Source organism: Mucilaginibacter sabulilitoris (assembly GCF_034262375.1).
In the GTDB taxonomy this organism is placed as follows: Bacteria; Bacteroidota; Bacteroidia; order Sphingobacteriales; family Sphingobacteriaceae; genus Mucilaginibacter; species Mucilaginibacter sabulilitoris.
On record NZ_CP139558.1, the window covers coordinates 2,364,532 to 2,479,874 of the forward strand.

Here is a 115,343-nt window from a genome sequence, read left to right on the forward strand (position 1 = left end):
CGATTTTTTGGTTCGGGCGTGTTCAACCGTAAATCCTTCGTGGCTTAAAAATTCATCAACTTCAAGGGCCAAACCTTTTTCGTCTTCAACAATCAGTACATTCATACGCTTGCAATTTATTAAATAGAATCAAGAATTAAGAGCCAAGATATAACTACGGCGTAAAACCTAAAATTACATAACATTTAGACGCATAACTGCTGGTTCTTTCATCTTTTAAACAATATTAGTTCAATAAAAAGGTTTGTAAAATTAACGCAATCAATTTTTACTTAATGCTGTTAATGAATAAACGCTATCTTTTAATATGAGACTTTCCATTGAACGCAAACCAATAAGAGTTAATCCCGATCCGAAGCGTGTTATAGCGAGATTTTTTTTTAATGGCAACGACCGAGCCAAAGAAGTGATTGAACGTGTAATGGATATCAGCGAGGAAGCAGCCTTTGGCATTGTTTCGCCATTGCTACAGGAGTATTCCAAGCGGCACCGCAATATTACAAGAGTTTTAAACCGGCACTGCAGTAAACTAAAACCATTGTTTCATGAATTAAATATTGATTATGATACGCTTACGGTTTATCGTAAGCTATTGATAGGTTCATATTTTACCCACGAGTATTCTATAGAATCGGCCGCTTTTTTTAATCCCTCTATTGTTGAAGACCCTGACCAAACCGAACTGGAAGACGGGCAAAAACGGGTGATCATCAGTTTCAGGGCAGTGGGCGAGGGGCATATTTCCTCTATTACCTTTCGCCGGGCGCTTATTGATAAGTTTAACAATATCACCATACAACCCTCGGGCAGTTATATTGACGAAGCCGAAATTGTGCGTAACGCGGTTTATAATAAGAAACTATTTTTTGAAAAAGCCGCTATTACCCAGATCAATATTGACGTAATAAACGAGCTGGAATCAAAGCTCGACCATCATTTTGAATACGCCAACCTGCGCCGCATTATCATTGATTCGCAAAGGCTTCAGGATAATGATATAAACCGGTTGGAGTATGATAAGGTACTATGGCTTGCCGATTCGTATTATGAAATTGTTTTTTCATTGGATACCGATCTGTCAGACCGTGTTATATTCCCAATTTCAGAATATGAACGCAAAGGTATTGAGGATGCCCGCTTTGTAAAGTTTATAAATGATGATGGAACCTATGTGTATTATGCTACCTACACAGCCTATGATGGCTCGCTCATTATGCCCAAGCTGCTGCAAACATCCGATTTTTATAACTTCAGGATAATGCCGCTGTACGGCGCCGGGGCGCAGAATAAAAACCTGGCGCTTTTTCCCCGCAAGGTTAACGGTAAATATGTAATGATATCGCGCATTGATGGCTGCAACAATTACATTATGTACTCTGACAAAATAAATATATGGGAAGAGCCTATATTGCTGCAGCAACCTAAATTTAGCTGGGAATTTATACAAATAGGTAATTGTGGCTCGCCTATTGAAACTGAGGATGGCTGGATTGTAATTACTCATGGCGTAGGGCCAATGAGGCGTTATGTGCTTGGCGCGAGCCTGTTAAAGCTTGATGACCCGACGGTAGAAATTGGTCGGCTCCGTGAGCCTCTGCTGATCCCTAACAGTGATGAACGCGAAGGCTATGTACCTAACGTACTTTATTCATGCGGAACTATTGTGCATAATGATAAGCTGATCATTCCTTACGGTGTATCTGATTCATCAACAGCATTTGCCGAAGTTTGCCTTGATGCACTGTTAAAAAAGCTGAAAGAGGATTTTAAGAACTAAATAATCGGAAAATAAATTATCGTTTAGTGAAATAATCCACCATCAGATTTTTACATTTTTTTCACAGGTTGATATACATTCTCTGTATGACGTAGGATAAAACCATTATATGACCTAAATTTAGGTGTTATTAAGATAATATCCTGCCGCTAAAGGGTTTCTAAAAATACTTTGGTGTTATTATAGTAATTATGCTGAGTTTCTTAAAAATTAACCTACTAAACCCATTTGGGTCGGACTTGCCCGATCGCGAAAAGTTTTCTGCTAAAATTAAAAAGCGTCACGAAGTATTCTGGAATGCCCTGAATGCCGAACAGGTACGGAACACCATAATGAGCCGGGAAGATCCGATTGAGAAATGGAAAGACAATGATTACTGGCAACGGAAACTAAGCAATAAATTTAATGCAAGGGAGTTTGCCATTAAACACGGGTGCAAAGTTCCTGACTTGCTTTGGAAAGGGAACGATGTTGAAAATATTGATTTTTCTGTTTTGCCGCCGCAATATGTTATCCGGCCTACTATTGGTCATTCTTGTAGCAATGTATATGTTATAAAAAATGGCATTAATCTGTTTGATCATAAAAGCTACATCCCCGAAAAAATAAGGACTGCCTTAAGGTTGGAGATTGATAAAAACCCGGCACAGGAGTTTTTAGTGGAAGAGTTTTTAATGAATGATGATGGTGCTTACGAAATTCTTAAAGATTATAAATTTTTTTGTTTCAGGGGTAAAATAGCTACCATTTGTGTTATAAGGCGGATCAGTCCACAGAGCGGCTACAATACATTTTATGACGAACATTGGAATAAAATGCAAATGGTGAACAATACATTTAGCAATGGTGAAGATCATCCCAAACCAAAATGCCTTGATGATATGATTACGCAGGCTAAAAAGTTAAGCCTGGCTTATGATATTTTCGTTAGGGTGGATTTCTATTCCACCGCAAAGGGGGCTGTTTTTGGTGAGTTTACCCCAACACCCGGAATGGGTAATAATTATAGTAGATTTGGAGAGGAGCTACTATTAAAATATTGGGAAAACCATTGTTATGGCTTAATATAGCTTGCTTTATTACTCTTAACTCAAAGCAGTATCTTTTTATACAGATTTAAATAATCGGCTACCATTTTATCGCTGGAGAACCTGGAATCTGCCCAATGATAACACGCTATCCGGTTAATGTGATTTAATTGGCTAACTGCCTCAACAGCTTCATCTATTGTATTCACCAAATAACCAGTTTCCTTATCCTTAATCAGTTCAGGCATCGAGCCGCGGTTAAAGGCAATCACTGGCGTTCCGCAAAGCATAGCTTCGGCTACACTCATGCCAAATGGCTCGTCAAAACAAATGGGGTGCAGCAGCGCGGCGGCATTGCCTAAGAGCTGTTTTCTCCTATCGGGTCCGGCGTGGCCCACATACTCAATATCAGCAGATAGATAAGGCTCAACCTTTTCGCGGTAATAGCCCTCATCCTGAACAATGCCGGCAATCAACAATCTTCTCTTACTTTTTCGGGCAATCTGAATAGCTTCGGCTGTGCCTTTATTCGGGTGGATGCGGCCAAAGTAAAGCAGATAGTCATCAGAGTTTTCATAAAATTCAAAATCGCCGGTGTTTAAACCATTGTATACTGTGGCTATATAATCAAGCTCTGGGCTGCGGTCGGCGTTACTGATGGCTACGTAATAACCGGTTTTGTTATATTTTTTATACACGGGAATAATTTGAGGTGAAGAAAACCCGTGTATCGTAGTAATTACCGGCGTTTTGATGAGCCCGGAGTAAGTAAGTGGTAAAAAATCGAAGTTATTATGGATAATATCGAACTGCCCGGCCTTTTCCATCAGATTGCTGATGTGCAGACATTCCAACACTTTGGCATCCTGGCTACGATCTTCCTCGTAACCCCTGGTGCAAACAGCATCGAGCTTACCGGAGGCAATAGAATCGCCGGTGGCAAAAAGCGTTACATCTACCCCCAATTTTAATAAGCCTTCGGCAATGTTTGATGCTATTTGCTCCCATGGTCCGTAATGCCTTGGGGGCGTACGCCAGGCAACTGGTGCCAATACAGCAACCTTCATTTAACAGATCTCCACTTTCTGCTTGCCGTACTTGTTGTACTCATATTCGAGCTCAAATGCCTTCAATACGGTAAGGTGCGATATCAGGTAAGCCAATGTACTTTCGGCGCCCTGGTTACGGTTAATACCTCCCGGTAGCAAGCCATCACAGCAGCCCTTGGTTTCATGATCGTATAAAGGAGCACGTAAAGTATTTTCGCCCAGGAACCATTTGTAGCTCAGGAACATTTTTTCAATGTACTGCGGCACCCTGAATATCTGGTAAGCCTGAAAGTGCATGAGCACCATGGCCATGGTTTCAATAGCCTGCTGGTCAAACGTTGGGAATGTACCGCCACGATAGTACCAGCCATCATTACCAACCGGGCTTAAATAGCCGTTTGAAAGCGTTAGCTTATCCAAAAATGCCATGGTATTTAAAGCTATCCTTTTAGCATCTTCATTCCCGGTAATTTCGCACGAATGAAGTAGTGCTAACGGAAGTATGGCATTATCATAGGTCATTTTTTCCTCAAACCACTGCCAGTCTGCCGACTGGGTATTTTCGTAGGCATCAATTAAGGGTTGGGTCAGGTTAGTGAGTATTTTAACCATACCTTCATCGGTAGGATAAACCTGCAGGTACAGGCTTATACCTATTATCGTATTAGCTAATCCTCTTAAATGCCTAAGGGTAGAAAAATGTGGTACCGATTTATGAAATATTTCCAATGCAAACTCACGGTAAGAGTTGCTGGCCGCGCAGCCAATTAAATGACCTAACGCCCATATGGTACGCCCAAAAGAATCTTCAGATCCAACCTCATCCAAATACCGTCTGTCAAAACTTAGGAAATTGCGGAAATTACCATCATCGGTTTGCATGTAATGAATGTAGCTCAAATACACAGGTAGCAGTTCAAATGCTTCCCGGCTTTTATTGCGCTGGTAAGCCATCAGCGCCATAATAAGGGCCCGCGCGTTGTCGTCAAGGCAGTAGCCCTCTTTTAAATTCGGGATACCGTATTTGGCATGCTGCACTATGCCGGTATCGTCGGTTAAGCGGAGGACATGTGTAAGACTAAACTTAGGCAGTATTTCGGGGTCAACAATGCTATTTTTTAATATCTTATCGCTAAAATCGAATGTAACGCTTGCTTCCTGCGCTACTTTTATATATTCGGCGCCAACCACCGGCCAGCGTAGGTGCAGGCCATATTCATAAGCGTTTTGTTTTAATTCCTTTAATACACGTTTCTGATCAAGCAGCTCAATTACGGTATCGGCAAGAGCATCCGAATTTTTAAAATCAAAAAGTCGTCCGCGTTTATTGGCCAATAGTTCGGTGGCGTGCCAATACGTGGTTGATACTACCGCGGCGCCCGCGCCTACAGCATAAGAAAGCGTTCCACTGGTGATCTGAGCTTCATTTAAATAGGGTGTTACATAAATTTCGCAAGCGGTAAGGTAATTCACCAGTTCTTCTTCCGAAACAAATTTGTTGATAAAAGCCAAGTTAGCCGATACCCCAAGTTGCTGGGCCAGGGATTTTAAATGGTCACGGTATTCCTCGCCCGAGCTTTTGATAACACCAGGATGAGTATTGCCCAGTACCACATACATTACATCGGGATGTTTCTCTACTATTCGCGGTAATGCTTTTACAACGGTTTCCAAACCTTTATTGCGGCTCAGCAACCCAAAAGTTAATAACACCCGGTGGTTTTTAAATGACGATAGCGTTTTAACAGGATTTTCTGCCGGGGCTTCCACGTCCGGAACACCATGTTCAATGATCTGGATCTTATCAGCCGGGATATCATAAATGCTGGTTAAAAATTCAACCGCACGCTGGCTCATCACAATAATTTTTGACGACTGTTCTGCTATCTCCCTGATGATAATGCGCTGTACATAGCTCGGATCTTTTAATATGGTATGTAGTATAGAGATCAGCGGCTTTTCGAGCCGGTTTATTAACGGTAATATATATATACCGCTTTCGCCCCCGTATATGCCAAACTCATGCTCCATAATACAAACATCAGCGTTGCTGGTGTTGATATAGTTGGCCGCCCTAATGTAGTCCTTCTGATGATCCTGACGAATGATGTATTTAACCTCATCCGGGTATTCATATTCCTGTAAGTTTTCAGAATCATTAAGGGCCACTACAAAACCGCCGTCGGCAAGTGATTTTCTTTCGGGGAAATTGGCATTAATGGCACGCATTAAATTTTGGTTGAAAGTGGCAAGGCCACATTCGCGGGGTGGATAGGTTGATATATATGCTATTTTCATTTTTGGTATAGATGTTTAAAACTTACAGTTGTTTATATAAACAACAATTTGTATGGAGTTGTTTATATGAGTGACCATAAAAAAGTGCAAAAGCGATCTGTAAGAGCAGGAATGACACCTTTTACAGCGTTTTTACAATACACATCATAAGATGCATAAACCATACCAATTTAACTCAGGATAAATAATATATTATATTATTCAATAAAGTAACTTAAAAGTTACTCGGGAGTATGCCGTACTTTATCGCAAGTTAGCGGGAGTAATGATTGATAGCCTCTGTAATTACGTCGCAAGCATGCTCAATTTCGCTATTATTGATAATAAGGGGAGGGGCAATACGCATAGAGTTGCTGCAATGCAGGAACCAGTCGGTTATAACACCGTGTTCAATACAGCGATCGATTATTTTTTTATTGAGGTCGAAGTTTTCCAGTTCAATAGCCAGCATCAACCCCTTGCCGCGAATCTCTTTTATAGCGGGGTGTACCAATAGCTTGCGGAACAATGCTTCCTTTTGAGCTACGCCGGGTATAAGGTTTTCATCAAGCAATACCTGTAAAGCGGCCAAACCCGCCGCGCAGCATACCGGGTGACCGCCAAACGTGGTGATGTGCCCAAGGATAGGGTTTTCTTTCAGCGCGTCCATAATAACGTTTGATGAAATAAATGCGCCAACGGGCATCCCGCCGCCCAAAGCTTTGGCCAGCAGCAAAATATCCGGTACAATGCCAAAATGCTCAAACGCAAATAGTTTGCCTGTGCGACCGAAAGCGGCCTGTATTTCATCAAGTATGAGCAATGTGCCGGTTTCATCGCAACGCTTGCGCAGGGCCTGCATATAGTTGGCATCAGGTACGCGGATACCGGCTTCGCCCTGTATGGTTTCTATAATAACGCAGGCGGTTTGTTCGGTGATCAGCTGCAGATCGGCGAGTTCGTTAAAGCGGATAAAGCTTACGCCGGGTAACAGCGGGCGGTAAGCTTGTTTAAATTCCTCGTTACCCATTACGCTTAGCGCTCCCTGCGTACTGCCGTGATAGGAGTTGTTGCAGGCAACTACCTGCTGCCTGCGGGTAAAGCGTTTGGCCAGCTTTAGCGCGCCCTCCACCGCTTCGGCACCCGAGTTGGTGAAATATACCGATTGCAGGTTTTCGGGAAGCAGGGATACCAGCTTTTCGGCAAAACGCACTTGTGGTGTTTGCACATACTCGCCATAAACCATCAGGTGCATGTATTTATCAACCTGCTCTTTAATGGCTTCAATAACCTTTGGATTGCTGTGGCCCAGGCTGCTCACTCCAATACCCGAAATAAGATCGGTATGGGCTTTGCCTGCTGTATCATACATATAAATACCCTCCGCGCGTTCAAATTCAAGCAAAAGTGGAAAGTTGGTGGTTTGCGCGTTATGAGCCAAAAAAAGTTGACGGAGAGTAGGCATGGAGTGTAATTATTGGGTTATTGAATTATTGAGGAACAAAGATAGCGGTAAAGAGGGAGATTAAAATCACTATTGCTATAATGAACTTATTGCAAATTTGATTATACTCTACTCGTTAATTAATGAACCTGGGTGTCATGGTGAGCCCCGTCGAGCCATAGCGGGTAAAGACCCCTGCGCTCAAGTCTTCGACAGGCTCAGACTGACGCGCCCCTAATAAGTATTTAATAATTAATCAATTTCCCGCACGTTCGCTGCGCTCGCTGAGCTGCTTGATGAGTTCGTCGTTAAATTCGCGTTCGCTTTTGTATAGCTCGCTTACCTTTTCGGGAGGAAGTATTTTCAGGAAACCATCCTTATACCGCTTGCGGATGGCCACTAGCTGACTTTCGTAATAAATTTCCTTATCAATTTGCTCGGTGCCATTGGCAGCAGAGCTGGAGTTATTCAAGCGTTTTAATATCCGCACCGCGGTAAGTTCCTGCTGATACTGGCGGTACATGGGCCAAAATTTGGTCGATTCTTCGTCGGTAAGGTTAAGCTGTTTACTTATAAACCTGTCGCGGGCGGCTTCAAGCCTTTTACCCATATTTTTTTTATCACGTGATGGGGCAGGGGTTATGCGCTGCCGCTGCACCAGGCTGTTGCTTGCCTGTGCAAAGGATTCGTAACCCGCCGCTATAATAAAGAATAAAATAAAAATATGCCTGATCAGTTTACGCATTAAATGTGTCATTAATTAGTATCCAAATAATCTGACAGATCTTCATCCAAAGTTTCACTATTAATTTGCTGTCCGCCATCCATCAGGGTACGGGTATCACCCGCGTCCATGTGCAATTGCAGGTAGCTTTTAATTTCGTCTACCGGTACGGTTGAAAGTTGTTCATGTAAAAAAGACTGAGTGTGTTTTACCGGTGTATTGGCATTTTTTACAATAACGCCAATACCCAATATCAGGGCAAAGCAAGCGGCCGTGGCATAGCGCAATGTGTGCGATGCAAAAAGCCTGCGTACAACCCCTTTCTTTTTAGCAGCAACAGGTAAGGCAACAATCTTAGCCTCATCCTGGTAAACGGTTTTGTTTAAAATGTTTTGATTTAACTGCTCAAAATAGTTTTCAGGAACGGTAAAGCTTTCGGCCTCGTTACTAATATGCTGTTCAACAGCTATCCTGTTTTGGATATTACTACTCAGTTCTTCAAAATAATTTTCAGGAACAGTAAAGCTTTCGGCTTCGTTGTTCACCAGCTGATCAATAGTTATCCTGCTTTGGATATTAGCGCTCAGCTCATCAAAATAATTTTCAGGTACATCAAAACCCTGGTGCTCCGGGTTTAATGCCTCCTCAACGGTTATGCGGCTTTGGATGTTGCTGCCAAGCTCATCAAAATAATTTTCGGGTACGGTAAAACCTGTGTTTTCCGTATTCACAGCCTCTTCAATACGTATACGGCTCTGTATGTTGCTGCTTAATTGTTCAAAGTAGTTTTCAGGAACGGTAAACCCACTGGATGAGCGTTTTAGCTCTTCCAGCCTTATGCGTGATGTTATGTGCTGCGCTAATTCGTCGAAATAGCCAGACGGCACTGTAAACGGATTATTGGCATTGATCCGTTTAAGTGATTCATAATCATCCAGCCACTCCCTATTGTCCATATCGCTTTTCATACATAACTATAGATGCAGATAGTGCTAAAAGGTTTAATGTAAATTTAAATTAATCTTTAGATAGCAAAAAGGCTTCAATTTTTTTAACTGCCAGGTGAAAAGATGCCTTTAAAGCACCTACGCTGGTACCCAAAACGTCTGATATTTCTTCATACTTCATATCGTCATAATACTTCATATTGAATACCAACCGCTGTTTTTCGGGCAAGGTTAACAGAGCCTCCTGTAATTTGCGCTGTGCCTGGTCGCCATTAAAGTAACTTGAATCAGCCAGTGTATCGGCCAGTTCATAAGCTACATCGTCCAACGGGACATTATTCTTTTGTTTTTTCTTATTCAAAAAAGTAATACACTCGTTGGATGCTATCCTGTACATCCAGGTATATAGCTGGGCGTCATTTCTAAAACTAAGCAGGTTTTTCCAAACCTTTATAAAAACATCCTGTACCAGGTCGTCCGCATCGTCATGATCAATAACCATGCGCCTGATGTGCCAGTAAATTTTTTGCTGGTATTTTTTCAATAACAGGTTAAACGCTTCGTTACGTGTTTTCTCCTCCTGGAACTTGCTTAAAATCTCTGAATCTTCAACCTGCAACGACATTTTTTAATTTTTATAGTTAAATGCTAATTACGGCATTTTGTTTTCTTTCCAAAACCTTTTTTGCTGCCAGCACTATATGCTCGGCGTCAAGGCCATACTTGGTCATCAGTTGTTCTGGTGTTCCGCTTTCGCCAAAACTGTCGTTAACAGCAATAAACTCCTGCGGTGTTGGATTGTTTGTTGCCAGCAGCTGTGCAATGCTGTCGCCCAAACCACCCAAACGGTTATGCTCTTCAGCAGTAACCACACAACCTGTCTTAGCTACCGACTTTAATACGGCTTCCGCATCTAACGGTTTTATGGTGTGTATGTTAATGATCTCGGCATCAATACCTTGTTCGGCTAATATCTCGCCGGCAAGTATGGCCTGCCAAACCAGGTGACCGGTGGCAAATATACTCACATCTGCACCTTCATTCACCATCCAGGCCTTGCCAATTTCAAATTTTTGGTCGGGATCTGTAAAAACAGGTACTACCGGCCGACCAAAACGCAGGTAAACCGGACCTTCATGCTCTGCAATGGCGAGGGTAGCCGCTTTGGTTTGGTTATAATCGCAGGTATTGATCACGGTCATACCGGGCAGCATTTTCATTAAACCGATGTCTTCCAGTATCTGGTGCGTAGCGCCATCCTCGCCCAGGGTTAAACCGGCGTGTGAGGCGCAAATTTTTACGTTTTTGTTGGAGTAGGCTATCGACTGGCGAATTTGATCATAAACCCTGCCGGTTGAAAAATTGGCGAAAGTACCGGTAAATGGAATTTTACCACCGATGGTCATGCCGGCAGCAATGCACATCATATTAGCTTCGGCAATACCAACCTGTACAAAACGGTCGGGAAATGCCTTGATAAAATCATTCATTTTTAGTGAACCAATAAGGTCGGCACAAAGCGCGACAACCTGATCATTTTTTTTACCGGCTTCCAGCAGTCCGGCGCCAAAGCCCGAACGGGTATCTTTTTTATCTGTGTAAGTGTATTTTTTCATGGCCTCACTCCGCCCCCTCTCCCTTGCAGAGGGGCTTTTGGGAAATATTTTTATTGTGATTTGATTTATTGTTGATTTTTACACTCCCCCTTTAGGGGGCTGGGGGGCTAATAATCGCCCAGTGTTTCTTCCAGTTGTCCAAGGGCAAGCTGTAGTTGTTCGTCATTAGGAGCAATGCCGTGCCATTTGTGGCTGCCTGCCATAAAATCAACCCCGTAACCCATTTCGGTATGCATCAGTATCATGATAGGTTTACCCTGGCCGGTACGGTCTTTGGCCAGTTCCAGTGTTTTTACCACATCGGTCATATCGTTACCTTTCATTTCGAGTACATCCCAGCCAAACGCTTCCCATTTAGCGTGCAGATCGCCTAATGACAGTACCAGGTTTGTTGGCCCGTCAATTTGCTGTCCGTTTACGTCAATGGTCGATATCAGGTTATCAACCTTATTATGCGGAGCAAACATAGCAGCTTCCCATATCTGGCCTTCCTGCAGTTCGCCATCGCCATGCAGGGTAAATACCAATGATTTATCGCCATTTAATTTTTTGGTTAAAGCGGCGCCAATGGCTACTGAAAGCCCCTGGCCCAATGAACCCGAAGCAATGCGGATACCCGGTAAATGCTCATGTGTAGTAGGGTGGCCCTGTAAACGCGAATTAAGCTTGCGGAAAGTACCCAGCTCTGCCTTGTCAAAATAACCGGCATGAGCCAGCGTACTGTAAAACACGGGCGAAATGTGCCCGTTTGATAAGAAGAAGATATCTTCGCCCACGGCATCCATATTAAACTCAGGATTGTGGTTCATTACCGAAAAATAAAGAGCGGTAAAATATTCGGTACATCCTAATGAACCGCCCGGGTGACCCGATTGACAGCCGTGTACCATACGTACAATATCGCGCCTTATTTGCGACGCGGTTCTTTCTAATTCTTGAATATCTGCTTTCATTATAAATTTAGGAAACTACTAAAGTAGGAATTATTATTGTGTTTTTAACACTTATTTTACAAGATCGAGCACCTGCTGCGATGAGTTTTGAGTATCAACCTTACTGATAATATGGCTGATTACACCGTTACCATCAATAATAAAAGTGGTGCGTACGGTGCCCATATATTTTTTGCCATACATGTTTTTTTCGGCCCAAACACCATAAGCCTCTACAATTTGCTGGTCGTTATCAGCAATAAGGGTAAAGGGCAGGCTGTATTTGGTTTCGAACTTTTTGTGCGATTTTTCATCATCGGTACTTACGCCAATTACCTCAAAACCTTTGCTCAGCAACGACTGATAATTATCTCTGAAACTGCATGACTCGGCCGTGCAGCCCGGGGTATCATCTTTTGGATAAAAATAAAGGATCACATTTTTACCTTTATAATCGGCAAGGGAAACGGTTTTTCCGTTCTGGTCCTTTGCTGTAAAATCGGGGGCTTTATCGCCTTCTTTTAATGTTGCCATAGTTTTTATTTTTGTATCAAGTAGTTGAAGTTAGTATCAAGTAGTTAGTATCAAGGATCAAGATTATTTACTAACCCTAAGTGCCGCATTTAAGAAGTCGTGATACTTGATACTAACTACTTGATCCCGTACCTATCTGTAAAAATCGGCCTTAAATTCCGAAAAATTATTTTTGTTATCGCCAACGGTTAGCTTAAACACATGCTTGCCGGGAGCAATTTCGCCGTTAAAGGTATAACTAAGTATTTTACTTTTATAATCCCATTCCATTAAAACCCATTTATTGTCAATGGTTCCAATGTAACTTTTAATGCCCGAGAGATTATCGCCCATACGCAGGTTAATGCCCTTTGAGGCGGCCATGTTGCTACCATTATGTATATTCAATGGCCTAATCACCGGGGGGATGGTATCTAATTTAATAAAGAAATCGCCAAAGCTGGTTACTTTTGATTTCACATAGCCATCCTGATAATAACCACCCTGGCAGCCGCCCCAGGTACTCACCACTACAGCTTTATCTGCATATTGTCCAAGGTTTACGTCAGGTTTTATCCAGATGTCATAACTGTCATGTATAGGGGTAAGCCGGTTATGGATATGGTGTACCTGCGAAAACCCGGAGGCCGGTTTGGGCGATACAGAATAGTTGAAGTCGAGATCATCATACAAATTACCTGGCATAATGATCACCTTTACCTTATCGGTACTGAACTCGTTTTTCTGATCATAATGAAATAATGTGCCTGCTATTTTGCCAGGTGTGAGAGTAAATTTTTCTGACTGTACCTTGAGTTTAACGGTTGAAGTGTTTCCGGCTGCATCCTTTACTACATACTCAACATCGTGCAGGGCGTTATCATCAAATGTAATGACGCCCCGGTTAATAGATTGCGGATAAAGCGATATGTGACTGCCCGGCGGTATAAAGCATTTTTGCATCCATCTACGCGATGAGGTAAAAGTTGGATAATCAATATAAGCGTTAATGGCATGGGTTTGATCGAACGCGAAACGCTCAACCGTAAAGGTGTACACGGTTTGCCCATCAAGCTTTAACTCTATAGAATAAATGCCATTATGATTGGCCGAAACGCTGTTCATATCGGTAGTGTTAATACCGAAACCTATATAGCCGCTTAAATGCAATACTTGCGATTTAATAAGATGATAATTGCCCGCGATACCGGTAACTGCTAAAAATTCCTTTGGTGTTTTTTCGCTGAATGGATTGCCGTTGAGATGATAGATGCCGATGGAGGTAATGGTAGGGGGCACCTTATCGGGTATGGTAAGACCAAATAGCTGCGCGTTAATGGTTTCCTCGGTTTGGGTATCCCTAATCTCAAAATGCAGATGCGGCCCGGCAGATGCCCCCGCATTGCCGGATATGGCAACAACATCATTTTTTAGAACCGGAACCTGCGTAGCTGTAAGGTTAAAATCAGCCTCGTAGGTTTGATGCTCATACTGGTACGCTTTTACAATGGCTGCCACGGCGGGTGTAAAGCTTTGCAGGTGCCCGTAAACCGTAGTATAACCGTTGGGGTGGGTAATGTAAATGGCTCGGCCAAAACCGCCAAACTGAACCCTTACTCTTGATATATAGCCATCGGCAGCGGCGTGTACCGGGTAGCCGGTACGTTGGTTAGTTTTAAAATCGAGCCCGGAATGAAAATGCTGAGGCCTGAGTTCCCCGAACGAGCCAGCCGTGCTTGGCGACAGGTCAAGCGGGTAGCGGAAATAGTTTTGCGGATATTGCCTGCTTTGTATAGTAGTTTGCGCGTGTATGCCCCAATTAAAGCCCAGGCATAACGCGGCTATGGCTATAAATTTTTTAATCATGTGTTATTTAACGTAAAAGTCGAGCAGTTTTTCATCCTCCAGGTATCCTTCCAGCCTGTCGCCAACTTTTACTTTTGATACCCCGGGTGGGGTACCGGTGAATATAAGGTCGCCCTTTTTAAGGGTAACGTATTTTGAAACAAATGCTATAATATTTTCAAACGGAAACAGCAGATCGCGGGTGTTGCCCTGTTGCCTGGTTTCGCCGTTGATATCCAGTTTAAAGTTAAGATCATAAATATCCGGGAATTTGGCCCTGGGTACAAAAGCGCTTAGTGGAGCAGAGCCATCAAAGGCTTTGGCAAGCTCCCAGGGCAGACCCTTTTCTTTGTGTTTGCTCTGAATATCACGTGCGGTAAAGTCAATACCTAAGGCAATTTCTTCATAGTAACCGGCTGCGAATTTTTCGCTGATATGCTTGCCTTCTTTGCTTATTTTTAAAACGATCTCAATTTCGTGATGTACATCTTCCGAGAAATCTGGATGGTAAAAAGGCTTGTTATCTTTGATAATGGCCGTTTCGGGTTTCATGAAAATAACCGGAACTGCGGGTACCGGGTTATTTAATTCTTTGGCGTGCTCGGCGTAATTGCGGCCAATGGCAATAATTTTCATAAGTTGACAGCTATAAATGCCAAAGCTAAAAAAATAGCTGGTTTGTTTAAACAGATATAGCTGTTAAGGGTATTTTAATGAAGCAAATAAGAATTATAATACCGAGATACGTTTGATAACCGATTCGGTACCGGCAACTACCCGTACAAAATAGAAACCGCGGGTAAGTTTGTTGTTGATGGGATAGTTGATGTTATGATCGCCGGAATCAACCCTTGACGAAAACAAGGTGGTGATGTCATTGCCAAGCACATCCATTATTTTGATGGTGACATTGCTGTTGCGCGATATGGTATATTTTAAATTGATCTCATCTGTAACCTTAATGGGGTTAGGATAAACCTGCACATCATTAAGCAGTTTATCATCAGGACGGGATACGCTCACTTTTACGCTCGAAGTTACCGCCGGCTTTAACGGTGGCAGCACCAGGTGCAGTCCATTTTTTAAATATGATTTTCCGGCCTTACCCTTTGTAACACGCAGGTAGGTGGTATCGCCTTTAAAATGCTTGGGATTGACATTAGCGGCAAAGGCGAAGTTCATAAAAATTGACATCGCAATTAGTATGACCCATGTGTACATATAAATAAAGGAATAAGTAATGTTTCGCCTCATTTTTAAGTTTCCCCTACAAAAGTATAAATAAAGCCCTCATCAAGTAAAAAAATGATGTTTTTATAAAACTTTTTAACAATTTTTAACAAAAACTGTTGGTTTTACAGTTTAGACTTCTTTTTTCTTTATACGTTTAATGATTATTTAAGTTTAACGGAAAAAAATGATATTTTTGCAACTTTTAAAATATAAAAGTGTCAAACCATAAAGATCTGCAAAAACTGACGGCCGCCGGCCTGCTCATCAGTTTAGGAATAATTTACGGTGATATTGGTACCTCCCCATTATACGTATTTAAGGCTATTGTAGGAACCGAACATTCCTCAATTTCCCAAACCATTACCGAAACATTAGTATTAGGAGGCGTTTCCCTCATATTCTGGACATTAACGCTGCAAACCACACTCAAATATGTGGTGATCACTTTGCGTGCGGATAATAAGGGTGAGGGTGGTATATTCTCGTTGTTCTCACTAGTTCGCCGCAAGGCAAAGTGGCTTATTGTGCCTGCTGTAGTAGGAGGTTGCGCGTTGCTTGCCGATGGGATCATTACGCCGCCTATTACCATATCATCCGCTATTGAGGGGCTGCAAACCTATTATCCGAACCTGCCAACTATGCAGATTGTGATGGCTATTATTACGGTTTTATTCATCATTCAGCAGTTTGGCACTTCGCTGGTGGGTAAAGCTTTTGGTCCTATCATGTTTATTTGGTTTACCATGATGGGGGTACTGGGGATTAGTTATATTGTGCATGATCCGTCTGTAATAAGAGCTTTAAATCCTTATTACGCATATAAACTGTTAAGCACCAGTACCGGCGGCGAAGCTTTTATAGTGCTGGGAGCGGTATTTTTATGTACCACAGGAGCCGAAGCTTTGTATTCCGATCTTGGACATTGCGGTAAGGACAACATCCGCATCAGTTGGATATATGTAAAAACCTGTCTTATTCTTAATTATCTTGGGCAAGCTGTATGGCTGCTTCAGTCAGTCAACCATACCGTCGACCTTAACCTGAATAACCCTTTTTATAAAATAATGCCTGAGTGGTTCCTGATATTCGGCATCGGTATTGCCACCGTAGCGGCTGTTATTGCCAGCCAGGCGCTTATCTCGGGCTCGTTTACACTGATAGCTGAAGCTGTAAGGCTTAACTTGTGGCCAAAGGTGCGGATCAATTATCCATCTGAACAAAAGGGACAATTGTATGTGCCCAGCGTTAACTGGTTGCTTTGGGCAGGTTGTTTGGGCGTGGTGCTCATATTTAAACATTCCAGCAAAATGGAATCTGCGTATGGTTTAAGTATTACTGTAGCCATGCTCATGACCACCATACTGGTGTCCAAATTCCTTAAACGCAAAAAGGTGCCTTCCTACATTATTGGAGTTTTCCTAGTGGTTTACCTGCTTATTGAAGGAACCTTCCTGGCCGGTAACCTGGTTAAATTTATACACGGCGGCTGGTTTACCCTATCTATTGGGTTTCTGCTGTTTACCGTGATGTGGACATGGCATACCGCCCGCAAGATCAGGAACCGTTACGTGAAATTTGTTGGTATTGACGATTACTTTGACATTTTAAAGGAGCTGAGCGCCGATGAAACCGTACCCAAATATGCCTCGCAGCTTGTTTATTTAACCAGCGCCAATTTTAACTCCGAAATTGAATCAAAAATAGTTTACTCCATATTGCAAAAGCAGCCTAAGCGTGCCGATGTTTACTGGCTGGTACACGTTGATGTTGTTGATGAGCCTTACAAACGCGAATATGAAGTGGAATTTCTGGTGCCAAATAAGCTGATCAGGATTGACTTTAAACTGGGTTTCAGGGTGGAGCAGCAGATAAACCTGCTATTCAGAAAAGTAGTAGAAGATTTAGTTAAAAAGGGCGAGGTTGATATCACCAGCCACTATAAATCATTAAATAAGCACAAAATAGTGGGCGATTTTAGGTTTGTGGTAATTGAAAAGGTACTTTCACGTTCACATAGCCTGTCGTTTTTTGAACGGTTTATCATGGATTATTACGTGCAGCTTAAAAAAGTGAGTTTGTCTGAAGAGCGTGGTTTTGGCCTCGACCTGAGCTTTGTTACGGTTGAGAAAGTTCCGCTGATGCTGTCAATCCCTGAAGCTATTGAGATACATAGGGTAAATTAGACCTCACCTAAATCCTCTCCAAAGGAGAGGACTTTCCTACCAAGGTGATTTCTATCCCAAATATATGGGGCCCCTTAATCTCTAAACACATTAACATATTATTCGGCTTCATCAGCTCCCATTCCAAAGGAGAGGGGTTAGGAGAGGCTTTTTTCATAAGCCATCTTCATGTATTTCTTAACCTCGTCGTTAAGGTCTTCTTTAAAATACATGCGGAAGTAATGGTTGTGATCATTGGTGCCGGGTACGGTCTTTATTTTGGTGAAACAAAGATTATCGTCGTAGATCTCCTTAAACGGAAATACCACATCAATAAAATTTTTGCCCAACTGGGTTATGTAGGCAAAGTTTACCCTTACGCCAATGGCAATCATGCTTTTCGTGGGATATACCTTTATGGGCGCTATCTGCAAATATTCGGCAATAAAGTGATCAAAGAGTTCAACCGTGTGCGTTGATTTTCCTTGCAAAAAATCGCGCAAGTTGCGCTCCTGGCAGGAGTGGACCTGGTTAACGGCAGTAAATTCCCGGTTGCATATTGGGCACATCCACATATGATATTTTAATTGTTATTAAATTCATCCCCGAGATGTCTTCATTGATGAGCCCTGGAAGGGCTTCATGTTTATAGCCTTAAAGATAAAATGTTTTTAGCTCCGTAGGTGCTCCGTTTTGTATAAAATTAAGAAAGCTCCTATGGAGTTATTACTTTTTATTTGAGCTATAAACAGGTTACCCTATGGGGTTATATTTCGACAAGTTATCGAAATTATATTGATTATACTGTTTGCTTTTACGCTGTTGCCTCTTTACCTAACATGCTGTTTTTATAGCTATAAGTAAAATAAATAATCAGTCCAATAACCAGCCATATTAAAAAACGCAGCCAGTTGGTATAGCCAAGCTCGGTCATTAAATAAAAACAGCTCATTAAACCCAGTACCGGTATAAGCGAAAAGTTTTTAATAAAGCTGTAAATGCTAATGATGATGATCAGGATAAAAAACAGGTAATTAGGGAAGTTATACAGAAAACCATCGAGCCCTAAGTAGTATTTTTTAACTTCGCTTATAGCGCTGGTAGCCCTTAAAGCCGTATCAAATTTATCTTCTTCCAGGTCTTTAAAATATTTGCTTGCGCCTGCATCGCCTACAGTTTGTTTACCAAACATGGTATTGCAGGTAGTTAACAAAGCGGCGTTATCGGCAGCATCTAAACTTTCAATAATAGCTGTTTTGTCTTTTATCTTTTTAAACTGCATCATTTCAACCTGTGGGGCCGGTTTAAAGTAAATGCATGAACCTAAAATAATGAGCGTTATTAACGGTATAATTATTTTCCCGTTAACATAAGGCAGGTGAAATTTGCCCTGCTGTGCATTTTCCCTCGGGAGCAGGAGTACACCGCCGCAAACCAAAACGAAGGCAAACAGGGTGCCGATGCTGGTAAGATCGGTTACCTCGGTAAGGTTCATAAACAGTGCTGGTATAGCTACCACAAAGCCGGTAACCACGGTAGCAAAGGATGGTGTTTGAAATTTAGGGTGTATACGCGAGAATGCTTTTGGCAGCAATCCGTCGCGGCTCATGCTCATCCATATACGGGGCTGGCCCAATTGAAATATCAATAATACACTGGCCGTTGCAATAACCGCGCTGATGGAGATGACATAGCTGATATTATGCAACCCCACTTTTGCAAACACAAATGCAAGGGGATCACCCACCTGGAGGTCTTTATAACTTACCATGCCGGTTAGTACCAGTGCTATGAGTATGTAGAGTACTGTACAGATGACGAGTGAGTAGATCATACCCCGCGGCAGATCGCGCTGAGGCTTTTCACATTCCTCGGCGGTGGTTGATATAGCATCAAACCCGATATAAGCAAAAAACACGCCCGATACGCCCTTCATTACACCACTAAAGCCATTGGGCATAAAGGGGTGCCAGTTGGCTGGTGTTACGTAAAAGAAACCAATAACAATAACCGCTATAACGATAACTATCTTTAAAACAACCATAGCGTTGGTCGCTTTTTTGGTTTCGCGGATTCCTACATAAACCAGGTACGTAATAATGAATACAATACCCAAAGCAGGCAGGTTGGCTATAAGCTTAAAATCGCCAATGCCGGGTGCTGTATTCCAGGCAAGGGCGGCGGCTTTTACACGGTCGCTGATATCGGTTAACTGGCTGGCTGTGGCCTGTGTCACCTGCTCATGCCCGCGCAATGCCGAAACATAGTCCATCGTGAGGTATTTGGGCAGATGGATATTGAAGCCTTCGAGCAGGTTCACAAAATATTCGCTCCATGATATAGCTACAGCAATGTTGCCTATGGCGTATTCCATTAAAAGGTCCCATCCTATTATCCAGGCAATTAACTCGCCAAATGAGGCGTAGGCGTAGGTATAGGCGCTGCCGGCAACCGGTATGCGCGATGCAAACTCAGCATAACAAAGTGCCGAAAAACCGCAAGTGATAGCTGTAACAACAAATAAAATGGAAACTGCGGGTCCGCCGTGGAATGAAGCTTCGCCGATGGTGGAGAATATACCGGCACCTACTACGGCAGCGATGCCCATGAGTGTAAGGTCTTTAACGTTTAGTTCTTTTTTGAGTTGTGATGTTGGTGTTCCGGGGTGTTCGCCATCACCGCATCCGCACTCCACATCATATAATATCTTCTCTACAGATTTCTTACGAAATATACTTTTCGACATCCAGTTAATTAAATTAGTCTAACTCAATTCAAACATAATCATTTTTTTGCATTGAATAAGTATATGCTTATTTTGCACCATGAATATAGGTATAAAAGATGTTTTGTACAGGATCAGGCCGTTTTTTATACTTTATTTGTTGATACTTTGCACCTGTTTAATTATCAAATTTCTGTACAGCCGCGAGACTATTTATTTTGCTGTAAACGGCCTTAATAGTTCATGGGCCGATGCCATTATGCCCTATATTACCGACATAGGCGAGGGCCTTACCGTTATTATTTTATCGGCGATAATTGCATTGTTTAATTACCGAAAAGCTTTTTTATTGGTAACAAGTTACGCGGTTACCAGCATTGTGGCGCAGGTATTAAAATACATTTTTGACGCGCCTCGCCCCAAACTATATTTTAGCCATGAACTAAGCCGTATCCACTTTGTTAAAGGGCTGCAGGTATGGAGCGTACACAGCTTTCCATCAGGGCATTCTGTAACGGCGTTTTCTGCAGCCGTGATAATTACTTATTTATGCAGGCATAAAGGTTGGGGGATACCCGCTTTGCTGATAGCTATATTAGTAGGTTATTCCCGCATGTATCTGAGCCAGCATTTTTTTGAAGATGTGATGGCGGGGTCGGTGATAGGCGTTATTGTTACCGTATTTTGGTTAAGCTGGCTGGATAGTAAGCAGTTTATTCACAGCGAAAAATGGAACCGGGGACTGATAAAAACTTCGCAAGGGAATAATTGATCCTAAATTATGTTAAAAATAGCCTGTCATGCTGAGCCCCCGTCGAAGCATGATATACAGGCCTCTACACGCGGGTCTTCGCGGGGCTCAGACTGACACCTATTTTTTGATTAACCTTACTGTTTCTTTTTTCTGCGGGTAACCGCAATGATGATGATAATTATAATAACTGCACCACCGCCATAGATACCGATTTTGGCCGGGGTTGACAAGCCTTTGGCATTTGATATATACTGGTCGTTACGTTTCAGGTCGGGCGCCAGCTTAATGGAGCTGGTAAATGTTTTTAACTCGCCTTTAACCAGGTCTTTCCGTTGCTCTTCATAATAATATTGAAAAGTATAAGTGGCCTCCTGGGTATAAAGGAGTATAAAATGCCTCAGTTGTATCGGTTCTCCGGTTGAGCCTGTATTGTCAACTCTAAGCGTAAACACCTTGGCTTCCAGTTTTCCAATAAGCGTATCGCGCGGGTTCATTACACTGCCATTACCCGATTGCTTCTGGATTCCCTCGATATAGGTTTTGAGTACATTATTCAGGTCTTTTTCTTTATTCAGGGGTGTATTGGTTTTGGGATTGGCTGCTCGGATCACGATCATAAATCCAACAGAACCGTTAGCAGAATATATTTGCTGTCCTAAGGTATCCTTCTTCTGAACATTGTCTGGTAAGGATACCGTAACAAGGCTATCTAATTTTACCGGCTTAAATTTCTGTGCGAAGGCAGTAGCCGTAAATAATATGAGGATTAAACTAAAAATGATCTTTTTCATAGATGTTTAAACCTATGAACACACAATTAGTTTTAAAAATTAGTTAATAGTAAAGTTTTTTTACGCATTATAGTATTGATAATCAGTTGATTTAGGTTGATAAAATATTGCATCGGTATTGATTTTTTTTTGAAAATGTCTTTTGAAAACCGCGGTCTACCGATCCAGTTTTAATACCCTTGCCCTGTTATATTGCTGCAGCAATATAGGACAAATGTTATAAATGATGTTGGCGCCCAACATGAGAAGGGTGAGCATATTATAATGATTTATGAAGGAGTGGATAGTGGTTAACAGGAAGAAAATAAAACATATTAAATGGAAACGCTCATACATTACAATGGTTTTCAGGTATTGCGCAGCATTGGCCTTATGTTTAATGATGCCATAACCCGGTTGGCTTTTCCTGATCAGCCGGTTTATATATTCGCCGTGCTGCACAAATTTGCGAATGAATTTTACGCCTAAGCCCTCATACCATTTTGGGTTGGTGCTCAGTTGTAGCAGCCTGCCAGGAATTAATTGAGTCATAACACTAATGCCAATAAATATAAAACACCAGAGCAGCGCACCGGACGCCGCCCAATATGCTACTGCCGGGGCAAAACAAAGAATAGTCCAGAAGAAGTTAACCGCCTGGTTCATAACCTAATTTAGGTTTTTATAAGGATATTAATACTGATGGCAGACGGTTTTTTATGACTGACAAGATATTGTCAGTGTTTGCAAGTGTTCGTGCACGTTCGCACTTCCAAAAAAAGGACATCTGTTATATTTATCAAAAAGCTGATAAATACAACAGATGTTACACGATAACAAGCTTCAATGTAAATGGAAGCCTGATATGATCTTAATTGATTTTATCCATTTCGGCCTTTACAAATTCGGCCAGTTCTTTTACATAAGCAGCACTGAAATCAAACTTGATACCGGCCGTTTCGTAAATTTCCTTAATGGTTTTGGTATACCCAAGCTTTAAAGCATCAAGGTATTGCTGTAATCCTTTTTCCGGGTTTTCTTTGTAGTTTTTCCATACCGCAATAGCGCCTAACTGGGCCATGCCATACTCAATATAATAGAACGGCACCTCGAAAATATGCAGCTGCTTTTGCCATAAATTGGCTTCAGCCTCCGGGTGTTCACCCCAGTCTACGAAGCCTGCACCAAATGGTTCATAAATCTCCATCCAGGCAGTTGTACGGTCCGCATCGGTATGGTCGGGATTGGTATATATCCAGTGCTGAAACTGGTCTATCACGGCTACCCAAGGCAGGGTTTTTAAAACATCAAATAGCTGGTCGCGTTTGGCGCGTTTCAGGTCTTCTTCATTATCAAAAAATACGTCCCAATTGTCCATAGATATAAGCTCCATTGACATGGAGGCCAGTTCAGCAACTTCGGAAGGACAGTGTTTAAAATCATTCAATTCCAGATCTGCAGTCAGAAAGGTATGCACAGCGTGCCCACCCTCATGCACCATAGTAGTAAGGTCACGGAAGGTATTGGCCGAGTTCATGAAAATAAACGGCGCGCCGGTTTCTGACAGCGGGTAATTATAACCACCAGGAGCCTTACCCTTGCGGCTTTCCACGTCAAAAAGGTTGTTATCCTTCATGATCTCCAAGCGCTCGCCCAAATAACGGTTAATATTGCTAAAGCATTGTATTGATTTTTCGATCAGCTCTTTACCATTATTAAACGGCTTTAAGGCCGGTTTGCCCGATACATCAACATCCATATCCCATGGTTTTAATGTGGGCAGGGCAAGGGCCGCCTTGCGTTTTTCGGCCTGCTCGCGTAGGATGGGCACAATTTCGGTTTCAATGGCCGCGTGAAAAGCATAACAATCCTGCGGGGTATAATCAAACCTGCCCAGCGCCTGGAACATATAATCCCTGAAGTTTTCGAAGCCGGCGTTGGTAGCAACAGTATGCCTCAATTTGCGCAGGTGATCAAAAAGCTCATTAAGCTGGTCTTTATCCTGCAGGCGGCGGGCGGTTATTTTTTCCCAGGCTTCCTGGCGTTTGGTCCGGTTGGTATCTTTTAAAAATACAGATGCCTGTTCCAGGGTAAACTCTTTATCGCCAATATGCACCGACATGGCACCGGTGATGGACTGGTATTTTTGTTGCTCAACCTGTATCTCGGTTTGTACCGGGATATTCTCTTCCCTGAATAGTTCAAGCGCCTTTTTAACAGCACGTAAAAAGATGAAGTATTTTTCTTTATCCAGCTTGTCAACATATTCGCTGGCTACCAGCTTTTTGTTGAGCTCGTTACCGTAAGGGGCAATTTTGGGCTCAATTTCTGTAGCAAAATACTGGAAGTTTTGAAGCAGCTCTTCGCTGGCTGTATCGCAGGTCATACGAATGTAGCGCCATGCAAAATCTTCTTCTAAAGCAGCTTCCAGTTCACTTTTGTCATGTAGCCATTTTTCAAGTTCCTCAACCGAATTGATAGGACGTTCAAGTAATTCCTTATAGATTGGTTCCAGGTTTTCCCATTTAATGTCGAGGGTTGCCGGAATGTATGTTCTTGTTTTTTTATGGATCATAATTTGTTTAATGTGCAGATGTGCATATATGCAAATGTGCAGATTATGAATGAAGATGTGCAAATAAATAAAAGTGAAAAAATCCGAAAATTGTAAAATTACATCTCCCGGATTTTTCCATTTATAGACTAAGAAATTAAACAGCCTTATACAAACTCTGCGACATGGTTTTTATGCCTTCTGCATAACTGGTTGGTTTGAAGTTGAAAGCCTTTTCGAATTTGCTGCTGTCAAAAATATAATCATGGTCAAACTGGTAGTACATTTCAACTGCACCCATGATCACCTTTTTAAACAGGCCGAATATCCATAGCATAAATTTGCGTATGCGCATATATTTAGGTTTAACGCCGTAGGCTGCTGCGGCAATATCCAGAAATTGTCTACCTGTTACGGCAGGGGCAGTAGGCAGGTGCCATATCTGATTGTCGCTATCAGGGTTTTGTCCGAGCAGGAACATGGCCTTGCCTGCATCTGGAATATATATGTAATTGTGTTTTTTGTCGGGATTACCTATCCATTGGGCTGCCTTCTTTTTGGCATAATTGCTTAACACCATCATGTCAATAAAGCTGTTAGTAGAATCGGTTCCGTAAAAATCAGGAGCGCGGGCGATGGTGCCCCTGATATTGCCGGCCTTTACTTCGGCCATTATGGTATTGGCAATGCCTGCGCGGATCTGGCCTTTAACACTACTGGGGTGATATGGTGTATCCTCGGTCATGGAGCCATTAACCAGGCCGTACATATAAACATTATCAAAAAATATAAGTCGTGCGCCGGTTGCTTTTGTTACATTAATTACATTTTGAATAATAACAGGCCATTGCTGTCTCCATATCTCCTTGTCATAAACTAAACCTGCTGTTAAATAAATAACAGTTGAACCTTGAGCCGCGGCCAATATTTCGTCATAGTTCAGCAGATCGGCTTTTTGCCAGGTTACTGTTTTGCCGGTAATTTTTACAGGTTTGCGGCTTACCAGTCGTACAGTTTCATTATTGTTTACTAACTCTTTGGTGAGGGCGTTGGCCACCGGGCCGCCTGCTCCTAATATAGTATGCATATCTTTTTCGTTTTTGTGTATAACAAAGGTAGGATGGCTTTGTAAGTCAAAACGTTAACAAAAGATAAGAATTTGGGTTATTTCGGATTTGGGAATTTTGATTTTGGATTTTTTGAAATCAAAACCTGCTATTGAATAGCCTGGTACAGAATAGATCCTTCGCTACGCTCAGGATGACAAACTTGTTTATTTCAGTTTTAGAATTTCAGTCTTCTATGCACTTATCTTCATAATCCTTCTGCGTATGCGTGAGAGCGATACCGGGGTTATGCCTAAAAAGTTGGCGATATAATGCTGAGGGATACGTTGTACAACGTCGCCGCGGGTTTGCAATAGTTTGTTATAGCGCTCTTCGGGAGTTTGGGTTATGAACGATGTAACCCGGTCTTCATAGCAGATAAGGTAATGCTCGGCTATAAGTCTGCCCAGGCGTTCCATTTTGTGACCTATAAGTTTATCGCCGTAAGCCTTTTGCATGTTGTCGTAATTCAGACTGACAAAAATTGTGTTTTCGAGTGTTTGTATGTAAAGGATAGAAGGCTGACGGGTTAAAAAACTTTTATATGAACTTGTAAATTCGTTTTCAAAACAGAAATAGCCTGTAATTTCTTCACCATCTTTTATATGAAAAAACCTTACCGAACCTTTTACTATAAGAGATATTTGGTTACAAACTTTACCCGGCTCAGAAAAATTTTCTTTCTTTTTGAGCGTGCTGATTTCCAGAAGAGGTAATAACGCGTCCCATTCCTTTTCATCCAACTGAACAAACATGGTCGCGTGTTCGCGGAATTTGTTGAGTGCGGTTAATGTATCCATATTCTGTCTAACAGAAATAATACGGCAAACACGACGCTGGCTATGCCATTGGTTGTCATAAAGGCAAAGTTCACCCGGCTAAGGTCGTTGGGTTTCACCAGCAGGTGCTGATAAATAAGCATGGCACAAAAGAATAGGATACCCGCGTAATATAAAATGCCGAATTGGGAATGTGTAAAAAATACAGGCATGATGATAAATGCTGCGGAAAGTACATGCAGAAAGGTTGATAACCGCAAAGCATTTACCTTACCCATGTAAGCCGGGATAGAGTGCAGGTTTAAGCCACGATCAAAGTCTTCATCCTGAAGGGCATAAATAATGTCAAAGCCACTTACCCAACATAAAACAGAAAGCGAGAAAAATAAAGGCGTTAGGGCGAATGCGCCGGTAACCACCAAATAAGCCCCAATTGGAGCAAGAGATAACCCCAAACCTAATACCAAATGACAAAGCGCTGTAAAGCGTTTGGTGGCACTATAACCCATCACCACAAACAGGGCAACCGGCGATAGATAAAAGCACAACGGATTAATAAACCAGGTAGCTGCTATAAACAAGGCACAGTTGACCAACGTAAACGTTAAGGCTGCCGATGCGCTGATACGACCTGAAGGAATATCACGCTGTTTGGTTCGAGGGTTTTGAGCGTCAATATCCCTGTCCAGATAGCGGTTAAAAGCCATAGCCGAGTTGCGAGCAAATACCATACACAATACCATCAAAACAAGTTTAAGCCAGTCGAAATGGCTTTGTGTGGTAGTTACTGCCAAAAAGAAGCCGATAAAAGCAAACGGCATGGCAAATATCGTATGTGCAAATGTTACTAATGAAAGGTATTTTTTCATGGCAAATATGACTTATCAGGACGGTAACTGATAATGCGGTATTTCAAAGTTATTATTAATATTATCTATAAACGCTAAAATCTCTTCGCGACCCAGTTGTGTTTCTGATGAAGTGACAAAATATTGGGGCGATTCCTCAAAAGTGGCCAACAGTGCTTTTTTGAATTTGGCTATATTCTGATCTGTTTTTATACTCGATTGTTTATCAGCCTTGGTAAATACCAGCACGAACGACAGGCCTCTTTCGCCAAGCCAGTTGCAAAACTCGAGATCGATTTTTTGCGGTTCCAGGCGACTATCAACCAGCACCATTACGCATTGCAGGCTTTCACGCTTGTCAAGATAGTTATGGATAAACTTGTCCCATTTGGCTTTCTCGGTTTTAGAAGCCCTGGCATAACCATAACCTGGCAAATCAACAATATACCAGTTGTCATTAATGTAAAAATGATTAATAAGCTGGGTTTTACCCGGTGTTTGCGATGTTTTAGCCAGTCCCTTTTTTGCGGTAAGCATATTAATAAGGGACGATTTACCCACATTTGAGCGCCCAATAAAAGCGTATTCCGGTTTTACCGGAGGCGGCAATTTGGATATCTGGGTATTGCTGCAAATAAATTCGGCCGATTTAACAATCATGCTGCAAAGGTAATTATTTTTAGTGGTGTGTTATGAGCAGCAAAGTTGATTAGGTTTGTGTTGCAACACCGTCCTATACTTTGTTTACAATGCAACAACAATAAAAGATACAATTATAATTAAATTTGATGTTTAAACATGTAATATTATGAATGAATATAAAATCCCGGCTCAAACCCGCATTGGCCATGTGCATTTAAAGGTAAGCGACCTGCAACGTTCGCTTGATTTTTACTGCGGCTTGCTGGGGTTTGAAAAAATGGTGATGTATGGTGATCAGGCAGCTTTTATATCGGCTGGTGGTTATCATCATCATATAGGTTTAAATACCTGGCAAAGTAAAGGCGCTCCGCCTGCACCTGAGTACGCACCGGGTTTGTTCCATACCGCTATTTTATATCCCGAGAGAAAAGATCTGGCGGTGGCCTTGCAACGTTTGATTGATGCCAAATATCAGATTACCGGGGCGTCTGACCATGGCGTATCCGAAGCTATATACCTGAATGATCCCGACCAAAACGGTGTGGAGTTATACTGGGACAGACCTAAAGAGCAATGGCCAACAGATGAGGCAGGGAACTTGACCATGTTTACCCGCAGGCTGGATATTGAAGGGTTACTGGGGTTATTGAAGTAATTTGTCTGAAGCAGGATTTTTTGGATTAAGGGATTTCCATGATTTAATTTTTAGTTAGAAGATAAAATCCCTTAATCCGAAAAATCTGTTTAATCCTGGTTCAGACAAACAGAATTTACAGCTCTCTTATCTTAATATTCTTAAAATAAGCTTTGTGGCCATGATCCTGTAGGGCTATGAGGCCTGTTTTAGCGTTGCCATAATCCGGATGGTCTTTCCATTTGCCTTCGGCTTTTTTCTGTTTCCAGTCGGCGTCCCAGGCGGTAAACTCCACAATTTTGGCGCCATTTAGCCAATGTTCAACATGGCCATTGTTAAAAATAATTTTGCTGGTATTCCATTGGCCAACGGGCATCAATTTCTTTTTATCATTAGGCAAATACATGGCATAGTCACAGCCGGTTTTTTGCCAGTCTTCCAGTTTATCAGGCCAGCCTGTATCGTCAATAATCTGATATTCGGGGCCGGTCTCATAGGTGGCATGATATTTAGCGTCTTCAACTACATGATATAATACGCCGCTGTTGCTGCCTTTGTCAATTTTCCATTGCCAGGTAAGTTCAAAATTAGCGTATGATTTATCGGTAACAATATCGCCACCGGTATCGCCTTTGGCTGCGCCCAAACAAACCAGCGCGCCATCAACAATCTGCCAATTTTTTACGGAGCCTTTTTTGTTGAAGCCATGCCAGCCTTTTAGTGTTTTACCATCAAACAAACTTACCCAGCCACCTTTTGCACCTACTTTTTTTACAGGCATAGGATTATTTGCCGGTATGCCAGCCGTTTGAACACAAACCAGGCCTGCCGCAGCCAATGCCAAGCCAATTTTTTTTAATTGATGTTTCATGTTTTTAAGTTGATTGAGTGAATGGTTGATTAGGTGAGTAGTTGATCATAAAAGGTTAATCAACCAATCTCCCAATTAACCATTAACTGATAAATTATTTTTTTGCCATCTGCATTTTTTCAGGATCCCAAAACATAGGACTGTTTTTATAATAACTGTCGTTACATAACAGAGCAGGAGCTGCGGCCCGGTAACCGAAAATAGCATCCTCGGTTACTTTGCCTTTGTTCCGTATGGCTGTAATAAAATTATTCATGTGGTCATAAGGGCCGCCTAAATAGCCTTTGTCTGCATCAAATGTTATAATTTCCGGAGGCAACATCTTTTTGCGTTCGGCGTAGCCGCTGCCTGCTTTTTTTAGCTTATCAAGATAAAAAGGGTCGTCGGAACCAAATGTTTTGTTCCTTTTCAGCGTCACCTGATCCCAGGTGATATCCATAGAACCTTCGCTACCTACCAGTTTAAGGTAGGTGGTACCGCTGGTGCCATCCACAAAATTACATCTTAACGAAAGATTAAAAGCCGGGTGTGCTTCTGCTTTTCCATAATCAAAAGTGCCTAATAATACGTCGGGCACTTCGCGGCCATCGTTCCAGAAACGGAGTCCGCCGGATGCATAAATTTTGTTTGGTCCCATGGAGCCGGTAATGAAGTGGAGGCTGGAGAACAGGTGCACAAACAAATCGCCGGCCATACCCGTGCCATAGTCGGTATAATTGCGCCAGCGGAAGAAACGCTTGGAATCATAGTCGCGTTTTTTGGTATTGCTGATATAGGTTTCCCAGTCAACCGTTTGCGGCGAGGCATCATCCGGGATAGGGTATTGCCAAACTTCCAACGGTTCCCGGCGGGCCCAAAAGCCTTCGGCATAGTTTAACTCGCCTATAGCGCCGCTTTTTAACAATTCATGCGCTTTCTCGTTACCTAATGATGATACACCCTGGCTGCCTACCTGGAAAATCATGCCGGTATCTTTTTGAGCCTTAATTACAGCCGGGCCTTCGGTAATGGCATGTACCATGGGTTTTTCGCAATAAACATGCTTGCCAGCATGCATGGCATCAATTGATATTTGCTGGTGCCAGTGATCGGGCGTGCCTATAATTACAGCATCAATATCCTTTCTATTCAGGATCTCTTTGTAAACCTTAGTAGTAAAAATATCAGCGCCCCAGCGGGTTTTGGCATCGTTAAGCCGGCCATCATACAAATCGCAAACGGCAACCAGCTTTACCCCAGGAATTTTTAAAGCAACTATGGTGTCCTGTGTGCCCATTCCGCCGGCACCTATCAGTGCAATATTGATCTGGTCATTTAAACTATGGCCGGGCGGCCTTTTAAGTATGGCAAATGGTTTTACAGGGCTTTCGGCAGCTAATAAACTGCTGCCTGCGGCTACCGCTGCAGTAGTGGTGGCTAATTTTTTAATGAAACTGCGGCGCGACGATTCTTCTTTTTCTTTCATAGATTGAAATAATGAATTTGATAACAATAATTAATAAAGAGAACTGATAACCTCCGGTCACCTTTTGGGTGAGCCCGCTGCACTGGTTTTTTTACAAATTGGTTTTTAAAAGTAGTGAATTGACTTAACATTTACACAACCGTATCAACTTAATACAACCAAATAAACTCAATCAACATACAATCACTATCTTTGCCATTACTATAAAAATGAGCAAAACAATAACTCCCTACCATGACCAACAGGCTACCAAGAAAGAACAGGTGGCCGATATGTTCAATAATATATCAAAAACATACGATTTCCTGAACCATTTTTTATCGCTGGGGATAGATATCATCTGGCGTAAAAAAGCCATTAACGAGTTAAAAAAAGACAAGCCTAAGCTGATACTGGATGTAGCCACCGGTACCGGCGATTTCGCGTTTGAGGCGTTAAAAACGCTTAGGCCCGAAAAAATAGTAGGTGTTGATATTTCGCGTGGTATGCTGGATATTGCCGAACAGAAAATTCAAAAACGTAACCTTGCTGATAAATTTGAAGTAAAGCTTGGCGATTCGGAAAAACTACCTTTTGAGGCCGGTGAATTTGACGCGGTTACTGTAGCCTATGGGGTACGTAATTTTGAAAATCTGGAAAGCGGTCTTGCCGATATACGAAGGGTACTAAAACCCGGCGGCAAAGCGGTGGTGCTGGAGTTTTCAAAGCCAAAGGTATTTCCGATAAAGCAGTTATATAATTTTTATTTCAACTATATTACTCCGGGCATTGGCAAACTATTTAGTAAAGACGCGAGAGCATATTCATATCTACCCGAATCCGTCGCAGCTTTTCCCGACGGGAAAAATTTTGTGGCGCTGATGGATAAAGTCGGTTTTAAAAATACCAAACACAGGCCATTGGCGTTTGGCATTTGTTCTATATACACAGGCATTAAATGAGTTTAAAAAGGTACCTTATTATAGTATTTATACTGATACTTTGCAGCAGCAAGCTGTTTGCACAGGATAGGGTACCAGCATGGGGTGGCGGAGCTGACCTTCAGGACCTGAGCTTTGGCTTTAGCTTTGCCTATGTAAGCAGCGATTTTAAAATTGTTAAAAAGCCTAACTGGCGTACGCCCTTTAATGATCCCGAAACCGGTAATGCACTTACTACTCCGTTAAACAGTATCAGTTCCAGAAGTTTGCCGGGCTTTTCTGTAGGCTTTATAACCCGTTATCGTTTAACCGAACATTTGGAGGCCCGTGTTACACCTTCACTGGTTTTTGCAGACCGTAACCTTACTTACTCTTATCAAAATAGTGAGCAATATCCCAATGTTGAAAAACAGGTACAAACTACCACGGTTGACGTTCCGTTATCGCTAAAAATAAAATCAGACCGTATTGGTGATTTCAGGGCCTATATTTTAGGTGGAATTAAATATTCGCACGCTATAGGTTCAAAAAAGAATGATATTAATTCAGACCTGCTGGATAAACTGGTTAAAAATAAAACCGGTTATGGATCGTACGAAGCCGGCCTGGGGTGCGATATTTATTTTGAATTTTTTAAGCTTTCGCCCGAGATTAAAATATCCAATTCATTTGGTAATGTCCTGGTTCCTGAAAACCAACCTTTCTCGGCACCTATCAGCAAGCTTTCATTACATACCATTATGTTTAGTTTGTTTTTTGAGTAGATTAGGGTTCCCTACGCCGTATCCTTACCCTGACAAGACAATAGTTTAAAGTAAAAAACATATTTTCGCTGCCGTAGTTATCTATCTATCATGTCTAAAATTGCATTAATTACAGGAGCTACCGCTGGTATTGGCGAAGCTTGTGCCCATGTATTTGCCCGCGAAGGATATAGCCTGATATTAACAGGTCGCAGGCTTGATCGCCTGGAAAAGCTGGCCGGTCAGTTAAATAATAAATATAATATAGAAGTAGCGGTGTCGTCATTTGATGTGCGTAATCGTGAACAGGTGATTGAAAACCTGGAAAGTCTGCCCACAAAATGGAAAAAAGTAAATATACTGGTTAACAATGCCGGTTTAAGCCAGGGACTTGAGCCTATTCAAAAAGGCGGTTATGACGATTGGGAAACCATGATTGATACCAATATTAAAGGCCTGTTATATGTAAGCCGCGTTGTATCAAACTGGATGATTGATAACGGTTACGGGCATATCATAAACCTGGGATCCATTGCCGGTAAGGAGGTATATGCTAATGGTAACGTGTATTGTGCTACCAAACATGCGGTAGATGCATTAAATAAAGGTATGCGTATTGATCTGTTGCCGCATGGTATAAAGGTTTCTGCTATACACCCTGGCGCCGTGGAAACAGAATTTTCGGAAGTACGCTTTAAGGGTGATAAGGAAAGAGCCAAAAAAGTATATGAGGGTTTTGAACCACTTTCGGCAGCTGATGTTGCCGAAACAATATGGTTTATAGCCTCGCGCCCGGCACATGTAAATATTAACGATATGGTACTTATGCCAACCGCACAGGCTACCGCAGGTAATATATTCAGAAAATAGATGTGCAGATCTCTGTTAATTAAATAATTATAAAATCTGCACATTTGCGTATCTGAAATCTGCATATTTCAAATTCAATAACTCAATAAATTACCAATTATAAAATGTCATTAATCATTCAAATAGACCAGGATATTAAGCTGGCTATGCTGGCCAAACAGGCCGACCGTTTAAGAGGACTTCGTGCTATAAAATCAGCTTTATTGTTGGCCAAAACCGAAAAAGGTGCGGCAGAAGAACTTACCCCTGAAGCTGAAATTAAAGTGCTTCAAAAACTTATTAAACAACGTAAAGAATCGGCAGATATTTATAAAACACAAAACCGCGAAGACCTTTACGAAATAGAGATGGAAGAAATGAAGGTAATAGAACCTTATTTGCCGCAGCAAATGAGCCGTTTTGAAATTGAAGGCTACCTTCAGGAACTTATTGAGCGGCTTGGCGCTACTTCAACCAGCGATATGGGTAGAATAATGGGAATGGCCAATAAAGAACTTGCGGGCAAAGCTGATGGAAAAACCATATCGGAAGTTGTAAGGCAGTTGTTAGGGTAAGTATTGGTTTGTTGAGCAGTTAAACTTGCTGAAAAGGAAACTCAGGAAAGTGGGTATGCCTGGCGACGGCCCATTTTATTTAAACAGAACATTGACAAAATTAATTACTATTATTGTTGCAACTCGGCTGTAATAAACTAATTTTATGGCCAGATAATAGAATTTATACTGAAATTAATTTCAGTATAAGAGTAAAAAAAATTAATACTAATATTTTATATGGATTTCGTGCTTAAAGAGGAACACGGTTTTAGTTACATCGATGAGGGCGAAGGTGAGGTATTGCTACTATTACATGGTTTAATGGGCTCATTGAGCAATTGGGGGGATGTTGTTGAAGAATTTAAATCAAGATATCGTGTGCTAATACCCATGTTGCCAATTTACGATATGCCTCTTTTAACTACAGGCGTAAAGAGTCTTTCAAAATTTGTACATAAATTTATAAAGTATAAAGAGTTAAGCAATATAACATTGCTTGGTAATTCCCTGGGCGGACATGTGGCATTGATTTATGTTTTGGCGCACCCCGAGAATATTAAGGCGATGGTATTAACCGGCAGTTCGGGTTTATATGAAAACGCATTCGGAGGATCTTTTCCACGGCGCGAAAGTATTGATTTTGTAAGGGAAAAGGTACAATATACTTTTTATGATCCGGCAGTGGCAACCGATGAGTTGGTTAATGACGTATATAAGTTAATAAACGACAGGCACAGCGTGATCAGGTTATTGGCGATGGCAAAATCGGCCATCAGGCATAATATGAAAAAGGATCTGCATAAAATGCATATTCCCGTATCTTTAATATGGGGCAAAAACGATAAAATAACACCGCCTGAAGTGGCCCTGGAATTTAATGAGTTTTTACCCGACTCTGAGTTGCACTGGATTGATAAATGCGGACATGCGCCAATGATGGAGCGGCCGCAGGAATTTAACGGACTGTTAACCGCATTTTTGGAAAAAATAAAATAGGAGTTTAACATTATGGTAGCAATTGAACTGATAGCAGACGCAATTCCTCCGGTACATACTTCTGATACTGTACAGAAGGTACTTGACCGTATGATAGAGTTTCGCCTCAGGCATTTGCCCATTGTAAACGAAGAGCAGTTTTTAGGTTTGGTTGCAGAAGATGACCTGATTGGTGAAAGTGATTACCAAACTGCTGTAGGCGCGCTGGCACTGTCGCAGGTAAACCCATATGTACTCGAAGATCAGCATATTTACGATGTAATACGCATGTTTTATGAGCGCCAGCTCACCGTTATACCGGTGCTTGATGCAAAAAGGAACTACCTGGGTATTATATCCATTAATGCCATAACCGAGTATTTTGCAAAGATAACCGCAGTCGCCCAACCGGGTGGTATTATTGTATTGGAGATCAATAACAAAAACAATTCACTTGCTCATATGGCGCAGATTGTAGAATCGGACAACGCCCAGATCCTGAGCTCTTATGTTCAAACTTTTCCTGATTCTACCCGTATAGAAGTAACCCTTAAAGTAAACAAGCAGGATATATCTGCTATAATTGCTACTTTTTTGCGTTATGAGTATGATATTAAAGCGACCTTTAACAGTACAGATCATAACGATAATGCAAAGGATCGTTATGATTCGCTCATGAATTACCTTAACTTATAAATGGTTCATTAATTTAATAGCTCATCGGATTACTATTTTCCAACTGAACTAATTAACAAAATGAAACAGTGAACACCACCCATGAAGATAGCAGTTTACGGCAGACCGTTTAATGATCCATCTGTAATACCATATATTCAGCAGGTATTTGATAACCTGGCCCATCATGGCGCCGAAATATATGTCCATCACCAGCTTAACGAATACCTGCTCGATAAAATAAACACCGTTACGTATAGTGTTCTCGAGAACACCGATTCGTTAAAAGGCTTTATTGATTTATTTTTAACGTTGGGCGGGGATGGTACTCTGCTTGATATGGTAACCGTTATCCGCGATTCGTACATACCAGTGGTGGGTATTAACTTTGGCAGGCTTGGTTTTTTGGCGAGTATAAATAAAAGCGATATTACCGCTGCCATACACGCCGTGGTTAACAAGCAATTTACTCTTGATTGCCGTGAATTGCTCACTATAGATTCAACGCTGAAAATTTTTGGAGATGATAATTTCGCGCTTAATGATGTAACTATTCATAAACGCGATGATGCGGCCATGATCATTACCCACGTGTTTTTAAATGATGAGTTTTTAAACTCATACTGGGGCGACGGTATTATTATTTCTACCTCAACCGGGTCAACAGCTTATTCTTTAAGTTGCGGTGGCCCTATTATTTTCCCCCAGTCAAATAGTATAGTGGTAACGCCGGTGTCGCCTCATAATTTAAACGTGCGGCCAATTATATTGCCCGATAACAGTAAGCTTTGTTTCGAGGTGGAGAGCCGCAGTGCAAATTATTTGGTTTCGTGCGATTCGCGGGTGGCTACTTTAGATGAAACCGTAAAATTTCATGTTCAAAAAGCCGATTTTCAGCTAAATTTGGTACGTTTAAATAATGAAAGTTATTTAACCACGTTAAGAAACAAATTATTATGGGGTCTTGATGCCCGTAATTATTAAACTTGCTTAATGTCTAAATTTGCAGCACTAATACTCCTTTTATTTATTTCATGTCATTTGCAGGCGCAAACCTGGGAGGTTGGCGGTGCTTTTGGCGGTGCTGGCTATATAGGCGACCTTAATCCTAACAATCCAGTTAAGGTAAGCGGTGCCGTGGGTAGTTTATTTGTAAAGCGAAACTTTAACGGTTATTTGTCAGCAAAATTAAATTTTGCTTATGGTAAAATAAGCGCTGCCGATAGTAGCTCCAGCAGCCAGCAATTTCGCAACCGTAATTTAAGTTTTAATGATCCTATTAAGGAACTAAGCCTTATTGGTGAGTTTAACTTTATGAAATATATACCCGATGCGGGCCCCAATAAATATACACCCTATATATATACAGGTTTTGGATTGTCGGCCTTTGCTCCGCGTACAGTTTATAAGGGTAAAACCCATAGCCTCAGAAATTTAAGAACCGAAGGACAGTCTGTGGCTTATGCTAAAACCACGCTGGTAATTCCATATGGCGTAGGCATAAAATACAATTTCAATACCAAATGGACGGTGGCTGGCGATATTGGTTACAGATATACCTTCACAGATTATCTGGATGATGTGAGTGGGGTATATGCCCGTCCTGATCAGCTTCCAAGCACTTTTGCAAGACAAATGGCAGACCGGTCTGGCGAAAAAACAAACCATTATCTTGGTGAGCCCGGCTCACAACGCGGCGACTTCAAGCCGCGCGATACTTACTTTTTTATTGGGGTAACCATCTCTTATACCTTCGTTACACAGAATTGTTATTTTTAAAATTCAATTTTTACAAAATTTAATTTTGTTGTTTATGAAATAATATAATTTTAATTTCGTTTTAATAATAAAATCGGTATTCTATACGGTTTTATTATTAACCTTAAACTTTAAGATCATGGCCGAATTAAATTCTTCCCCACAAAAAGCAAGCGGCACACGCGGCCGAAAAAAAATGAATGTAAGGGTTGACCTTACTGCTATGGTTGATCTGGCATTTCTGCTGATCACCTTTTTTATGCTCACCACAACATTATCAAAATCAAAGGCTATGGATATAGCCATGCCCGTTGGAGAAGGTAGCGCCGTTCCGGCAAGTCGCAGCTTTACAGTATGCCTGGGTAAAAACAGCCAGGTAATGTGGTACCTTGGTGAGCTGAAAAATCCGGTAATCGCTCCAACTGTTACCAATTTTAATAAAGACGGCATTCGCAAGGCTTTATTTGAAACCAGTAAAATGGTTCATGATAATACCGGCAAGGGTATGATAGTGGTGGTAAAGCCATCTGACCATTCGGTGTATAAAGATCTGGTTAACGTTATAGACGAGCTTAATATAACCGATATGCAAACTTATGCTATTGTTGATATTGACAGGCATGACACCGATGCCCTGAAACAAAAAGACGTTTATTAACTATAACATTTAAAGCTTAAAAATAAGCTGCTTTAAAAGCCGGATATCAGGATCAGTAAAATGATTTTGATGCCCGGCTTTTTAATTTTTAATACATACAAGTGTAATAAATGCTTGGTATGAATATTATTTGGACACTTTTTACAGTGTTTTGATGCATTATTTATAATAACATTTTCTTTTCGTTAAGCATACTAAAAAAATACAAAGTAAGTTTTACCTTTGTACCCTGAAAAAACCGGCAGATTGGCTTATAAACAAAGTCGTTAGCCAATAGATTTTTACATTGATTAGTCTAAAACAAATATTTTATTAGACATCGCATTAATATAATTAAAGCACGGCCGTTTTCTTTTAGGGACGCCCGGAGAGCTTTTGATAATGAATAGTATGGGATATTTGGATCAGATTGATTTGTTAAGACTACCGAAGCATGTTGCCATAATCATGGACGGCAATGGCCGATGGGCAAAGGGAAGAGGCAAATTAAGAATGTTTGGCCATCATAACGGGGTAACATCCGTTAGGGATGTGGTTGAAGGCGCTGATAAATTAGGTATAAAATATATAACGTTATACACTTTTTCGTCCGAAAACTGGAACCGTCCGAAACTCGAGGTTATGGCTATTATGGAGCTCATGGTAAGTACTATCCATAAAGAAATAGCCGGTTTCATGAAAAATAACATCAAGCTAAATGCCATCGGCGATCTTGAAATGTTGCCGAACCGGTGTTACAAGGAACTTCACAGCGCTATAGAAACTACTGCAGGTAATACCGGCGTAGTGCTTACTCTTGCATTAAGTTATGGCTCACGCGGCGAAATTGTGCATGCCGCCAAAAGGATTGCTGCAAAAGTAAAGAGCGGCGAGCTTGACCTCGATGATGTTACCGAAGAAGTTTTTGAAAGAAATTTATTCACAAGCGATATGCCCGATCCTGAATTATTGATCAGAACAAGCGGCGAATATCGTATAAGTAATTATTTATTATGGCAAATTGCCTATGCTGAATTGTATTTTACGCCTAAATTATGGCCCGATTTCAGAAAGGAAGATTTGTACGAAGCTATACTTGATTACCAGAAAAGGGAGCGCCGTTTTGGTATGACAAGCGAGCAAGTTAACTAAATTTTTACTTTTAACACTTTTTAACAACTGTATAAATTATTTTTAGCCCACTAAAATATTCGAATGTATAAATTTCTTTTTGCTATTCTTCTCTCTGTTTTTGGTACTGTGGCTATGGCCCAGGTTTCCAATGTGCCGAGATCAACACTGACAAAATCAATACCGGCTGATAGTTTAAGTTATCTTAATCCCCGGGATTATATTATTGGAGGTATTTCTGTTAGTGGTGCAAAGTATCTGGATAAAGATATTTTGATACAGCTTTCGAAACTAACCAAAGGCGATCGTATCAACTTACCCGGCGAACGTAATGCCGAAGTTATAAAAACGCTATACTCACAGGGCTTATTTGATGATGTACAATTAAACATTACAAAAATTAACCAGGACACTATTTACCTGGAAATTGCTGTTTCTGAACGACCGCGGTTATCGCGCATGCACATAACGGGTATACGCAAGGGCGAAATTGAGGATGTTCAGAAAAAACTGAACGACAGGACAGGGAAAATCGTAAATGAAAATTTAATAAACACTACTACTGCTATTATTAAAAAGCATTTTGGCGAAAAAGGCTTTTTAAATACTACTGTTAAACTCACACAACGTAAAGATCCGGGTGATGCTAATAGCGTGATACTGGATGTGGCCATTGATAAAAAAACCAAAGTAAAAATAAACGAAGTGGTTTTTGAAGGGAACAAAGCCTTTAGCGACAAAAAGCTAAAGAAGTTTTTGAAAAAAACCCGCGAAAAGAAATGGTATAATTTATTTGGTTCTAAAAAATTCAAACAGGATAAATACGAAGAAGATAAACAAAGCCTGGTTGAATCAATGCAGGGCAAAGGATACCGTGATGCCGAAATTATTAGTGATTCGGTATGGAGCCATGATGCTACCACCGTTAATGTAAAAATTAAGGTATATGAGGGCCCTAAATACTATTTTGGCGATGTAAAATGGTCTGGCAATGCCAAATATTCGACAGATATATTAAACAGGATATTGCATATTAAAAAGGGTGATGTTTTTAGTGAAGATGAACTAAACAAAAGGCTGGTAGGGCCAACACCTAATAATGATGACGTATCATCACTTTATTTAAATGATGGCTACTTAACCTATACCGCAGATCCTGTGCAGGTAAAGGTATACAGCGATACCGTTGACCTGGATATACGAGTATATGAAGGCCCGCAGTACACCATAAACCGTGTAAGCTTAAAAGGTAACGACGTAACTAACGATAAAGTGGTTATGCGCGAAATACAAACCAAACCAGGCCAAAAATTCAATAAAGAGCTATTGATCCGCAGTTCACGCGAAATTGGCCAATTGGGTAACTTTGATGAACAAAAAACAGAGCCTAAACCGGTTAACATCAATCCGCAAGATGGAACGGTTGATTTGGTTTATAACGTCGTTGAAAAACCTTCAGATCAGATAGAATTGTCAGGTGGTTTCGGTGGCGGACAATTGGTAGGTACTTTAGGTCTTACCTTTAATAACTTCTCGTTAAGGAATATTTTCAACCTTAAAGCTTATAAACCACTTCCAAAAGGCGACGGACAAAAACTGAGCCTCAGGGGCCAGTCAAGCGGCAGAACCTACCAGAACTTCTCGTTCACTTTCTCTGAGCCGTGGTTGGGTGGTAAAAAGCCAATATACTTCGCGTTATCTGCTTATACACAAGGTAGTTCAACGGGGCAGTATTATCCTAAAACAAGCCCTTACTATAATAACCTGCGTATAAACGGTGTTGGTGTAACTTTGGGTAAACGTTTAAAATGGCCTGATAATTATTTCCAGTTAAACTACTCATTGAACGTTGATCATTATAATCTGGATAACTATACCGGTTACCTGTTTACCAATGGTACATCATATAATATCAAGTTGACCCAGGAATTGACCCGTAACTCTATTGATGCGCCAATTTTCCCAACGCAGGGTTCAAATATTAAATTCACCATACAGGCAACGCCACCATATTCGTTGTTTAACAATATCAATTACAAGATCGCTACTCCAGAAGAGCGTTATCACTTCGTAGAGTATTATAAATTTAAATATGATGCGCAGTGGTTCTCTAAACTGGTTGGTAAATTTGTGCTGATGTCGCAGGTAAGGTTTGGCTTCCTGGGCATGTATAATAAAGATGTAGGCCCATCTCCGTTTGAACGCTTTAAATTGGGTGGTGACGGTATGCAGAGCTATCAGTTTTTACAGGGTAGCGAAATCATCGGGTTAAGGGGTTATCAAAACTTCTCCATAGTGCCTGAAGGATCAACCGAAGATCAGAACACAAACACAGGTAGTACCATTTATAATAAATATACACTCGAGTTACGTCACCCGGTTATTGCGAGCCAGTCGGCAACTATATTCTTACTGGCCTTTGCCGAAGGTGGTAACGTTTGGAACAACTTTAGCCAGTTCAATCCGTTTAACGTAAGGCGTTCGGTAGGTGTTGGCGCGAGAATATTTTTACCTATATTTGGATTGCTTGGATTAGATTATGGCTACGGATTTGATAAAATACCAGGTCAGCCCGACGCAAATAGGGGGCAGTTCCATTTTACAATTTCTCAGAGTTTATCCGGCGGATTTAATTAATTTGCACTGCGGTATATGAAGAAGATAATTTTAATAGCGTTTTTAACGTTAACAGCAATTACAGGAGCTTACGCGCAACGTTTTGCTTACGTTGATTCGGAATATATATTAAAACATATGCCCGAATATGCTTCATCACAAAAGCAGCTGGCAGCATTATCTGATCAGTGGCAAAAGGAAGTAGACGGTAAATTCCAGGAGATTGACCGGCTGTACAAAGCATACCAGGCCGACCAGGTTTTAATGACGGCTGATATGAAAAAGCGCCGTGAGGCCGAAATTGTTGATAAAGAAAAGGCCGCCAAGGATTTTCAGCGTCAGAAATTCGGGCCCGATGGCGAACTTTCACAAAAGAGTAATTCTTTGATTAAACCAATCCAGGATCGTGTGTCTAAAGCAGTACAAGCAGTTGCCGAAGGCGATAACCTGGACATGATATTTGATAAAAACAGCGAAGTAATGATGCTGTATGCTAATCCACGCTATGATAAAAGCGCAGATGTTATAACACGTTTAGGGTTAAAACCCGGAGTATTTGCTAAATAAATTTTCGATTAAATAAAACAGACTATTATTAAACACAGGACAAGAAAAATGAAAAAACTATTTAAAGTTGCCTTAGTTGCAGTGGGTATTTTATTTGCGGGCAACTTTGCCAATGCGCAGACCAAAATTGGCCACATTAATTTCAATCAGTTGATTGATATGATGCCGGAAACTAAGACAGTAACCGCTCAGATGCAGGCTTATCAAAAAACTTTTATTGATCAGCTTACTACCATGAATAATGAGTATACTACAAAAGGTCAGGAGTTTCAAAAAAGCAGTGCTACCATGACCGATGCTATCCGTACTTCAAAAGGTCAGGAATTGCAGGATATACAAAAACGTATGCAGGATTATCAAAACAACGCACAGCAACAGGTTGACGCCAAAAGACAAGAATTAGGCAAACCACTTATTGATAAAGCTACGGCTGCTGTAAATGCCGTTGCTAAAGAAAAAGGCTATGCTTATGTATTAGATTCATCACAAGTTAGTTTGCTGGTATCTCCGGATGCTGACGACTTGATGGCAGCCGTAAAACTTAAATTAGGATTAAAATAATCAATTATTAGTCATTTATAAAAAGCGCCCTGTATTATACCGGGCGCTTTTTTTATTTTTGTGTATATGCATCAACCTATCGGTATTTTTGACTCGGGTTTCGGCGGTCTCACTGTTTTCAAATCAATTATAGAACAGCTTCCGGATTATGATTATATATACATAGGCGATAACGCACGCGCGCCTTACGGTAACCGCTCGTTCAATACTATTCATCAGTACACCTGGGAGTGTGTTCAATGGCTTTTTGAGCAGGGTTGCCCATTGGTTATACTCGCCTGTAATACCGCGTCGGCGAAAGCCCTGCGCACCATTCAGCAGCAAGACCTGAAAATAACCGACCCGGCAAAAAGAGTACTGGGTGTAATACGTTCCACAGCCGAGGTTATAGGCGATTATACAAAAACAAAGGAAATAGGGGTTCTGGGTACAAAAGGTACCGTACAGTCAGGTTCATATCTGATGGAAATACAGCATTTTTTTCCTGATATAAAAGTTTATCAGCAAGCCTGCCCGTTATGGGTACCACTTATTGAAAACGGAGAATATAATCAACCTGGCGCCGATTATTTTGTGAAATTATACCTGGATCAGGTTATGGAGCAATCACCCAATATTGATACCATATTACTTGCATGTACGCATTATCCTCTGATACAGGAAAAAATAGAAGCTAACCTCCCTGCACATGTTAAGGTTGTGGCGCAAGGCGACATTGTGGCCAAAAGTCTTGTCGATTACCTGCAGCGACATCCAGAAATGGAAACAAAACTGAGCAAAAACGGTACCAGCGAGTTTTACACCACAACTGATGATACAGCCGATTTTGATCATCACGCCTCCATGTTTTTTTCTGCACCTGTAAAATCAACCTTCATATCGGCCAATGACCTGGTGAAGTGCTGAGAGGTAGCATCCCAATTTTGTCTGAACCATGATTAAACAGATTTTCGGATTTATAGAGTTTTTATCTTCTGACTGAAAATTTAAATCATGGAAATCCTTTAATCCCATAAATCTGGGTTCAGACAAATATTTACCCACAATTCCCACCAACTTAATATAACTTACCGCCCCAAAAATATTGTAACATTTAGTAAGTTTGCAGTTAAAGCAAACGGGCCCTTGAATTCTTATATTATATATTTTGTTGTAGCTGTTGGGTTGTTTAGTTTTTCGGCCTTTTTTGCGCTGTTTGGTGTTTATGCCGAGCGTAAAATTTCAGCATTTATTCAAGACAGGCTTGGCCCTACCGAAACGGGTAAGTTTGGTTCGCTACAAACCCTGGCCGATATATTGAAGATGATCCAGAAAGAGCTGATCATACCGGCAGCTGCTGATAAATGGCTGTTTATGCTGGCTCCGGCGGTAATTTTTATTGCCGTTTATATGGGCTTTGCCGCCCTGCCCTGGGCGCCGGGCCTTATCCCCTCAAAAATAAACCTGGGTATATACTATATTTTTGCTATCATATCTGTAGAAACCCTCGGCATCCTGATGGCGGGCTGGGGATCTAATAATAAATATTCTATTTTAGGCGCAATGCGCTCCGCAGCACAGATCATTTCGTATGAGATACCCGCCGGTTTTGCTATTATATCCGTAGTAATGATAGCTCAAACGCTCGATTTGCAGCAGGTAGCCGTGCAACAAGGTGTTTTAGCCGGGGAGAAAATAAAGTTTGCCGGTTTTTGGGATGTATCATCAATAGGTGGTTTTTTTAGCTGGAACATATTCCGGGCGCCGCACCTGATCATCGCGTTTGTTATTTATTTCATCGCCTCACTGGCCGAAAGTAACAGGGCTCCGTTTGATATACCCGAAGCAGAATCCGAACTGGTAGCAGGTTTCCATACCGAATTTACAGGCATCAGGTTCGCGCTGGTATTTTTGGCCGAATATTCCATGATGTTCCTGGTATCTATGATAGGGGTGATTTTGTTTTTAGGTGCCTGGAATACACCACTGCCTAATATAGGATCAGTACATTTGGCTACCTGGACAACTGGCATGGCCTGGGGTATTTTATGGGTAAGCCTTAAGACACTTGCATTGGTTGGCGTACAAATGTGGATCAGGTGGACATTACCCCGTTTTCGGGTTGACCAGCTCATGAACCTTTGCTGGAAAGTATTAACCCCGATGGCATTTTTATGCATGCTGATATCGGGCGCGTGGCGGCTGTGGCTGATGTGATTTTGGAGAGCAAGACGAAGGACTGAAGGATAAAAGATAGAGTTAAGAGAAAAGTATCAAGATATAAGACAAGAAAAATAAAATAGATAATCGTGGTAATCCCTGAATCCCACAAATCGTGGTTCAGACAAAAAATCAACATAATCGAACAAATCAACGGTCAATGTTTAAAAGAGTAATTAGCGGCTTCACTACTGCATGGAAAGGTTTAACCCTTACCGTGAAGCATCTGTTTGCATCAAACGCTGACCGGAAGATTATTACTGTGAGCGACAGCAATTACTTTAAACAACTGGAAGGCACCAATACTATACAATATCCCAAACAAGAGCTACCTGTGCCCGAAGTGGGCCGTTATCAACTGGATGTGGAAATGGATGATTGCATAGTATGCGATTTGTGTGCCAAAGTATGTCCGGTTAATTGTATTGATATTGAATCGATAAAAGCTACGGAAGCCATTGGGCAAACATCCGATGGTACAACCAAGCGTTTATATGCTGCTAAGTTTGATATTGATATGGCCAAGTGTATGTATTGCGGCTTGTGTACCATTGTGTGCCCTACGGAATGCATCACCATGACTAACCAGTATGATAAAACGGTGTTTCAATTAAGCGATCTTACTTACCAGTTTTCAGATATGTCGCCCGAAGACGCTGCTGAAAAACGCGCACTATTTGATAAACAGCAAGCCGAAAAACAGGCGGCTAAGCTGGCGGCCATGCAAAAGAAGGAGGGAGGAGCATGACTTTGATCCGGATACTCTTTTATTTCCTGAGCCTTATTGCCATTGCCTCGGCTTTATACGCGGCTGCCAGCAAGAACCTGGTGCGAAGTATATTTGTATTTTTTATAACTCTTTTTTCATTAGCTGGATTATATGTGCTGGCCTTGGCCGATTTTGTGGCCGTAACCCAGGTAGTGATATACGTAGGGGGCATATTAGTACTCATCCTTTTTGCTTTTATGTTATCGGGTAAAGAAACATTGAATGTTTTACAAAAGCAGGAAGGGAGGTTCTTAAGCATTAATAAATTACCTGCCTTACTGTTAGCCGGATTATTCTTCATTGTACTGATCAATGTAGTTTTTAAAGCCGATGCAGATAACCTACAATGGGTTAAAGAATCTATCAGTCTTAAAAATGAGATAACTCCGAATGTTGTCATGATTGATAACATCGGTGTTAATTTAATGACCCGCTATCTGCTGCCTTTTGAGGCAATATCTGTTTTATTATTGATGGCATTGGTTGGGGCGGCCCACCTGTCGCGCAAGGAGGGCAAGGTATGATATCACTAACCGATTTTCTGATAGTAAGCGTGGCGCTCTTTTGTATCGGTTTGTACATGATTGTAACAAAACGCAACGCCATACAAATACTGATAGGCATTGAACTGATATTGAATGCTGCCATTTTAAACCTGGTGGCCTTTGGAAAATACGATAAGGCAAACAACAGCGGACAAATCTTTGCACTGTTTGCCATTGTACTGGCCGCGGCCACAACAGCTGTAGCACTGGCCATTATACTGAATGTTTACAGGAGGTATAAAACCATTGATCCGAATGATATTAATAAGCTCAGGGATTGAGGATGAAAAAGCTGGTTCTTATATGTTGCTGGGTTTGCGCCTTTAATTATGTGTCTGCACAGACAATTGATACTTTAAAAAAGGTTGCTGATTTAGAATCAGCTGTTGGTGAAAATGCTGTTTATGTTATAGATGGGAAGATATCTGATAAAAAAATAGATGGGCTCGATCCTAATGACATCCTTAATATAGACATTTTAAAAAAAGATACAACCTCAACGTTTGAGGGTGTTGCAAGACATAATACAGTTATAATTACAACCAAAGGTTTTGCCATTTTTCAATATCAGAAAAAGTTAAAATCTTTTTCCGATGAGTATAAAAATTATCTAAAATCAAACAAGGGAAATGATTCTAAATTAGTCTACCTTTTTGATGGCAGGCCGTTGGATGAAGACGATGATAAAAAGATTAAATTTTTATATGATATTCCTCAAGACAAAATACAAAAAGTAATTTTTGAAAATGTGCTTTATAAAAATATGCTTAATAATAAAAACCAAATTTTAATTATTATCACCAAATAAATTGGAAGACTTTTTACATTCCATACAAAACTTAAACTACACGATTGGAGCGGTTGCTTTACCGTTGCTGGCTGCTTTAATAAACTATTGCCTGCCGGTAAAAAGCAAGGCGGCGGGCTGGGTGTCGACAATTGCTATATTATTGAGTTGTATTCTATCGGCCAAAGTATTTGCCGGAGTGTGGAATAATCACCCGGTACATGCGCAACACATCTGGTTTACCATTGGCAAAACCGAGGTTTTTGCGGGTATATTGCTGAATAACCTTTCGGTATTAATGTTATTATTAGTGTCGGTTATTGCCTTACCGGTGCATATATATTCTACAGCCTACATGAAGCACGATGTTAGGTACAGCCGATATTTTACCTATCTCAGTTTCTTTTGTTTCAGTATGCTGGCTTTGGTTGTTGTGGATAGCATGGTGCTGTTCTACGCATGCTGGGAACTGGTTGGCTTTTCGTCATACTTGCTTATTGGTTTTTGGTTCACCCGTAATAAGGCTGTGCAGGCAAACAAAAAGGCCTTTATCATGAACCGTATTGGTGATATTGGTTTGCTTACGGCAATTATTATCTTGTTTGCACAGTATCACACGTTTGATATTACTGAGCTATTTGGTGATAAGGGATTGATAACACAGTCGGTAGTAAAAGATGGTTTGTGGATTGCCCCTACTGGGCAAATACCTGCGCTTTGGCAATATATAGCCTGCGGAGGTGTCTTTTTAGCCGTTGCGGCCAAATCGGCACAATTTCCTTTACATACCTGGCTTCCCGATGCTATGGAAGGGCCCACTTCGGTATCGGCACTCATTCACGCTGCAACCATGGTAGCGGCCGGTGTATTTTTATTGGGTAGGGTTTATCCAATGTTCACTGAAACGGAATTAACAGTGCTGGCGGTTATCGGATGCTTAACGGCATTCATGGCTGCCACTATCGCCCTCACGCAAAATGATCTGAAACGCATCCTGGCTTATTCTACCATATCGCAGTTGGGCTTTATGATATTGGCAATGGGAGTGGGCGCCTATGCCTCGTCGCTGTTCCATCTGGCTACACACGCGTTTTTTAAATGTTTGCTGTTTTTAATAGCGGGTATCGTGATCCACGAAATGCAGCACATTAAGGAGGATAACAACCTTAATATCGATCCGCAGGATATTTCAAACATGGGCGGGCTGCGCAAAAAATTGCCACTTACTTTTATTGCTGTTATAATTGGCAGTTTGGCGCTTGTTGGTTTGCCGCTTACCTCGGGCTACCTGTCAAAAGATGGCATCCTGATACAAGCATTTGAATGGAGCGGGCATCATAACGCGTGGTTTAAAACAGTGCCTTTACTGGCTTTGTTTACCAGCTGGCTTACCGCTTTTTATGTAGCCAGGCTGGTTGTTAAAGTTTTCTTTGGCGAGTTCAGGCTGTTGAAAAGCAATCCCGATATTAAATTGCACATTACAGATGGGGACTGGCAATATAAATTGCCTTTGATATTATTAGCAGCCTGCAGTTTGTTCCCTTTGTTTTCGCTGCATCCTTTTTCGTATGAACATGCCTGGTTATTTAATGGTTTAAAATCTACCCTGGCTATGGAATCAGAAAGTATATATCATACGGTGGTACCTGTAGCGGTGAATATTATAAGTTTGTTTGTGCTTTATGCTGCTTATATCATTTATGTAAAGCCAAATCGTTTCTCTTTCCCCCAAACCGGGTTTTTTTATCGGTTGTCATACAATCAATGGTACATTGATACTCTTTACAAACGTGTTATCGTGAAGCCGTTGGTAAGATTTGGAAGTACCTGTTTTTGGGTCGACCGCCGTGTTATTGATGGTTTTTTACATCTGGTTACACGTATAAGCGGTTATACGGCCAAATTTGCCTCCTGGTCAGATCAACATATTGTTGACGGCTTTTTGCATTTTTTGGCTTCAATAGTACAAAGTATTGGCAATTTTGCACGTAAATTTCAAAGCGGTAAAGTACAATACTACTTATTTAGTATGCTTGTGATTGTGCTGGCCCTGTTTATTTTAAAAATACTGATCTGAACCTGATGAATATATTAACCTTACTCTTACTCATACCTGTACTGTTTGGCATTATCATCATGCTGCTGCCATCGTCATTGCGCGGCAGTTTTAAATATCTTACGCTGCTGGCTACATTGATACAACTGGGTATCAGTGTATGGATGTATCTGCATTTTAAAACAGGGGCAGCTTATGGAGGCATTAATCACGAAGAGCAGTACCAGTTTGTACAAAAGCTCCCCTGGATTTCGCTTAACTTGGGCAGCATGGGCAAAATGCAGATAGACTATTTTGTAGGGATTGATGGGATGTCTATCACCCTGCTGGTCATGACATCGCTGGTAATGGTTATCGCGGCCCTTTCGTCATGGGAAATTAAGAGTAACCTTAAAGGTTTCTTCCTGCTGTTTTTGTTGTTAAATATGGCAGTGATCGGTGTTTTCTGCGCATTGGACTTCTTCCTGTTCTACCTGTTTTATGAGTTGATGTTATTGCCTTTATATTTCCTGATAGGTATGTGGGGCGGAGCGCGAAGGGAATACGCGGCAATCAAGTTTTTCCTGTATACGTTGTTTGGGTCGGTGTTTATGCTGCTGGTGATGGTAGGTTTATATCTTTCCGTTACCGACCCTGTTACGGGTAACCATACGTTTAACATAGTGCAAATGATGAACCCTGCTAACTACAATGCGCAATCTGTATTTGCCGTTGCGGGGCATCAAACCTTGTTGGGCATGCCTGCCAGAACGGTTGGTTTTGTGGTATTGTTTATTGCTTTTGCTATTAAGGTACCCGTGGTACCGCTGCACACCTGGCTGCCCGATGCGCACGTTGAAGCACCAACACCGGTATCTATCATACTGGCTGGTATCCTGCTCAAAATAGGTGGTTATGGTATTATACGTATTTGTTTAGGTATTTTCCCGGATGTTGCCACTACCGGTGCTTTCTGGTTAGGTTTGTTAGGGGTTATTTCCATTTTATACGGCGCGTTCAACGCCTTGGCCCAGCGCGATTTGAAACGGATGATCGCTTATTCTTCCGTGTCGCACATGGGGTTTGTGCTGTTGGGTATCGCGTCACAAACTGCCGAGGGCGTCAGCGGCGCGGTAATGCAAATGGTGAGTCACGGGTTTTTATCAACCATGCTGTTCTTTTTGGTTGGGGTATTGTACAATCGGGTACACGACAGGGGTATTAACCACTTCAGAGGACTGGGTAACCTGATGCCAAAATATACTGCCTTTGTAATGATAGCGTTTTTTGCGTCACTTGGATTGCCTGGCTTTTCGGCATTTGTGGCCGAAGCATTTTCGCTAACCGGCGCATTTAAATCGCCAACGGTAAATGGCTTGTTACCTTATTGGATGGCTGTTTGCGGTGCGGTGGGTATTTTGCTAAGCGCAGCCTATTTTTTATGGACGCTGCAGCGCATGTTTTTCGGTACAGAGTCGCTAAAAGGGGGCGCTGTTTGGAAAATCGCTTTGACCGACCTCAATCTGCGCGAGAAACTTACGCTGGCACCGCTGGCTATAATTGCCCTGGCATTAGGTATTATGCCATCGCTGGTTTTTGATAAAATCAATGATTCGGTACTCATGCTCATCCAGTTTTTACAGCTTAAATAAAAAATAGTGTTTCAACATAAATACGTTTATGGAAAAGTGCATACCAGTGCATCTTTAATTTACTCATCCTCCGGTTTAGGGCATGGCATGAGTGAACTAACAAATGGTATGTATTTAACTGAAAGTATTATGTTCAAAAAATTATCAACAGCCGCTATTTTTCTCTTTATCGCAATTGTATCAAAAGCCAATGAAGATCAAAAAATTGCTACAAAAGTTCAAAAAATAACTGTGTTTTTAACTGGTGCGCAGGTAACCCGAACTGCAATGGTTAATATTAATGCAGGCACATCTACATTGGTGTTCAGTAATCTTTCACCGGAGATGGATGTACAAAGTCTGCAGGTGAGTGCTGGAGGAGAGTTTACTATACTTTCGGTAAAGCAGGAGCTTGATTTTTTAAATGAGGAACTTAAACAAAAGCTGTTGCTTGACCTGCAGGCGCAGCAAAAACAAATAAGAGATAAAATAACGCTGCAGAGTAACTTGCTTTCTGTTTATCAGGAGGAGGTTAATATGTTGGGTAAAAACCAGGTGGTAACCGGTGAAAATGCCAGTTTAGATATTTTAAAACTGAAACAAGCGCTTGATTTTCAAACCACACGTTTAACAGAAATTAAAAAAAAACAGCAAGCTATAAATGATCAGATAACTGATTTAAACAGAGAGCTGCAAAAATATGATCAGCAAATAGCCAATGTTACTAAAGGTAACAGCAAAGCGACCAGTAATGTGTTGGTCACGGTTTCTTCAAAAAGTTCGCTGCAATCAACATTTACCTTAAATTATGTAGTGCGCAATGCGGGTTGGTATCCAACTTATGATATCCGGGCAAAAAATGTAAACAGCCCCATCAGTATTACCTATAAAGCTAATGTATCACAACAGAGTGGCGAGGATTGGAGAAATATAAAAGTTACCTTATCAACCGGCAATCCTGCTATTAGTGGTAACAAGCCTGAGGTTACACCAAACTACCTTAATTTAGGTATGTATTACTCTGGAGCGGCAAGTTCAATTACTAAAGTTAATGGAACTATTTTTGGTACTGATGATGGTAAGGTTTTACCTGGTGTGAGCATTAGGGTAAAAGGAACGCCTATAGGTACGGTTACAGATGCTGAAGGTAAATACAACATACAGGTGCCAGCAGGTAACCCAATTCTGGTGTATAATTACATCGGTTATGATACAGAGGAAAGACCAGTAAATGCCCCGGTAATAAACTTAGGCCTTAAACCTGTTGCCAACCAACTGAGTGAAGTAGTAGTAACCGGTTATGGCAGTTCATTGGAAGGGCGAGCTGCAGGAGTAGCCGTTATTGGTGCAAACGATAAAATTAGAATACGTGGTGCAGCCAGTATTCAATCTATCCCAATTGAGGTTAAGCCGATAGAAAACCAAACCAATGTAGAGTTCAATATCAGCAATCCTTATTCGGTACCAAGCGATGGTAAGCAATACGCTATGGAAATTGGTCAGTTTGATCTGAATGCCAGTTATCAGTATTATGTAGCGCCAAAGCTGAGCACAGATGTATTTTTAACAGCACAATTAACCAATTGGAATAAATACAACTTTTTGTCGGGAGAGGCTAACCTGTTTTTTGAAGATACATTTATTGGTAAATCGCTTATTAATACACAGGCTACTGCCGATACACTAAATTTATCGTTAGGCACCGATAAGAACATCGTAGTGACCCGTACCCTGCAAAAGGATTTGACCGAACGCCAAAACTTCGGATCTAATAAAAAAGAAACCCGTAATTGGCTTATTGATATAAAAAACAGGAAAAATCAGCCAGTGAATCTGCTTGTTGAAGATCAGATACCTGTTTCACAAAATTCGGCAATAGGGGTTGACACGCAGGAAATATCCGGTGCAAAACTGGACGTGTTAACTGGCAAGGTTTCATGGAATTTACTGCTAAATTCGCAGGATGATAAAAAGGTACTGTTAAAGTACATGGTTAAATATCCTAAAAATCAATCTGTAATAGTTCAATAAAAATAAATGCACGATCTGCTACCCCAAATATCTAGTCAGTTATCTAATGTTCTCGACAGCATAGCCTATTTTATGCCCGAAGTTAATTTGGGCCTCTTGTTCATTATGGTATTGGTGACCGACCTGATATTTGGAAAGCGCTCTGCAGGCTTATGCCGTACCATATCCTGTGCAGGTTTGGTATTGGTTATGTTTAAAGATTTGCAGCAGGTAGCTTTGGTGGCAGATGGGCAGCACTTTATATTCAGCAATATGCTGCTGCTGAGCCGCAGCGGTATATGTTTTAAACTGATCATTGATCTACTATCATTTATCTTGCTGTTGTATTTTGCGTGGGATAATAAACTCAAAGGGCATCCCAAGGGATTATCCGATCTTTATTCCATTTCCATAGCATCCGTATTTGGCTTGCATTTAATGGTCATGGCAGTAAATCTGCTTTCTATTTATCTGGCCATTGAAATGGTTTCTATTGCTTCGTATCTCATGGTTGCCTATCGTACGGAAAATGCTTTCAGTACCGAAGCCGGATTAAAGTACGTGCTATTTGGTGCGGCGTCGTCGGCTATTATGCTGTATGGCATCTCATTATTGTATGGCTTTAGCGGCTCGCTGGATGTGGTCTTTCAGAATAGCATTATACAGCTTTCAAAAGTTAATCCTGTCAGCTCATCATTCGCGGTAATATTAGTCTTAATAGGCATAGGATTTAAATTATCATTTGTACCGGTTCATTTTTGGGTGCCCGATGTTTACCAGGGTGCAAGTACTCCTATAACCGCTTATTTATCAACTGTACCCAAAATAGCTGCCTTTGCATTAATAATTAACTTTTTGCCGCCTTTTATACTTACCAGTTATTGGAAGGGGTTTGACATAGGCATCGCTTTATCCATTGCCGGTATTGTAACCATGATAACAGGTAATTTCGCGGCGGTAATGCAAACCAATATTAAGCGGATGCTCGCGTACTCCAGTATCGGTCATACCGGTTTCGCGCTCATGGCAGTGGTAGTTTTAACCTTACAAGGTGTTTCGGCGCTAACCTATTATTTATTAGTATATGCGCTGGCCAATATCGGAGCACTGGCATTGGCTAACTATTTTACCAATGAAACCGGTGCCGAAGAAGCGGAAGATTACCGTGGACTTGGTCTTAAATACCCCGCTGCTTCGGTTTGTTTTGTAATTGTTCTAATATCATTAACCGGTTTGCCAGTAACAGCAGGATTTACCGGCAAATTATTTGTTTTTTCGGCGGTTTACGGTATTTATCAGCAAACACATAGCATTTGGTTAATGCTTTTAATGGCTACCGGTGCATTAACTACAGTGGTTTCTTTGTTTTATTATATCAAGATCCCGTTAAATTTATTTCTGAAAAGAAAAGAAATGCCAGAAATTACCAGTATAAAATCAGCGAATTTGCTAATTTTATCAATAGTTATAAGTTTTGTGCTCATTTTGCTAGGTATTTTCCCTGATTTTGTTCTTCGGTATCTCTAATTTTACCATTTTCGTAATTTTTTAACATAAACGTAATATTCTTCGTTTTTTTGTGATTAAAATCATACTTTCAGGCCGTTTTTAAAGCAATTCTAATATATTCAATGAAACGGTATTTCCCCTTTTTAGTAATTCTTATAATTCTTGCATTAACTTTTGCTTTTCCGTCGGTAGAATTTAAAAATTCCGGCCATCCCAATTTTAACACTGGCGATATAGCCTGGATGCTGATGTCGACGGCGCTGGTTTTGATCATGACGCCTGGTTTGGCCTTTTTTTACGGCGGGATGGTTAACAAAAAGAACGTTATATCAACCATGCTGCAAAGTATCGTGTGTATGGTGATAATTACTGTGATGTGGGGCATATTTGGGTTTAGCCTGGCTTTTGGCGATACCTTTTATGGCATTATAGGTAACCCGTCGACTTACTTTATGATGAAGGGTATGCTGGGCAATGCTACCTGGAAAGCGGCGCCAACCATACCGTTGTTATTATTTGCCATGTATCAGCTTAAATTCGCCATTATTACCCCGGCGTTGATTACGGGTGCTTTTGCAGAGCGTATCAGGTTTAACTCCTATATTATATTCCTTTGCCTGTTCTCGATATTTATATTTTCGCCCTTGGCGCATTGCACCTGGCACCCTGATGGCATACTGGCCAAATTAGGTGTGCTTGATTTTGCAGGCGGTACGGTAGTGCATATGTCGGCCGGATGGGCTGCACTTGCTTCGGCATTATATTTAAAACGCCGTAACGAGGCTAACCATTCCCCCGCACGTATCACTTATGTGATGATCGGTACTGGGCTTTTATGGTTCGGTTGGTTTGGGTTCAACGCCGGTTCGGCATTTGGTGCAAACGCGCTGGCAGTTACAGCGCTGGCTACCAGCACAACAGCATCAGCAGCGGGTGGTATTACCTGGATATTTTTTGATATGCTGCGCGGTCGCAAGCCATCGGCAATGGGTACCTGTATAGGTGCTGTGGTTGGTTTGGTTGCTATAACACCGGCAGCTGGTTTTGTTACTGTACCGCATTCATTGGCCATAGGTATTATATCGGCAGTAATCAGCAACCTGGTAGTTGAATGGCGCACCCGTACCTCTATTGATGATACGCTTGATGTATTCCCTTGTCATGGTGTTGGGGGTATGGTAGGTATGCTGCTTACCGGCGTGTTTGCCAATCAGCATGTAAATGCGGGCAATGTTACCGGTAACGGCTTATTCTTTGGCGAAACGCATTTGTTCTTTGTTCAGGCCATAGCGCTTGTAGGAGTATCTATATTTTCCTTTTTTGGCTCTTTGTTGTTGTTGAAAATTACAGATATGATATCACCGCTGAGGGTTTCGGCAGCAGATGAAGTATTGGGTCTGGATATCAGTCAGCACGGCGAAAAATTATAATTTATTGAATTTCAAACCAATTAACATACCTGAAAGTCCGGCTGTAAAAAGCCGGATTTTTTTAGTTAAACCCGCAACCATAATTTATGTCAAACTATTTATTTGAGTTACAGGCACCAGTGATAAAAATGGATATTTTCGCAGACAATCAATTAAACATCTTTAATCCAGCCCGGCAAAACTTGCTGCCGTTTGATGGAGAAGTGTTTTTATACCCTAATTTTTATCAGGAAGATGGGGCGTATGATCTGTTTGATTCACTTAAACACTCTATACTCTGGAAGCAGGATAAAATGAAAATTTATGGAAAGTCGGTTAATTTTCCGCGTTTAACTTCCTGGTATGCCGAAGGCGATAAAACTTACACCTACTCAGGTGTGGTTAATACCCCTTTGCCTTTTACACCCTTACTGTTAAAAATAAAACAAGCGGCTGAAGCACAGTGTGGCAAGCAGTTTAACTCAGCACTCCTTAATTATTATCGTGATGGCAGTGACAGCATGGGTTGGCACAGCGATGATGAAAAAGAATTAAGCGGCAACCCGGTTATCGCCTCCGCTTCATTTGGTGCTACCCGCGTGTTTCAGTTTAAGCATAAACAACAAAAAAAAGCCAAAGTATCTGTAGCGCTTGGCAATGGCAGCCTGCTAATTATGCAGGGACAAACGCAGCATCACTGGTTGCATCAGGTACCCAAAACCGCTCAGGAACAGGGCCCTCGTATTAATATTACATTCAGGGATATCAAATATTAATTGGCCGGCAAGTTCTAACTCGGCATCTTTCTGTTTGATTTTACTGGCTTTCTTTTTACATTGTAGTATGTGATGATAAATCTATAGCCTGCCATGAAAAAGTCTGTATTCCTTATTGCCTTCCTGGTATTGTTTTCAAGCGCTGGTGCGCAAACAAATATTCCCGCCGATAGCGGTGCTTTTCTTTTGCACAAGTTTGAACAGCAGATAGGTAAAGAAACCTATGTTGTGCATAAATATAAAGACGCGATTCATTACACCATCGATTTTAAGTTTGTTGACAGAGGTTCGCCGGTGCCGTTAAAGGCAGAGCTAAAGGTAAATCCGGTTGGCGACCCATTGGAGCTTACCATTAAAGGGAGCACCTCCCGGTTTTCAAAGGTTGACGACAAGGTTACCATACGCGGTAAGGAAGTATCGGTTAGGGTTAATGATTCATCCTACACACAAAAAGTACAGCCTTTAAGTTTCCCGGTAGCCGGGTATTCGCCCGGGACAGTACAGCAAGCTTTGATTCAGTACTGGAGAAAGCATGGTGAACCGGTAAATATTCATACCCTGCCATTTGGCGCTGTGCAAATAAAAAAGGGCGGTACAGATCAGTTGAGTTTTAATGGTAAGCCGATAACGCTGGAAAGATTTACTATTAGCGGATTGGTTTGGGGTAACGAATTGATATGGACCGATAGCAAAGGAAACCTTGTATGCCTCATCACCAACGATGCCGAAGGGGATAAGCTGGAAATGACGCGGGAACCTTACGAGACATTATTACCTGAACTGATTAGCAAGGCTGCTGTTTATGGTATGCGATTATTTGCAGAAGCTACCGCCAAAACTGGTGCAGCAGATGAAGTAATTGCTATAACTGGCGGTACATTGTTGGATGTGGTTACCGGCACAAGCATTCCGGACGCGATTGTATTGATCAGTAATGGTACCATAACCAAAATTGGTAAAAAAGGTTTGGTAGCCGTTCCGGCAGGCGCAAAAGTGATTAGTGCTAAAGGCAAAACTATTTTACCCGGTTTGTGGGACATGCACTCGCATTTTGAGCAAGCCGAGTGGGGGCCTGCCTACCTGGCTGCCGGTGTTACTACAGTTAGAGATTGCGGCAATGAGTTTGGTTATATTAATGCCATAAAAAATGCAATTGACAGCGGCAAAGGTGTTGGCCCCAATATATTAAAGGCTGGTATTATTGATGGCAAGGGCACCCGAGCTTTAGGAATTATACAGGCTGATACCAAAGAGGAAGCTATAAAGGCAGTTGATCGTTATAAGGAGAATGGCTTTGCGCAGATAAAAATATACAGTTCGGCAAAACCAGCTATTGTTAAGGCTATATGTGTTGAGGCGCATCGCCTTGGCCTCACTGTAACCGGGCACATACCCGAAGGAATGACCCTACAGCAGGGCGTTGACTCAGGCATGAACATGGTGAACCACATGCAGTATGTTTATGCCATTATGAAAAAAAATTCCGATCGCTCCGTTAATTTTGATGATCCGCAAAGCGTGGCCGCTATTGATTTTATTAAACAGCGCAACGTGGTTATTGATCCAACTATAGGTGTTTATGAGCTGGCGTTTCGTAATGTAAAGGATGACATAACACAACTTGAGCCGGCATTTTACAGTCTGCCAACGCCTTTGCAAACATTATTTAAAAACATGGGTAGCGAGCCGGAAAGTGCCGCTAAATTTAAGATCATGTATGAAAGTATGCAGCAGGCTGTAAAGAAACTTTATGATGTGGGCGTGCCTGTTGTGGCTGGTACAGATATGGGTTTCCCCGGTTACAGCCTTGACCGTGAGCTGGAATTGTATGTGGCCGCGGGGTTAACACCGGCGCAAGCGTTAAAAACGGCTACTATTATACCTGCTACCGTTATGAAGATTGATAAACAATATGGATCTGTTGAAGCCGGCAAGCGGGCCGATCTGATCATTATAGATGGTGACCCGATAAAAGATATTCGTGATATTCGTAAGGTTTCGCTTGTGATAAAAGACGGAATAATTTATGACCCGATAAAACTGCATCAGATGGTTGGGTTTAAAAATTAAGATAGAATAAATAGGTTTGTGTATAAAAAATTAACATAACGGTAACTTATCCACAAACTACCATATTATGACAATTGATTTTACGAAGAGTTCATTATAAAATGATACCTTTGCAGCCTCATTCCAAATCATGAGCGATCAGATTAAACATGAATGCGGTGTGGCATTTATCCGCCTCTTAAAGCCACTGTCTTATTATCAGAAAAAGTACGGAACAGCTCTGTACGGCCTGAACAAGCTTTATCTTTTGATGGAAAAACAACATAACCGGGGCCAGGATGGCGCTGGGGTTGCTACCATTAAACTGGATATTGAGCCTGGCAAGCGGTACATTAGCAGGCACCGGTCAATGGCATCAAATGCCGTAGCTGATATTTTTGAATACATTCAGAAAAAGTTTGCTGATATTCAAAAAGAAACTCCCGAAAAACTGGCCGATACCGAATGGTTGAAGGAAAACGTAAGTTTTACGGGCGAGGTTTTGCTGGGGCACCTGCGTTACGGTACCCACGGTAAAAATAGCATTGAAAGCTGCCATCCGTTTTTGAGGCAAAACAACTGGATGACCCGTAACCTGGTTATTGCCGGCAACTTTAACATGACCAATGTTGATGAACTGCTGCAGCAACTGTATGATCTGGGCCAGCATCCTAAAGAAAAAGCCGATACCATTACTGTTCTTGAGAAAATAGGCCACTTTCTGGATACAGAGAATCAGGGCTTGTTTGATCAGTACAAACGCGAAGGACTGGATGATAACATGGAGATCAGTAAGCTGATAGCCAATGATATGGACGTAGCCAAAATTCTTCGTAAATCGGCCAAGAACTGGGATGGCGGTTATACCATCGCGGGTATAATTGGTCACGGCGACGCATTTGTAATGCGCGACCCGGTAGGTATCAGGCCAGCATACTATTATTATAATGACGAAATAGTTGTAGCTGCGTCTGAGCGCCCCGCTATTCAAACCGCTTTTAACGTTCCTATTGAAGATATTAAAGAGATACGTCCCGGCCACGCTTTAATTGTTAAAAAGAATGGAAAAATAACTGAGGATATGTTTAGCGAACCTTTGGAGAAAAAATCCTGCTCGTTTGAGCGGATCTATTTTTCAAGGGGAAGTGACGCATCTATATATCGTGAACGCAAGCAATTAGGCAGGCTGCTTTGCCCGCAAATATTGAACTCGGTTGATCATGATATAAAAAACACGGTATTTTCATATATCCCAAATACCGCCGAAGTAGCATTTTACGGCATGGTAGAAGGCATACATAAATATGTAAAAAAGTACCAGCGTGATAAGCTGCTGAACCGTGAGGATAAGATAAGCGAGGAAGAATTAACAGAAGTATTACAGCTTGCACCTCGTGTTGAAAAGATAGCCATTAAGGATGTAAAGCTGCGTACTTTTATTACCCAGGATGCCGACCGCAGCGAAATGGTAGCTCACGTATATGATACCACTTACGGGCTTATTAAAAGGAACACCGATACACTGGTTGTGCTTGATGATTCTATTGTGCGTGGTACTACATTAAAGCAAAGTATCCTGAAAATACTGGACAGGCTGGGCCCTAAAAAGGTTGTGGTAGTTTCATCGGCTCCGCAGATCCGTTATCCGGATTGTTACGGCATCGACATGTCACGTATGGGTGAGTTTGTTGCCTTTGAGGCGGCTATCAGCCTGTTGAAAGAAATGGACAGGGAAGATATCATCCTGGATGTTTACCAGAAATGTAAGGATAGCGCCAAACTTCCAAAAGAAGAAGTAGAGAACTATGTAAAAGATATTTACTCGTTGTTTACCGATCAGCAGATCTCAGATCGTATAGCACAGATCATTACTCCGAAAGATATAAAATGTAAAGTTGAGGTTTTATACCAGACTTTAGATAATCTGCATATTGCCTGCCCTGATCATACCGGCGACTGGTATTTCAGCGGTGATTATCCAACCCCGGGTGGAAACAAGGTGGTTAACCGCGCCTTTGTAAATTGGATGGAAGGTAAAAACCAAAGGGCCTATATGTAATTCTATTCAGAATAATAAGTAATACATGGATATAAAAGGTGGTGAATCAAGGTTCATCACCTTTTTTGTTATTAAGTTGTCATTCTGAGTGATTAAATCCTTGGCCTCTGAAGGAGAAATGACATAGCTTTGCTGAGCCGTGCAGTGTGTCCGATCAAGTTATAGTGCTTATTGCCTGTTGCTGAGTATGGTTCTGAAGTATAGAGTCTGAAGGTATGGTACGATCCTTACAAGAGTGATTTGTCCGATGGGTAGCCTGTCTTTTCTTTAAACTCCTTCGGGCACGGCTTCTTAAAAAAGGATATAAGGATGGAAAAGATGCATTTTCATGCAGCGGGCATAGATATAGGCGCCCGTAAGCTATTCGTGGGGCTTGAAGGTCAGCCGGTTCGTTCGTTTGAAACTTTCACCAGTGATCTGGAATCACTTAAGCATTATTTATTGGAGCATAAAGTAAGTACGGTAGCCATGGAAGCGACAGGAGTTTACTGGTATGTGCTTTATGATATTCTTTTGGATGCGGGATTAGATGTGTGGCTTGTTGACGGTCGGCAGACACGGCAGTTACCAGGCAGAAAAACAGATGTAAAGGATTGCCAGTGGATACAGCAGTTGCATAGCTATGGTTTACTGAACCGCTGTTATGTTTCAGAGGGGCATATCAAAGAATTGCGTAGTTATCAGCGTCTTCGGGAGGATCACCTTCGGAGTGCGGCCATGCATGTTCAACACATGCAGAAGGCACTGATAGAAATGAATATCCGTTTGCCGGAGGTATTAAGCCAGGTCCATGGAGTAAGCGGCATGGCGTTGATCGATGCGATACTGCAGGGTGAGCGTGATCCTGCTAAGTTGTTTTCACTGTGCCATAAAAAGATCAGGGAGAATAAAGGAGAAGAACTATTGAAGGCCTTGCAGGGCCATTATACAGCCCAGGGGCTTTTTGCCTTGGGTCAGGCCTATAAGGGCTATGGTTTTTATCAGGGTCAGATACAGGAATGCGACAGTCAGATTGATAGTGTTTTACAGCGGATCAACAGGGACAAGAGCCTACCGCCGGGAATAAGCGGCGGGAAACGCAAAGCGATCCGTCACAACAAACCTAATATCGATAATCTGGGGGATCACTTGTTGAAGATATTTGATGGTAAAGACGCGACCAAACTCCCGGGTATTACAGATTACAACTGGTTACAGTTATACACAGAGGTAGGTTCGGATCTTAGCCGATGGCCAAGTGAAAAACATTTCACCAGTTGGCTTGGTTTATCGCCGGGGCATGACCGTTCAGGAAAGAAAAACAAAAGTAAAAGCAAGGGTAAGCCGACCGTTGGGCAAATATTCAAACAGATGGCCCATGGATTATTGAACAGCAAGTATATCGGCTGGGGTTCATTTGCAAGAAGGTTAAGGGGTAGAAAAGGCCCCGCGATAGCTATTAAAGCTACAGCCAGAAAACTGGCTGCTCAATACTGGCGTTTAATCGTAAAAGGCGCCGACTTTGTAGAGAAGGGCCTTCACTCGTATGAGAACATTCTTAAAGAACAGAAACAAAGGCGATTAGAAAGACTTGCCCTTGAATTAAATATGGAACTTGTGCCTGCTTAAATTATTATGTCATGGGTAGCGCAGCGAAGAATCTATTTTTGAACTTTACACATCTTAGAATAGATCCTTCGTTTCTCAGGACGACATTTAATTTGGAAAAACTACGATGATCTTTGTATGGACTAATTAATCGCTGGTGCCGAAAATACGAAATGGGTAACCAGCTTATCAACCAGTATTAAGGAAGCTATTATAAGAGCAATGCCGGCAACTTCGTTGAGGCGGTGTACCAGCTTAACCGATATTTTGTCACGTAGTTTATTGGCGTAGAAGGCTTTGGTGGTATCCATGCCAAATTGAACAATTAATACAGTGGCAAACATCACAGCAATTTTAAAAGAGCGGTGTGCAACGCCTTCGTGAAATACGGTGCTGGCGGTACCGATAACTGTTATCCAATGAAAAAGAAGGGTAGGGTTAAAAATGCACATTAAAAAACCCTTCAAAAAGTAACCCGCCCGGTTAATGCCCGATGGTACTTTATTTTCGTAATTAACTTCGCCCTTTTTAAACAGGTAGCGTACACCCACGCTAAATAGTATGATACTGCCGATTACGCCGGCCACGGTTTTTGCGTGATTGGAAATGTCAAAATACTGCGAACCAAATAGTATGGCGCCTACAAAAACCACGTCGCTGCAAACCACACCAAGAGCAAGGGCAACGCCCGCATGGAAGCCTTTCTCAATGCTGGTTTTAATAAGAGCGAAAAAGACCGGGCCGGTCAGAAACGTCAACACTAATCCAATTCCTATACCCGAAATAATAGCTTCTATCATTAGTAAGGCTTATGTTCCATATTTTGAACCATGCGAATATGCAATTTTATCTCTTAAACAACGAAACTTAAAATTGTGATTTATTTAATTTGAAAAAGTATAACAACATTTACGAAAAATGGATTATGTTTAGTGATTCAAAACATAATACTGCATAACCAAATCAAGAAAATGGAACAAAACGAAAAAAAAAATTACAGCTCAGCACTATATACGCTGATCACTGTATTTTTCTTCTGGGGCTTCTTAGCTGCATCAAATGGTATCTTCATACCATTTTGTAAAACACACTTTCACTTAACGCAATTTGAGTCTCAATTAATAGATTTTACCTTTTATGGAGGATATTTTATAGGCTCATTGATACTGTACTTTGCTTCACAGGCCAGTAAGGTTGATATCATGAATAAACTGGGTTACAAAAACGGTATCATTTTAGGTTTGGTTATTTCTGCAGTTGGCGCATTAGGTATGATACCTGCCGTTGCCAGCGGCGCATTTGGTTTCATACTGGCAGTTTTCTTCATTATAGCGGTTGGTTTTTCCTTGCAGCAAACAGCAGCAAACCCTTTTGTGGTAGCCTTGGGGCCTGCAGAGACAGGTTCAAACCGTTTAAATTTTGCCGGTAGTATTAATAATATAGGTGCCTTGTTAGGGCCAATTGTTGTTAGCGTGGTATTATTCGGTACCGCAAATTCTGAGGTTAAGCCCGAGGTTAAAATATCGTCAATCAATAACCTTTATTATATGCTGGCAGCCTTATTTATTGCTGTAGCTATATTCTTCTGGTTCTCTAACTTGCCAAAAGTTACGAGCGATGAAAAAATTGAATCGAGCAAAAAAGCTAACACACCCTTATTTATCATTTTTATAGCGTTCCTGTTGATCCTGGCTGCCGATCCGTTAAGCAAGGCTATAGGTATACCAAGCCAGTATTTTGTATATGCCTCTCTGGCTATTATATTATTTACCCTCGTTGGGACAATTTTCGCTGCAAAAAGCAGCAAGGAAGGCTGGGGTGCAATGCAATACCCGCAGTTGATTTTGGGTATGATTGCTATTTTTACTTATGTAGGTACCGAGGTTACTATTCAAAGTAATATGGGTTCTTTATTAAAAACACCGGAGTTTGGTTCGTTCAATGAATCGGATATCGCGCCGTACATCTCCCTGTACTGGGGTAGTTTAATGATTGGTCGTTTTGCAGGTTCTATCGGCGCTTTTGATCTTGCTAAAACAACTAAATACATTTTATATATCATTGTTCCGTTTGTTGCATTTGGTTTAGTATTGCTTGTAAACGCCGTAACGGGTGTAAACGTAAGCAATCTTTACACTTATGCTATATGTGTGGCGGTGCTTATTGTAGCATTCTTTATCGGTCAGCAAAAGCCAACCCGTACCTTATCGGTATTGGGTTTATTGGGTGTTGCCTTTATGCTGATAGGTTTATTTACAACAGGTATAGTAGCCACTTTCGCTTTCATTAGCGGCGGTTTATGCTGCTCTATTATGTGGCCATCTATATTTTCATTAGCTATTACCGGTTTGGGTAAATATACCAGCCAGGGTTCGGCATTTTTAATTATGATGATCCTGGGCGGTTCTATAATACCACCACTACAAGGTAAAATAGCCGATGGCAGCAACGATCTGGTAAAAGGTATGAGCGGTATCCACTTCTCGTACATTGTTCCGGTATTAGGGTTTGCATACCTCGCATACTTTGCCTGGAAAGTAAGCCGCGAACTGCGCAGCCAGGGTATTGACCTTGACCATGTTGAAGTACAAGGCGGACATTAATATTTTGCAAGTCATTTGATCATTGGGTCATTAGGTCATTTTTAAATGAAGTAATGACCCAATGCCATTAATGAGGTAACCACTTATTTATGAAACCAAGTTTCGATAACATATTTATGAACCTGGCCACTGACCTGGCTAAGCGTTCACACTGCGTTAAGGCACAGGTAGGGGCCGTGCTGGTGCGCGATACCCGTATCATTTCTATAGGTTATAACGGACCACCGGCGCATACCCACAATTGCGACGAGGAATGGCCTGCCACAGGTTGCCCGCGCGATTCTAAAGGCAGCTGCTCACTGGCACTGCATGCCGAAGAGAATGCCATATTATATGCAGTAAAGAACGGAGCGCGGCTGGAAGGCGCTACATTGTACACCACCCTGTCGCCTTGCTTACCTTGTGCAAGGCTCATATTTTCTGCAGGCATTACACATGTTTATTTTGATAAATCATACGCCGAGTATAAAGGCCTTGCAAGCGACGAAGGGGTTGATTTTTTAAATCACTTTGGCGTTAAGGCAGAAAAATTCATAGGGTGATAATCTGTCCGCTTAATCATTATTAATAATTTCTTAAAAACAGAGTTTGTATTTATTATCAAATATTTATTTATTTTTATAATAAATATTTGATCTGATATGAAAAAGTGCCTGATTTTCATTTTTGCTATTTGTAGCTTTTTCACAATTTCATGCAGCAGCACCAGACTCGTTTCATCATGGTCATTGCCGGGAGCCACAGCTCACCAATATAAAAAGGTATTGGTTATTGGCTTAACAGGCGCCAAAGATCGTGAAATAAGGGAAAGTGTTGAAAATGCGGTTGCTAAAAAAATTAATGAGTATAATATTAATGCCGAAACGGCCAGCAGCAAATATGGTCCGCGTACATTCCAAAATATGAGCGATGAGGAAGCTACTAAATTGGTGAAGGACGATGGATTTGACGGGATAATAATCCTGGCATTACTTGATAAGAATAAGGAACAAAGCTATACCCCCGGCAGGATCAGCCGCACACCTTACGCCATTGTGCGTAGCCGCTGGACAAGAAATTATCGTGTTTTGTATGATCGCGTTTATACACCAGGGTATTATACCACGTCAACCAGCTACGAGCTGGAAGCTAATTTTTATGATGCAGATAAGAACGAGCTCCAATATTCGGCCCAGGTAAGATCTTTTGACCCTGGGTCGGCCGCGGCATTGTCTTCTGATTTTAGCAAAGCTATTATTGATGATATGGTTAATAAAGGTCTTATCGCAAAATAATAAGGCCAAGCCCTCAATCCGCTTATCTTAGGTCATAAATGGTTTTATCTTTTCCAGCGCAAACTCAAGTTGCTGCTCGGGGGTAAGATTGGTGTTATCCAATATTATGGCATCCTCGGCCCTTACAAGCGGACTTTCTTCCCGTGTGGTATCCTGATAATCGCGATGTGCAATGTTCTCAAATACCTCTTCTAACGTAATGTCAGGGTTTTTATCGAAGATCTCTTTATAACGGCGTTCTGCCCGTACCTTTGGGTCGGCGGTCATGAATATTTTAAGCGAGGCATTAGGAAAAACCGTTGTGCCAATATCGCGGCCATCCATCACTATATTTTTGGAGTCGCCCATACGTTGCTGCTGTTTTACCATTTCCTTACGAACCTCCCGAATGGCAGATACTTCACTTACCTTTTCAGACACGGGCATCAAACGTATCTCGTCAGATACTTCTTCGCCATTTAGGGTAATGTGCGTCTGGTAATCACGGGAGTGAAAATTGAGGTGGATGTTTTTCAATGCTTCGGCAATTTGCTCATGGTTGTGCACGTCAATACTGTTGCGTAAAAAGTAGAGCGCAACAGCCCGGTACATGGCGCCGCTGTCTACATATATAAAATGAAGTTTTTTAGCTAAAGCTTTGGCCAGTGTGCTTTTACCGCATGATGAATAGCCATCAATTGCCACTACAATGTTCTTATTCATAGACGTGTCTAAAATACAAAAATATGTGAATGGTTAGTTATTGATATTTGAGTTGATTAGGGCAGTTACAGCTGAGCTACTTAGGCAGAGTGATTGCTGAATTATTCGTTGCTGCTGTGTTCAATCTATCACTCACCGGGTCAACCAAAATTATTACTTTTGAAGAATGAACCTTATAAAATCTGATCTTCAAAAGGAAGTTACTTATAAAACATCGCGCAGCGGTGGCAAAGGCGGTCAAAATGTAAATAAGGTATCGAGCAAGGTTGAACTTTTATTTAATATAGATACTTCGGGATTATTTGCCGAAGAAGAGAAGCTGCTGCTGGCAAATAAACTACAGAACCGGTTAAATAAGGATGGTTTTGTTCAGGTAATTTGTGATGAGGAACGCAGTCAGTATCTCAATAAAGAAAAAGCCATAGACAGGCTGATAATCCTGTTAACCCGGGCGCTGCTAAAGCCAAAGGTACGCAAGCCCACCAAAGTAAGTAAAGCTGCTAAAGCAGCCCGGCTGGAGAATAAAAAGAAACAGTCGGCAAAAAAGGAGAGCCGGAGAGCTGCGTTTGATTAAATAACAGCTATGCCATCCGCACCCCTGTTATTTAAACTTATATGCACCCGTCAGGCTGCCCCACTGATGTGACCTTAGCATTTTTTCTACTTCGCGGGTGTGGAATATGGCGGCAATGTCAAACGTAAAACGATTGGTAGAAACACCTATACCCACCTGCTGACTAAATACAAATGGTTTTTTAGTTAGGGTTACCTCCAGATGGTTTGGATCAGGGGTTTTGTTAAGCAGGCTCCCTTGTATAGTGGCATCATAAAGCACGCCATTGGCCTGCGGTTTGTAATAAAAGAACAATTCGTGAGTATGCAGGTTTCCAGTTTGGTCAGCATCAGATACGGTGCTTTGTGTACTTACCGAATTAAATAGCTGGTTAAAAATACCTAAACGCACAAGTGGTCCCAGCCCGGCGCCTGTAAAACCATTGCCCAGATTGGCATACGAAGTAAAGCTTATATCAACCCATGATGCACGGGCCAGCAGTTTGTTATATTCGGCACCAAGGTTAAGTTGTACATTGTTCCTTACCTGGTATTGCCAGCCATTTAAATGATAAAACCCAAAAGTATTATGAATAAGCTTTTGCACAGGCTCACCGCCCGCAGCCGGACCTACAATACCTAACTGCGCGCTTAATTTAATATTACTTTCATTTTTATACAACAGGTTAAGCGTTGAACCTATATATGAATAGGCGGCAAAAGGCCTGTCAATATAGGTAGGATCGGGTACATAGCCCGATTGGGCGTTGTACATTTTTTGTCCTATCTCAAAACCCAATACCTTATTTTGCAGGTTGTTTTCGGTTTCATTGATTTTTAAGCCCTTGCGTAAATAAAAGAAGATTCCGTTGGTATAATACCTGTCAGAACCCTGGCCCAGGAAAGAATCATTGTCTGATTGTATAGCAAATTCGTGACTGCGCGTTTGAGCAAATAATGTGATAGTACCAAACAGGCATAATAGTGTAAGGAATAGTTTATTAAACATTAGGTGATTAAATATTATATATGTGCGCCTAATATAAAAAAATTGAGCTGATTTGTAAGTGCACAAAATGTGCACAAAAAAAACAGGGGACTAAATTTTACTTTAAATCCCCCGTTTTTTTAATTTAAGACCGCTTTTTCTTCTTCTTTGACGGTAAGATCAAGCGGGTTGGTTACTTTTTCATTTAAAAGGGCAAGATTGATAACCTCGCGCATATCACTTACATAATGAAATTTAAGGTCCCTGATATAGTCTTCCTTAATTTCCAGGATATCCTTTTGGTTTGATTTGCATAAAATAATTTCCTTGATATTGGCACGTTTTGCAGCCAGTATTTTTTCTTTAATGCCGCCAACTGCTAAAACGCGTCCACGCAAGGTGATCTCGCCGGTCATGGCCAGGTTCGGTTTCACCTTACGTTGCGTAAAGGCAGATGTTAGGGCTGTAAGCATAGTTATACCTGCCGATGGGCCATCCTTAGGTGTAGCGCCGGCTGGTACGTGCACATGTACATCCCACAAATCAAAAAGCTTTGGATTAATGCCAAAATCAACGGCATGTGCACGCAGATAGGCTAGGGCAATAGTTACTGATTCTTTCATTACATCACCGAGGCTGCCGGTCAGGGTTAAGCGGCCCTTACCGGGGCTTAAACTGGCTTCAATGAACAGGATATCGCCGCCAACTGATGTCCAGGCCAGGCCTGTCACAACACCAGCAACATCATTGCCTTCATAAAGGTCCTTATCAAATATAGGGGCTCCCAGTATTTTTTCAATATCCTTTTTGTTTACCGATGGGTTGTATTCCTCTTCCATGGCTATGTTTTTAGCCACTCCGCGAACTACTGAACCTATTTTTTTCTCCAGCGAGCGTACACCCGATTCACGGGTATAGTCAACTATAACCTTTTCAAGTACGTCGGTTTTAAGGCTTACATCTTTTAATTTGAGGCCATGAGCTTCGCGTTGTTTTGGTAACAAGTGCTGTTTGGCTATCTCAATTTTTTCTTCAATGGTATAGCCGTTCACTTCAATTATCTCCATCCTGTCCAGCAGGGCAGGTTGTATACTGCTCAGTGAATTGGCGGTTGCGATGAACATCACGTTCGACAGGTCGAAATCCATCTCTACATAATGATCATAAAAAGTGCTGTTTTGTTCAGGGTCAAGCACTTCCAGCAAGGCGGATGATGGATCGCCCCTGAAGTCATTACCTACTTTGTCAATTTCGTCTAATATAAATACCGGGTTGGCGGCGCCTGCCTTTTTTACCGATTGTATGATACGGCCGGGCATTGCGCCAATATAGGTTTTGCGATGGCCGCGTATTTCGGCCTCATCGCGGATACCACCCAGGGCCATACGTACATATTTGCGGCCGAGCGCTTTAGCTATTGATTTGCCTAAAGATGTTTTGCCAACTCCCGGAGGGCCCACTAAACAAAGTATAGGGGCTTTCATATCATGCTTTAATTTAAGCACAGCCAGGTATTCAATAATGCGTTGTTTTACTTTGTCTAAACCAAAATGGTCTTTATCAAGCACTTTTTGTGCGCGCTTAAGGTCAAAATTGTCTTTGGTAAATTCATTCCAGGGCAGGTCGAGCAATAATTCGAGATAATTTATCTGCACCGAATAGTCCGCCGCCGCAGGGTTGGTGCGGGCCAGCTTTTCAAGCTCTTTGGCAAAATGTTCTTTTACTTCTTTAGCCCATTTCTTTTTCAGTGCCCGCTGGCGTAGGTTTTCAATCTCCAGATCGGGCGAACTGCCGCCAAGTTCCTCCTGTATGGTTTTTAACTGCTGATTTAAAAAGTAGTCTCTTTGCTGTTTATCAAGATCAACCCGTACTTTGGTTTGAATCTGATTTTTAAGCTCCAGCATCTGCAAATCAAGCGTAAGGTGCTCCAGCACCAGGTTGGCCCTTTCACGCAGGTTGGCTACCTCCAGCAAATGCTGCTTGGCAGTCATATCGGCGTTCATGTTTGATGATATGAAATTTATCAAAAACGAAGTGCTTTCAATATTGCGGATAGCTATACCTGCTTCGCTGGGGATATTTGGTGATAGCTGTATAATGTTCATGGCCATATCCTTTATGGATGATACCATGGCCTTAAATTCTTTGTCTTCTTTTGCCTTAATTTCTTTAAAAGGTTCAATAGTGGCCTTTATGTAAGGCTCACTTTGTACTTCTTCCTTTAAAAAGAAACGTTTTTTCCCTTGGATGATAACGGTAGTATTACCATCGGGCATTTGCAGCATTTTTATGATGAGCGCTATGGTTCCAACTTTATTCAGTTGGTCAAAATTAGGGTCTTCAATCCCCACATCCTGTTGCGAAACCACCCCAATAATGCGACTGCCTTTGTTGGCGTCGCGAATAAGCTTAATTGATTTATCTCTGCCAACGGTTATTGGTATTACTACCCCCGGAAATAGAACTGTATTACGCAACGGCAATATAGACAATACCTCGGGCACCTCCTCGTTGTTCATTTCCTCTTCGTCTTCGGTTGACATAAGCGGAAAAAACTCAGAATCTTCGTTTATAACCGGTAAAGCATTTTTGAAATCAAATGGATCAAAAGTCATTAATTATGTTTTATGTATAGAAAAAACCGTCATGTTGTCAGCCTCAGCAATTGCGAGGCTATTAAATAAAGGTAAAATTGTAGTAAATACCTTTTCAGTACTATGTTTCAAGAGCTGTGCCAAGTTATGCTAATAATTTTTAACAAGCAATTTGGCAGTGCAATAGTTTGACTATATGGGTATTGCAATTAGTCAGCATGTTTTTAAATAAAAAATAATTTATTGATAAAGATGAAAAAAAGTCATACTATAGTACCCTGAAATTTACGAAAAACAATATTTTTTTTATAAAAACATTGTTTGGCATAATAATTTGATACAATGTTAGTTAATGTTATACCGTTATTGTTTCACTACTAAGCGCAAATGAAGTTATCGGTTATTGTATCCTTTTTAATAATGTCTTCGCTCGAAACGGCATCGGCACAGAGTGCCTATGTTAGAATGGGGCAACAGGCGCTGATGGATGGCGATTTCCGTTCGGCGGTGTCGCATCTTGAAAAAGCGTGTATCACTGATTCAACCAATGCTAATGCGCTCTGGATGCTGGGTTACTCTTATTATCACAGCGACAATTATAAAAAATCTATTGCTGCTTATACCCGTGTTATAGCCATAAAGCCTGCCGATGCTACAGCCTACTATTACCGGGCACGCGCAAAAAGCTATTTGGGTAAGGATAACCAAACTATCCCTGCCGATAAAGAACTTTACCTGTTAGGGGCAATTGTTGACCTTACCAAAGCTATATCCATTAACAGTGATCCTAACGATAATAAATACTACCAGAACCGTGGTATAGCCTACCGCGATTACGGCATATTTAAGCTACAGAACAATTCTCATTTTTATGACAGGGCAAGGGGTATAAATTCATTAAAAGCCTCAATAGCAGATCTGGAAAAAGTATTAAGTGATAACCCGGGCAGAACAGATATTGCGAACCTGATAGACCAGTCAAAGGGGAAACTGCTTCAGGCAACCACACCTACCGTTGCACGTCATTAATCAGATCAGATTTTACAACAATTTTAATTATCCGGGAGGTAGAAGGGGTATTTAGCGTGCCTTGGATTTTAGCGTGCCTTCAATACGGTAATTATTGCGTCCCATTAGCCTAACCTGCTGCCATTTTTCAATCAGATAAACAGAATCGGGAAAATAACTTAGTTTCTCCCTTGTTTCATACAGCAGATTTTTGGTATGGTTAAAAATGAGTATCCATTTTACCTTGTCCTTGTCTTTTCTGATAACCACTCGTGTGGTGCGCAGTTCGGAGTGTTTGGCCTGGTATATGATCAGGCTATCGATAACCTGAACACGATAACTGTTTTTCCAGGCAGGCCTGTTAATGTCAGATTGGATGAAAAGGTTCAGTTCGTGCCCCCAGTTGGTAATATGTACTGTTTTGTTTTCGGTTATCCCGTTATGCGTTACTGTTTTATTAACAGCCGGGTCTGATTTGCGGAGTCTTGCGGTATCTGCCTTAAAATAACCGTTGATATCAAAGTATTTTAATACAGTTCCGCTTTGCTTAATATCCGGCCTGCAGGAGGGCAAGCCGGATAGGAGCAGTATGCCACCCAAAAGGGCGGCTGTTGTGGATAGTGTTGATTTTAGTTTACACCAATACATTACCAGTCATTTCCGGGGGAATTGCTACACCCAGTATGTTTAATATAGTTGGTGCTACATCGCCCAGCTTGCCATCGTTAACGTGTTTAACGTCTTTGTCAATAATGATACATGGAACCAGGTTAGTGGTATGCGCTGTATTAGGTGTGCCGTCTTCATTAATCATGTAATCGGCATTGCCGTGGTCGGCAAGAATAATAAAGGAATAGCCATTGGCCAAGCCGGCTTCAACAACAGCTTTTGTGCAGGCATCGGCAGTTTCGGCAGCTTTTACAACCGCGCTGAACACACCTGTATGGCCAACCATATCGGTATTGGCAAAGTTAAGACAAACAAAATCAGGCCAGCCGCTTTCCAGCTCGGGAATGATGGCATCGCGTATGCCAGCCGCGTTCATTTCGGGCTGCAAATCATAGGTGGCTACCTTGGGCGATGGCGCCAGCAGGCGCTTTTCGTTATCAAATTCTTTTTCGCGGCCTCCCGAAAAGAAGAAGGTTACGTGCGGGTATTTTTCGGTTTCGGCAATCCTGATCTGGGTTTTGCCGGCATTCTGCAAAATCTCGCCAAGTGTTTTGGTCAGGTCTTCCTTATTAAATACTACCTGTACATTTTTAAACGTTTCATCATATGGGGTCATCGTGATGTAACGAATATCAAGCGGGTGCAGGTTGTATTCAGGAAATGATTTTTGCGTAAGGGCAATACTGATTTCGCGGCCCCTGTCGGTACGGAAATTAAAGCAGATCACCACATCGCCATCTTTAATAACAGCCAGTGGGTTGCCATTTATATCAACCTTTACTATTGGTTTTACAAATTCATCTGTAACCCCTTCATCGTATGATTTTTTAATGGCATCAGTTATATGTTGTGCAGCTTCACCTTGTCCGTTAACCATCAGGTCATAGGCCAGCTTAACTCTTTCCCAGCGGTTATCACGGTCCATGGCGTAATAACGGCCAATGGCCGATGCTATTTTCGCATTTGTTCCCGCTATATGATCTTCCAGATCGGTAATAAAGCCCAGCCCCGATTTAGGGTCAGTATCGCGCCCATCTAAAAAGGCGTGGATAAAAACATTTTTCACATCTTGCTGCTTCGCGGCATCACATAATCCTTTTACATGCCTGATATGTGAATGTACGCCACCGTCAGACACGAGGCCAATAAGATGCACATTCTTGTTTTTTTGGTTGGCATATTCAAAGGCATCTTTCAATACTGAGATGGTTGGCAGTTCATTATCATCAACTGCTTTGTGAATGCGACCCAGCTCCTGGTAAACCACACGCCCGGCACCCAGGTTCATGTGCCCAACTTCTGAGTTGCCCATTTGCCCGGCAGGTAATCCTACCGCTGTTCCGGAGGCTTCTAATTTTGAGTTTGGATATTGTTGCAGTAGCCCATCCACAAATGGTGTGTCGGCTGCAAGTATCGCGTTCGACTGGTCGTTACGGCCATAACCCCAGCCATCAAGAATAATTAATGCGAGTTTTTTTTTATTTTCCACAGCGCAAATATAAAGGCAACGCTCTACTTTATATTATAATTTTTTTATTTTCGGCAGGCAGACCTATGATGCACTTTATTTGAATAATAATTAATTATAAAAACAGTTATATCTTTTTAGAAGACCAATAGCCCCGTTGGCACGCTTATAGCATTGTGTAACATGAAGTCCCTGCTTATTACATAAAATATAATATGAAGCTGATTTACCTGCCATCGTTTATTATTTTACTGTTATTGCCGTGTGTTGCGATGGCCGACCCAATTGATAATGTAGCCAATCTTATAAAACAGGGTAATACCAAAGAACTGTCTAAGTTATTTGCATCAAGCATTGAAATTGCCATAATGGATAATGAAAATATCTATTCACAAACTCAGGCTACGCTTATACTCGACCGTTTTTTTTCAAAAAACAAGCCCAAAACCATAAAGTTGCTGCATAAAGTAAATTCCAGTGCCAACTACCGTTTTGGTGTATTTATCCTCACAACCGAAAGCGGCGTGTATCGTGTTGCTTTTACCCTTAAAGACGCAGATAGTAAACTGAGTATCATTGAACTACGTATTGAAAATGAAAAGATGAAATAGGGGAGCAAATCCCCGGTGTGTATATTTTACCTCGAAATAACACACTGAGTTAAGCGTAGATAAACGAGTCTGCTTTTTCATTCGCAAGTCTTAAATTTATACATGAGCATATCTAAAACCTGTGCATCCAAAAATTGTTGTTACTTTTGAGGCTTAAAAATAATACACTTGGATAAGGAACTTATACACCATTTTATAGTTGAAGCTTTAAAGGAAGATGTAGGTGATGGCGATCATACCTCATTGTCAACCATTCCGGCCGGCACAACAGGTAAAGCAAAACTTTTAGTAAAGGACGAAGGTATACTGGCCGGAGTTGAGCTGGCTGCCGAAATTTTTAATGTAGTTAATGCCGGACTTAAGCTTAATGTATTTTTAAATGACGGGGCAGTTGTAAAACCCAAAGACATAGCTTTTGAAGTGGAGGGCAGTGCCCAAAGTATTTTGATAGCCGAGCGTTTGGTACTGAATTGTATGCAGCGCATGTCTGGAATTGCTACAAAAACCCGCGAAATAGTTGATCTTTTAAAAGATACCAATACCAAAGTTTTAGATACCCGTAAAACAACCCCAGGCCTGCGTTATCTTGAAAAGTGGGCAGTAAGAATAGGCGGAGGAGTTAACCATCGCTTTGGTTTGTATGACATGATCTTGATTAAGGATAACCACGTTGACTATGCCGGCGGCATAAGGCAGGCCATTGAAAACGCAAACCAGTACCTTGCAAACAATAACAAGAAACTTGCTATAGAAATTGAAGTAAGGAACCTGGAAGAGCTTGACCAGGTTTTGCAAACCGGCCATGTAAACCGTATATTGCTGGATAACTTCAATTTTGACAATCTGAGACAGGCAGTCAATATTATTCAGGGACGTTTCATTACCGAGGCATCGGGAGGCATAACCGTTGATAATATACGGGAGTATGCCGATTGCGGGGTTGATTATATATCAGTTGGTGCATTAACGCATTCTGTAAAAAGTTTAGATTTAAGCCTTAAGGCGGTATAGTACCTGCACCTCATTTACCAGGCTTAACCAATTTAAGCAATTCAATAATCCGGAATATCCGGATCCGGAATTAACGCCAGGCGTTAAAATGATGATTAAAATTTTAGTACCGCATCAATTTTGTAATATTGCAGAGAAATGATAACCGTTTATTCAGTTTCAGCACTCATATTGGCCTACCTCTGCGGATCTATACCTACTGCCGTTTGGATAGGTCTGGCTTTTTATGATATTGATGTGAGAGAGTATGGCAGCGGTAATGCCGGCGCTACCAATACTTTCAGGGTGTTGGGAAAAAAGGCCGGTATACCGGTAATGATGCTCGATATTTTAAAAGGATGGACAGCTACAAACCTTGCTTATTTTATAGGAGTATCAACCACAGGTCCGTATAATTCGGTTGCTTATACCAATTACGCGCTGGCGTTGGGCGTAGCGGCTGTAATGGGCCACTTGTTCCCGATTTTTGCCGGTTTTAGAGGTGGCAAAGGCGTTGCCACTTTATTTGGAATGATTTTGGCTATTCATTTTCATGCCGCGTTATTATGCGTAGTGGTATTTGTATTGGTGCTTTTAATAACAAGGTATGTATCGCTCAGCTCAATTGCAGCAGCCTTTACATATCCTATAGGGGTCTCGTTTATTTTCCCCACGTCTATCAGGTCGGTGGTAATTTATGGTATGTGTATATGCCTGCTGATACTTGTAACACATCAAAAGAATATCGAACGCTTACTAAAAGGCAAAGAATCGAAAGTTAATTTTTTTAAGAAAAAAGCTGCCTGATCACCATGAAAAAAATCAAACCTGTTATTGCCCTGATATTCATCATGGCATTGTATTCCTGTTCAACTGTCCCGCTAACAGGACGTAAGCAATTAAGCCTTGTTGGCGATGCCGAAGTAAACCAATCTGCAGCGGCAAGCTACAAGCAATTACTGTCAGACCCTAAAACAAAAGTTATCAATACTGGTACCGATGCCCAGCGCGTTAAAAGAATTGGTAACAACCTTGCGGTTGCAATTGAAAGTTATTTAAAACAAAATGGTTATGGCGACCAATATAATTTCCAGTGGGAATTTAACCTGATTCAAAGCAGCGAAGTTAATGCCTGGTGTATGCCCGGTGGCAAAGTTGCCGTATATAGCGGCTTGTTGCCGGTAGCCAATACGGATGCTTACCTGGCCGTTGTTATGGGACATGAAATTGGTCATGCCATTGCGAGGCACTCTGCCGAGCGTATTTCAAAACAAATGGTAGTTGAAGGCGTGGGCACTGGTGTAGGGGTAGCTACTAATACTAAATCTGCCGGTACACAAACTGTAATAAATCAGTTGTATGGCGTTGGCGGCCAATTGTTATTATTAAAATACTCACGCGACCAGGAATCTGAAGCCGACCGTTTAGGGCTTACCTTTATGGCCATGGCCGGTTACGATCCGCATAATGCTATAACATTCTGGCAGCGTATGTCTGCTCAAAATAAAGGAGAAGCTCCACCTGAACTTTTAAGTACGCACCCTGCCGACGCAACCCGCATAGCCAACATTCAAAACCTTATACCCGAGGCAATGAAATATTATAAGAAATAGTTTTGAGTACTGAGTATTGAGTGAAAAACTCTTACATAAATATTTACAGGGCGCTTAAAACTCAATACTCATTACTTAAAACTCACTACTAAATGCCCAAACGTCAGTTTTTACAGGCTCAGTGGAAAAATCTGGTCATGATTAACTATGAGGTTGACCCGCAAATACTTGACCCTTACCTGCCACCTGCTACTGTGCTCGATTTGTGGCAGGGCAAGGCATTTGTGAGTATGGTGGGCTTTATGTTTTTAGATACCAAAGTGCTCGGTATTAAATGGCCATGGCATGTAAATTTTGAAGAGGTTAATCTTCGTTTCTATGTAAGGCATTTTAATGGTAACGGATGGAAAAGGGGAGCTGTTTTTATCAGTGAAATTGTGCCTAAAAGCATTATTGCCCTTATTGCCAATAATTTATATAAAGAACATTACCGGGCATTACCCATGCGTAGCTCTATTACCCTTACGCCTGATAACCATACCGGATTTTTATATGAATGGAAATTAAATGGCAGGTGGAACAAGCTTGGTGCCACGGCAAGTAATGAATTATTGGCTATGGAACCGGGCAGTGCCGAGGAGTTTATTTTAGAGCACTACTGGGGATATAATAAACTAAGCCGTGTTACCACAATGGAATACCAGGTTGAGCACATCTCATGGCAAACTGGCAAGGTTAAAGATTATGTTTTTGATGCCGATGTCACCGCATTATATGGGGAAGAGTTTAAACCCTACCTGGAACGTGAACCTGTTTCGGCATTTTTTGCAGTTGGGTCTGATATTAAGGTGCGAATGGGGGATAAGATAACAGTGGAGTTAAAGGCCTGACGGCAATGGTTACTTCAGCCCACCCAAAACTTCTACAACAGCCTGTGCTTTAAGCAGGCATTCTTCGTACTCATTTTCGGCATTGGCGTGATAAGTTATGGCGCTGCCCGCATGGAATGACAAGTAACCATCAACTGAATTATAAAGCAAGGTGCGGATCACCACATTAAAATCAAAATCATTATCCGGACTTAAATAACCTATAGCGCCTGAGTACATGCCGCGTTTGCTGCGCTCGTATTGTTCCATTAAGCGCATAGAGCTGATCTTTGGCGCCCCTGTCATGCTGCCCATGGGGAAAGTATTTTTAATAGCTTGAATAGGCGATAGTTCATCCTGAATTTCACACACCACTGTCGAAATCATCTGATGTACATATTGAAAACTGTAAATGCCAAAAAGGTCTTCGGTTTTAACCGTACCCTGTTTGGCCGAGCGGGTAAGATCGTTCCGGACAAGGTCAACAATCATTACGTTTTCCTGCAGTTCTTTTGGATGGTTGCGCAGTTGTTGTTTTATTGCATCGTCTGTTTTGGTGTCTGCACCTCTTTTGGCGGTGCCTTTAATGGGCTGTGATATTAACTTGCTGCCGCGTTTAGCCAAAAAACGCTCGGGCGATGCGCCAAGTATATAATTATCTTTCCACTTAAAAAAAGTGCTAAACGGATTGGGCGAAACCTTATTGAGTTGGGTAAATATGGCTAACGGGTCGATATGGGCATGCTCGGCAAAAAACTCCTGGCAAAAATTGGTTACATATATATCGCCGCGATTAATGTGCTCCTGTATGCTGGTTACCGCGTTAATATATTCATGTTTGCTAAATCGTGACTGCAAGTTTATGGATGGCCCGGGCTTGTAGGCAACTAATTCCTGGCGCTCAATATTATTTAAAATTAGCTCAGGAGTATTGCTTATTATTTCCGCTTGATTACCGTTAATAACAATAACGTGTTCGGGAGCAAAAAAATACAGATCCGGAAATTGCAACTTATCGGGGTTTAGTGAAGTTAGTTGTTCTGTTTCATTCTTCAGATCGTAACCTAAAAAACCGGTTATCCATCCCGGATTGTGCTGCCGGAAGGTCTCCAGTTGATTAAACGCATCCCCTGCCGTGGCGGTCAGCTCGTTCCTGGCACCCATCGCAATCATTGTATCAAACTTACCATAAGGATCATTAAAGCCATTGGAGTCAAGGTAGCTTATGGCATCAAACGACGATGCCCATTGCAGGACTTTTTGCTTAAAAACAGGCAAATCATTAACTGGTATAATCACTATACAAAATTAATCAAGTAAAACAAAAAGGCCGCATCAAGCCACGAATGGTCGGAAGATTTTATCTTCCGACTTTTTTTGTTTTTCAGGCTTAAAGTTTTGTATTTAAGCATTTGATTATCAATTATTTACTTGTTTTTCTCATTGAGGTTGTCATGGCGCACGTAAAGAAAGAACCCGGGCATCAAAATATCTATGTACTGGACAGGGGGCTTCAATCTACCCGGACAATGAAAACTTTCAGTGAAAGTGAGCTAAACTTCATCTGTCGTTCAAAGGAGAACAGAAAGTTCGAATGGGTAGAATCGCTGATCACTGAAGGGCAGAACATGGATATGGGGGGATCCATTTTGCTTAGAGATAGCATTGTCCGGCTCTATACAGGTATGCCTATAGCCAACAAGCGGGGGAATAAACATTACAGAGAGGTACAGGTGGATCGTCCTTTTCGCCTGGTTGTCGTAAAAAGTAAATCCGATGATGGTAAAGAGTACTGGCTGTTAACCAATGAGTTCGACTTATCAGCCAAAGACATCGCCCAAGCCTACCGCAGGCGTTGGGACATGGAGGTTTTTTTTCGGTTCCTCAAACAAGAACTCAACGTGAGCCACCTGGTTTCGCTAAATAAAAACGGTCTACAGGTTATGTTATATATGACATTGATAACCAGTATGCTGGTATTGATCTACAAAAAGGGGAATAAACAGGGTTATAAAACTTCTAAAAGACGATTTGCTATGGAAGTCAGAGACTTGGCCATTGCTTTAATTGTTGTACAATGTGGTGGTGATCCCGGCCTCTTTTTTAAGACATAAAAAATGGCCGGAATTTCTTCCGACCATTCGTGGCATCAAGCGGCCCTTTTGCTGTTGTACACAAGTATTGTTATATAACAGGCTCTTGTTGGCTCAGGCAATGGAAACTACCAAGCCCCCAAATAATATCTGTAGAATCAATGCCTATAACCTCATGGTCAGGGAAACATTGCTGCAATATGGCACATGCTTTATCGTCGTTTACAGAACGGTATGTGGGAACGATCACGGCCGAATTTGCAATATAAAAATTGGCATAAGACGCCGGCAAGCGGGTATCCTCATAAATCACCGCTTCGGGCATAGGCAGCTCAACAATGTTAAGCTGCTTGCCGTTGAGCAGGCGCATGGTTTTTAAGGCTTCCAGGTTTTCCTGCAGTATATGATAATTTTCGTCGTTTTTGTCTTCTTCAACTACGGTAACCACAGTATCCTCGTTTACAAAACGGGTAATATCATCAATATGGCCGTCGGTATCATCGCCAACAATGCCATCGCCCAGCCATAAAATTTGCTCGGCGCCATAATAATTGTGGAGATAGGTTTCTATCTGATCCTGGCTTAACAGCGGATTTCGGTTTTTATTAAGCAGACATGCTGTTGTGGTAAGGATGGTGCCTTTGCCGTTAAAATCAACAGAGCCGCCTTCCATCACAATACCGGGGTTAAATACCGGCAAATTAAAATGCTGACCTATTTTGGTAGGAATCACATCATCGAGGTCAAATGGCGGATATTTCCCACCCCAGGCGTTATACCCCCAGTCAATAATGGCTTTTTGTTTGGTTTCCGGATTGATCACAAACGCAGGTCCGTGATCACGGCACCAGGCATCGTTAGTGCCAAACTCAAACAGTTCCACGCATTCCATATCAACACTGGCAGTTTGTAGCTGAAAGGTTACAGACGCCTTCATTGCCTCGTCAGCCACGTTTATGCGTACGAGTTCGTTACGGGTTAAAATTTTAATAAATTCAATGTATGACGGGTACACCGTGTCCAGCTTTCCCGGCCATGAGGCTTCCTTATGCGGCCATGAAAGCCAGGTAGCGGTATGTTTAGCCCATTCGGCAGGAAAAAAAAATCCTTGTGAAGCAGGAGTTTGTATGGTAGATATATTTTGGCTCATTTAGGTTAATTAAATTTGTATGTCATTGCGAGCGCAGCGTGGCAATCTCATTGTGCATGTTCGGGCACTTTTTCGATAAGATTGCTTCGTGCCTCGCAATGACATGTTATATAAAGCCCTCTCCCTTTAGGGGAGGGTTGGGTGGGGCTAATCCTCGTCCAGTAAACGCTTAGTTATTGGCTGGTAACTGTCAATCCTGCGGTCGCGCAGAAACGGCCAGTGGCTCCTGTAATAGTCAGATTTGTCAAGGTCCAGCTCCTGTACTACTACCTCTTCCTCATTATGCGACGTTTGGTGAATAATCGCGCCAAAAGGGTTTGCAAAGAATGATCCCCCCCAGAATTTTACGCCGGCTTCTTCACCTACACGGTTAACGCTCACCACATGTATGCCGTTGGCTACAGCGTGCGAGCGTTGTATGGTTTGCCATGCATTGTATTGCTCAATATTGGTAGCCTCGTCCTGGGTAGTAGCCCAGCCAATAGCGGTTGGGTAAAACAATATATCGGCACCCATTAGTGCGGTGATACGGGCTGCTTCGGGATACCATTGGTCCCAGCAAATCAGTACGCCTAATTTACCATATTTGGTTTTAAACACTTTGTACCCCAGATCGCCGGGAGTGAAGTAAAATTTTTCGTAAAAGCCCGGATCGTCGGGGATATGCATTTTACGGTATTTGCCCAGGTAACTTCCGTCGGCATCTAAAACCGCTGTAGTGTTGTGGTAAACACCCTGTGCACGTTTTTCAAACAGCGAGGCAATGATCACCACATTAAGCTCGGCAGCTACCTTTGATAGCTCATCAGTTGATGGGCCGGGTATGGCTTCGGCCAGCTTAAAGTTGTCGTAATCTTCAACATCACAAAAATAAAGCGAGGTAAACAGCTCTTGTAAACAAACTATTTGTGCACCCTTTTCGGCGGCTTCCCTAACCTTAACAATAGCCTTTTGCAAGTTCTGCTGCTTATCGGCAGTGCAGCTCATTTGTACCAGGCCAACTTTTACTTTACTCATACTAATAAAATTTCCGCAAAAATAACAATAGATATGATGATTTTTGCTCAATTAATCAATGATTACATATTGCTGATGGTCAGGTTTTTTATTGTTTTGGCAAACTTTAGTTATATAAACTGCGTTGTTGAACCAATGTTGTTACAGTTTAAAAAAAAATTCATGTGTTCAATCAAATAATTAGCTTTGCAGCCAATGACAGAAGACGAAATAATTGACGAAGGTGCCGAGCATAAAACCTGGAAGGGTAAGCTTTGGGGCGTTATAAAAGTTATACTAATAATTGTTGTTACCGGTGGCCTGTTATACTGGGTTTTTAGCAAAGTGCCGTTTGCTAAAATAAAATTTCGCCTTGCGCATGCTAACCGTGCCTGGCTGACTGCAGCTATTCTTTGTTACGTGGGCTCAATGCTGTTTTCGTCATGGCGTTTACTTAGCTTCTTTAAATCTATTGGTCTTAAGCTTGATTGGCGTTTTAACCTCCGCTTGTATTTTTTAGGCTTGTGTTATAACGTATTATTACCCGGTGGCATAGGCGGCGATGGTTATAAAATTTACTTACTGCATAAAACCTATAAATTACCCACCAAAAAAGTTTTCTGGGCTATTTTGTTTGATAGACTAAGCGGCTTTTGGGCTATTGGCGCTATTGTGGTTGGCCTTATTATTTTAATTCCGAGTTTCCCGTATCATTTAGCAATTCCGCTAAGTATAGTTTCGGTGGGGTCTGTAATTTATTATTTTATTGCACGTAAATTTTTCAGGGATTATACCCATAATTTTTTCTCCGGCCATCTGAAAGCTATTGGTGTACAAAGTATGCAATTACTTGCCATTGTATGCTTGCTGCTTGCCCAGGATTTTAACGGCAAGTTTGCGCCTTACCTGTTATCATTTCTCTTCTCTTCATTAGCAGCAGTTATTCCGTTTAGTTTAGGCGGTGGCGGCATCAGAGATGCGCTTTTTTTAACCCTGGCACGTCAGTTTAATCTTACCGAAGATATGGCTGTTTACTTGAGCTTTGGCTTTTACCTCATCTCAATTATTGTTGCTTTAATTGGTATATATTATGTGATACGCCCAAAACGCCTTGAGCGGGGATTGCAAAAACCATCGGAATTTTCATTGGAAAATCAGCAATAAGCAGAATATTATTCTAATTTGAAAGCTATACTAAAATCATATTCCAAACTTTGCAAGTGAGGTAAGCATTTACTTAAATTGGCGTTCTATATATAAATTTAATTTATTAATGAGCCATTTTAATGATTTTAACAATCCGCAGGTTGCTGCGTTGCCCGGTCATTTAAAGCAATTTATAGTCGACCAGCATTATGAGCATTACACGCCCATTGATCATGCGGTTTGGCGATATGTAATGCGGCAAAATTACAGCTATCTTAAAGATGTAGCCTACTATCCATATATACCCGGCTTAACCAAAGCCGGGTTAACAATTGAGCGTATCCCCAATTTGCAGGAAATGAACAACGCGCTGGCCAAAATAGGCTGGGGCGCGGTTACCGTTGACGGCTTTATACCTCCGGCTGCGTTTATGGAATACCAGGCCTTCAGGGTACTGGTTATAGCTGCGGATATACGCCAGTTAAGGCATATTGAATACACCCCGGCTCCGGATATTATCCATGAGTCGGCAGGGCACGCGCCTATTATTGCTGATAAGGATTACCATGAATACTTGAGTTATTTTGGTTCGATAGGCGCTAAAGCCATGTTTTCGGCCCAGGATTTTGAATTGTATGAGGCTATTCGGGAACTCTCGATACTCAAGGAAATGCCCGATGCTGATGAGGAAGCCATTAAAAAGGCCGAAGAGTTGGTAGCTTATCGCCAGGAAAATATGGGCGAACCATCGGAAATGGCCCTACTGAGCCGCCTGCACTGGTGGACGGTAGAATACGGCCTCATTGGTACGCTGGAACAGCCTAAAATTTATGGCGCTGGCCTGCTCTCGTCAATAGGCGAAAGCTCGAGCTGCATGAACCCCGAAGTTGAAAAGCTATGGTACACCGCCGATGCGGTAAACTATAGTTATGATATTACCAAGCCGCAACCGCAACTTTTTGTAACGCCAACTTTTCAAAACCTGATAGACGTATTGGAAGAGTTTGCCAATACCATGTCGTTCAGGCGTGGCGGGACCTATGGTCTTACTAAAGCTGTTGAAAGTAAAAATACCTGTACCGCGGTTTACAGCTCAGGCTTACAGGTTTCGGGTATTATTACTGATTTTAAGTCAGATAAAGAAGGCAACCCGTACTTTATTAAAACTACACGGCCCACTGTTTTATCTTTAAATAATAAACAGTTGCCCGGTCATGGCAAAAATTATCACCAGGATGGTTTTAGCTCGCCGGTTGGCAAACTAAAAAATATTAATTCGCCTCTGGAAGACCTGTCGGAAGAAGAATTGGATAACATGGGTATAGCTAAAGGCAAAACAGCTACACTTGATTTTGAAAGCGGTATTACAGTTACCGGAACGGTAAAAACTGTTTTATCATTTTTGGATAAAACGCAGCTCATTACTTTTGCTGATTGTACGGTTATCGACAAAAAAGGCCAGGTGTTATTTGATCCATCATGGGGGGTATATGATATGGCGGTTGGAGAAAAAATAGTATCCGTTTTTTGTGGCGCTGCTGATAAAGAAGCTTTTGAGGACGTGGTTTACAAATCAAGAACGGCTACTCATCATGCCGACTACGATTTTAAAACCAAAGAGCTGCACAAGCTTTATCAGCAGGTTCGCAACTGCCGGTTAAAACAGGGCGACTATAGTTTTTTAGGCAATGTATGGCTAAAACTCCAAAGTAATCATCATAACGATTGGCTTTGCGCCCTCGAAATACTGGAAATGCTGGAGCACGAGAATATAGAACCGTTATTAGCTGCCGATATCAGACAGTTTCTGGAACAAAAGGCAAAGAATGAGCCCGAGTTAAAAAAACTCATAGCCGATGGTTTTTACCTAATAGCTTATCCCGTTGAACAAAAATTGGTATTTTAGGCGCGCGTCTATTAACAACATGTCGTATCATATTAATACCGATATGTCATTGCGAGGCACGAAGCAATCTCGTTTAGCAGGTCGATTCTGCACTGGTGAGATTGCCACGCTACGCTCGCGATGACATATTTGAAATTTTAAATTTTATTCCTTCTTTAGGGGTTAGAGGACTTATGAACATCATTATAACAGGCGCCAGCAGCGGCGTAGGATTTGAAGCTGTAATTGAACTGATACTTTCGGGCAGCCATAAGGTAATAGCGCTGGCCCGCTCACAGGATAAATTAGAACGTTTGCTGGAAATAGCCCACGGGCTTAATCCTGACTGCCAGCTTTTCGCCCTGAATTTTGACATTGTTCATGATGATTACGCGGGCCTGCAACAATTTATTGCCGCTAACTTTGATAACCGTGTAGATATTTTAATAAACAATGCCGGTGTACTTGTTAATAAACCTTTTACCGAATTATTGGAAAGTGATTTTGTAGAGATGCTGCAAAGTAATTTTATGGGTCACGTACGCATTATACAAGCACTGATACCCCTGATGCCAGCCGGCTCACATATCCTGAATATTGGCAGTATGGGCGGCTTTCAGGGGAGTACCAAATTTCCGGGACTATCTGCCTATTCGGCCAGTAAGGCTGCTTTACATACGCTAACCGAATGCCTGGCTCAGGAGCTAACCGAACAGGACATCAAAGTAAATTGCCTTGCACTCGGGTCGGCGCAAACTGAAATGCTGGAGAAAGCGTTCCCGGGTTACCAGTCGCCGGTATTGGCATTTGAAATGGGTAAATATGTTGCCGATTTCGCGCTTACCGGACATAAGTTCTTCAACGGGAAAGTGTTGCCTGTTGCTGCAACTACGCCTTAAGGAGAAACTGCATGTAAAAGCACCATAGTTCGGAGCGAACAGCCCATGTTGTTCACGTTCACAGGTGCGTGAACAGATATGAACATTGGTGAATATCTGATAATCAGTTATTTGCATTTTTGACCTTACTGCAAAATTTAACATAACTTGCTGTCTCCCTGCTGTCGCACCAAATCCATCAGGTTCTGCCTGCTTTCGTCCGAAGCTGATCCGTTGCAAGGAAAAATCCCGGAATCCCTTAATTTCATTAAACCCCGGTTCAGACAAAAAATCAACGAAATCAAAATAATCACTCAAAATCAACGGTCAAAATCCTATCTTTGCCCATGCAAGAAAAAATCCTCATTCTTGACTTTGGCTCGCAATTCACCCAACTTATAGCGCGCCGTGTCAGGGAGCTCAATATTTACTGTGAGATCCACCCCTTTAATCATTATCCCGAAATTGACAGCACTGTAAAAGGAATCATCTTATCCGGCAGTCCTTATTCTGTAAGGCAGGACGATGCTCCCCGTTTCGATTTTGAGCAGTTTCATACCACCCGGCCTATTTTAGGCGTTTGTTACGGTGCTCAGTATGTGGCGCATTTTCATGGGGGAGAGGTATTGCCATCAAGCACCCGCGAGTATGGCCGTGCCAACCTCGAATATATCAACAAAGAAAACCCACTGTTTAAAAATATTCCCGAAAGCTCACAGGTTTGGATGTCGCATGGCGATACCATCGACCGCATTGGCGATAATTTCGAGATCATTGCCAGTACCGATACTGTAAAGGTAGCGGCTTACCAGGTAACCGGAACCCAAACCTACGGTATACAGTTTCACCCCGAAGTAACTCATAGCATCGACGGCAAGCAATTGCTGGAGAACTTTTTGGTTGACATTTGCGGCTGCCATCAGGACTGGACACCCGATTCGTTTATTGAAACAACCATAACCGCCTTGCGCCAAAAACTGGGCGATGATAAAGTAGTGCTTGGCCTTTCAGGCGGTGTCGATTCATCGGTTGCTGCAGTGCTGCTGCACCAGGCTATCGGCAAAAATTTGCATTGCATATTTGTAGACAATGGTCTGCTGCGTAAAGACGAGTACGAGCAAGTGCTTGATTCTTACAAGCACATGGGGCTTAATATAAAAGGTATTGATGCCAAGCAGCGTTTTTATGACGCGCTGGCAGGCTTAACCGATCCGGAAAAGAAACGCAAAGCTATTGGCCGTGTGTTTATTGAAGTGTTTGATGATGCCGCACACGAGGTACAGGATGTAAAATGGTTAGGACAAGGAACTATTTACCCCGACGTTATTGAATCAGTTTCGGTAAAAGGACCATCGGCTACTATCAAATCGCACCATAATGTTGGCGGTTTGCCCGATTTTATGAAGCTTAAAGTAGTTGAACCGTTAAATACCCTATTTAAGGATGAAGTTAGGCGTGTAGGCAAGGCTTTAAACATTGATCCGAATATTTTAGGCAGGCACCCGTTCCCGGGTCCAGGATTGGCTATCAGGATTTTAGGTGATATTACACCAGAAAAAGTAGCTATATTGCAGGAGGCCGACGCAATTTATATCAACAATTTGCGATCATACGGTGTTTACGATAAGGTTTGGCAGGCCGGCGCTATATTTTTGCCGGTACAATCTGTAGGAGTTATGGGCGATGAACGTACCTATGAGAACGTGATTTGCCTGCGTGCTGTTGAATCATTGGATGGGATGACAGCTGATTGGTGCCATTTACCTTATGATCTGTTGGCCAAAATCTCTAACGAGATTATCAATAACGTAAAAGGAATTAACCGGGTAGTATATGATATCAGTTCAAAACCACCTGCTACCATTGAGTGGGAATAAATGGTTATTGTTTTTTATAACGGCGCTGATACTGGGTGCATGTTCGCCAAAGGTGCAGCCTGTATCAACGTCTGTAAAAAAGCAAACTGAAAAGCCCGAGACCAAAGCCGAAGAAAAAGCAGCTGCTAAGCCCGAATCAAAGGTTCATATCATATCCATGATATTACCGTTGGGACTTGATCATGTTGCACCCCGCAACTATAGCAGCGCAGGCTTAACCCAGGCCAACATGAGTGTGGAGTACTATCAGGGTTTTAAGCTCGCTTTAGATTCGCTGGCTGCGGGTGGAGCTAACTTTAAGCTGCAATTGTATGATTCAAAAGATGACGCTTCAGCGGCCCACAGTCTGGCCTATAATCCACAGATCAGGACAAGTGACCTCATTGTAGGACCGGTTTTTCCGGAGGGAATAAAGGTGTTCTCGGCTACTATGGGCCTTCGTGCGCCAATTTTATCGCCATTGTCGCCGTCTTCACCTGCCAACATAAAAAACAATAATCTCATTACCGCTATTACTCCGCTGGAATATCACGCCTGGGGAGCAGCGCAGTACATCAACGATAAAATAAAGCCCAAAAAAATATTTATACTGCGCTCGGGTTTTAGCCAGGAGAACGATTATGTAGTTAACTTTAAAAAGGCTATTGACAGTTTGGGCAAAAAGAAAGTAAAAGTTGTAAGTGTTGTGATTTCACGCGGGCAACTTGGAGGGTTAGTTCCGCAGTTGTCGAAAACAGATCAGAATGTATTTGTGATACCGGCTACAGATCAGGCATTTTTAGGAGTTACCCTGCGATCATTAGATACCTTGAATAAAAATTACCCGGTAACTTTGTTTGGGCACCCGAGCTGGGAAAAATTCAGTTTTTTAAAGACTGATATATTGCAACGGTTAAAAACACATATTACCTCAACAGATAAAATAAATTACAAGCAGGAAGCTACTGTTACTTTTTTGCGTAACTATCATAAAGCTTATCACGTTGAACCAACCGAATATGCTATAAAAGGCTTTGACGAGGGTTTGTATTTTGGCATGCAGCTTTTTGAAGGGAATAAAGGAATGACTGATTTGGATAAAACAGACTTTACCGGCATACATAACAACTTTCGCTTTGTGAAAAAAACTGGCTTGGGATGGGTGAATGCGCATGTAAATATATTAATGTACACTAACTTTGAGTTAAAAAAGGTAGAATGAAGGCTATAAACCAGCTTAAAACTTTTCAGCGAATATTGGGTGAATACCCAGCAGATACACCGCTAAGTAAGTTTTTACCCGGTTTTTACAGACAAAACAAACAAATGGGTTCAACCGACAGGCGCATTGCCAACCGGTTGATGTACAACTATTTCAGAATAGGAAAGGCGCTGCCCGATTTACCTGCCGACGAACGCCTGTTTATTGCGGAGTTTTTATGCAACACGCAAGTCAATTCCTTTTTACAAAACTTTAAACCTGAGTGGGCTGCCTGCATAGGTTTTAACGCCGATGATAAATTTGCCCTCGTAAAAACTGCATACCCTGATTTTAATTTAAACGATGTATTTCCGTGGGGTGCGGAGGTATCAGCAGATATTGATACGGATGCGTTTTTAAAATCATTTTTTACCCAGCCGGATCTTTTTATTCGTGTACGTAATGGCTATGACCACTTGGTTAAGGCCGAACTTACTAAAGCACAAATTGTATTTAAAGATGAGGGCAACGGATGTTTTTCCCTCCCTAACGGTACCCGTTTAGAAACCATATTCTCAAAACAACATTGGTTTGAGGTGCAGGACTTTTCATCGCAGCAAACCGGCGATTTTTTTAGGCCGCAGCGCTGGGATAGCTGGTGGGATGCCTGTGCGGCGTCGGGCGGTAAATCATTACTGCTGCATGAGGATGAACCCAACATTAAGCTGGTAGTGTCTGATATCCGCGAATCGGTACTGGCCAACCTCGATGAGCGTTTCCAGTTGGCGGGTTTAACCAAATATCAGAAAAAAGCGCTCGACCTTACTACCAACATCGACCAGGTTTTACATGATTACGCTTTTGATGGTATTATCCTTGACGCGCCCTGCAGCGGTTCCGGCACCTGGGGGCGCACACCGGAAATGATAGCGCAGTTTAATCCGCAGAAGATTGAATTTTTTCAGAAGCTACAGAAAAGTATAGCTCAAAACGTCGTAAAATATCTTAAACCGGGTAAACCCCTTATTTACATTACGTGCTCGGCATTTAAAGGCGAAAACGAAGATGTGGTCGACTTTATAGTTAACGAGCTTGGCCTTAAGCTGGAAGAGAGTACAGTATTGAAAGGCTACGAGCGCAAGGCCGATACTATGTTTGTAGCCCGTTTAACCGCCCCGGTTTCCTGAAGCATTTAAGCTTAAGCCTGTAACAATATAGGTAAACGGTTATCTTTATATTAAAAAATAATATGGACATCAAGCTGATCGACTCGGATAATATTATCATAGCCGAGATCATATCCAACACTATTGAGATTAATAATACCCAGGATGCGCTTGACATATTAGCAAACTGTGCTTATCAGGGCGCAGACAGGGTAATCATTTATCAGGAAAATATAACCGACGATTTCTTTGACCTGAAAACCACCCTTGCCGGTGATGTACTTCAAAAATTCTCCAATTACAGGGCGAAGCTGGCCATTGTTGGCGATTTTTCAAAATATAGCAGCAAAAGCCTGCGCGACTTTATTTATGAAAGCAACAAAGGTGGGCGTGTTAGTTTTGTAGCTACCAAAGACGAAGCCATAGTGGCGCTGGCAAAGTAATAGAGGAAATTATGAAAATAAATTTGTGCAACTGGTCGGTTGCGGTTATATTTGCAACTGATCGGTTGCGAATATAAAATGAGACGAGATATTTTCCAGGCTATTGCCGACCCAAGCAGAAGGGCAATTTTAAGTTTACTGGCATTACAGGCCATGACACCAAATGCTATTGCCGAACACTTCGATAGTACCAGGCAGGGTGTATCAAAACATATCCGTATCCTGACGGAGTGTGAAGTAATTAAGCCGCAGCAAACCGGAAGGGAAATTTATTACCATTTTAATCCAGAAAAGATGAAAGAAGTAGACTTATGGCTTGAGCGTTTCCGCAAATCGTGGGAAGATCGTTTTGATCAGTTAGACAACATATTAAAAGACCTATAAACTAATAAATATGACAACAGAAACAGTGATCTCAAAAGATCTGGCTAACAAAATGATCCATGTTACAAGAGGATTTGCCGCCCCCGTTGAAAAAGTATGGAAAGCATGGACCGAAAGTAGTATACTGGATAAATGGTGGGCCCCTAAACCCTGGAAAGCCGAAACCAAAAGCCTGGAATTTAAAGAAGGCGGAATGTGGTTATATCAAATGGTTGGCCCCAATGGCGAAGGATCATGGTGCCGGGTTGATTTTAAATCGGTAATTCCACAGCAAAGCTTCAGTTCAACCACCATGTTCTGCGACGAAAATGGCAACCCGGATGATTCATTTCCCGCTATGCACTGGCAGGCTAATTTTGAGTCAGTTGGAGGCGGTACCGAGATTAAAGTAGATATAACATTCGACAGTGAAGCCGATCTGGAGAAAATTGTTGCAATGGGCTTTGAAGCAGGCTTTACCATGGCGCTTGGCAACCTTGATGAATTGTTTAACGCTTAATTTTAATCACAATTATAAACTAATAAGGCCCCATTCCGAAAGGAATGGCCTTATTAGTTTCATCCATATTGCAATTCAAAAAGCTCCCCCTTCAGGGGGCTTGGGGGGCCTATAAGTGCGTATTGCTCCTGAATAATTTTATAGCTATGGCCAGCAGTATAATACCGAAGGCTTTACGCAATATACTGAGCCCTATAGGGCCAAGTAGTTTTTCAATCCATTTTACATTTTTGAGCACTATATAAACTACCAGGGTATTTAATATGATGCCCATCAGTATATTCTGGGTTTGGTACTGCGATTTTAAAGAGAGTAGGGTAGTCATGGTTCCTGCGCCTGCGATGAGCGGGAAGGCTAAAGGTACAATAGAAGCCGACAGCGGAACTTCCTCCTTGAAGAAATCCACACCTAATATCATTTCCATCGCTATAATAAATATAACCAGCGAGCCCGCTATGGCAAAAGATGCCACATCCAACCCAATAATGGCCAGCAGTTCATCGCCCACAAATAAAAACACCACCATTAAAACCAATACGGCTATACTGGCCTTTTCCGATTCGATATGCCCCACACGCTGCCTTACCTGGATAATTACGGGTATGGCACCCAAAATATCAATAATGGCGAAAAGGATCATGGTAACGGATAGTACCTCTCTGAAAATTAATGGGTGCATGATTATACTGTTTTTATTCTTTTGATTTTAACCGGAAGCTGAGTAATAGCGCGATTAAAATATAAAAGGAAGATAAGAAGAAAATACCATGTACAGAAATCAAAGCCGCGAACCCGGCAGTTACCGGGCCCAGTGTTTGCCCTATGGATGCGTAGGACTGATTGATGCCTAAAATTTTGCCCTGTTCGTTCTGATCTATCCGGTCGGCAATAAGGGCATTGATCATTGGGTTACGCAAGCCGTTGAATAAACCGTATACGCAAATGCCTATAGTAAATGTAATAAACTCGTTAGTAAGCCCGGTAATAAACATGGCAGCCAGGCACATCATGGTTGAAAGGAGCAGGATGGTGGCTTTTGACGAGAACCATTTGGTAAGCAGCGGCACGCTCAGCTGCATAATAATGCCGCTTACGCCAAAACCGGCATATAAAATGCCTATTTGTGTTGGGTTTATTTGTAGTACATCAACACTAAATGTTTGGAAACCAATAATCATGGTAAACTGCGCCATGGTAAGCATAAACCCGGTGAACACCGCGGTACCTATTAAAGGACGTTTTAGAGTAGTAACAAGGGCTGACAATTTAAAATTTGTTTTACCATTTAGCCTTTTATCGGGATCGGTGTGATTAGTTTCTTTCAGGAAAAAAATAGTGCATAACGTACCGATAAGCGAAATGCAGGCGGCAAAAAAGAATGGTGCCTGCGGACCGAACTTATTGAGCAAACCACCAATGGCCGGGCCAATTACAAAGCCAAAGCCAAATGCCGAACTCAGGATGCCAAACTTTTTTGCCCTGTTTTGTGGTGTTGCCGTGTCAGATACCATAGCCTGTGCTACAGACACGTTACCGCCGGTAAGGCCGTCAAGAATACGGGCCGAAAACAGCATGAATATACTGCCTGCCCAGGCAAACATCAGGAACGAGAGACAGGTACCCGCAAGGCTGATGATGAGCACGGGTTTACGTCCCCATTTATCAGACAGCGAACCTAGAACGGGGGTGGCGAAAAATTGAGCTACGGAGAACGAGGCGGTTAGAATACCCAGTGTTTCGCCGGTTATGCCAAATGTTTTACCATAAGTGTACAGCACCGGCACTATAATGCCAAAACCCAGCGAGTTAATGATGCAAACAAATATTAATACCCAAAGATTTTTATCCCTCATGAATTGGCCTTACCTGTCGGTTATAAAAGATAAGGTAACAAAAAAGGTTCTGAAAAATCAGAACCTTTTTTTATTTGGGACATAAAATATGTAATTATTCCATAAATTTTGGATTGATAGGATCTTCAGCAGCTTCTACCTTACCATGACGAACATGCGAGCGTTTAATGCTGTAACCAAAGTAAATGATAAAACCAATCAGCAGCCAAACAATAAGCCTGGCCCAGTTTTCCCAGCCTTCACTGGCAATCATACATAAACAGATAACGGCGCCCAGTGGGCAAACGATCATATAAGCAGGTGTCTGGAATGGGCGCTTGATGTCAGGATCAGTCCTGCGGAGGATGAATATACCGATACAAACCAGTACGAAAGCGAATAACGTACCAATGCTTACCATATCGCCTACGTATTTATCAGGAATAAAGCCTGCAAATAAGGATACGAACACGAAAAACAACCATTGTGATTTATAAGGCGTGCGGAATTTAGGGTGTAATTTGGAAAATACTTTGGGAATTAAACCATCGGTGCTCATGGTGTAGAAAACGCGGGTTTGGCCCATCAACATCACCAGGATAACCGAAGAGAAACCGGCAAGGATAGATACCGTAACAAATGAGGCCAGCCATCCGTAGCCAGGCATTGCGGTTTTAATGGCATAACTAACAGAAGCCTCTTTACCTTGTATCAGGAAGTCTTTGTATGATACTAAACCGGTAAGTACATGTGAAAATAATATATAAAGCGCTGTACAGAAAACCAATGAAATCAGGATACCTTTTGGCATATCCCTTTGCGGATTTTTAGCTTCCTGAGCTGCTGTGGAAACAGCATCAAACCCGATGAACGCAAAGAATACCACACTGGCGCCGCGTAAAACACCCAGCCAGCCGTGATTAAACGTATCGCCATAATCAACTACACCTGTACTTACTTTAACAGTACCAGCGTCTGCAGGGATCATGTATGGCGTATGGAAAGCCGGGTTAATAAAGCTCCATCCTAAACCAATGATCATTAATACAATGGCTACCTTAACAATTACAATAATGTTGTTAACCAGCGCCGATTCTGCAGTACCGCGAATTAATAACAAGGTTAAAACAAGTACGATAAATATGGCAGGCAGGTTTATAAGGCCCCTGGTGCCTAACTCGGCGGCATACATACCGGCGGTAGTATTGGATACCTCAAAAAAGGAGTGTGTCCATTGATAGGGTATATGGAAATTGAAAAATGTCGATAAAAACTCATTAAAATACTGCGACCAGCCTATGGATACTGTAGCTGCGCCGAGCGCGTATTCCAATACCAAATCCCAGCCAATGATCCAGGCAATAAATTCACCCATGGTAGCATAAGAATAGGTGTAGGCCGATCCTGCGATAGGGATCATACTGGCAAATTCTGCATAGCATAAACCGGCCAGCGCGCAACCAGCGGCTGCTATAAGAAATGATATGGTAACGGCCGGACCTGCATGCTCGCCCGCTGCGGCGGCAGTACGCACAAAAATACCGGCCCCAATAATGGCACCAATACCCAGGGCTATAAGCGATCCAACGCCTAAGGTTCTTTTCAGCGATTTTTCTGTTTCTGCCGAAGCAGCCATTAGTTGCTGAATAGGTTTCTTAATAAATAACTTCATTTTGAAATAGTAAGATCAGTAGTAAAATTTAAAAATTCACATTCCCCCAAACGTACTTAAATTTATTTAAATCTTAAAGAGCCGAATGTAACAATGAAATAATGAGGTATTTCCAAATAAAAATGCGAAAAACCCAGTAAATCTATAGGAAATCCTGCTTTTTGCTATTTTAATGTAAGTGCCTCAGTTGCAGTATGAGTTGGTGAAACGAGGTGTTTGAGTAACACTTTGGTTTTTTAAGAAAATTAAAGCTTATGACAGGGGTATTACCGTGAAATATAATCTTTTACTCATAAAGATGGTTGACATATAAAGAGAAAGGCGCCCCTGAAAAGAGCGCCTTTCTCGAAAAGTTTCAATACAAATTATAATTTCTTATCAGCCTTGATCACCATATGGGTGTTCATTGATTGTTTATGTATTTCCCTTTGAATACGTGGACTGGTATCAACCAGATGATTCAAATGCGGTGCGATAACCAATGACACTATCGACATCAGTTTAATCAGAATGTTCATTGACGGGCCGGAAGTATCTTTGAACGGATCGCCTACGGTATCACCGGTTACAGATGCCTTATGAGGGTCTGATTTTTTATAATGAACCTCGCCATTGATCTCGACACCTTTTTCAAATGATTTTTTGGCGTTATCCCATGCACCACCGGCATTGCTCTGGAAAATACCCATCAGCACACCTGATACGGTAACACCGGCCAGCAAACCACCTAATACTTCGGGTCCGAAAGCGAAACCAATAATAACAGGGGTAATCAGCGCAATTAAGCCCGGGGCAACCATTTCACGGATAGAAGCTTTGGTTGATATGGCCACGCATTTTTCATATTCGGGTTTGGCTTTATATTCCATAATGCCGGGTATTTCGCGAAACTGGCGCCTTACCTCTTCAACCATGGCCATAGCCGCACGGCCCACCGCCGATATACACAGGGCCGAGAAAATGAAGGGGATCATGCCGCCTACAAATAAGCCGGCTAATACATCGGCTTTATAAATATCAATGTGCTCAATACCCGCAACACCCACAAAGGCCGCGAATAAGGCCAGTGAGGTTAACGCGGCCGACGCGATGGCAAATCCCTTGCCTGTAGCTGCTGTAGTGTTTCCTACAGCATCCAGGTTATCTGTACGGTGACGTACTTCCTCGGGTAAGCGGCTCATTTCGGCAATACCACCGGCATTATCGGCAATAGGGCCAAAAGCGTCAATGGCAAGCTGCATAGCTGTAGTTGCCATCATACCCGCGGCCGCTATAGATACGCCGTACAAACCGGCGAAGTGATAAGAACCATAAATACCTGAGGCTAAAACCAAGATAGGCAACACGGTTGATTCCATGCCCACGGCTAAACCCCCAATAATATTGGTAGCGTGACCGGTTGACGACTGGCGGATGATGCTCAGTACCGGGCGTTTACCCATAGCGGTATAATATTCCGTAATAATTGACATTAAGGTACCCACTATCAATCCCACAACAATCGACATGAAAACGCCATTTTTGGTGAATATCAGTGAGCCTGCTTTAATATTGCCGTTAACCTCATCGCGCGACATGTGGAACTCCCCGGCAGGCAGCATCCATTGCACCACAAAATAGGTGGCTATGGCGGTTAATATAATGGATGCCCAGTTGCCCATGTTCAGCGCTTTTTGTACGCTATCGTTCTCGTTTTTAATTTTTACAAATGATGCGCCAACTATAGAAAATATCAAACCTAAACCAGCTATCACCATAGGCAATAATACCGGGGCTATGCCACCAAAAGCATCATGCGAAACAATTTCACGGCCCAGTACCATGGTAGCCAGCATAGTGGCTACGTATGAGCCAAATAAGTCGGCACCCATGCCAGCAACGTCACCTACGTTATCACCTACGTTATCGGCAATGGTTGCGGGGTTGCGCACGTCATCCTCAGGGATACCGGCCTCAACCTTACCCACCAAATCGGCGCCTACGTCGGCTGCTTTGGTATAAATACCACCGCCTACACGCGCAAATAAAGCTATTGATTCGGCTCCTAATGAAAATCCGGCCAAAACATCGAGCGCTTTTGCCATAGCCTCGCTGTTAACATCAAGTCCCTGGCTTTTAACATAAAAAGTGTAAAAAACGATAAATAGCGAACCTAAACCAATAATGGCCAGGCCGGCAACACCTAAACCCATTACCGTACCGCCGGTAAAGGAAACCCTTAGCGCTTTGGCAAGGCTGCTGCGGGCAGCCTGTGTTGTACGCACGTTGGCTTTGGTAGCAATGCGCATACCCAGAAAGCCAGCGAAGGCCGATAAAAATGCGCCCACCACAAATGATATGGCAATCACCGGGCTCGAAGTTGCTACTGTAGTACCAGAATAAGCCAATAATATACCTGCAATAATTACGAAATAGCTTAGTATTTTCCACTCCGCACGTAAAAAAGCCATGGCACCGTCGGCAATATAGCCGGCCAGTTGGGCCATGTCGCCGTCGCCCGCTTCCTGTTTGGTAACCCAGGCGGCTTTAACCGCCATAGCAATGATGCCAATAAGGCCCATTACCGGGATTAAATAAATTAAGTAATTGTTCAAAAAATCCATGTTCACAAATTTGGTTTATAAAGTAGTTCAGTAAAAGTTGTTTAGGTACACGTGTAATAATTGGTGATTGCAAAATAGTAATTTTATTTATTTACAATAGCCTGCTTATTATAAAGTTTTTTGAATAGTTTAGAGGTTTAAACCTTTTAAATAATATATGGCGAAAAACTCCGGTCAAACAAAAATGAAACATGAACTGGGCCTGCTCGATGGTACAATGCTGGTAGCAGGTTCAATGATAGGTTCAGGTATATTTATTGTAAGTGCGGATATTATACGCAATGTAGGTTCAGCAGGTTGGCTTATTGCTATTTGGGTGTTAACTGGTTTTATGACACTCACCGCTGCCCTGAGCTATGGCGAACTAAGCGGCATGTTCCCCAAAGCAGGCGGTCAGTATGTTTATTTAAAGGAAGCTTATAATAAGTTCATTGCTTTTTTATATGGCTGGAGTTTATTTGCAGTAATACAAACCGGAACTATAGCGGCCGTAGGAGTGGCTTTCAGCAAGTTTACTGCTTACCTCATACCTGCCTTTAGCGAAGACAATATTTTGTGGAAACTAAAAACGGGCGTTGACGCTACCGGGCAGGATAAGTTTTTCGCTATCAGCGCAGCACAGGTTGTATCCATTATACTCATCGTCTTTTTAACTTTTGTAAACACCCGGGGCGTAAAAAGCGGTAAAATCATTCAAACTACTTTCACGTTGACTAAGTTGATCAGTTTATTTGGGTTGATCATATTTGGTTTTATTATGCTCAAGCCAGATGTATGGCACGCCAACTGGACAAATGCCTGGGACCTGCATAATTTAAGTAAGGACGGCACCATTACCAGTTTAACAACCGGAACAGCTTTAGGTGCTATAGCTGCTGCAATGGTGGGTTCTATTTTTAGCAGTGATGCTTGGAACAGTGTAACTTTTATTGCCGGCGAAATGAAAAACCCCAAGCGAGATGTGGCGCTAAGTCTGGCTTTTGGTACATTGATCGTTACGGTAATTTATGTGTCGGCTAACGTGGTTTATACCGGAGTACTTCCCCTGCATGATATTGCTAATGCTGAGAAAGACAGGGTAGCTGTTGCGGCATCACATGTAATATTTGGCAATATAGGCACCATTATTATTGCTTTAATGATTATGGTATCAACTTTTGGTTGTAATAATGGGTTGATATTATCTGGAGCACGAGTTTATTATACTATGGCTAAAGATGGATTGTTTTTTAAACAAACGGGTACGCTGAATAAGTTTTCGGTTCCGCAGTTTGGTTTGTGGATACAATGTGTAGTAGCATCATTGCTTTGTTTAAGCGGCAGATATGGCGACCTGTTGGATATGATATCGTTTGTGGTAGTGATATTTTACATATTAACTATTGTAGGTATTTATATTTTGCGCAAAAAGCGGCCGGATGCAGAACGACCTTATAAGGCATTAGGATACCCCATTTTACCCGCCATTTATATTTTAATGGGTCTGGCGTTTTGCGGTTTGCTATTTGCATATAAGCGTGATTACGCTTTATATGGATTAGTAATAGTATTAATTGGCATCCCATTATATTACATATCGCAACGGAACGTTAAGCATGAGGATGAAACGGTTACTGATAGTTAGTTTATTTATTATAAGCGGGCAGGTTTACGCCCAGGATCTTCAACAAAAACTGGCCAATGCCTTTGGTCGTTTACAAGCCGATAGCCAATGCAGTTATGCTTCGGTGTCGTTAACAGTACTTGATGCTAAAACTGGCGAACAGGTGTTTGCTGCTAACCCCAATATGGGTTTGGCTACCGCATCGACATTAAAAACCATTACCAGCATTACCGCCTTCAATATTTTAGGAGCCGATTTTAAATACCAGACCCAGCTGGGTTACTCCGGCGAAATAGTTGCCGATGGCACCCTTAACGGCGACGTGATTATTAAAGGAGCCGGTGACCCAACCCTAGGCAGCTGGCGGTACGACCAAACCAAAGAGGCCAATGTGCTTGCGCTGATGACCGCCGCATTGCAAAAAGCAGGCATCAAAAAAATCAACGGCCGCATTATTGGCGACGATAGTATCTTCGGCACACAGTCCATCCCGGAAGGGTGGATATGGCAGGATGTTGGGAATTACTACGGCGCGGGTACATCAGGTTTGTGCTGGCGCGAAAATCAGTTTGATATTAAATTGCGTACCGGAGTGGTGGGTAACCCTATCGGTGTATCGCGCACGGTACCCAATATTCCATACCTCACGTTTAAAAGCGAGCTGACAAATGGTTCAGCAGGTTCTGGTGATAATGCCTACGCGTTTTTGCCTGTGGGTACAACGGTAATGTACCTGCGTGGCACTTACGCTATAGATCAGGATAAAAAAAGTATATCCGCAGCTATACCCGATGCTGCTTATGACGCTGCCCTGCGCCTGGCCGATACCCTAAAAAAATTAGGTATTCTGGTAACCAGCGGTCCCGAATCTGCGGCCACTTTAGCTGCCAAAGATATGCGGCTGCCCTTGATGGCTAAAAACCTGACCACCATTCAATCGCCGCCATTGAGCAGGATTGTTTACTGGCTTAATCAGAAAAGTATAAACCTGTATGCCGAGCAATTGCTTAAAACCATTGCCTGGAAACAGGGGCGTAAACCCACTACGACCAACGGTGTTGACGAAGTGCAAAAATTCTGGAAAGCAAGGGGTATCGATCCAAATACTATCAATACTTATGATGGCAGCGGCCTTTCGCCTGGTGACCGGGTAACTACCAATACCATGGCCCGTATATTGCAATCGGCCAAAAAGGAGAGCTGGTTTGCCGACTTGTACACAAGTTTGCCTGTATACAACAATATGAAAATGAAAAGCGGCAGCATTAACAGTGTGCTGTGTTATGCTGGCTATCAAACCTATAATGGTCGTGAGTTGTGTTTCTCTATCATGGTAAATAATTTCAGCGGGTCAAGTCGCGGTATTAAGGAAAAAATGTTCAGGGTGCTGGATGTGCTGAAATAGCCAATAGATTGGAACTACTGTTTAAAACAAATTTAGGGCTGCGGCTTTATATTCTGCAAATCTTTGTAAGTTTATATATCAAATTATAAACATGAAAAAATTAGCCACTGTATTAATCCTCATACTATGTTCCGCGCTTTTTGCCTGTAAGGGGAATAAAAGCCAAGCCGATGTGGTTAAAAGCGTGAGTCTAAAATTTACCGAACTGGGCAGGCAAACCATTATTAGTATTGATTGCGATAAATTTGATTACTACTTTCCCGAAAGTAAGGTAAGAACGTTAACCAAAAACACCGCTATTGATAGTTTGATGCAGATACTAAACACCATGAAACGGGCCGAAGACGGGTATAAACCAGATGTAAGGGGCAAAATATTTATTACCCATGCCAGCAACGCTACAGACACTCTTTGCGTAGGTGTTAAGGTGCTAAATTATAAAGGTGTTACTTATGAAACACCTCAGGACCTGCTGCGGCTTATACAGCAGTAATCTACTCCGGAGTTAAGAAATGATATATTACAACATACAAAAAAGGCAAGCCGCAGGGCTTGCCTTTTTTGTAAATAATGTGAGGCTTAAAATTAAGCGTAAGTAACGTTTAAAGTAAAAGGTACGCTTAGCGCTTTTGAAATAATGCAGTTTGCTTTGGCATCTTCGGCAATTGCTTTGAATTTAGCCTCGTCAACACCGTCAATAGCTGTTGCTTTTAGCTCAAGATGGATACCTTTAATTTCCAGAGCCTGCATATCCAGATCGAGGATAGCGTCGGTTGTTAAATCGCCGGGGGTAAAGCCTGCTTGTGACAGGGCAGCGCCAACAGCCATGGTAAAGCAACCTGCATGTGCGGCCGCTATCAACTCTTCCGGATTGGTACCAACACCATCGGCAAAGCGGGTTTTAAATGAATACTGTGTTTTGTTTAATACGGTGCTCTGGGTAGTAATTTCTCCCTGACCTGCTTGTAATGTGCCATTCCAATGGGCGTTTGCTGTACGTTTCATAAGTTGGGTTTTTGTATTTAGTTTATAGTTTATTGTTGATAGTAGTATAAATGCGATTGATGGCTATGAACCCTGAACTATCAGCCATTAACCAATTACCATTTTGCCCGCTCATACTGAACAGGCCATTTTATTTCCTGATCAAGCGTATGAGCAGCACGAAGTGCAAAATGAGGGTCGCGCAACATTTCACGAGCCAAAAACACCAGGTCAGCTTCACCTTCCTGTATAATTTCATTAGCTTGCGATGGTGTCGTGATTAAGCCTACCGCACCTGTAAGTATACCACTTTCTTTTTTTATTTTCTCTGCAAATTCAACTTGATAACCTGGTTTTAACGGTATTTTAGCATTGGCTACATTTCCGCCGCTGGAGCAGTCAATCAAATCAACACCTTTACCCTTTAATATGTTTGCCAGGGCCACAGAATCATCGGCAGTCCACCCGCCCTCAGTCCACTCGGTTGCCGAAATACGTACAAACAGCGGATTTTCTCCAGGCCAAACTTCCTTAACGGCTGCAACAACTTCGAGCATTAAACGTATGCGGTTTTCAAACGAACCGCCGTATTCATCTGTACGTTTATTACTAATAGGTGAAAGAAACTGGTGAAGCAAATAACCATGAGCGCCATGTAATTCTATTACCTTAAAGCCCGCAGCAATAGCCCTGCGCGTTGCGGCTTTAAAATCGGCTTTTATTTTTTCAATACCGGCTTTATCAAGCTCAAGCGGAGTTTCTTCACTGTCAATAAAGGGTATGGTGCTCGGGGCTACGGCTTTCCAGCTGTTTGTTTGGTTTGATGGTATTTGCTTACCGCCCAGCCATGGTTGTACATGGCTGGCTTTTCGCCCTGCGTGTGCCAGTTGTATCCCGGCTACAGCTCCCTGCGCGTGTATAAAACCGGTTATCTGTTTTAATTTTTCAATATGCTCATCCCGGTAAATACCCAGGTCGGCAAAAGTTATCCGGCCCTCAGCCGATACCGCAGCAGCTTCGGTAATGATTAAACCCGCTCCGCCAACGGCTTTACTGCCCAAATGTACCAGGTGCCAGTCGTTGGCAAAGCCATCTTCGCTGGAGTACTCGCACATGGGCGATACCACTATGCGGTTTTTTAATTCGATGTTCTTTATTTTTAAAGGCGAAAATAGTTGTGCCATATTTTATTTTTTTGTAAATATGGTGAGTAACGCCATTAACTGCTTCATGGTTTTGTAAAATACTTAGGAGCTTAAAGCTGAAGGCTAAAAGTATAAAGCTTTTCATTTACTTCTGGCTTTTAGCTTTCAGTCTTTTGCTTCCGGCCATTAATGTACCCTTCCGCGTTCTTCCTCATTCCCCGTATCGCGTTTTTGAGCGTTGGTCTCACCGCCAAAACGATAACTTACCCCCAGCAGCACAAACCGGTTGAGCTGAAAATTGGTGAATTTATTTCTAATACCATTAATAGTTGTAGTTACTGCCGAGGCGCTACTCCTGAAGGCATCATTAAGGTTGAGGCTGATGTTTAGTTTCTTTTTCATGGCCAGCGCGGTAAAGCCTACATCCAGCTTATAATAAGGATCTGAGCGGCCAATATGATCAACCTCCGGAAACTGGTACCAGAAGTTTATGGCCATGGCAAAAGTTTTGTCGGTATTAAAATATGCAGTGTTGTTGGTTGCCAGGTAGGCGCCATACCCGCTTACGCTTTTGATATAACCAAGGCTGGAATGCGCATCGGTGTGATAAAAGGTGGCCTGGTTATTATTATCAAGCCAGGAGAAGGGGTGCAACGACAAGTTTTCGGAAATGCCAATCCTATAGGTTTTAATAAAATTAAGCGGAATGGTAAAAACCAGGTTGGTATCGGCACTGGCTACGGTTACGTTATTAAAACCGTTGTCGGTAACGTTTAAAAACATACCGGAGGTAAGCATATTTTTATAGGTATGTGAAATCTCCAGATTGCTGTTGTATTCGGGTTGCAGGAAAGGATTACCCTCGCCATAGCTGTAAGCAGTGAACAACGATTTAAATGGGTTCAGGTTCCAGAACGACGGGCGGTTTATCCTGCGGCCAAAGCTCAACGAAAAACTGTTGGCAGTATCTGCCTGGTAAGCAATTTGTACCGATGGGAAAAGCCTCAGGTACTTATTGGTGTTGGTTTGGTTAAGCGTGTACGACGTGCCCTTAGTTTCGGTATATTCGGCGCGTAAACCCGCCTGGTATTTCCACTTATCTTTTTCCTTGCTCAGGTTTACGTACAAAGACTGCGTATTTTCAATATACCTGAACTCATTGCTCAGATTGGTATTGTAAGTTAGTTTATCGTTTTCATCTTTGTCATAATAATAAGCGTTGCTGTAATTATTAATAAAACTAAGCTTGCCGCCGAAGGTCACTTTTGCAAATGCGGTAGGTATTTCTGCGTCGGCTTTAAAGGTATATACGTTAATTAATTGCTTGTTGGTATCAAAATAACGGGTATTGTTTGCAGGGATAACCTCACCGGACGGCAGATAACTGTTACTTTCAAAATCCGACCGGTCATTACGATTATAGTTAAAATAATCGGCATTAAGTATCAGCTTTTTGCCTGTAGTATCAAAATTGATAATGGCATGGGCATTACCAGAATTGCTGAGGGCTATGGGATGGTAAGTGGCATAAGTTCTTAACGTTGAGTCGAGGCCGCCGCTGTTGTTATAGATTGGATTATTCACATGGTCTGATCCATCGTACACGCTTTTGCCGCCCAGGTAAGATATGCCTATGGTGATTTTGGGGCTTACCTTGTAATCAACGCCTGCAATAATATTAAAGTTATGTCCACGGTAATTACCGGTATCTGTTTGCAGCCAGCTTTGATTGGGGTAAAAAACATCGGTTTCAAAGCCTTCCAGTTCGTGGTCATGATCCATACTGAGGTTGGCGTAAGCCGACCATTTATTGGCATTATAATTCAAATTCGCACTTCCGGCGGCAAGCCAATAATTGCTGGTTCCAAAAACATTGGCAGGGCTGTGCAGCGATTGCCTGTCGCTCAGCTGCACATTGCCCGAAAAGCCTTGTTTAGTACTGTGTTTAGTAGTGATGTTGATGAGTCCTGCATTTCCATCGGCATCATAATTGGTAGATGGATTTTTGATCAGCTCAATCTTCGAGATTTGATTGGCCGACATGGATTTTAAATAGCGTACCAGATCGACCCCCGCCAATTGAACGATGCGGTCATTAACCATTACCTTCACTGCGCCCTTGCCAACTACCCCGATTTCGTCGCCATTAACCTTAATGCCCGGAACTTTACTTATAGCTGTAAGCGCATCGGTTCCAGTAGCGGTTACGCTGGTTGATACGTTAAAAACCAACTTTTCCTGATTGTTCTCAATGGTTGCCTTATTGGCTGTAACCACCACTTCGCCAAGTTGGGTGTTGGAGGTTTGCAGCGTTATGTTAATCGTGGTGTCGGTATTAAGCGAAAAGGCCGACTGGAATTTTTCATAACCGGTAAACGCTATGGTAAGCTGGTATTGTCCTGCAGGCAGGTCTTTAAAAGTAAAATTCCCTGCATCATCGGTTTGTAACGACTGATTTTTTTGGTCGCTTGTATTAAGCAAACTTACCCCGGCGTAGCCCAGAGGGTGTTTTGATGCATCAGTTACCGTTCCGGTAAGTTTTATTTGAGCCGACAGGCTGCTGTATAAAAAAGTAAAGAGCAGAAGTGTAAATGCTAATCTCAAATTTGGGCAGGTTTTAAAATTTGTTAATTATAAGCAAACAAACGGGAAATGAGAAATGTGATGCGAACTCACCCCATCTGCGCTTCGCCAGGCGACCTTCCCTTCGGCTCCGCCGTAAAGAGGGTAGCTTCTTCCAACCCTCTCCAAAGGAGAGGGCTTTAAAAGACTTAGAAGGGCTTGCTATTCCAAAACAATACTTAAATTACAACTGTTAAGGCTGCTTTATGAATTAACAAATTAACCGATCTTAATTTGACTACATATACAACCCTTATTATCCTCAGCGGACTGGTTATATTTTCATACCTGTTTGATTTACTGGCAGGTAAGACCAAAATCCCTTCGGTTATTTTATTGCTGTTGCTGGGTATCGTCCTCAAGCAAATTGTAGATTATTTTGCTATTCCTATGTTTAATTTTTCGATGATACTGCCGGCATTGGGTACGCTTGGTTTGATATTAATTGTATTTGAGGGGGCATTGGAGCTGCGTTATAACAGTCAGAAAAATACTATTATCAAAAAGGCATTCTTTTCGGCATTAAGCATTATGCTGCTGAGTGCGGTAGCCATTACCGGCATTATATACTACCTCACCGGCGAAAGTATTTATAAGTGTTTTGTGAACGCCATACCATATTGCGTGGTAAGCTCTTCCATAGCTATCCCATCGGCATCTAATCTGGTTAAGAGTAAAAGAGAGTTCATTATCTATGAATCATCTTTCTCTGATATACTTACTGTGGTGCTGTTTAATTTTTTAGTTCGAAATCCTAAAATTGATGTGATCTCATTTGCTAAGCTGGGAGCCGAACTTGGCGGAATTATCATAGTGGCTATTTTATCGTGCCTGTTGCTGCTTTATATAATAGGGCGTTTAAAGCATCATATCAAATCGTTTTTGATCATATCATTGCTCATTCTGGTTTATTCTATCGGTCAGTCGTACCATCTCTCGGCTTTAATTATAGTGCTGGCGCTGGGACTGTTCCTGAACAACGCCAGTCAGATCCATTTCGGCTGGTTCAGGAAACTGTTTATTTATCCAGCCTTTCAACACGATATTAAACAATTGTACCAGCTTTCGGCCGAAAGCGCTTTTCTGATGCGCACCTTCTTTTTTATTGTTTTTGGATACACCATGAACATACATGAGCTTAACGATATCCCCGTTTTATTAACCGCAGGGGCCGTTTTGTTGTCTATTTACCTGGTAAGGTTTTTGTATATTAAACTGGTATCAAAAACCGACCTGATGCCCGAACTGGTAATTGTTCCGCGCGGATTGATCAATGTATTATTGTATTATAACCTGCCCGAAAATTTAAAAATACCGCAGGTGGGGGCGAGCCTGTTGTTTGTAATAGTATTGGGTACCAGTATTATTTTGAGCCTGGGTTTGCTGGTCACTAAACGGCATCCGGCAGGTAATAACCAGGAATTTCACGATGTTTGATAAAAATGATCAGCAGCAATGACCACTATTACAACCCGCCTGACAACCTTTAATGATATACCGGTATTACAGCAATTGATAGCTGCGTCGGTGCGCAGCTTAAGCATTGGCTATAATACACCCAACCAGATAGAAAGCGCCATAAAATACATTTTCGGTATTGATACGCAACTTATTATTGATGGCACTTATTATGTGGCTCAACTTGGTGAAACCATAGTAGGTTGCGGCGGATGGAGCAAACGCAATACCCTGTACGGCGGCGACCAGCATAAAGATGTGGAAGACCCTTTACTTGATCCTGAACATGATGCCGCGAGGATACGGGCATTTTTTGTACATCCGGATTATTCAAGGCGAGGGATAGGCCGGCTGATGATGGCGGTGTGCGAAAACGCGGCACAAAGCAACGGTTTTAAAAGCTTTCAGTTGGGCGCCACGCTGCCTGGTGTGCCGCTTTATGAAGCGATGGGTTACCGCCCGATAGAAAATATAAACCAGCCGATGCCCAACGGTGAAGTATTACCTATTGTTAAAATGCATAAGGCTTTATAGAAGACTTCTAAAACTCGCAGGCGGGAACGTGAGTCTATTAACCGATGTACAAAACTCTCTGTAATTCCGTTATAGTATAACCATATCACAACTTGCCACCATGCTTAAAAAAACACTTCTGCTTGTATTTATATTGATAACCTGCAAAATAGCCATTGCCCAAACCGCAGATGAAGTATATGATAAATTCACTGATTTTAATTTAGCCCTGTTGCAAAATGAGCATGATAAAGCGCTTGACTTGGGCGAACAAATATTACCCGACACAGCTAAATTATTGCCAAAGGTACGCACCAGTTTCTACAATGGTTTGGCGAAGTTGTATGAGGACGATAGTCAGAGCTTAAAGGCTATCGCATATTATAACCGCGTGGTTGCCGCTGAGCCTGATTATTACGTGGCCCATCGGGCCCTGGGATATTTATATATTAAAGACATCTCTGGTAAGCCTGCCAATGAGATAGTTGTAGATGCGGCCTATATCAGTAAGATTAGAAAAGCCTTGCCTCATTTAGAAAAAGCGCAGGCCTGCGATCCGGATGATCAGACGCTTAACCTCATCAAAATACTTCACCGTAACATAAAAGATCAGCGCGGCATTGATACCCTGCCTGCAAGGCTCAACCAGTTAAAGAAAAACTGTGTGGATGTTTTGAGTAATCAGTAAATGTCAGATTATTTCTGCCTGAAACTATCGCCAATAAACTCAAGGGCGTCGGTAATGCCAGTGCGCCAATAGGTCCAGGTGTGGGCGCCATCGCGTATCCGGAACTCATGAGGCACCTTTTTTTCGGTAAGGGCAATATGCAGCAGGGAATTGCCCTTGCTCAGGGCATCGTCATCGCCGCAATCAATCCAGTAGCATACATCATTAAGCTCATCGGTGCTTTTACTCTGCACCAAACCCAATATCGAGTAGCTTTGCCAGGTGGCATTTAAACGTTCTTTCCCTTTAAGATTTGGTCCAAATACCTTGCTGTATACTTCATCCCAGCGCACATCAGGTATTGCCATAAAATCATCATCAGTACGTACGCCAGCACTCAGTGCTGCCGCGGCCGAGAACATTTCGGGGTGTTTTAAACTATAAACCAGCGTACCAAAACCACCCATGGATAAGCCCGCTACAGCACGATATTGCTTGCTCGTTTTTATGCGGTAATCGCGCTCAATATCTGGTATAAACTCCTTAAAAAAGAAATCCTCATAATTTTGCTTGCCATCGTAGGAGTTAATGTAAAAGGTTGTTTGCGCATCGGGCATAACAATGATCATCGGCGGGATTCTTCCTTCGGCAATAGCCTTATCGGCATAACGGTTAACCTCACCAAACTGGAGCCAGCCGGTGTGGTCATCGCCATAACCATGCAGCAGGTAAACTACCGGGTAATTACGGTTTGATGTTTCATAATCAGCAGGCAGGTAAATGGTGTATTTAACATTGTGCTTTAAAATGTCGCTTTTTATATTTTGCTCTTCTATCACTTTACCAGCAGGCTGTGCAAAGGCTATGCCAGCCGAAAGAAAAAAGCAAAGCAGTATCAGTTTTTTAAGAATATTCATAGGTTGCCGTTATTTGAAATTATTTTTGCCTGAAACTATCTCCAATAAACTGTAGGGCATTGGTAATGCCAGTGCGCCAGTAGGTCCAGTTGTGGGCGCCATCGCGTACCCTGAACTCGTGAGCTACTTTTTTCTCCATCAGGGCAATGTGCAACAAAGAATTGCCTCTGCTCAGACCATCATCATCACCACAATCAATCCAGTAGCGCACGCTGCTCAATTGCTCGGTGGTTTTACCTTGTACCAGGCCAAGAACAGAATTATCCTGCCAAGCTTTGGTCAATCTGTCTTTACCCTTAAGCTCGCGGCCATATAACTGGCCGAATATCTTTTCCCAGTTGGCATCGGGCATATCAGTTATTTGTTCATCAGATAATACAGCTGCGCTCAATGCGGCCCCTGCTGCAAATAGTTGCGGGTATTTGAGGGCATATATTAAAGTGCCATAGCCACCCATAGATAAGCCTGCCACGCCCCGGTATTTTTTCTCGGTTTTTATGCGGTAAGCCTTTTCAATGTCGGGCATAAATTCTTTGATGAAAAAGTCTTCATATTTCTCTTTTCCGTCATAAGAGTTGATATACCAGCTCGAATCGGCATTGGGCATTACGATAACCATAGGCGGGATTGTGCCCTCGGCAATAGCTTTGTCGGCATAGCGGTTTATTTCGCCAAATTGAAGCCAGCCAGTATTATCATCAGTATATCCATGCAGCAGGTACACCACAGGGTAGCTACGGTTTGCCGTTTCATAATCGGCAGGCAGGTATATGGTGTACTTTACGTTTCGCTTTAAAATGCGGCTTTTAACGGTTTGTTCTTCTATTACCTTGCCTTGTCGCTGGGCAAATGCAGAGCTAACGGACAGTATGAAACAAAAAAGCAGAAGTTTCTGAGTGATTTTCATAGGTTTTCAACTGGCTGGTATCAGGTACCAATATATAAAAACATTTTCCTCATTAAAGAATTTTATAGCTTTCGCGTCCTTAATTGGAATATACGAATTATTAACAGGCGGTCACTAAAAATTAAGGGCCTTACTTTGTTCCGGATATATGAGGTTTAATTGTAGTTTGTTGGCAGCCTTAAGCTGCGCCTTAATTTTGGTAATGCTGCTTACAGGCGGCTTAAGGTGAGTAACCACAATATTTAATCCCTTCAATTCATCAGGGCTGGTGAGCGCGGCCAATTTGTCCATTTCGGCCATAAGCCAGTGAGGTGTTAAATGACCAAAAAGCGTTTTGTCGGGTTGCTCATTAGGGAACGATACTTCAATTAAAATGGCCTTTAGTTTTTTACTTTTTACCAAAGGCGCAATGGCCTGCCAAAGATTTTGCAGGTTATTGCTTTTTTCAATAGCATCTGGCCCGGTATCACCTAAGTACAAAATGTAATTATTATTACTGTTTACTAAATAAGCGGTACTGATAAGGTTAGAGTGACTAAGCGGAAATGCCCATACTTTAAGATCAGTGTTTTCAATAGTAGTTTCGGTGCCGGGTACAAGTACCTGGTAGTGGTATTTTTTTAAGGCAGGAGTTTCGCCCTGATCTGCGAAGTTTGCCCAGCTTTCCCAGGTAAAATAGTGGGTTTTGATGGTTTCAATGGTGCTTTGCAAACCATAGATGTTTTTGGTACTATCCTCGGGTGAATTGATGATGAGGCCGGCAATATGGTCGAGGTGAGCATGTGATATAAAATAGCCCTTGATGTATTGGTTTAATACCTTATCGCCGGGAACAGTAAAAACTTTATTGACTGCTGCTTTTTGAATACCATAGTGTAGTGTGCCGGCATCAAGGCATATATAATTATTGCTGCCGGTTGGAGCCAGCATGTAGGCTGATAAATTGCTCTCATCGATACCACCCAACACACCCAAAGGAACGAGCCTGAACGCCGGATTGTTTTTTGACTGCGCCAGCATGAGCAAAGGCAGCAGGATATTTAAAATGACCAATACAGTTTGTTTACGATACATTCTGGTGTGTTTTTAATGGCGGACTTTGCTTTGTAAGTCACTAAATTAGTGATATACTGAACAATTAAGCAACCCGCTGTAATGTGTTTAAAAATGATAACGCGTTTTGAGGCAACGGGTGCAAAAGAATTTTTTTAAAGGCAGCCAAAAGAAAACCGTTTTAACGATCAGACCTCTTTTACGACGGATGTTGAGAATTTCTTTACACTTTTTGCACCGGTAAATAGGTCGCGGCGGGGTAGTAACGAGTTGCATTAGTTTAGGGGACATTAGTGACCCTAAAACTAAAAATAAATGCCCTAACTTTAAAAGAGAACTTGTTTTAAAGCTGTTAATTTTTTGTTAAGAAAAGATTATTCTACCTTTAACTCCGCGGCAGCGGCCTTCTTATATTCGTAATCGCCGCCAAGCAAATATCCCCACGGTTTCAGGCTTTCAATCCGGTCAAATATGATCTTGAAAATGGCAATTACCGGTATTGATAAAAACATGCCCGATAAACCCCATATCATTTCGCCTAATATAATGCCTATAAATGATATTAGGGCGTTAAGTCTTACTTTGGAACCAACAATTGTAGGTAACAGGAAATTAGCATCAACCGCGTGTATGGTTATAACACCTCCAACTACAAATAAGGTTTCCTTTATGTTTCCCGTGGCAAATGTTATCACGGCGCTTAGCAGCAAAGCAGTAAATATCCCAATATAAGGTATAATATTAAACAAGCCCACAATAATACCCAACAGCGCTGCATACTTTATTCCTATCAGCAGGAAAATACTAATAGCTACGGCTGCCACGATCACCATCTCCAGGAGCAGGCCAAGAATGTATTGCCTTAGGATGGATTGAATATTCTCCACAATATCCATCACAACATGAGTGTTTTCATCGCGGAAAACCCAAATGATAAAACGGAGCAGCAAGCGCCGGTAAAGCAATATAAAAAAGGTAAATATCATGATGAACACATAAAACAGCATCAATGACGAAATAGCCCCGAAAGTGGTGCCTAATACTTCGGTACCTGAGGCCATGATCTTTTTTGCTGTTTTATCTACATATGATAACTGATTGGCGGCGTTTACATTGAAAGTGCTCTGTATCCATTCCTGCAGATCATGCAGCGATTGTTTAACCTGATTTTGAAGCATGGGCCAGTCACTTGCCACATTTGATATTTGCGAACCTACCAGATATAATATGCCAAAAACCAATGCTACTAATAATAGTATAGACACCAGGGACGACGCGCTGCGTGGCAGGCGGCATCTTTTTTCCAGGAACTCCGAAACCGGTAACAGCAAAATGGCAAATATGAAACCAAAGACCATAGGGTCGAGCAAATCTTTACCTATAATAATGAGGTAGCCGAGTGCCAGAAATCCTATTAATGTTAATGCAAGTCGTTCATAAAATGGGGCTATCAGTTTTTTCGCGGGCATATCAGTTGGTTCAGTGTTTTTCAGTTGGTAACATACATTGGTATCAGATGTTTGAAGTTAAACAATAAATGGATACAATAAATTATCGTTTCATTTTTTATTGTTCTTTATTTCTGATGCTGCCCTGAACTAAAAGCTATTTAAATAATTTTTTGGCAGTTTTTTTGTCTTAATTAATTTATCTACTTAAAACTAAAAATTATGGCAAAGTATTCAGAAAAAGCAGGGGAGAAGGTTGAAAAAACCATGCACGAAATGAAAGAAGGCAAATTGAAGAGCGGTAGTGGTAAAAAAGTAACCAGCAAAAAACAGGCTGTTGCTATTGGCTTATCAGAAGCACGTAAAGAAGGCGCCAAAGTGCCTAAAAAGAAAAGTTGAAGTTTGTTTTAAACAAACTATGTCGTTCTGAGCGTAGCGAAGAATCTGCTCGCTGAATGGATTCTTCGCTACGCTTAGAATGACAAATTGATATTTGTTTTTATGTTAATGTTGAGTGAACGCGTCCATAATATCCATTAATACTATAGCCTCTTCAATAGCACAGGGGTTTGGCCCTTCATTTTTAAAATAAGCGACTATTTTTTCAATCATCGGTTGCTGTATGTGCTGCGGGTGCTGAAAAGTTATGGTTTCATCTTCAGTGTCTGTTTTCCAGGTTACATAATTACCAAAAAACGGGAAGGTGATTTTACCTTCAGTTCCTATAATTTCGCAGGTATCGGTTGTTTGATTCTCTGCTACATTAAAACACCAAGACCCATTTACCACTACCTTGTTCTTAAACAGTATTTGTCCGCAAACATGGTCATCGGCAGAAGTGGAGTTTGATTGATTAAGCGAAAAGCCATGATACATCTCAGGTTCGCCAAAGTAATATAACATCAGATCGAGCTGATGAGGTGCCAGGTCATGAAAATAGCCGCCCCCCGATAATTCAGGCTGTACACGCCAGTTGTCCTCCGTTTTGGCTATCAATTCGGGTTTGCGGCTTTGCCACATCCTGATTTGTACGGTGCGGATATCGCCAACTTTTTTCTGGTCTATAAGTTCTTTAATTGCCAGGAACATGGGTACAGCACGGCGATAATGAGCAACTGTTAATTTGGAGTTGCTTTGTTTTACGGCTTCGGCCATAGCCCTGGCTTCGGCAGCATTGCGGGTAACGGGTTTTTCCACATATAGGTTGAGCCCTTTTTGCAAGGCGGCTAAAGCATATTCTAAATGTGAAGCAGGGGGAGTGGCTATGTATATGGCGTTTACACCGGCCTCATCCATTAGTTTATCAGCGTCGTTATACCATTGGCTTACCTGGTGTCTTTGTGCATAATCGGCGGCTTTGGCACCATCACGGCGCATCACTGCCACCAGATCACTGCCAGCTATTTTTTTAAACGCCGGACCACTTTTTTTTTCAGTCACGTTGCCGCAACCTATAATACCCCAATTGATATTGCTCATAAGCCTCCTCTAAATCTCCCCCTTTGGGGGAGATTTTATAATATGATTAATAATGATTATAATTTATCTGCTGATTAAGCTGCTAATATCGTTTCTATCTGGCTTAGTTCATCGGTAGAGAACTCAATATTGTCCAATGCTTTCAATGAATCGGCCAGTTGCGCAGCGCGGCTTGCGCCAATTAAAACCGAAGTTACACGAGTGTCTTTAAGCAACCAGGCCAGCGCCATTTGAGCCAGTGTTTGTCCGCGTTTAAGGGCAATATCATTCAGCTGCCTTACCTGATTTATCCTTTCGTCGGTTACCTGGCTTTTTTGCAGGAACCCGGTTGATTTTGCAGCTCTTGAATCTTCGGGGATGCCGTGCAGGTATTTATCGGTCAATAAGCCTTGTGCCAATGGTGAAAACGGTATACAGCCTACGCCTGAATTACCCAAAACTTCCAGTAAACCACCTTCAACCCAACGCTCAAACATAGAATATTTAGGTTGGTGGATAAGGCAAGGCGTGCCCAGATCTTTTAAAATAGCGATAGCCTTTGCCGCCTCTTCAGCCGGGTAGTTGGAAATACCGGCATATAAAGCTTTCCCCTGACGAACAATGAGGTCAAGCGCGCTCATGGTTTCTTCCAGTGGTGTTTCAGGATCCGGACGATGATGGTAAAATATATCTACATAATCTAACCCCATACGTTTCAAGCTCTGATCTAAACTGGCAACCAGGTATTTTTTTGATCCCCAATCGCCATAAGGACCATTCCACATGGTATAACCGGCTTTGCTCGATATGATCATTTCATCGCGATAGCCACGGAAATCTTCTTTTAAAATGCGGCCAAAGTTTTCTTCGGCTGAGCCCGGAGGCGGCCCATAATTATTAGCCAGATCAAAATGGGTTATCCCGCTGTCAAAAGCCAGATGTAAAATTTCGCGGTAGGTTTCAGTTACATCTACATGGCCGAAATTGTGCCACAAGCCCAGTGAAATAGCCGGAAGTTTAATACCGCTATTACCACAGCGGCGATATTGCATTTTTTGATATCTGTTTGCTGAGGGTACGTATGTCATATAAAATATGTGGGGATTATATTGATTTTGTGAGAAGTAAAAATAGAACTTTATATAAATAACGGAAGTAAATATTTTGTTAGGTTAAGAACGGCCAGGCATGGCTTCAATATGATTTATCAGCATTTGCTCTTTGGCCCAATCTCTTAAAACTGATAAAAATGGAAGCAGCTCGCTACCTGTGCCGGTGAGCGTATATTCAACCCGGGGAGGTACTTCAACATACACCTTACGACTAATCAGTCCGTCGTCTTCCAGCTCCCTTAAGGCCTGGGTAAGCATTTTTGATGTTACTCCGGTCACTGTTTTACGCAACTCACCATATCGTAAAGTTCCAACCC

The 115,343-nt window shown here is 41.9% G+C and carries 107 protein-coding genes (2 of these 107 only partly in view); 60 read left to right on the plus strand and 47 right to left on the minus strand.

Annotated features, from left to right (window positions below):
* Positions 1-105, minus strand: the 5' portion of a protein-coding gene (locus tag SNE25_RS10145; RefSeq protein WP_321564982.1) for a response regulator transcription factor. It extends 573 nt beyond the left edge of the window; the window shows 105 of its 678 coding nt (coding positions 1-105); its start codon is at positions 103-105; its stop codon lies beyond the left edge, outside the window.
* Between the two features lie 202 nt (positions 106-307).
* On the opposite strand from SNE25_RS10145, the gene SNE25_RS10150 reads away from it, so the two are divergent.
* Both SNE25_RS10150 and SNE25_RS10155 read left to right on the plus strand, forming a co-directional pair.
* Positions 308-1,777, plus strand: coding sequence for a glycoside hydrolase family 130 protein (locus SNE25_RS10150; RefSeq protein WP_321564983.1), 1,470 nt, complete (start codon positions 308-310; stop codon positions 1,775-1,777).
* Between the two features lie 191 nt (positions 1,778-1,968).
* Positions 1,969-2,847 (plus strand): ATP-grasp fold amidoligase family protein, encoded by an 879-nt coding sequence (locus SNE25_RS10155; protein WP_321564984.1) that lies wholly within the window; start codon positions 1,969-1,971, stop codon positions 2,845-2,847.
* 20 nt (positions 2,848-2,867) lie between these two features.
* Here the strand turns inward: SNE25_RS10155 and SNE25_RS10160 are convergent, their stop codons facing one another.
* From SNE25_RS10160 to SNE25_RS10215, 12 genes are all read right to left on the minus strand, one after another.
* Positions 2,868-3,872: a glycosyltransferase family 4 protein gene (locus SNE25_RS10160; protein ID WP_321564985.1), complete on the minus strand. Its 1,005-nt coding sequence runs from the start codon at positions 3,870-3,872 to the stop codon at positions 2,868-2,870.
* Positions 3,873-6,152 (minus strand): glycosyltransferase family 4 protein, encoded by a 2,280-nt coding sequence (locus tag SNE25_RS10165; protein WP_321564986.1) that lies wholly within the window; start codon positions 6,150-6,152, stop codon positions 3,873-3,875. It abuts the gene before it with no gap.
* Between the two features lie 253 nt (positions 6,153-6,405).
* Positions 6,406-7,596: an aspartate aminotransferase family protein gene (locus SNE25_RS10170; RefSeq protein WP_321564987.1), complete on the minus strand. Its 1,191-nt coding sequence runs from the start codon at positions 7,594-7,596 to the stop codon at positions 6,406-6,408.
* A gap of 235 nt (positions 7,597-7,831) precedes the next feature.
* Positions 7,832-8,320 carry a hypothetical protein gene (locus SNE25_RS10175; protein ID WP_321564988.1) on the minus strand — a complete coding sequence of 163 codons (489 nt, stop codon included), beginning with the start codon at positions 8,318-8,320 and terminating at the stop codon, positions 7,832-7,834.
* A gap of 11 nt (positions 8,321-8,331) precedes the next feature.
* Complete coding sequence (locus SNE25_RS10180; RefSeq protein WP_321564989.1) at positions 8,332-9,267, minus strand: hypothetical protein; 936 nt, start codon at positions 9,265-9,267, stop codon at positions 8,332-8,334.
* A gap of 49 nt (positions 9,268-9,316) precedes the next feature.
* Positions 9,317-9,871, minus strand: a complete 555-nt coding sequence (locus SNE25_RS10185) for an RNA polymerase sigma factor (RefSeq protein WP_321564990.1) — start codon at positions 9,869-9,871, stop codon at positions 9,317-9,319.
* A 16-nt stretch (positions 9,872-9,887) separates the two neighbouring features.
* A complete protein-coding gene (locus SNE25_RS10190; RefSeq protein ID WP_321564991.1) occupies positions 9,888-10,862 on the minus strand; it encodes a transketolase family protein in 975 nt (324 codons plus the stop codon).
* A 107-nt stretch (positions 10,863-10,969) separates the two neighbouring features.
* The gene (locus tag SNE25_RS10195; protein ID WP_321564992.1) at positions 10,970-11,815 is read right to left on the minus strand and encodes a transketolase; all 846 of its coding nucleotides are present in this window, start codon (positions 11,813-11,815) and stop codon (positions 10,970-10,972) included.
* 51 nt (positions 11,816-11,866) lie between these two features.
* A complete protein-coding gene (gene bcp / locus SNE25_RS10200) occupies positions 11,867-12,328 on the minus strand; it encodes a thioredoxin-dependent thiol peroxidase (RefSeq protein ID WP_321564993.1) in 462 nt (153 codons plus the stop codon).
* A 132-nt stretch (positions 12,329-12,460) separates the two neighbouring features.
* Positions 12,461-14,173 (minus strand): M23 family metallopeptidase, encoded by a 1,713-nt coding sequence (locus SNE25_RS10205; protein WP_321564994.1) that lies wholly within the window; start codon positions 14,171-14,173, stop codon positions 12,461-12,463.
* Positions 14,174-14,176: 3 nt separating this feature from the next.
* Complete coding sequence (locus tag SNE25_RS10210; RefSeq protein ID WP_321564995.1) at positions 14,177-14,788, minus strand: fumarylacetoacetate hydrolase family protein; 612 nt, start codon at positions 14,786-14,788, stop codon at positions 14,177-14,179.
* A gap of 93 nt (positions 14,789-14,881) precedes the next feature.
* On the minus strand, positions 14,882-15,334 hold the full coding sequence (locus tag SNE25_RS10215; protein ID WP_321564996.1) for a T9SS type A sorting domain-containing protein: 453 nt from the start codon (positions 15,332-15,334) through the stop codon (positions 14,882-14,884).
* A gap of 266 nt (positions 15,335-15,600) precedes the next feature.
* Between SNE25_RS10215 and SNE25_RS10220 the strand changes: the two genes are divergently transcribed.
* A complete protein-coding gene (locus tag SNE25_RS10220) occupies positions 15,601-17,568 on the plus strand; it encodes a KUP/HAK/KT family potassium transporter (RefSeq protein ID WP_321564997.1) in 1,968 nt (655 codons plus the stop codon).
* A 137-nt stretch (positions 17,569-17,705) separates the two neighbouring features.
* Here SNE25_RS10220 and SNE25_RS10225 read toward each other — a convergent pair whose 3' ends face one another.
* Both SNE25_RS10225 and SNE25_RS10230 read right to left on the minus strand, forming a co-directional pair.
* Complete coding sequence (locus SNE25_RS10225) at positions 17,706-18,116, minus strand: DUF5655 domain-containing protein (RefSeq protein WP_321564998.1); 411 nt, start codon at positions 18,114-18,116, stop codon at positions 17,706-17,708.
* 245 nt (positions 18,117-18,361) lie between these two features.
* Positions 18,362-20,293, minus strand: a complete 1,932-nt coding sequence (locus SNE25_RS10230; protein WP_321564999.1) for an amino acid permease — start codon at positions 20,291-20,293, stop codon at positions 18,362-18,364.
* A 79-nt stretch (positions 20,294-20,372) separates the two neighbouring features.
* Here SNE25_RS10230 and SNE25_RS10235 point away from each other — a divergent pair, with 79 nt between their 5' ends.
* Positions 20,373-21,044, plus strand: a complete 672-nt coding sequence (locus tag SNE25_RS10235; RefSeq protein WP_321565000.1) for a phosphatase PAP2 family protein — start codon at positions 20,373-20,375, stop codon at positions 21,042-21,044.
* 116 nt (positions 21,045-21,160) lie between these two features.
* Here the strand turns inward: SNE25_RS10235 and SNE25_RS10240 are convergent, their stop codons facing one another.
* From SNE25_RS10240 to yihA, 7 genes are all read right to left on the minus strand, one after another.
* Positions 21,161-21,817, minus strand: a complete 657-nt coding sequence (locus tag SNE25_RS10240; RefSeq protein ID WP_321565001.1) for a hypothetical protein — start codon at positions 21,815-21,817, stop codon at positions 21,161-21,163.
* A 156-nt stretch (positions 21,818-21,973) separates the two neighbouring features.
* Complete coding sequence (locus SNE25_RS10245; protein ID WP_321565002.1) at positions 21,974-22,462, minus strand: glycosyl-4,4'-diaponeurosporenoate acyltransferase CrtO family protein; 489 nt, start codon at positions 22,460-22,462, stop codon at positions 21,974-21,976.
* 205 nt (positions 22,463-22,667) lie between these two features.
* On the minus strand, positions 22,668-24,371 hold the full coding sequence (locus tag SNE25_RS10250) for a M3 family oligoendopeptidase (protein ID WP_321565003.1): 1,704 nt from the start codon (positions 24,369-24,371) through the stop codon (positions 22,668-22,670).
* A gap of 136 nt (positions 24,372-24,507) precedes the next feature.
* A complete protein-coding gene (locus tag SNE25_RS10255) occupies positions 24,508-25,437 on the minus strand; it encodes an NAD-dependent epimerase/dehydratase family protein (protein ID WP_321565004.1) in 930 nt (309 codons plus the stop codon).
* Positions 25,438-25,650: 213 nt separating this feature from the next.
* Positions 25,651-26,256 carry a Crp/Fnr family transcriptional regulator gene (locus SNE25_RS10260; protein WP_321565005.1) on the minus strand — a complete coding sequence of 202 codons (606 nt, stop codon included), beginning with the start codon at positions 26,254-26,256 and terminating at the stop codon, positions 25,651-25,653.
* Positions 26,244-27,104 carry a UbiA-like polyprenyltransferase gene (locus SNE25_RS10265; protein WP_321565006.1) on the minus strand — a complete coding sequence of 287 codons (861 nt, stop codon included), beginning with the start codon at positions 27,102-27,104 and terminating at the stop codon, positions 26,244-26,246. The genes SNE25_RS10260 and SNE25_RS10265 overlap by 13 nt, the downstream gene beginning before the upstream one ends.
* Before the next feature lie 15 nt (positions 27,105-27,119).
* The gene (yihA, locus tag SNE25_RS10270) at positions 27,120-27,743 is read right to left on the minus strand and encodes a ribosome biogenesis GTP-binding protein YihA/YsxC (protein ID WP_321565007.1); all 624 of its coding nucleotides are present in this window, start codon (positions 27,741-27,743) and stop codon (positions 27,120-27,122) included.
* A 148-nt stretch (positions 27,744-27,891) separates the two neighbouring features.
* On the opposite strand from yihA, the gene SNE25_RS10275 reads away from it, so the two are divergent.
* Positions 27,892-28,380 (plus strand): VOC family protein, encoded by a 489-nt coding sequence (locus SNE25_RS10275; RefSeq protein ID WP_321565008.1) that lies wholly within the window; start codon positions 27,892-27,894, stop codon positions 28,378-28,380.
* Positions 28,381-28,495: 115 nt separating this feature from the next.
* Here the strand turns inward: SNE25_RS10275 and SNE25_RS10280 are convergent, their stop codons facing one another.
* A complete protein-coding gene (locus tag SNE25_RS10280) occupies positions 28,496-29,230 on the minus strand; it encodes a 3-keto-disaccharide hydrolase (protein ID WP_321565009.1) in 735 nt (244 codons plus the stop codon).
* Positions 29,231-29,324: 94 nt separating this feature from the next.
* On the minus strand, positions 29,325-30,695 hold the full coding sequence (locus SNE25_RS10285; RefSeq protein ID WP_321565010.1) for a Gfo/Idh/MocA family protein: 1,371 nt from the start codon (positions 30,693-30,695) through the stop codon (positions 29,325-29,327).
* A gap of 209 nt (positions 30,696-30,904) precedes the next feature.
* Here SNE25_RS10285 and ubiE point away from each other — a divergent pair, with 209 nt between their 5' ends.
* The 28 genes from ubiE to SNE25_RS10425 all read left to right on the plus strand — a co-directional run bounded on the left by ubiE (position 30,905) and on the right by SNE25_RS10425 (position 62,070).
* Entirely contained in the window at positions 30,905-31,636 is a 732-nt protein-coding gene (gene ubiE / locus SNE25_RS10290) for a bifunctional demethylmenaquinone methyltransferase/2-methoxy-6-polyprenyl-1,4-benzoquinol methylase UbiE (protein WP_321565011.1), read from the plus strand.
* Entirely contained in the window at positions 31,633-32,379 is a 747-nt protein-coding gene (gene porT / locus SNE25_RS10295; RefSeq protein WP_321565012.1) for a type IX secretion/gliding motility protein PorT/SprT, read from the plus strand. The genes ubiE and porT overlap by 4 nt, the downstream gene beginning before the upstream one ends.
* Before the next feature lie 90 nt (positions 32,380-32,469).
* Positions 32,470-33,228 carry an SDR family oxidoreductase gene (locus SNE25_RS10300; RefSeq protein WP_321565013.1) on the plus strand — a complete coding sequence of 253 codons (759 nt, stop codon included), beginning with the start codon at positions 32,470-32,472 and terminating at the stop codon, positions 33,226-33,228.
* Positions 33,229-33,332: 104 nt separating this feature from the next.
* On the plus strand, positions 33,333-33,782 hold the full coding sequence (locus SNE25_RS10305) for a GatB/YqeY domain-containing protein (protein ID WP_321565014.1): 450 nt from the start codon (positions 33,333-33,335) through the stop codon (positions 33,780-33,782).
* Between the two features lie 219 nt (positions 33,783-34,001).
* Positions 34,002-34,760 (plus strand): alpha/beta fold hydrolase, encoded by a 759-nt coding sequence (locus SNE25_RS10310; RefSeq protein WP_321565015.1) that lies wholly within the window; start codon positions 34,002-34,004, stop codon positions 34,758-34,760.
* Between the two features lie 12 nt (positions 34,761-34,772).
* The gene (locus tag SNE25_RS10315) at positions 34,773-35,435 is read left to right on the plus strand and encodes a CBS domain-containing protein (RefSeq protein ID WP_321565016.1); all 663 of its coding nucleotides are present in this window, start codon (positions 34,773-34,775) and stop codon (positions 35,433-35,435) included.
* Between the two features lie 81 nt (positions 35,436-35,516).
* Complete coding sequence (locus SNE25_RS10320) at positions 35,517-36,398, plus strand: NAD kinase (RefSeq protein ID WP_321565017.1); 882 nt, start codon at positions 35,517-35,519, stop codon at positions 36,396-36,398.
* Positions 36,399-36,407: 9 nt separating this feature from the next.
* Positions 36,408-37,193: a type IX secretion system protein PorG gene (porG, locus tag SNE25_RS10325; protein WP_321565018.1), complete on the plus strand. Its 786-nt coding sequence runs from the start codon at positions 36,408-36,410 to the stop codon at positions 37,191-37,193.
* 118 nt (positions 37,194-37,311) lie between these two features.
* Complete coding sequence (locus tag SNE25_RS10330) at positions 37,312-37,830, plus strand: ExbD/TolR family protein (protein ID WP_321565019.1); 519 nt, start codon at positions 37,312-37,314, stop codon at positions 37,828-37,830.
* 390 nt (positions 37,831-38,220) lie between these two features.
* Entirely contained in the window at positions 38,221-38,961 is a 741-nt protein-coding gene (locus tag SNE25_RS10335) for an isoprenyl transferase (protein WP_321566219.1), read from the plus strand.
* Positions 38,962-39,024: 63 nt separating this feature from the next.
* Positions 39,025-41,577, plus strand: coding sequence for an outer membrane protein assembly factor BamA (gene bamA, locus SNE25_RS10340; protein WP_321565020.1), 2,553 nt, complete (start codon positions 39,025-39,027; stop codon positions 41,575-41,577).
* A gap of 15 nt (positions 41,578-41,592) precedes the next feature.
* Positions 41,593-42,123 (plus strand): OmpH family outer membrane protein, encoded by a 531-nt coding sequence (locus SNE25_RS10345; RefSeq protein WP_321565021.1) that lies wholly within the window; start codon positions 41,593-41,595, stop codon positions 42,121-42,123.
* A 48-nt stretch (positions 42,124-42,171) separates the two neighbouring features.
* Positions 42,172-42,684, plus strand: coding sequence for an OmpH family outer membrane protein (locus tag SNE25_RS10350; protein WP_321565022.1), 513 nt, complete (start codon positions 42,172-42,174; stop codon positions 42,682-42,684).
* Positions 42,685-42,750: 66 nt separating this feature from the next.
* The gene (gene murI, locus SNE25_RS10355; protein ID WP_321565023.1) at positions 42,751-43,590 is read left to right on the plus strand and encodes a glutamate racemase; all 840 of its coding nucleotides are present in this window, start codon (positions 42,751-42,753) and stop codon (positions 43,588-43,590) included.
* A 219-nt stretch (positions 43,591-43,809) separates the two neighbouring features.
* Positions 43,810-44,880 carry a complex I subunit 1/NuoH family protein gene (locus tag SNE25_RS10360; protein WP_321565024.1) on the plus strand — a complete coding sequence of 357 codons (1,071 nt, stop codon included), beginning with the start codon at positions 43,810-43,812 and terminating at the stop codon, positions 44,878-44,880.
* Between the two features lie 163 nt (positions 44,881-45,043).
* The gene (locus SNE25_RS10365; protein WP_321565025.1) at positions 45,044-45,631 is read left to right on the plus strand and encodes a 4Fe-4S binding protein; all 588 of its coding nucleotides are present in this window, start codon (positions 45,044-45,046) and stop codon (positions 45,629-45,631) included.
* Positions 45,628-46,176, plus strand: coding sequence for an NADH-quinone oxidoreductase subunit J family protein (locus SNE25_RS10370; RefSeq protein ID WP_321565026.1), 549 nt, complete (start codon positions 45,628-45,630; stop codon positions 46,174-46,176). The genes SNE25_RS10365 and SNE25_RS10370 overlap by 4 nt, the downstream gene beginning before the upstream one ends.
* Entirely contained in the window at positions 46,173-46,478 is a 306-nt protein-coding gene (nuoK, locus tag SNE25_RS10375; RefSeq protein ID WP_321565027.1) for an NADH-quinone oxidoreductase subunit NuoK, read from the plus strand. The genes SNE25_RS10370 and nuoK overlap by 4 nt, the downstream gene beginning before the upstream one ends.
* A 2-nt stretch (positions 46,479-46,480) precedes the next feature.
* Positions 46,481-47,005, plus strand: a complete 525-nt coding sequence (locus SNE25_RS10380; protein WP_321565028.1) for a hypothetical protein — start codon at positions 46,481-46,483, stop codon at positions 47,003-47,005.
* Position 47,006: 1 nt separating this feature from the next.
* Positions 47,007-49,061: an NADH-quinone oxidoreductase subunit L gene (nuoL, locus tag SNE25_RS10385; RefSeq protein ID WP_321565029.1), complete on the plus strand. Its 2,055-nt coding sequence runs from the start codon at positions 47,007-47,009 to the stop codon at positions 49,059-49,061.
* Positions 49,062-49,066: 5 nt separating this feature from the next.
* Entirely contained in the window at positions 49,067-50,671 is a 1,605-nt protein-coding gene (locus SNE25_RS10390; protein ID WP_321565030.1) for a complex I subunit 4 family protein, read from the plus strand.
* Positions 50,672-50,800: 129 nt separating this feature from the next.
* Entirely contained in the window at positions 50,801-52,681 is a 1,881-nt protein-coding gene (locus tag SNE25_RS10395) for a mucoidy inhibitor MuiA family protein (protein ID WP_321565031.1), read from the plus strand.
* Positions 52,682-52,687: 6 nt separating this feature from the next.
* The gene (locus SNE25_RS10400; protein ID WP_321565032.1) at positions 52,688-54,187 is read left to right on the plus strand and encodes an NADH-quinone oxidoreductase subunit N; all 1,500 of its coding nucleotides are present in this window, start codon (positions 52,688-52,690) and stop codon (positions 54,185-54,187) included.
* 104 nt (positions 54,188-54,291) lie between these two features.
* Positions 54,292-55,599 (plus strand): ammonium transporter, encoded by a 1,308-nt coding sequence (locus SNE25_RS10405; RefSeq protein ID WP_321565033.1) that lies wholly within the window; start codon positions 54,292-54,294, stop codon positions 55,597-55,599.
* An 86-nt stretch (positions 55,600-55,685) separates the two neighbouring features.
* Positions 55,686-56,354, plus strand: coding sequence for an alpha-ketoglutarate-dependent dioxygenase AlkB family protein (locus SNE25_RS10410; RefSeq protein WP_321565034.1), 669 nt, complete (start codon positions 55,686-55,688; stop codon positions 56,352-56,354).
* A gap of 93 nt (positions 56,355-56,447) precedes the next feature.
* Positions 56,448-58,424: an amidohydrolase family protein gene (locus SNE25_RS10415; RefSeq protein WP_321565035.1), complete on the plus strand. Its 1,977-nt coding sequence runs from the start codon at positions 56,448-56,450 to the stop codon at positions 58,422-58,424.
* 130 nt (positions 58,425-58,554) lie between these two features.
* Positions 58,555-60,462 carry an amidophosphoribosyltransferase gene (locus tag SNE25_RS10420; protein WP_321565036.1) on the plus strand — a complete coding sequence of 636 codons (1,908 nt, stop codon included), beginning with the start codon at positions 58,555-58,557 and terminating at the stop codon, positions 60,460-60,462.
* Between the two features lie 309 nt (positions 60,463-60,771).
* Positions 60,772-62,070 (plus strand): IS110 family RNA-guided transposase, encoded by a 1,299-nt coding sequence (locus SNE25_RS10425; protein WP_321564469.1) that lies wholly within the window; start codon positions 60,772-60,774, stop codon positions 62,068-62,070.
* Positions 62,071-62,192: 122 nt separating this feature from the next.
* On the opposite strand, the gene SNE25_RS10430 is transcribed toward SNE25_RS10425, so the two are convergent.
* Positions 62,193-62,849 carry a LysE family translocator gene (locus SNE25_RS10430; protein WP_321565037.1) on the minus strand — a complete coding sequence of 219 codons (657 nt, stop codon included), beginning with the start codon at positions 62,847-62,849 and terminating at the stop codon, positions 62,193-62,195.
* A gap of 171 nt (positions 62,850-63,020) precedes the next feature.
* Between SNE25_RS10430 and SNE25_RS10435 the strand changes: the two genes are divergently transcribed.
* From SNE25_RS10435 to SNE25_RS10445, 3 genes are all read left to right on the plus strand, one after another.
* Positions 63,021-64,652, plus strand: coding sequence for an MFS transporter (locus SNE25_RS10435; protein WP_321565038.1), 1,632 nt, complete (start codon positions 63,021-63,023; stop codon positions 64,650-64,652).
* Positions 64,653-64,741: 89 nt separating this feature from the next.
* On the plus strand, positions 64,742-65,194 hold the full coding sequence (locus SNE25_RS10440) for a deoxycytidylate deaminase (protein ID WP_321565039.1): 453 nt from the start codon (positions 64,742-64,744) through the stop codon (positions 65,192-65,194).
* 99 nt (positions 65,195-65,293) lie between these two features.
* Entirely contained in the window at positions 65,294-65,926 is a 633-nt protein-coding gene (locus SNE25_RS10445) for a hypothetical protein (RefSeq protein WP_321565040.1), read from the plus strand.
* Between the two features lie 27 nt (positions 65,927-65,953).
* Here SNE25_RS10445 and cmk read toward each other — a convergent pair whose 3' ends face one another.
* Complete coding sequence (gene cmk / locus SNE25_RS10450; protein ID WP_321565041.1) at positions 65,954-66,628, minus strand: (d)CMP kinase; 675 nt, start codon at positions 66,626-66,628, stop codon at positions 65,954-65,956.
* A 166-nt stretch (positions 66,629-66,794) separates the two neighbouring features.
* On the opposite strand from cmk, the gene arfB reads away from it, so the two are divergent.
* The gene (gene arfB, locus SNE25_RS10455; protein ID WP_321565042.1) at positions 66,795-67,202 is read left to right on the plus strand and encodes an alternative ribosome rescue aminoacyl-tRNA hydrolase ArfB; all 408 of its coding nucleotides are present in this window, start codon (positions 66,795-66,797) and stop codon (positions 67,200-67,202) included.
* Positions 67,203-67,229: 27 nt separating this feature from the next.
* Here arfB and SNE25_RS10460 read toward each other — a convergent pair whose 3' ends face one another.
* Positions 67,230-68,189: a lipid A deacylase LpxR family protein gene (locus SNE25_RS10460; protein WP_321565043.1), complete on the minus strand. Its 960-nt coding sequence runs from the start codon at positions 68,187-68,189 to the stop codon at positions 67,230-67,232.
* 119 nt (positions 68,190-68,308) lie between these two features.
* On the minus strand, positions 68,309-70,783 hold the full coding sequence (gene lon / locus SNE25_RS10465; protein ID WP_321565044.1) for an endopeptidase La: 2,475 nt from the start codon (positions 70,781-70,783) through the stop codon (positions 68,309-68,311).
* A 366-nt stretch (positions 70,784-71,149) separates the two neighbouring features.
* Here lon and SNE25_RS10470 point away from each other — a divergent pair, with 366 nt between their 5' ends.
* Entirely contained in the window at positions 71,150-71,791 is a 642-nt protein-coding gene (locus SNE25_RS10470) for a tetratricopeptide repeat protein (RefSeq protein WP_321565045.1), read from the plus strand.
* A gap of 51 nt (positions 71,792-71,842) precedes the next feature.
* Here the strand turns inward: SNE25_RS10470 and SNE25_RS10475 are convergent, their stop codons facing one another.
* The gene (locus tag SNE25_RS10475; protein ID WP_321565046.1) at positions 71,843-72,418 is read right to left on the minus strand and encodes a hypothetical protein; all 576 of its coding nucleotides are present in this window, start codon (positions 72,416-72,418) and stop codon (positions 71,843-71,845) included.
* On the minus strand, positions 72,405-73,928 hold the full coding sequence (gene gpmI, locus SNE25_RS10480; protein WP_321565047.1) for a 2,3-bisphosphoglycerate-independent phosphoglycerate mutase: 1,524 nt from the start codon (positions 73,926-73,928) through the stop codon (positions 72,405-72,407). Before gpmI ends, SNE25_RS10475 begins: the two co-directional genes overlap by 14 nt.
* A 194-nt stretch (positions 73,929-74,122) precedes the next feature.
* On the opposite strand from gpmI, the gene SNE25_RS10485 reads away from it, so the two are divergent.
* The 5 genes from SNE25_RS10485 to SNE25_RS10505 all read left to right on the plus strand — a co-directional run bounded on the left by SNE25_RS10485 (position 74,123) and on the right by SNE25_RS10505 (position 77,951).
* Positions 74,123-74,518 carry a DUF4783 domain-containing protein gene (locus tag SNE25_RS10485; protein ID WP_321565048.1) on the plus strand — a complete coding sequence of 132 codons (396 nt, stop codon included), beginning with the start codon at positions 74,123-74,125 and terminating at the stop codon, positions 74,516-74,518.
* Between the two features lie 168 nt (positions 74,519-74,686).
* A complete protein-coding gene (nadC, locus tag SNE25_RS10490; RefSeq protein WP_321565049.1) occupies positions 74,687-75,529 on the plus strand; it encodes a carboxylating nicotinate-nucleotide diphosphorylase in 843 nt (280 codons plus the stop codon).
* A 138-nt stretch (positions 75,530-75,667) separates the two neighbouring features.
* Positions 75,668-76,315, plus strand: coding sequence for a glycerol-3-phosphate 1-O-acyltransferase PlsY (gene plsY, locus SNE25_RS10495; protein WP_321565050.1), 648 nt, complete (start codon positions 75,668-75,670; stop codon positions 76,313-76,315).
* A 5-nt stretch (positions 76,316-76,320) separates the two neighbouring features.
* Entirely contained in the window at positions 76,321-77,121 is an 801-nt protein-coding gene (locus SNE25_RS10500; protein ID WP_321565051.1) for a M48 family metallopeptidase, read from the plus strand.
* Between the two features lie 92 nt (positions 77,122-77,213).
* On the plus strand, positions 77,214-77,951 hold the full coding sequence (locus tag SNE25_RS10505) for a YqjF family protein (RefSeq protein WP_321565052.1): 738 nt from the start codon (positions 77,214-77,216) through the stop codon (positions 77,949-77,951).
* A 9-nt stretch (positions 77,952-77,960) separates the two neighbouring features.
* Here SNE25_RS10505 and SNE25_RS10510 read toward each other — a convergent pair whose 3' ends face one another.
* A complete protein-coding gene (locus SNE25_RS10510) occupies positions 77,961-79,229 on the minus strand; it encodes an anthranilate synthase component I family protein (RefSeq protein WP_321565053.1) in 1,269 nt (422 codons plus the stop codon).
* A 155-nt stretch (positions 79,230-79,384) separates the two neighbouring features.
* On the opposite strand from SNE25_RS10510, the gene SNE25_RS10515 reads away from it, so the two are divergent.
* Positions 79,385-80,044, plus strand: a complete 660-nt coding sequence (locus SNE25_RS10515) for a transposase (RefSeq protein ID WP_321565054.1) — start codon at positions 79,385-79,387, stop codon at positions 80,042-80,044.
* 70 nt (positions 80,045-80,114) lie between these two features.
* Here SNE25_RS10515 and SNE25_RS10520 read toward each other — a convergent pair whose 3' ends face one another.
* Both SNE25_RS10520 and SNE25_RS10525 read right to left on the minus strand, forming a co-directional pair.
* A complete protein-coding gene (locus tag SNE25_RS10520) occupies positions 80,115-81,173 on the minus strand; it encodes an agmatine deiminase family protein (protein WP_321565055.1) in 1,059 nt (352 codons plus the stop codon).
* Positions 81,174-81,320: 147 nt separating this feature from the next.
* Positions 81,321-82,190, minus strand: coding sequence for a carbon-nitrogen hydrolase (locus SNE25_RS10525; RefSeq protein WP_321565056.1), 870 nt, complete (start codon positions 82,188-82,190; stop codon positions 81,321-81,323).
* Positions 82,191-82,385: 195 nt separating this feature from the next.
* Here SNE25_RS10525 and SNE25_RS10530 point away from each other — a divergent pair, with 195 nt between their 5' ends.
* The 9 genes from SNE25_RS10530 to SNE25_RS10570 all read left to right on the plus strand — a co-directional run bounded on the left by SNE25_RS10530 (position 82,386) and on the right by SNE25_RS10570 (position 91,627).
* Positions 82,386-83,333 (plus strand): lysylphosphatidylglycerol synthase transmembrane domain-containing protein, encoded by a 948-nt coding sequence (locus tag SNE25_RS10530; RefSeq protein ID WP_321565057.1) that lies wholly within the window; start codon positions 82,386-82,388, stop codon positions 83,331-83,333.
* A gap of 109 nt (positions 83,334-83,442) precedes the next feature.
* On the plus strand, positions 83,443-85,221 hold the full coding sequence (locus SNE25_RS10535; RefSeq protein WP_321565058.1) for an aromatic amino acid hydroxylase: 1,779 nt from the start codon (positions 83,443-83,445) through the stop codon (positions 85,219-85,221).
* Between the two features lie 173 nt (positions 85,222-85,394).
* Positions 85,395-86,099 carry an SDR family NAD(P)-dependent oxidoreductase gene (locus SNE25_RS10540; RefSeq protein ID WP_321565059.1) on the plus strand — a complete coding sequence of 235 codons (705 nt, stop codon included), beginning with the start codon at positions 85,395-85,397 and terminating at the stop codon, positions 86,097-86,099.
* A 326-nt stretch (positions 86,100-86,425) separates the two neighbouring features.
* Positions 86,426-87,955 carry a glutamine-hydrolyzing GMP synthase gene (guaA, locus tag SNE25_RS10545; RefSeq protein ID WP_321565060.1) on the plus strand — a complete coding sequence of 510 codons (1,530 nt, stop codon included), beginning with the start codon at positions 86,426-86,428 and terminating at the stop codon, positions 87,953-87,955.
* Positions 87,912-89,156 carry an ABC transporter substrate-binding protein gene (locus SNE25_RS10550; protein ID WP_321565061.1) on the plus strand — a complete coding sequence of 415 codons (1,245 nt, stop codon included), beginning with the start codon at positions 87,912-87,914 and terminating at the stop codon, positions 89,154-89,156. The genes guaA and SNE25_RS10550 overlap by 44 nt, the downstream gene beginning before the upstream one ends.
* Positions 89,153-90,322 carry an RsmB/NOP family class I SAM-dependent RNA methyltransferase gene (locus SNE25_RS10555; RefSeq protein ID WP_321565062.1) on the plus strand — a complete coding sequence of 390 codons (1,170 nt, stop codon included), beginning with the start codon at positions 89,153-89,155 and terminating at the stop codon, positions 90,320-90,322. Before SNE25_RS10550 ends, SNE25_RS10555 begins: the two co-directional genes overlap by 4 nt.
* 62 nt (positions 90,323-90,384) lie before the next feature.
* On the plus strand, positions 90,385-90,744 hold the full coding sequence (locus tag SNE25_RS10560; protein WP_321565063.1) for a DUF4180 domain-containing protein: 360 nt from the start codon (positions 90,385-90,387) through the stop codon (positions 90,742-90,744).
* Positions 90,745-90,822: 78 nt separating this feature from the next.
* Positions 90,823-91,128 (plus strand): ArsR/SmtB family transcription factor, encoded by a 306-nt coding sequence (locus SNE25_RS10565; RefSeq protein ID WP_321565064.1) that lies wholly within the window; start codon positions 90,823-90,825, stop codon positions 91,126-91,128.
* A gap of 10 nt (positions 91,129-91,138) precedes the next feature.
* A complete protein-coding gene (locus SNE25_RS10570; RefSeq protein ID WP_321565065.1) occupies positions 91,139-91,627 on the plus strand; it encodes an SRPBCC family protein in 489 nt (162 codons plus the stop codon).
* 109 nt (positions 91,628-91,736) lie between these two features.
* On the opposite strand, the gene SNE25_RS10575 is transcribed toward SNE25_RS10570, so the two are convergent.
* The 4 genes from SNE25_RS10575 to SNE25_RS10590 all read right to left on the minus strand — a co-directional run bounded on the left by SNE25_RS10575 (position 91,737) and on the right by SNE25_RS10590 (position 97,734).
* The gene (locus SNE25_RS10575) at positions 91,737-92,306 is read right to left on the minus strand and encodes a MarC family protein (protein ID WP_321565066.1); all 570 of its coding nucleotides are present in this window, start codon (positions 92,304-92,306) and stop codon (positions 91,737-91,739) included.
* Between the two features lie 13 nt (positions 92,307-92,319).
* A complete protein-coding gene (locus SNE25_RS10580; protein WP_321565067.1) occupies positions 92,320-93,480 on the minus strand; it encodes an MFS transporter in 1,161 nt (386 codons plus the stop codon).
* Between the two features lie 94 nt (positions 93,481-93,574).
* Entirely contained in the window at positions 93,575-95,131 is a 1,557-nt protein-coding gene (locus tag SNE25_RS10585; protein WP_321565068.1) for an amino acid permease, read from the minus strand.
* A gap of 365 nt (positions 95,132-95,496) precedes the next feature.
* Positions 95,497-97,734, minus strand: coding sequence for a sodium-translocating pyrophosphatase (locus SNE25_RS10590; RefSeq protein WP_321565069.1), 2,238 nt, complete (start codon positions 97,732-97,734; stop codon positions 95,497-95,499).
* 157 nt (positions 97,735-97,891) lie between these two features.
* Here SNE25_RS10590 and SNE25_RS10595 point away from each other — a divergent pair, with 157 nt between their 5' ends.
* The 3 genes from SNE25_RS10595 (at position 97,892) to SNE25_RS10605 (ending at position 101,235) form a co-directional block, all read left to right on the plus strand.
* Entirely contained in the window at positions 97,892-99,358 is a 1,467-nt protein-coding gene (locus SNE25_RS10595) for an APC family permease (protein WP_321565070.1), read from the plus strand.
* Positions 99,336-100,742 (plus strand): D-alanyl-D-alanine carboxypeptidase/D-alanyl-D-alanine endopeptidase, encoded by a 1,407-nt coding sequence (gene dacB / locus SNE25_RS10600; RefSeq protein ID WP_321565071.1) that lies wholly within the window; start codon positions 99,336-99,338, stop codon positions 100,740-100,742. The genes SNE25_RS10595 and dacB overlap by 23 nt, the downstream gene beginning before the upstream one ends.
* Before the next feature lie 91 nt (positions 100,743-100,833).
* Positions 100,834-101,235, plus strand: coding sequence for a hypothetical protein (locus SNE25_RS10605; protein WP_321565072.1), 402 nt, complete (start codon positions 100,834-100,836; stop codon positions 101,233-101,235).
* A 92-nt stretch (positions 101,236-101,327) separates the two neighbouring features.
* Here SNE25_RS10605 and SNE25_RS10610 read toward each other — a convergent pair whose 3' ends face one another.
* The 3 genes from SNE25_RS10610 to SNE25_RS10620 all read right to left on the minus strand — a co-directional run bounded on the left by SNE25_RS10610 (position 101,328) and on the right by SNE25_RS10620 (position 105,475).
* A complete protein-coding gene (locus tag SNE25_RS10610; protein ID WP_321565073.1) occupies positions 101,328-101,747 on the minus strand; it encodes an OsmC family protein in 420 nt (139 codons plus the stop codon).
* Between the two features lie 95 nt (positions 101,748-101,842).
* Positions 101,843-102,910, minus strand: a complete 1,068-nt coding sequence (gene namA, locus SNE25_RS10615) for an NADPH dehydrogenase NamA (protein WP_321565074.1) — start codon at positions 102,908-102,910, stop codon at positions 101,843-101,845.
* Positions 102,911-103,057: 147 nt separating this feature from the next.
* A complete protein-coding gene (locus SNE25_RS10620) occupies positions 103,058-105,475 on the minus strand; it encodes an outer membrane beta-barrel protein (protein ID WP_321565075.1) in 2,418 nt (805 codons plus the stop codon).
* 252 nt (positions 105,476-105,727) lie between these two features.
* On the opposite strand from SNE25_RS10620, the gene SNE25_RS10625 reads away from it, so the two are divergent.
* The 3 genes from SNE25_RS10625 to SNE25_RS10635 all read left to right on the plus strand — a co-directional run bounded on the left by SNE25_RS10625 (position 105,728) and on the right by SNE25_RS10635 (position 108,152).
* Positions 105,728-106,930, plus strand: a complete 1,203-nt coding sequence (locus tag SNE25_RS10625) for a cation:proton antiporter domain-containing protein (RefSeq protein ID WP_321565076.1) — start codon at positions 105,728-105,730, stop codon at positions 106,928-106,930.
* Positions 106,931-106,948: 18 nt separating this feature from the next.
* Positions 106,949-107,485, plus strand: a complete 537-nt coding sequence (locus SNE25_RS10630) for a GNAT family N-acetyltransferase (protein WP_321565077.1) — start codon at positions 106,949-106,951, stop codon at positions 107,483-107,485.
* Positions 107,486-107,585: 100 nt separating this feature from the next.
* Entirely contained in the window at positions 107,586-108,152 is a 567-nt protein-coding gene (locus tag SNE25_RS10635) for a hypothetical protein (protein WP_321565078.1), read from the plus strand.
* Between the two features lie 8 nt (positions 108,153-108,160).
* Here SNE25_RS10635 and SNE25_RS10640 read toward each other — a convergent pair whose 3' ends face one another.
* From SNE25_RS10640 to SNE25_RS10655, 4 genes are all read right to left on the minus strand, one after another.
* Positions 108,161-109,048 carry an alpha/beta hydrolase gene (locus tag SNE25_RS10640; RefSeq protein WP_321565079.1) on the minus strand — a complete coding sequence of 296 codons (888 nt, stop codon included), beginning with the start codon at positions 109,046-109,048 and terminating at the stop codon, positions 108,161-108,163.
* A 19-nt stretch (positions 109,049-109,067) separates the two neighbouring features.
* Positions 109,068-109,955 carry an alpha/beta hydrolase gene (locus SNE25_RS10645; protein ID WP_321565080.1) on the minus strand — a complete coding sequence of 296 codons (888 nt, stop codon included), beginning with the start codon at positions 109,953-109,955 and terminating at the stop codon, positions 109,068-109,070.
* A 114-nt stretch (positions 109,956-110,069) separates the two neighbouring features.
* Positions 110,070-111,029 carry a 3',5'-cyclic-nucleotide phosphodiesterase gene (locus SNE25_RS10650; RefSeq protein WP_321565081.1) on the minus strand — a complete coding sequence of 320 codons (960 nt, stop codon included), beginning with the start codon at positions 111,027-111,029 and terminating at the stop codon, positions 110,070-110,072.
* A 353-nt stretch (positions 111,030-111,382) separates the two neighbouring features.
* Complete coding sequence (locus SNE25_RS10655) at positions 111,383-112,477, minus strand: AI-2E family transporter (protein ID WP_321565082.1); 1,095 nt, start codon at positions 112,475-112,477, stop codon at positions 111,383-111,385.
* A gap of 201 nt (positions 112,478-112,678) precedes the next feature.
* Here SNE25_RS10655 and SNE25_RS10660 point away from each other — a divergent pair, with 201 nt between their 5' ends.
* A complete protein-coding gene (locus tag SNE25_RS10660) occupies positions 112,679-112,855 on the plus strand; it encodes a DUF6496 domain-containing protein (protein WP_167516215.1) in 177 nt (58 codons plus the stop codon).
* A 105-nt stretch (positions 112,856-112,960) separates the two neighbouring features.
* On the opposite strand, the gene SNE25_RS10665 is transcribed toward SNE25_RS10660, so the two are convergent.
* The 3 genes from SNE25_RS10665 to SNE25_RS10675 form a co-directional block, all read right to left on the minus strand.
* Positions 112,961-113,935: a Gfo/Idh/MocA family protein gene (locus tag SNE25_RS10665; protein WP_321565083.1), complete on the minus strand. Its 975-nt coding sequence runs from the start codon at positions 113,933-113,935 to the stop codon at positions 112,961-112,963.
* Between the two features lie 74 nt (positions 113,936-114,009).
* Complete coding sequence (gene mgrA / locus SNE25_RS10670) at positions 114,010-115,002, minus strand: L-glyceraldehyde 3-phosphate reductase (RefSeq protein WP_321565084.1); 993 nt, start codon at positions 115,000-115,002, stop codon at positions 114,010-114,012.
* Between the two features lie 84 nt (positions 115,003-115,086).
* Positions 115,087-115,343, minus strand: partial view of a winged helix-turn-helix transcriptional regulator gene (locus SNE25_RS10675; RefSeq protein ID WP_321565085.1) — the 3' portion only. It continues 100 nt past the right edge of the window; 257 of the gene's 357 nt are visible here — the last part of the coding sequence; its start codon lies off the right edge, out of view; it ends in the stop codon at positions 115,087-115,089.

Coding starts and splice junctions, on each gene's coding strand:
- SNE25_RS10150 (WP_321564983.1), top strand. CDS start 308: ATGAGACTTTCCATTGAACGCAAACCAATAAGAGTTAATCCCGATCCG.
- SNE25_RS10155 (WP_321564984.1), top strand. CDS start 1,969: ATGCTGAGTTTCTTAAAAATTAACCTACTAAACCCATTTGGGTCGGAC.
- SNE25_RS10160 (WP_321564985.1), bottom strand. CDS start 3,872: ATGAAGGTTGCTGTATTGGCACCAGTTGCCTGGCGTACGCCCCCAAGG.
- SNE25_RS10165 (WP_321564986.1), bottom strand. CDS start 6,152: ATGAAAATAGCATATATATCAACCTATCCACCCCGCGAATGTGGCCTT.
- SNE25_RS10170 (WP_321564987.1), bottom strand. CDS start 7,596: ATGCCTACTCTCCGTCAACTTTTTTTGGCTCATAACGCGCAAACCACC.
- SNE25_RS10175 (WP_321564988.1), bottom strand. CDS start 8,320: ATGCGTAAACTGATCAGGCATATTTTTATTTTATTCTTTATTATAGCG.
- SNE25_RS10180 (WP_321564989.1), bottom strand. CDS start 9,267: ATGAAAAGCGATATGGACAATAGGGAGTGGCTGGATGATTATGAATCA.
- SNE25_RS10185 (WP_321564990.1), bottom strand. CDS start 9,871: ATGTCGTTGCAGGTTGAAGATTCAGAGATTTTAAGCAAGTTCCAGGAG.
- SNE25_RS10190 (WP_321564991.1), bottom strand. CDS start 10,862: ATGAAAAAATACACTTACACAGATAAAAAAGATACCCGTTCGGGCTTT.
- SNE25_RS10195 (WP_321564992.1), bottom strand. CDS start 11,815: ATGAAAGCAGATATTCAAGAATTAGAAAGAACCGCGTCGCAAATAAGG.
- bcp (WP_321564993.1), bottom strand. CDS start 12,328: ATGGCAACATTAAAAGAAGGCGATAAAGCCCCCGATTTTACAGCAAAG.
- SNE25_RS10205 (WP_321564994.1), bottom strand. CDS start 14,173: ATGATTAAAAAATTTATAGCCATAGCCGCGTTATGCCTGGGCTTTAAT.
- SNE25_RS10210 (WP_321564995.1), bottom strand. CDS start 14,788: ATGAAAATTATTGCCATTGGCCGCAATTACGCCGAGCACGCCAAAGAA.
- SNE25_RS10215 (WP_321564996.1), bottom strand. CDS start 15,334: ATGAACTTCGCCTTTGCCGCTAATGTCAATCCCAAGCATTTTAAAGGC.
- SNE25_RS10225 (WP_321564998.1), bottom strand. CDS start 18,116: ATGTGCCCAATATGCAACCGGGAATTTACTGCCGTTAACCAGGTCCAC.
- SNE25_RS10230 (WP_321564999.1), bottom strand. CDS start 20,293: ATGTCGAAAAGTATATTTCGTAAGAAATCTGTAGAGAAGATATTATAT.
- SNE25_RS10235 (WP_321565000.1), top strand. CDS start 20,373: ATGAATATAGGTATAAAAGATGTTTTGTACAGGATCAGGCCGTTTTTT.
- SNE25_RS10240 (WP_321565001.1), bottom strand. CDS start 21,817: ATGAAAAAGATCATTTTTAGTTTAATCCTCATATTATTTACGGCTACT.
- SNE25_RS10245 (WP_321565002.1), bottom strand. CDS start 22,462: ATGAACCAGGCGGTTAACTTCTTCTGGACTATTCTTTGTTTTGCCCCG.
- SNE25_RS10250 (WP_321565003.1), bottom strand. CDS start 24,371: ATGATCCATAAAAAAACAAGAACATACATTCCGGCAACCCTCGACATT.
- SNE25_RS10255 (WP_321565004.1), bottom strand. CDS start 25,437: ATGCATACTATATTAGGAGCAGGCGGCCCGGTGGCCAACGCCCTCACC.
- SNE25_RS10260 (WP_321565005.1), bottom strand. CDS start 26,256: ATGGATACATTAACCGCACTCAACAAATTCCGCGAACACGCGACCATG.
- SNE25_RS10265 (WP_321565006.1), bottom strand. CDS start 27,104: ATGAAAAAATACCTTTCATTAGTAACATTTGCACATACGATATTTGCC.
- yihA (WP_321565007.1), bottom strand. CDS start 27,743: ATGATTGTTAAATCGGCCGAATTTATTTGCAGCAATACCCAGATATCC.
- SNE25_RS10275 (WP_321565008.1), top strand. CDS start 27,892: ATGAATGAATATAAAATCCCGGCTCAAACCCGCATTGGCCATGTGCAT.
- SNE25_RS10280 (WP_321565009.1), bottom strand. CDS start 29,230: ATGAAACATCAATTAAAAAAAATTGGCTTGGCATTGGCTGCGGCAGGC.
- SNE25_RS10285 (WP_321565010.1), bottom strand. CDS start 30,695: ATGAAAGAAAAAGAAGAATCGTCGCGCCGCAGTTTCATTAAAAAATTA.
- ubiE (WP_321565011.1), top strand. CDS start 30,905: ATGAGCAAAACAATAACTCCCTACCATGACCAACAGGCTACCAAGAAA.
- porT (WP_321565012.1), top strand. CDS start 31,633: ATGAGTTTAAAAAGGTACCTTATTATAGTATTTATACTGATACTTTGC.
- SNE25_RS10300 (WP_321565013.1), top strand. CDS start 32,470: ATGTCTAAAATTGCATTAATTACAGGAGCTACCGCTGGTATTGGCGAA.
- SNE25_RS10305 (WP_321565014.1), top strand. CDS start 33,333: ATGTCATTAATCATTCAAATAGACCAGGATATTAAGCTGGCTATGCTG.
- SNE25_RS10310 (WP_321565015.1), top strand. CDS start 34,002: ATGGATTTCGTGCTTAAAGAGGAACACGGTTTTAGTTACATCGATGAG.
- SNE25_RS10315 (WP_321565016.1), top strand. CDS start 34,773: ATGGTAGCAATTGAACTGATAGCAGACGCAATTCCTCCGGTACATACT.
- SNE25_RS10320 (WP_321565017.1), top strand. CDS start 35,517: ATGAAGATAGCAGTTTACGGCAGACCGTTTAATGATCCATCTGTAATA.
- porG (WP_321565018.1), top strand. CDS start 36,408: ATGTCTAAATTTGCAGCACTAATACTCCTTTTATTTATTTCATGTCAT.
- SNE25_RS10330 (WP_321565019.1), top strand. CDS start 37,312: ATGGCCGAATTAAATTCTTCCCCACAAAAAGCAAGCGGCACACGCGGC.
- SNE25_RS10335 (WP_321566219.1), top strand. CDS start 38,221: ATGGGATATTTGGATCAGATTGATTTGTTAAGACTACCGAAGCATGTT.
- bamA (WP_321565020.1), top strand. CDS start 39,025: ATGTATAAATTTCTTTTTGCTATTCTTCTCTCTGTTTTTGGTACTGTG.
- SNE25_RS10345 (WP_321565021.1), top strand. CDS start 41,593: ATGAAGAAGATAATTTTAATAGCGTTTTTAACGTTAACAGCAATTACA.
- SNE25_RS10350 (WP_321565022.1), top strand. CDS start 42,172: ATGAAAAAACTATTTAAAGTTGCCTTAGTTGCAGTGGGTATTTTATTT.
- murI (WP_321565023.1), top strand. CDS start 42,751: ATGCATCAACCTATCGGTATTTTTGACTCGGGTTTCGGCGGTCTCACT.
- SNE25_RS10365 (WP_321565025.1), top strand. CDS start 45,044: ATGTTTAAAAGAGTAATTAGCGGCTTCACTACTGCATGGAAAGGTTTA.
- SNE25_RS10370 (WP_321565026.1), top strand. CDS start 45,628: ATGACTTTGATCCGGATACTCTTTTATTTCCTGAGCCTTATTGCCATT.
- nuoK (WP_321565027.1), top strand. CDS start 46,173: ATGATATCACTAACCGATTTTCTGATAGTAAGCGTGGCGCTCTTTTGT.
- SNE25_RS10380 (WP_321565028.1), top strand. CDS start 46,481: ATGAAAAAGCTGGTTCTTATATGTTGCTGGGTTTGCGCCTTTAATTAT.
- SNE25_RS10390 (WP_321565030.1), top strand. CDS start 49,067: ATGAATATATTAACCTTACTCTTACTCATACCTGTACTGTTTGGCATT.
- SNE25_RS10395 (WP_321565031.1), top strand. CDS start 50,801: ATGTTCAAAAAATTATCAACAGCCGCTATTTTTCTCTTTATCGCAATT.
- SNE25_RS10400 (WP_321565032.1), top strand. CDS start 52,688: ATGCACGATCTGCTACCCCAAATATCTAGTCAGTTATCTAATGTTCTC.
- SNE25_RS10405 (WP_321565033.1), top strand. CDS start 54,292: ATGAAACGGTATTTCCCCTTTTTAGTAATTCTTATAATTCTTGCATTA.
- SNE25_RS10410 (WP_321565034.1), top strand. CDS start 55,686: ATGTCAAACTATTTATTTGAGTTACAGGCACCAGTGATAAAAATGGAT.
- SNE25_RS10415 (WP_321565035.1), top strand. CDS start 56,448: ATGAAAAAGTCTGTATTCCTTATTGCCTTCCTGGTATTGTTTTCAAGC.
- SNE25_RS10420 (WP_321565036.1), top strand. CDS start 58,555: ATGAGCGATCAGATTAAACATGAATGCGGTGTGGCATTTATCCGCCTC.
- SNE25_RS10425 (WP_321564469.1), top strand. CDS start 60,772: ATGGAAAAGATGCATTTTCATGCAGCGGGCATAGATATAGGCGCCCGT.
- SNE25_RS10430 (WP_321565037.1), bottom strand. CDS start 62,849: ATGATAGAAGCTATTATTTCGGGTATAGGAATTGGATTAGTGTTGACG.
- SNE25_RS10435 (WP_321565038.1), top strand. CDS start 63,021: ATGGAACAAAACGAAAAAAAAAATTACAGCTCAGCACTATATACGCTG.
- SNE25_RS10440 (WP_321565039.1), top strand. CDS start 64,742: ATGAAACCAAGTTTCGATAACATATTTATGAACCTGGCCACTGACCTG.
- SNE25_RS10445 (WP_321565040.1), top strand. CDS start 65,294: ATGAAAAAGTGCCTGATTTTCATTTTTGCTATTTGTAGCTTTTTCACA.
- cmk (WP_321565041.1), bottom strand. CDS start 66,628: ATGAATAAGAACATTGTAGTGGCAATTGATGGCTATTCATCATGCGGT.
- arfB (WP_321565042.1), top strand. CDS start 66,795: ATGAACCTTATAAAATCTGATCTTCAAAAGGAAGTTACTTATAAAACA.
- SNE25_RS10460 (WP_321565043.1), bottom strand. CDS start 68,189: ATGTTTAATAAACTATTCCTTACACTATTATGCCTGTTTGGTACTATC.
- lon (WP_321565044.1), bottom strand. CDS start 70,783: ATGACTTTTGATCCATTTGATTTCAAAAATGCTTTACCGGTTATAAAC.
- SNE25_RS10470 (WP_321565045.1), top strand. CDS start 71,150: ATGAAGTTATCGGTTATTGTATCCTTTTTAATAATGTCTTCGCTCGAA.
- SNE25_RS10475 (WP_321565046.1), bottom strand. CDS start 72,418: ATGTATTGGTGTAAACTAAAATCAACACTATCCACAACAGCCGCCCTT.
- SNE25_RS10485 (WP_321565048.1), top strand. CDS start 74,123: ATGAAGCTGATTTACCTGCCATCGTTTATTATTTTACTGTTATTGCCG.
- plsY (WP_321565050.1), top strand. CDS start 75,668: ATGATAACCGTTTATTCAGTTTCAGCACTCATATTGGCCTACCTCTGC.
- SNE25_RS10500 (WP_321565051.1), top strand. CDS start 76,321: ATGAAAAAAATCAAACCTGTTATTGCCCTGATATTCATCATGGCATTG.
- SNE25_RS10505 (WP_321565052.1), top strand. CDS start 77,214: ATGCCCAAACGTCAGTTTTTACAGGCTCAGTGGAAAAATCTGGTCATG.
- SNE25_RS10515 (WP_321565054.1), top strand. CDS start 79,385: ATGGCGCACGTAAAGAAAGAACCCGGGCATCAAAATATCTATGTACTG.
- SNE25_RS10520 (WP_321565055.1), bottom strand. CDS start 81,173: ATGAGCCAAAATATATCTACCATACAAACTCCTGCTTCACAAGGATTT.
- SNE25_RS10525 (WP_321565056.1), bottom strand. CDS start 82,190: ATGAGTAAAGTAAAAGTTGGCCTGGTACAAATGAGCTGCACTGCCGAT.
- SNE25_RS10530 (WP_321565057.1), top strand. CDS start 82,386: ATGACAGAAGACGAAATAATTGACGAAGGTGCCGAGCATAAAACCTGG.
- SNE25_RS10535 (WP_321565058.1), top strand. CDS start 83,443: ATGAGCCATTTTAATGATTTTAACAATCCGCAGGTTGCTGCGTTGCCC.
- SNE25_RS10540 (WP_321565059.1), top strand. CDS start 85,395: ATGAACATCATTATAACAGGCGCCAGCAGCGGCGTAGGATTTGAAGCT.
- guaA (WP_321565060.1), top strand. CDS start 86,426: ATGCAAGAAAAAATCCTCATTCTTGACTTTGGCTCGCAATTCACCCAA.
- SNE25_RS10550 (WP_321565061.1), top strand. CDS start 87,912: ATGATATCAGTTCAAAACCACCTGCTACCATTGAGTGGGAATAAATGG.
- SNE25_RS10555 (WP_321565062.1), top strand. CDS start 89,153: ATGAAGGCTATAAACCAGCTTAAAACTTTTCAGCGAATATTGGGTGAA.
- SNE25_RS10560 (WP_321565063.1), top strand. CDS start 90,385: ATGGACATCAAGCTGATCGACTCGGATAATATTATCATAGCCGAGATC.
- SNE25_RS10565 (WP_321565064.1), top strand. CDS start 90,823: ATGAGACGAGATATTTTCCAGGCTATTGCCGACCCAAGCAGAAGGGCA.
- SNE25_RS10570 (WP_321565065.1), top strand. CDS start 91,139: ATGACAACAGAAACAGTGATCTCAAAAGATCTGGCTAACAAAATGATC.
- SNE25_RS10575 (WP_321565066.1), bottom strand. CDS start 92,306: ATGCACCCATTAATTTTCAGAGAGGTACTATCCGTTACCATGATCCTT.
- SNE25_RS10580 (WP_321565067.1), bottom strand. CDS start 93,480: ATGAGGGATAAAAATCTTTGGGTATTAATATTTGTTTGCATCATTAAC.
- SNE25_RS10585 (WP_321565068.1), bottom strand. CDS start 95,131: ATGAAGTTATTTATTAAGAAACCTATTCAGCAACTAATGGCTGCTTCG.
- SNE25_RS10590 (WP_321565069.1), bottom strand. CDS start 97,734: ATGGATTTTTTGAACAATTACTTAATTTATTTAATCCCGGTAATGGGC.
- SNE25_RS10595 (WP_321565070.1), top strand. CDS start 97,892: ATGGCGAAAAACTCCGGTCAAACAAAAATGAAACATGAACTGGGCCTG.
- dacB (WP_321565071.1), top strand. CDS start 99,336: ATGAAACGGTTACTGATAGTTAGTTTATTTATTATAAGCGGGCAGGTT.
- SNE25_RS10605 (WP_321565072.1), top strand. CDS start 100,834: ATGAAAAAATTAGCCACTGTATTAATCCTCATACTATGTTCCGCGCTT.
- SNE25_RS10610 (WP_321565073.1), bottom strand. CDS start 101,747: ATGAAACGTACAGCAAACGCCCATTGGAATGGCACATTACAAGCAGGT.
- namA (WP_321565074.1), bottom strand. CDS start 102,910: ATGGCACAACTATTTTCGCCTTTAAAAATAAAGAACATCGAATTAAAA.
- SNE25_RS10630 (WP_321565077.1), top strand. CDS start 106,949: ATGACCACTATTACAACCCGCCTGACAACCTTTAATGATATACCGGTA.
- SNE25_RS10635 (WP_321565078.1), top strand. CDS start 107,586: ATGCTTAAAAAAACACTTCTGCTTGTATTTATATTGATAACCTGCAAA.
- SNE25_RS10640 (WP_321565079.1), bottom strand. CDS start 109,048: ATGAATATTCTTAAAAAACTGATACTGCTTTGCTTTTTTCTTTCGGCT.
- SNE25_RS10645 (WP_321565080.1), bottom strand. CDS start 109,955: ATGAAAATCACTCAGAAACTTCTGCTTTTTTGTTTCATACTGTCCGTT.
- SNE25_RS10650 (WP_321565081.1), bottom strand. CDS start 111,029: ATGTATCGTAAACAAACTGTATTGGTCATTTTAAATATCCTGCTGCCT.
- SNE25_RS10655 (WP_321565082.1), bottom strand. CDS start 112,477: ATGCCCGCGAAAAAACTGATAGCCCCATTTTATGAACGACTTGCATTA.
- SNE25_RS10660 (WP_167516215.1), top strand. CDS start 112,679: ATGGCAAAGTATTCAGAAAAAGCAGGGGAGAAGGTTGAAAAAACCATG.
- SNE25_RS10665 (WP_321565083.1), bottom strand. CDS start 113,935: ATGAGCAATATCAATTGGGGTATTATAGGTTGCGGCAACGTGACTGAA.
- mgrA (WP_321565084.1), bottom strand. CDS start 115,002: ATGACATACGTACCCTCAGCAAACAGATATCAAAAAATGCAATATCGC.